This window comes from Streptomyces sp. DS1-CR2, from assembly GCF_055760475.1.
Map to the genome: position 1 here is coordinate 2,015,315 of NZ_CM147085.1, position 113,374 is coordinate 2,128,688.

107 protein-coding genes and 1 pseudogene (1 of these 108 only partly in view) are annotated in these 113,374 nt (G+C 70.7%); 39 read left to right on the top strand and 69 right to left on the bottom strand.

The window, feature by feature from the left end; all coding sequences use genetic code 11:
• Positions 1–29: 29 nt before the first annotated feature.
• The gene (locus tag ACY0PA_RS10045; protein ID WP_100597064.1) at positions 30–224 is read left to right on the top strand and encodes a DUF1918 domain-containing protein; all 195 of its coding nucleotides are present in this window, start codon (positions 30–32) and stop codon (positions 222–224) included.
• Positions 225–242: 18 nt separating this feature from the next.
• Here the strand turns inward: ACY0PA_RS10045 and ACY0PA_RS10050 are convergent, their stop codons facing one another.
• Positions 243–1,451: a glycoside hydrolase family 10-like protein gene (locus tag ACY0PA_RS10050; RefSeq protein ID WP_473084307.1), complete on the bottom strand. Its 1,209-nt coding sequence runs from the start codon at positions 1,449–1,451 to the stop codon at positions 243–245.
• A gap of 175 nt (positions 1,452–1,626) precedes the next feature.
• On the opposite strand from ACY0PA_RS10050, the gene ACY0PA_RS10055 reads away from it, so the two are divergent.
• The gene (locus ACY0PA_RS10055; protein ID WP_473084308.1) at positions 1,627–2,487 is read left to right on the top strand and encodes a 3-hydroxybutyryl-CoA dehydrogenase; all 861 of its coding nucleotides are present in this window, start codon (positions 1,627–1,629) and stop codon (positions 2,485–2,487) included.
• A gap of 226 nt (positions 2,488–2,713) precedes the next feature.
• Positions 2,714–2,971, top strand: a complete 258-nt coding sequence (locus ACY0PA_RS10060) for a hypothetical protein (protein ID WP_473084309.1) — start codon at positions 2,714–2,716, stop codon at positions 2,969–2,971.
• On the opposite strand, the gene ACY0PA_RS10065 is transcribed toward ACY0PA_RS10060, so the two are convergent.
• From ACY0PA_RS10065 to infC, 10 genes are all read right to left on the bottom strand, one after another.
• Positions 2,968–3,522, bottom strand: a complete 555-nt coding sequence (locus tag ACY0PA_RS10065) for an NUDIX domain-containing protein (RefSeq protein ID WP_473084310.1) — start codon at positions 3,520–3,522, stop codon at positions 2,968–2,970. The two genes, ACY0PA_RS10060 and ACY0PA_RS10065, sit on opposite strands and share 4 nt — an antisense overlap.
• Positions 3,523–3,596: 74 nt before the next feature.
• Positions 3,597–4,937 carry a transcriptional regulator gene (locus ACY0PA_RS10070; protein WP_473084311.1) on the bottom strand — a complete coding sequence of 447 codons (1,341 nt, stop codon included), beginning with the start codon at positions 4,935–4,937 and terminating at the stop codon, positions 3,597–3,599.
• 288 nt (positions 4,938–5,225) lie between these two features.
• On the bottom strand, positions 5,226–5,438 hold the full coding sequence (locus ACY0PA_RS10075; RefSeq protein ID WP_473084312.1) for a hypothetical protein: 213 nt from the start codon (positions 5,436–5,438) through the stop codon (positions 5,226–5,228).
• Positions 5,439–5,688: 250 nt separating this feature from the next.
• Positions 5,689–8,199, bottom strand: coding sequence for a phenylalanine--tRNA ligase subunit beta (gene pheT, locus ACY0PA_RS10080; RefSeq protein ID WP_473084313.1), 2,511 nt, complete (start codon positions 8,197–8,199; stop codon positions 5,689–5,691).
• Positions 8,199–9,323: a phenylalanine--tRNA ligase subunit alpha gene (pheS, locus tag ACY0PA_RS10085; protein WP_473084314.1), complete on the bottom strand. Its 1,125-nt coding sequence runs from the start codon at positions 9,321–9,323 to the stop codon at positions 8,199–8,201. The genes pheT and pheS overlap by 1 nt, the downstream gene beginning before the upstream one ends.
• A 191-nt stretch (positions 9,324–9,514) precedes the next feature.
• On the bottom strand, positions 9,515–10,666 hold the full coding sequence (locus tag ACY0PA_RS10090) for a sensor histidine kinase (RefSeq protein WP_473084315.1): 1,152 nt from the start codon (positions 10,664–10,666) through the stop codon (positions 9,515–9,517).
• Positions 10,667–10,721: 55 nt separating this feature from the next.
• Positions 10,722–11,567: a TrmH family RNA methyltransferase gene (locus ACY0PA_RS10095; RefSeq protein ID WP_473084316.1), complete on the bottom strand. Its 846-nt coding sequence runs from the start codon at positions 11,565–11,567 to the stop codon at positions 10,722–10,724.
• A 166-nt stretch (positions 11,568–11,733) separates the two neighbouring features.
• Complete coding sequence (rplT, locus tag ACY0PA_RS10100) at positions 11,734–12,117, bottom strand: 50S ribosomal protein L20 (protein ID WP_037628363.1); 384 nt, start codon at positions 12,115–12,117, stop codon at positions 11,734–11,736.
• Positions 12,118–12,214: 97 nt separating this feature from the next.
• On the bottom strand, positions 12,215–12,409 hold the full coding sequence (gene rpmI / locus ACY0PA_RS10105; RefSeq protein WP_100597076.1) for a 50S ribosomal protein L35: 195 nt from the start codon (positions 12,407–12,409) through the stop codon (positions 12,215–12,217).
• Positions 12,410–12,526: 117 nt separating this feature from the next.
• Entirely contained in the window at positions 12,527–13,252 is a 726-nt protein-coding gene (gene infC, locus ACY0PA_RS10110; RefSeq protein ID WP_473084317.1) for a translation initiation factor IF-3, read from the bottom strand.
• Positions 13,253–13,602: 350 nt separating this feature from the next.
• On the opposite strand from infC, the gene ACY0PA_RS10115 reads away from it, so the two are divergent.
• Complete coding sequence (locus tag ACY0PA_RS10115; protein ID WP_100597078.1) at positions 13,603–13,965, top strand: DUF1844 domain-containing protein; 363 nt, start codon at positions 13,603–13,605, stop codon at positions 13,963–13,965.
• Positions 13,966–13,978: 13 nt separating this feature from the next.
• Here ACY0PA_RS10115 and ACY0PA_RS10120 read toward each other — a convergent pair whose 3' ends face one another.
• Entirely contained in the window at positions 13,979–14,758 is a 780-nt protein-coding gene (locus ACY0PA_RS10120; protein WP_473084318.1) for an SseB family protein, read from the bottom strand.
• Positions 14,759–14,853: 95 nt separating this feature from the next.
• Here ACY0PA_RS10120 and ACY0PA_RS10125 point away from each other — a divergent pair, with 95 nt between their 5' ends.
• Positions 14,854–15,783 carry a serine hydrolase gene (locus tag ACY0PA_RS10125; protein WP_473084319.1) on the top strand — a complete coding sequence of 310 codons (930 nt, stop codon included), beginning with the start codon at positions 14,854–14,856 and terminating at the stop codon, positions 15,781–15,783.
• Between the two features lie 3 nt (positions 15,784–15,786).
• On the opposite strand, the gene mycP is transcribed toward ACY0PA_RS10125, so the two are convergent.
• Both mycP and ACY0PA_RS10135 read right to left on the bottom strand, forming a co-directional pair.
• Entirely contained in the window at positions 15,787–16,956 is a 1,170-nt protein-coding gene (gene mycP / locus ACY0PA_RS10130; protein ID WP_473084320.1) for a type VII secretion-associated serine protease mycosin, read from the bottom strand.
• A complete protein-coding gene (locus ACY0PA_RS10135) occupies positions 16,953–18,290 on the bottom strand; it encodes a hypothetical protein (protein ID WP_473084321.1) in 1,338 nt (445 codons plus the stop codon). Before ACY0PA_RS10135 ends, mycP begins: the two co-directional genes overlap by 4 nt.
• A gap of 148 nt (positions 18,291–18,438) precedes the next feature.
• Here ACY0PA_RS10135 and ACY0PA_RS10140 point away from each other — a divergent pair, with 148 nt between their 5' ends.
• On the top strand, positions 18,439–19,641 hold the full coding sequence (locus ACY0PA_RS10140) for an amino acid deaminase/aldolase (protein WP_473084322.1): 1,203 nt from the start codon (positions 18,439–18,441) through the stop codon (positions 19,639–19,641).
• 15 nt (positions 19,642–19,656) lie between these two features.
• On the opposite strand, the gene ACY0PA_RS10145 is transcribed toward ACY0PA_RS10140, so the two are convergent.
• The 5 genes from ACY0PA_RS10145 to ACY0PA_RS10165 are packed head-to-tail and all read right to left on the bottom strand — an operon-like array spanning position 19,657 to position 25,480.
• The gene (locus ACY0PA_RS10145) at positions 19,657–20,616 is read right to left on the bottom strand and encodes a DUF2510 domain-containing protein (RefSeq protein WP_473084323.1); all 960 of its coding nucleotides are present in this window, start codon (positions 20,614–20,616) and stop codon (positions 19,657–19,659) included.
• Positions 20,617–20,644: 28 nt separating this feature from the next.
• Positions 20,645–21,934, bottom strand: coding sequence for an HAD family hydrolase (locus ACY0PA_RS10150; RefSeq protein WP_473084324.1), 1,290 nt, complete (start codon positions 21,932–21,934; stop codon positions 20,645–20,647).
• Between the two features lie 33 nt (positions 21,935–21,967).
• On the bottom strand, positions 21,968–22,747 hold the full coding sequence (locus tag ACY0PA_RS10155) for a 3-oxoacyl-ACP reductase (RefSeq protein ID WP_473084325.1): 780 nt from the start codon (positions 22,745–22,747) through the stop codon (positions 21,968–21,970).
• Positions 22,744–24,108 carry an aldehyde dehydrogenase family protein gene (locus tag ACY0PA_RS10160; protein WP_473084326.1) on the bottom strand — a complete coding sequence of 455 codons (1,365 nt, stop codon included), beginning with the start codon at positions 24,106–24,108 and terminating at the stop codon, positions 22,744–22,746. The genes ACY0PA_RS10155 and ACY0PA_RS10160 overlap by 4 nt, the downstream gene beginning before the upstream one ends.
• 1 nt (position 24,109) lies before the next feature.
• Positions 24,110–25,480 carry a glutamine synthetase family protein gene (locus ACY0PA_RS10165; RefSeq protein ID WP_326776629.1) on the bottom strand — a complete coding sequence of 457 codons (1,371 nt, stop codon included), beginning with the start codon at positions 25,478–25,480 and terminating at the stop codon, positions 24,110–24,112.
• A gap of 86 nt (positions 25,481–25,566) precedes the next feature.
• On the opposite strand from ACY0PA_RS10165, the gene ACY0PA_RS10170 reads away from it, so the two are divergent.
• The 3 genes from ACY0PA_RS10170 to ACY0PA_RS10180 all read left to right on the top strand — a co-directional run bounded on the left by ACY0PA_RS10170 (position 25,567) and on the right by ACY0PA_RS10180 (position 28,571).
• Complete coding sequence (locus ACY0PA_RS10170) at positions 25,567–26,292, top strand: FadR/GntR family transcriptional regulator (protein WP_473084327.1); 726 nt, start codon at positions 25,567–25,569, stop codon at positions 26,290–26,292.
• 111 nt (positions 26,293–26,403) lie between these two features.
• Entirely contained in the window at positions 26,404–27,852 is a 1,449-nt protein-coding gene (gene eat / locus ACY0PA_RS10175; RefSeq protein ID WP_473084328.1) for an ethanolamine permease, read from the top strand.
• 26 nt (positions 27,853–27,878) lie between these two features.
• Complete coding sequence (locus ACY0PA_RS10180) at positions 27,879–28,571, top strand: gamma-glutamyl-gamma-aminobutyrate hydrolase family protein (protein WP_473086281.1); 693 nt, start codon at positions 27,879–27,881, stop codon at positions 28,569–28,571.
• A gap of 15 nt (positions 28,572–28,586) precedes the next feature.
• Here the strand turns inward: ACY0PA_RS10180 and ACY0PA_RS10185 are convergent, their stop codons facing one another.
• Positions 28,587–29,528 carry a LysR family transcriptional regulator gene (locus ACY0PA_RS10185; RefSeq protein WP_473084329.1) on the bottom strand — a complete coding sequence of 314 codons (942 nt, stop codon included), beginning with the start codon at positions 29,526–29,528 and terminating at the stop codon, positions 28,587–28,589.
• A 70-nt stretch (positions 29,529–29,598) separates the two neighbouring features.
• On the opposite strand from ACY0PA_RS10185, the gene ACY0PA_RS10190 reads away from it, so the two are divergent.
• Complete coding sequence (locus ACY0PA_RS10190; RefSeq protein WP_473084330.1) at positions 29,599–30,756, top strand: TDT family transporter; 1,158 nt, start codon at positions 29,599–29,601, stop codon at positions 30,754–30,756.
• Here ACY0PA_RS10190 and ACY0PA_RS10195 read toward each other — a convergent pair.
• The 4 genes from ACY0PA_RS10195 to ACY0PA_RS10210 form a co-directional block, all read right to left on the bottom strand.
• Positions 30,683–31,423 carry a helical backbone metal receptor gene (locus tag ACY0PA_RS10195; RefSeq protein WP_473084331.1) on the bottom strand — a complete coding sequence of 247 codons (741 nt, stop codon included), beginning with the start codon at positions 31,421–31,423 and terminating at the stop codon, positions 30,683–30,685. The two genes, ACY0PA_RS10190 and ACY0PA_RS10195, sit on opposite strands and share 74 nt — an antisense overlap.
• On the bottom strand, positions 31,420–31,995 hold the full coding sequence (locus ACY0PA_RS10200) for a helix-turn-helix domain-containing protein (RefSeq protein ID WP_473084332.1): 576 nt from the start codon (positions 31,993–31,995) through the stop codon (positions 31,420–31,422). Before ACY0PA_RS10200 ends, ACY0PA_RS10195 begins: the two co-directional genes overlap by 4 nt.
• A gap of 159 nt (positions 31,996–32,154) precedes the next feature.
• Complete coding sequence (locus ACY0PA_RS10205; protein ID WP_473084333.1) at positions 32,155–34,773, bottom strand: ABC transporter permease/substrate binding protein; 2,619 nt, start codon at positions 34,771–34,773, stop codon at positions 32,155–32,157.
• On the bottom strand, positions 34,766–35,884 hold the full coding sequence (locus ACY0PA_RS10210; RefSeq protein WP_473084334.1) for a quaternary amine ABC transporter ATP-binding protein: 1,119 nt from the start codon (positions 35,882–35,884) through the stop codon (positions 34,766–34,768). Before ACY0PA_RS10210 ends, ACY0PA_RS10205 begins: the two co-directional genes overlap by 8 nt.
• 305 nt (positions 35,885–36,189) lie before the next feature.
• Here ACY0PA_RS10210 and ACY0PA_RS10215 point away from each other — a divergent pair, with 305 nt between their 5' ends.
• Positions 36,190–37,104: a 5'-3' exonuclease gene (locus ACY0PA_RS10215; RefSeq protein ID WP_473086282.1), complete on the top strand. Its 915-nt coding sequence runs from the start codon at positions 36,190–36,192 to the stop codon at positions 37,102–37,104.
• Between the two features lie 51 nt (positions 37,105–37,155).
• Entirely contained in the window at positions 37,156–37,989 is an 834-nt protein-coding gene (locus tag ACY0PA_RS10220; RefSeq protein ID WP_473084335.1) for a siderophore-interacting protein, read from the top strand.
• A 116-nt stretch (positions 37,990–38,105) separates the two neighbouring features.
• Here the strand turns inward: ACY0PA_RS10220 and ACY0PA_RS10225 are convergent.
• Together ACY0PA_RS10225 and ACY0PA_RS10230 are read right to left on the bottom strand one after the other, a co-directional pair.
• Positions 38,106–38,288 (bottom strand): annotated as a pseudogene (locus tag ACY0PA_RS10225) (ATP-binding cassette domain-containing protein); the annotation flags it as partial.
• A gap of 51 nt (positions 38,289–38,339) precedes the next feature.
• Positions 38,340–38,936 (bottom strand): GNAT family N-acetyltransferase, encoded by a 597-nt coding sequence (locus ACY0PA_RS10230; RefSeq protein WP_473084336.1) that lies wholly within the window; start codon positions 38,934–38,936, stop codon positions 38,340–38,342.
• Between the two features lie 77 nt (positions 38,937–39,013).
• Here ACY0PA_RS10230 and ACY0PA_RS10235 point away from each other — a divergent pair, with 77 nt between their 5' ends.
• Entirely contained in the window at positions 39,014–39,988 is a 975-nt protein-coding gene (locus ACY0PA_RS10235) for an RluA family pseudouridine synthase (RefSeq protein ID WP_473084337.1), read from the top strand.
• 18 nt (positions 39,989–40,006) lie between these two features.
• Here the strand turns inward: ACY0PA_RS10235 and ACY0PA_RS10240 are convergent, their stop codons facing one another.
• The 17 genes from ACY0PA_RS10240 to ACY0PA_RS10320 all read right to left on the bottom strand — a co-directional run bounded on the left by ACY0PA_RS10240 (position 40,007) and on the right by ACY0PA_RS10320 (position 57,641).
• Positions 40,007–41,497, bottom strand: a complete 1,491-nt coding sequence (locus ACY0PA_RS10240) for a cytochrome P450 (protein ID WP_473084338.1) — start codon at positions 41,495–41,497, stop codon at positions 40,007–40,009.
• A gap of 78 nt (positions 41,498–41,575) precedes the next feature.
• A complete protein-coding gene (locus ACY0PA_RS10245) occupies positions 41,576–42,208 on the bottom strand; it encodes a GTP-binding protein (protein ID WP_473084339.1) in 633 nt (210 codons plus the stop codon).
• Positions 42,189–42,587: a DUF742 domain-containing protein gene (locus ACY0PA_RS10250; RefSeq protein ID WP_473084340.1), complete on the bottom strand. Its 399-nt coding sequence runs from the start codon at positions 42,585–42,587 to the stop codon at positions 42,189–42,191. Before ACY0PA_RS10250 ends, ACY0PA_RS10245 begins: the two co-directional genes overlap by 20 nt.
• Positions 42,584–42,991 (bottom strand): roadblock/LC7 domain-containing protein, encoded by a 408-nt coding sequence (locus tag ACY0PA_RS10255; RefSeq protein WP_100597102.1) that lies wholly within the window; start codon positions 42,989–42,991, stop codon positions 42,584–42,586. The genes ACY0PA_RS10250 and ACY0PA_RS10255 overlap by 4 nt, the downstream gene beginning before the upstream one ends.
• Complete coding sequence (locus tag ACY0PA_RS10260; protein ID WP_473084341.1) at positions 42,988–44,610, bottom strand: sensor histidine kinase; 1,623 nt, start codon at positions 44,608–44,610, stop codon at positions 42,988–42,990. The genes ACY0PA_RS10255 and ACY0PA_RS10260 overlap by 4 nt, the downstream gene beginning before the upstream one ends.
• Before the next feature lie 615 nt (positions 44,611–45,225).
• Entirely contained in the window at positions 45,226–48,051 is a 2,826-nt protein-coding gene (locus ACY0PA_RS10265; RefSeq protein ID WP_473084342.1) for a DEAD/DEAH box helicase, read from the bottom strand.
• A 161-nt stretch (positions 48,052–48,212) separates the two neighbouring features.
• On the bottom strand, positions 48,213–49,103 hold the full coding sequence (locus ACY0PA_RS10270) for a diacylglycerol kinase (RefSeq protein ID WP_473084343.1): 891 nt from the start codon (positions 49,101–49,103) through the stop codon (positions 48,213–48,215).
• A 30-nt stretch (positions 49,104–49,133) separates the two neighbouring features.
• Positions 49,134–50,066, bottom strand: coding sequence for a twin-arginine translocase subunit TatC (tatC, locus tag ACY0PA_RS10275; RefSeq protein ID WP_473084344.1), 933 nt, complete (start codon positions 50,064–50,066; stop codon positions 49,134–49,136).
• A gap of 50 nt (positions 50,067–50,116) precedes the next feature.
• Positions 50,117–50,404 carry a Sec-independent protein translocase subunit TatA gene (gene tatA / locus ACY0PA_RS10280; RefSeq protein WP_473084345.1) on the bottom strand — a complete coding sequence of 96 codons (288 nt, stop codon included), beginning with the start codon at positions 50,402–50,404 and terminating at the stop codon, positions 50,117–50,119.
• Between the two features lie 261 nt (positions 50,405–50,665).
• Positions 50,666–50,863 (bottom strand): hypothetical protein, encoded by a 198-nt coding sequence (locus tag ACY0PA_RS10285; protein WP_362905859.1) that lies wholly within the window; start codon positions 50,861–50,863, stop codon positions 50,666–50,668.
• 9 nt (positions 50,864–50,872) lie between these two features.
• Positions 50,873–51,118, bottom strand: a complete 246-nt coding sequence (locus ACY0PA_RS10290; RefSeq protein WP_227293753.1) for a phage terminase large subunit family protein — start codon at positions 51,116–51,118, stop codon at positions 50,873–50,875.
• A 137-nt stretch (positions 51,119–51,255) separates the two neighbouring features.
• On the bottom strand, positions 51,256–52,212 hold the full coding sequence (locus tag ACY0PA_RS10295; RefSeq protein ID WP_473084346.1) for a helix-turn-helix transcriptional regulator: 957 nt from the start codon (positions 52,210–52,212) through the stop codon (positions 51,256–51,258).
• A gap of 15 nt (positions 52,213–52,227) precedes the next feature.
• Positions 52,228–53,181 carry a helix-turn-helix transcriptional regulator gene (locus tag ACY0PA_RS10300; RefSeq protein ID WP_326776608.1) on the bottom strand — a complete coding sequence of 318 codons (954 nt, stop codon included), beginning with the start codon at positions 53,179–53,181 and terminating at the stop codon, positions 52,228–52,230.
• Positions 53,182–53,417: 236 nt separating this feature from the next.
• A complete protein-coding gene (locus tag ACY0PA_RS10305; RefSeq protein WP_116503132.1) occupies positions 53,418–53,792 on the bottom strand; it encodes an FKBP-type peptidyl-prolyl cis-trans isomerase in 375 nt (124 codons plus the stop codon).
• Positions 53,793–53,851: 59 nt separating this feature from the next.
• Positions 53,852–54,868 carry an FKBP-type peptidyl-prolyl cis-trans isomerase gene (locus ACY0PA_RS10310; RefSeq protein ID WP_473084347.1) on the bottom strand — a complete coding sequence of 339 codons (1,017 nt, stop codon included), beginning with the start codon at positions 54,866–54,868 and terminating at the stop codon, positions 53,852–53,854.
• A gap of 142 nt (positions 54,869–55,010) precedes the next feature.
• The gene (pafA, locus tag ACY0PA_RS10315; RefSeq protein ID WP_030606492.1) at positions 55,011–56,372 is read right to left on the bottom strand and encodes a Pup--protein ligase; all 1,362 of its coding nucleotides are present in this window, start codon (positions 56,370–56,372) and stop codon (positions 55,011–55,013) included.
• Between the two features lie 9 nt (positions 56,373–56,381).
• The gene (locus ACY0PA_RS10320; protein ID WP_473084348.1) at positions 56,382–57,641 is read right to left on the bottom strand and encodes an MFS transporter; all 1,260 of its coding nucleotides are present in this window, start codon (positions 57,639–57,641) and stop codon (positions 56,382–56,384) included.
• A gap of 124 nt (positions 57,642–57,765) precedes the next feature.
• On the opposite strand from ACY0PA_RS10320, the gene ACY0PA_RS10325 reads away from it, so the two are divergent.
• Complete coding sequence (locus tag ACY0PA_RS10325; RefSeq protein ID WP_473084349.1) at positions 57,766–58,800, top strand: LacI family DNA-binding transcriptional regulator; 1,035 nt, start codon at positions 57,766–57,768, stop codon at positions 58,798–58,800.
• A gap of 66 nt (positions 58,801–58,866) precedes the next feature.
• Here the strand turns inward: ACY0PA_RS10325 and prcA are convergent, their stop codons facing one another.
• The 6 genes from prcA to arc form a co-directional block, all read right to left on the bottom strand.
• A complete protein-coding gene (gene prcA / locus ACY0PA_RS10330) occupies positions 58,867–59,625 on the bottom strand; it encodes a proteasome subunit alpha (protein WP_473084350.1) in 759 nt (252 codons plus the stop codon).
• 83 nt (positions 59,626–59,708) lie between these two features.
• On the bottom strand, positions 59,709–60,551 hold the full coding sequence (prcB, locus tag ACY0PA_RS10335; protein WP_473084351.1) for a proteasome subunit beta: 843 nt from the start codon (positions 60,549–60,551) through the stop codon (positions 59,709–59,711).
• On the bottom strand, positions 60,503–61,111 hold the full coding sequence (locus tag ACY0PA_RS10340) for an endonuclease VII domain-containing protein (RefSeq protein WP_473086283.1): 609 nt from the start codon (positions 61,109–61,111) through the stop codon (positions 60,503–60,505). The genes prcB and ACY0PA_RS10340 overlap by 49 nt, the downstream gene beginning before the upstream one ends.
• A gap of 22 nt (positions 61,112–61,133) precedes the next feature.
• Complete coding sequence (locus ACY0PA_RS10345; protein ID WP_011027899.1) at positions 61,134–61,352, bottom strand: ubiquitin-like protein Pup; 219 nt, start codon at positions 61,350–61,352, stop codon at positions 61,134–61,136.
• A gap of 120 nt (positions 61,353–61,472) precedes the next feature.
• Entirely contained in the window at positions 61,473–62,984 is a 1,512-nt protein-coding gene (gene dop / locus ACY0PA_RS10350; RefSeq protein WP_473084352.1) for a depupylase/deamidase Dop, read from the bottom strand.
• Between the two features lie 278 nt (positions 62,985–63,262).
• The gene (gene arc, locus ACY0PA_RS10355; protein ID WP_100597121.1) at positions 63,263–65,029 is read right to left on the bottom strand and encodes a proteasome ATPase; all 1,767 of its coding nucleotides are present in this window, start codon (positions 65,027–65,029) and stop codon (positions 63,263–63,265) included.
• Positions 65,030–65,283: 254 nt separating this feature from the next.
• Between arc and ACY0PA_RS10360 the strand changes: the two genes are divergently transcribed.
• Positions 65,284–65,598, top strand: coding sequence for a ferredoxin (locus tag ACY0PA_RS10360; RefSeq protein ID WP_473084353.1), 315 nt, complete (start codon positions 65,284–65,286; stop codon positions 65,596–65,598).
• A 121-nt stretch (positions 65,599–65,719) separates the two neighbouring features.
• Here the strand turns inward: ACY0PA_RS10360 and ACY0PA_RS10365 are convergent, their stop codons facing one another.
• The 3 genes from ACY0PA_RS10365 to ACY0PA_RS10375 all read right to left on the bottom strand — a co-directional run bounded on the left by ACY0PA_RS10365 (position 65,720) and on the right by ACY0PA_RS10375 (position 69,007).
• Positions 65,720–66,298: a hypothetical protein gene (locus tag ACY0PA_RS10365; protein WP_473084354.1), complete on the bottom strand. Its 579-nt coding sequence runs from the start codon at positions 66,296–66,298 to the stop codon at positions 65,720–65,722.
• A 218-nt stretch (positions 66,299–66,516) separates the two neighbouring features.
• Positions 66,517–67,422, bottom strand: a complete 906-nt coding sequence (locus ACY0PA_RS10370) for a tRNA (adenine-N1)-methyltransferase (RefSeq protein WP_473084355.1) — start codon at positions 67,420–67,422, stop codon at positions 66,517–66,519.
• A 61-nt stretch (positions 67,423–67,483) separates the two neighbouring features.
• Positions 67,484–69,007, bottom strand: a complete 1,524-nt coding sequence (locus tag ACY0PA_RS10375; RefSeq protein WP_473084356.1) for a site-2 protease family protein — start codon at positions 69,005–69,007, stop codon at positions 67,484–67,486.
• Between the two features lie 206 nt (positions 69,008–69,213).
• Here ACY0PA_RS10375 and ACY0PA_RS10380 point away from each other — a divergent pair, with 206 nt between their 5' ends.
• Complete coding sequence (locus ACY0PA_RS10380) at positions 69,214–70,071, top strand: RecB family exonuclease (RefSeq protein ID WP_473084357.1); 858 nt, start codon at positions 69,214–69,216, stop codon at positions 70,069–70,071.
• A 38-nt stretch (positions 70,072–70,109) separates the two neighbouring features.
• Entirely contained in the window at positions 70,110–70,781 is a 672-nt protein-coding gene (locus tag ACY0PA_RS10385; RefSeq protein WP_018535046.1) for a response regulator, read from the top strand.
• Between the two features lie 66 nt (positions 70,782–70,847).
• Here ACY0PA_RS10385 and ACY0PA_RS10390 read toward each other — a convergent pair whose 3' ends face one another.
• The 4 genes from ACY0PA_RS10390 to metH form a co-directional block, all read right to left on the bottom strand.
• Positions 70,848–72,437 carry an ABC transporter substrate-binding protein gene (locus ACY0PA_RS10390; protein ID WP_473084358.1) on the bottom strand — a complete coding sequence of 530 codons (1,590 nt, stop codon included), beginning with the start codon at positions 72,435–72,437 and terminating at the stop codon, positions 70,848–70,850.
• A 77-nt stretch (positions 72,438–72,514) separates the two neighbouring features.
• Entirely contained in the window at positions 72,515–74,119 is a 1,605-nt protein-coding gene (locus tag ACY0PA_RS10395; protein WP_473084359.1) for an ABC transporter substrate-binding protein, read from the bottom strand.
• Between the two features lie 370 nt (positions 74,120–74,489).
• A complete protein-coding gene (locus ACY0PA_RS10400; protein ID WP_473084360.1) occupies positions 74,490–75,185 on the bottom strand; it encodes an HAD family hydrolase in 696 nt (231 codons plus the stop codon).
• A gap of 150 nt (positions 75,186–75,335) precedes the next feature.
• Entirely contained in the window at positions 75,336–78,857 is a 3,522-nt protein-coding gene (gene metH, locus ACY0PA_RS10405; protein ID WP_473084361.1) for a methionine synthase, read from the bottom strand.
• A gap of 286 nt (positions 78,858–79,143) precedes the next feature.
• On the opposite strand from metH, the gene ACY0PA_RS10410 reads away from it, so the two are divergent.
• The 5 genes from ACY0PA_RS10410 to ACY0PA_RS10430 all read left to right on the top strand — a co-directional run bounded on the left by ACY0PA_RS10410 (position 79,144) and on the right by ACY0PA_RS10430 (position 85,488).
• Positions 79,144–79,908: an IclR family transcriptional regulator gene (locus tag ACY0PA_RS10410; RefSeq protein ID WP_473084362.1), complete on the top strand. Its 765-nt coding sequence runs from the start codon at positions 79,144–79,146 to the stop codon at positions 79,906–79,908.
• Positions 79,909–80,275: 367 nt separating this feature from the next.
• The gene (locus ACY0PA_RS10415; RefSeq protein WP_473084363.1) at positions 80,276–81,073 is read left to right on the top strand and encodes an MIP/aquaporin family protein; all 798 of its coding nucleotides are present in this window, start codon (positions 80,276–80,278) and stop codon (positions 81,071–81,073) included.
• Between the two features lie 60 nt (positions 81,074–81,133).
• A complete protein-coding gene (gene glpK, locus ACY0PA_RS10420) occupies positions 81,134–82,678 on the top strand; it encodes a glycerol kinase GlpK (RefSeq protein ID WP_473084364.1) in 1,545 nt (514 codons plus the stop codon).
• Between the two features lie 3 nt (positions 82,679–82,681).
• Positions 82,682–84,304, top strand: a complete 1,623-nt coding sequence (locus ACY0PA_RS10425) for a glycerol-3-phosphate dehydrogenase/oxidase (RefSeq protein WP_473084365.1) — start codon at positions 82,682–82,684, stop codon at positions 84,302–84,304.
• A 125-nt stretch (positions 84,305–84,429) separates the two neighbouring features.
• Positions 84,430–85,488: an LLM class flavin-dependent oxidoreductase gene (locus ACY0PA_RS10430; protein WP_473084366.1), complete on the top strand. Its 1,059-nt coding sequence runs from the start codon at positions 84,430–84,432 to the stop codon at positions 85,486–85,488.
• 52 nt (positions 85,489–85,540) lie between these two features.
• Here ACY0PA_RS10430 and ACY0PA_RS10435 read toward each other — a convergent pair whose 3' ends face one another.
• Both ACY0PA_RS10435 and ACY0PA_RS10440 read right to left on the bottom strand, forming a co-directional pair.
• Positions 85,541–86,077 (bottom strand): MarR family winged helix-turn-helix transcriptional regulator, encoded by a 537-nt coding sequence (locus ACY0PA_RS10435; protein ID WP_473084367.1) that lies wholly within the window; start codon positions 86,075–86,077, stop codon positions 85,541–85,543.
• A gap of 101 nt (positions 86,078–86,178) precedes the next feature.
• Positions 86,179–87,543, bottom strand: a complete 1,365-nt coding sequence (locus tag ACY0PA_RS10440; protein ID WP_473084368.1) for an MFS transporter — start codon at positions 87,541–87,543, stop codon at positions 86,179–86,181.
• A gap of 299 nt (positions 87,544–87,842) precedes the next feature.
• On the opposite strand from ACY0PA_RS10440, the gene ACY0PA_RS10445 reads away from it, so the two are divergent.
• The 13 genes from ACY0PA_RS10445 (at position 87,843) to ACY0PA_RS10505 (ending at position 99,868) form a co-directional block, all read left to right on the top strand.
• Positions 87,843–89,330: an aldehyde dehydrogenase gene (locus ACY0PA_RS10445; protein ID WP_473084369.1), complete on the top strand. Its 1,488-nt coding sequence runs from the start codon at positions 87,843–87,845 to the stop codon at positions 89,328–89,330.
• Between the two features lie 24 nt (positions 89,331–89,354).
• Positions 89,355–90,293 (top strand): VOC family protein, encoded by a 939-nt coding sequence (locus ACY0PA_RS10450; protein WP_473084370.1) that lies wholly within the window; start codon positions 89,355–89,357, stop codon positions 90,291–90,293.
• On the top strand, positions 90,290–91,087 hold the full coding sequence (locus ACY0PA_RS10455; RefSeq protein ID WP_473084371.1) for an aspartate dehydrogenase domain-containing protein: 798 nt from the start codon (positions 90,290–90,292) through the stop codon (positions 91,085–91,087). Before ACY0PA_RS10450 ends, ACY0PA_RS10455 begins: the two co-directional genes overlap by 4 nt.
• Entirely contained in the window at positions 91,084–91,863 is a 780-nt protein-coding gene (locus ACY0PA_RS10460) for an alpha/beta fold hydrolase (RefSeq protein WP_473084372.1), read from the top strand. The genes ACY0PA_RS10455 and ACY0PA_RS10460 overlap by 4 nt, the downstream gene beginning before the upstream one ends.
• Before the next feature lie 10 nt (positions 91,864–91,873).
• Positions 91,874–92,395: a cupin domain-containing protein gene (locus tag ACY0PA_RS10465; protein ID WP_473084373.1), complete on the top strand. Its 522-nt coding sequence runs from the start codon at positions 91,874–91,876 to the stop codon at positions 92,393–92,395.
• Positions 92,388–93,140, top strand: a complete 753-nt coding sequence (locus ACY0PA_RS10470; protein ID WP_473084374.1) for an SDR family oxidoreductase — start codon at positions 92,388–92,390, stop codon at positions 93,138–93,140. Before ACY0PA_RS10465 ends, ACY0PA_RS10470 begins: the two co-directional genes overlap by 8 nt.
• A gap of 36 nt (positions 93,141–93,176) precedes the next feature.
• Complete coding sequence (locus tag ACY0PA_RS10475) at positions 93,177–93,959, top strand: SDR family oxidoreductase (RefSeq protein ID WP_473084375.1); 783 nt, start codon at positions 93,177–93,179, stop codon at positions 93,957–93,959.
• A gap of 10 nt (positions 93,960–93,969) precedes the next feature.
• Positions 93,970–95,595: a thiamine pyrophosphate-binding protein gene (locus ACY0PA_RS10480; protein WP_473084376.1), complete on the top strand. Its 1,626-nt coding sequence runs from the start codon at positions 93,970–93,972 to the stop codon at positions 95,593–95,595.
• Between the two features lie 15 nt (positions 95,596–95,610).
• On the top strand, positions 95,611–96,555 hold the full coding sequence (locus ACY0PA_RS10485) for a PDR/VanB family oxidoreductase (protein WP_473084377.1): 945 nt from the start codon (positions 95,611–95,613) through the stop codon (positions 96,553–96,555).
• Between the two features lie 20 nt (positions 96,556–96,575).
• Positions 96,576–96,800: a recombinase-like helix-turn-helix domain-containing protein gene (locus ACY0PA_RS10490; protein ID WP_473084378.1), complete on the top strand. Its 225-nt coding sequence runs from the start codon at positions 96,576–96,578 to the stop codon at positions 96,798–96,800.
• Positions 96,801–96,805: 5 nt separating this feature from the next.
• On the top strand, positions 96,806–97,834 hold the full coding sequence (locus tag ACY0PA_RS10495) for a Rieske 2Fe-2S domain-containing protein (RefSeq protein ID WP_473084379.1): 1,029 nt from the start codon (positions 96,806–96,808) through the stop codon (positions 97,832–97,834).
• Positions 97,835–97,971: 137 nt separating this feature from the next.
• Positions 97,972–98,643 (top strand): FadR/GntR family transcriptional regulator, encoded by a 672-nt coding sequence (locus ACY0PA_RS10500; protein ID WP_100599061.1) that lies wholly within the window; start codon positions 97,972–97,974, stop codon positions 98,641–98,643.
• 184 nt (positions 98,644–98,827) lie between these two features.
• The gene (locus ACY0PA_RS10505; RefSeq protein ID WP_473084380.1) at positions 98,828–99,868 is read left to right on the top strand and encodes a PAC2 family protein; all 1,041 of its coding nucleotides are present in this window, start codon (positions 98,828–98,830) and stop codon (positions 99,866–99,868) included.
• Positions 99,869–100,047: 179 nt separating this feature from the next.
• Here the strand turns inward: ACY0PA_RS10505 and mshC are convergent, their stop codons facing one another.
• From mshC to ACY0PA_RS10530, 5 genes are all read right to left on the bottom strand, one after another.
• The gene (gene mshC / locus ACY0PA_RS10510; protein WP_399970638.1) at positions 100,048–101,277 is read right to left on the bottom strand and encodes a cysteine--1-D-myo-inosityl 2-amino-2-deoxy-alpha-D-glucopyranoside ligase; all 1,230 of its coding nucleotides are present in this window, start codon (positions 101,275–101,277) and stop codon (positions 100,048–100,050) included.
• Between the two features lie 92 nt (positions 101,278–101,369).
• Positions 101,370–101,810 carry an SRPBCC domain-containing protein gene (locus ACY0PA_RS10515; protein ID WP_356289393.1) on the bottom strand — a complete coding sequence of 147 codons (441 nt, stop codon included), beginning with the start codon at positions 101,808–101,810 and terminating at the stop codon, positions 101,370–101,372.
• Between the two features lie 120 nt (positions 101,811–101,930).
• Positions 101,931–102,767: an SCO1664 family protein gene (locus tag ACY0PA_RS10520; protein WP_473084381.1), complete on the bottom strand. Its 837-nt coding sequence runs from the start codon at positions 102,765–102,767 to the stop codon at positions 101,931–101,933.
• Positions 102,731–103,321, bottom strand: a complete 591-nt coding sequence (locus ACY0PA_RS10525; protein ID WP_473084382.1) for a DUF3090 domain-containing protein — start codon at positions 103,319–103,321, stop codon at positions 102,731–102,733. Before ACY0PA_RS10525 ends, ACY0PA_RS10520 begins: the two co-directional genes overlap by 37 nt.
• 100 nt (positions 103,322–103,421) lie before the next feature.
• The gene (locus ACY0PA_RS10530) at positions 103,422–104,108 is read right to left on the bottom strand and encodes a histidine phosphatase family protein (protein ID WP_473084383.1); all 687 of its coding nucleotides are present in this window, start codon (positions 104,106–104,108) and stop codon (positions 103,422–103,424) included.
• Between the two features lie 62 nt (positions 104,109–104,170).
• Here ACY0PA_RS10530 and corA point away from each other — a divergent pair, with 62 nt between their 5' ends.
• On the top strand, positions 104,171–105,169 hold the full coding sequence (gene corA, locus ACY0PA_RS10535) for a magnesium/cobalt transporter CorA (protein ID WP_473084384.1): 999 nt from the start codon (positions 104,171–104,173) through the stop codon (positions 105,167–105,169).
• 20 nt (positions 105,170–105,189) lie between these two features.
• On the opposite strand, the gene ACY0PA_RS10540 is transcribed toward corA, so the two are convergent.
• A complete protein-coding gene (locus tag ACY0PA_RS10540; RefSeq protein WP_473084385.1) occupies positions 105,190–105,978 on the bottom strand; it encodes a ferritin-like domain-containing protein in 789 nt (262 codons plus the stop codon).
• Between the two features lie 235 nt (positions 105,979–106,213).
• On the bottom strand, positions 106,214–107,269 hold the full coding sequence (locus ACY0PA_RS10545) for an LLM class F420-dependent oxidoreductase (protein ID WP_473084386.1): 1,056 nt from the start codon (positions 107,267–107,269) through the stop codon (positions 106,214–106,216).
• Positions 107,270–107,397: 128 nt separating this feature from the next.
• Here ACY0PA_RS10545 and ACY0PA_RS10550 point away from each other — a divergent pair, with 128 nt between their 5' ends.
• Together ACY0PA_RS10550 and ACY0PA_RS10555 are read left to right on the top strand one after the other, a co-directional pair.
• Positions 107,398–108,381, top strand: a complete 984-nt coding sequence (locus ACY0PA_RS10550) for an aldo/keto reductase (RefSeq protein WP_383094386.1) — start codon at positions 107,398–107,400, stop codon at positions 108,379–108,381.
• Complete coding sequence (locus tag ACY0PA_RS10555; protein ID WP_473084387.1) at positions 108,378–110,645, top strand: helix-hairpin-helix domain-containing protein; 2,268 nt, start codon at positions 108,378–108,380, stop codon at positions 110,643–110,645. The genes ACY0PA_RS10550 and ACY0PA_RS10555 overlap by 4 nt, the downstream gene beginning before the upstream one ends.
• Positions 110,646–110,756: 111 nt before the next feature.
• Here the strand turns inward: ACY0PA_RS10555 and ACY0PA_RS10560 are convergent, their stop codons facing one another.
• Positions 110,757–111,458, bottom strand: a complete 702-nt coding sequence (locus tag ACY0PA_RS10560) for a hypothetical protein (RefSeq protein WP_473084388.1) — start codon at positions 111,456–111,458, stop codon at positions 110,757–110,759.
• A gap of 47 nt (positions 111,459–111,505) precedes the next feature.
• On the opposite strand from ACY0PA_RS10560, the gene ACY0PA_RS10565 reads away from it, so the two are divergent.
• The gene (locus ACY0PA_RS10565; protein ID WP_067429589.1) at positions 111,506–111,694 is read left to right on the top strand and encodes a DUF5703 family protein; all 189 of its coding nucleotides are present in this window, start codon (positions 111,506–111,508) and stop codon (positions 111,692–111,694) included.
• A 76-nt stretch (positions 111,695–111,770) separates the two neighbouring features.
• Here ACY0PA_RS10565 and ACY0PA_RS10570 read toward each other — a convergent pair whose 3' ends face one another.
• The 3 genes from ACY0PA_RS10570 to ACY0PA_RS10580 form a co-directional block, all read right to left on the bottom strand.
• Positions 111,771–112,511: a chaplin gene (locus tag ACY0PA_RS10570; protein ID WP_473084389.1), complete on the bottom strand. Its 741-nt coding sequence runs from the start codon at positions 112,509–112,511 to the stop codon at positions 111,771–111,773.
• 141 nt (positions 112,512–112,652) lie between these two features.
• Positions 112,653–112,886 carry a chaplin gene (locus tag ACY0PA_RS10575; RefSeq protein ID WP_473084390.1) on the bottom strand — a complete coding sequence of 78 codons (234 nt, stop codon included), beginning with the start codon at positions 112,884–112,886 and terminating at the stop codon, positions 112,653–112,655.
• A gap of 151 nt (positions 112,887–113,037) precedes the next feature.
• Positions 113,038–113,374, bottom strand: the 3' portion of a protein-coding gene (locus tag ACY0PA_RS10580; protein WP_473084391.1) for a M20/M25/M40 family metallo-hydrolase. 989 nt of this gene lie beyond the right edge of the window; 337 of the gene's 1,326 nt are visible here — the last part of the coding sequence; its start codon lies off the right edge, out of view; it ends in the stop codon at positions 113,038–113,040.

Below are 113,374 nucleotides of genomic sequence, written 5' to 3' on the forward strand. Positions count from 1 at the left end.
GCCGACGACGGACGAGGAGGTCACTCACGATGCGTGCCACCAAGGGCGACCATCTGCGAGTGCACGGCAGGACCGTGGGCGAGCACGACCGGGTCGCGGAAATCGTCGAAATCATGGGCCACGACGGCGAGCCGCCGTTCAGGGTCCGCTTCCAGGACGGCCACGAGGCGGTGATGTCACCGGGTCCCGACTCCGTCGTGCAGCACGAGGAGCCGGCCCCCTAGTCGTCCGGACGAAAGGCCCTAGTAGTGGTCCTCGACCACCTGGGCCATGGCACCGATCCGGTCGGCGCGCACCTCCATCGCCGAGAAGAACACATGACCGCTCACCTGCGGGTAGCGCTCGGCGAAGGTGAGGTGGCGGGAGAGTTCGGCCGGATCCTGCCACTCGGCGGGCTGCGCCGGATCGCCCGCCTTGTAGAGCGCCTCGCCCGCGTAGAGGCGCACCCCCGTCCCGCGTGCGACGTCCGACCACCAGGGCACGAGCTTCGCGTAGTCCGCGGCGGCGAAGCCGATGTTCCAGTAGAGCTGCGGGCAGATGTAGTCGATCCAGCGCTCGCGCACCCACTTACGGGTGTCGGCGTGCAGGTCGTCGTACGTCTGCACCCCGGCCCGCGTGTCCGAGCCGAGCGGGTCGGTCGCCGCGTTGCGCCACACGCCGAAGGGGCTGATCCCGAACTGGGTGCGCGGTCTGATCCGCTTCACACTCGCGGCCGTCTCCCGCACGAGCCGGTCGGTGTTGCCGCGCCGCCATGAGGCCCGGTCCGGGAAGCTTCCGCCGTGCGCCGCGTAGGCCGCGTCGTCGTCGAAGACCTGGCCCGCGACCGGATACGGGTAGAAGTAGTCGTCCCAGTGCACGGCGTCGATGTCATAGCGGCGGACGGCGTCGAGCATCGCGTCCTGGACGAACGTGCGCACCTCGGGCAGGCCCGGGTTGTAGTAGAGCTTCCCGCCGTAGGCGACGGCCCAGTCGGGGTGCCGGCGGGCCGGGTGCGTGGGCACGAGACGGGAGAGGTCCGTGTGGTTCGCGATGCGGTAGGGGTTGAACCAGGCGTGCAGTTCGAGCCCGCGCCGGTGCGCCTCCGCGACGGCCGTGCCGAGCGGGTCCCAGCCCGGATCCTCGCCCTGCACTCCGGTGAGGACGCCCGACCAGGGCTCGTACGGGGACGGCCAGAGCGCGTCGGCCGTCGGCCGCACCTGGAAGACCACGGCGTTCAGGTGCCGAGCCACCGCCGTGTCGATGTGCGCGATGAGCTCCGTACGCTGCTGGGCGGCGCTCAGGCCCGGCTTCGAGGGCCAGTCGCGGTTGGCCACCGTCGCCAGCCACATGCCCCGCATGTCGCGGGCCACCGGAGCGTGGCCTGACCCGGCGGCGGCCGCGTCCCCGGCGGCGAGCCCGGTCAGCGCGGCCGCCGCCGCGACCGCGAAGCCCCTGCGTGACAATTGCCTCATCCGCCCACCCCCTGGCCAACAACCCCGGCCTCTCCGGGCCGCACTGAGGACAGCATGCCCGACCCGGCCCGCCGTGTACGGGAGGTTCCGAGTAACGTGCAGGGCCGAGGCAGGCGCCGGAATCCGGGAGTCCTGCCGGCCGGAGAACAGCGAAAGGCACGAGGTGACCGACCCTATGGGGGACATCCAGCGCGTCGGAGTGGTGGGCTGCGGCCAGATGGGAGCGGGGATCGCGGAGGTCTGCGCCCGCGCCGGTCTGGACGTCATGGTGGCGGAGACCACCGGTGAGGCCCTGGAGATCGGCCGTACACGGCTGCACAACTCCCTCTCCAAGGCGGCCGAGCGCGGCAAGATCAGTGCGGAGGAGCTGGCGGGGACCCAGGCCCGCCTGAGCTTCACCACCGACCTCGGGGAGTTCTCCGACCGGGACCTCGTCATCGAGGCCGTCGTCGAGAACGAGCAGGTCAAGACCGAGATCTTCCAGGTGCTCGACCAGGTCGTCACCCGGCAGGACGCCATCCTGGCGTCCAACACCTCCTCGATCCCGCTGGTCAGGCTGGCCGTGGCGACCTCGCGCCCCGACCACGTCATCGGTATCCACTTCTTCAACCCGGCGCCCGTGCAGAAGCTCGTCGAGCTGATCCCGGCCCTCACCACCTCCGAGGGCACGATCAGCCGCGCCCAGGCCCTGGTCGAGAAGGTCCTCGGCAAGCACGCGATCCGCGCCCAGGACCGCTCCGGGTTCGTGGTCAACGCGCTGCTGATCCCGTACCTGCTCTCCGCGATCCGGATGTTCGAGTCGGGCATCGCCAGCCGCGAGGACATCGACAACGGCATGGAGCTCGGCTGCGCCCACCCCATGGGCCCGCTCAAGCTCGCCGACCTCATCGGCCTCGACACGGTCGCCTCGGTCGCCGACTCGATGTACGCGGAGTTCAAGGAGCCCCTGTACGCCGCTCCCCCGCTGCTCCAGCGGATGGTCGACGCGGGCCGTCTCGGCCGCAAGACGGGCTCGGGCTTCTACCAGTACTCGTGATCGCGCCAGTACTCGTGATCGCGCGCGGTTCGATGCCGCGCTGACTCTGCGTAGTCGAAAGTTCGGGCCCGGCGCTCTTCGGAGCGCCGGGCCCGAACCATTCGCACACCGTGTGCGCACCGGGCCCGCATATGCCCGTCGCACACTCTCCCGCCGTGCCCACCAGGCGAGTTGACTTTCCGTGCGTAGGACAACGGATCTGTCCACTACGGAAAGGAGCCGACCCGTGACCGCCGACCCCGAGCGTCCCGTGGTCCCGGAAGAACTCGCGGAGTTACGCCGCAGCCTCGATGTGGGTCTCGCCCGCGTCGACGGCAGGCTGGCGTTGCTCACCCAGCGCGATGAACAGAGCGTCAAGGATCAGGACGATCTGAGCACTCGGGTCGCCGCGCTCGAGCACACCCGATGGCCACTGCAGGCCGTCGCCGCGATCACCGCGGCCGGCGCCCTCGGCCTTACCGTCTGGCAGGCGTTCGGACACTAGCGCCGCAGGCCAGGGGCGTCCTGCCCCAACCTGAGGTGGTGCAGCATCAGCAGTGCGGCCGCCATGTTGGCGGCCGGGACCTCGCCGCGGGCGACCATGTCGGGGACGAGCTTGAGAGGGACCCACTCCCGGCGGTCCGACTCGAAGTCGTCCTCGGGATCGCCGACGTACGAACCCTCCTCGGCCCAGTAGACGTGGTGCCTGGCGTCCTCGAGACCGTTGGACGGCTCCACGCTCATCAGATGGCGTAAGGGTCCCGGCCGCCAGCCGGTCTCCTCCTCCAGTTCCCTGGCGGCCGCGGCGGCGATGTCCTCGCCGTCCTCGACCACTCCCGCCGGGAGCTCCCAGCCCCAGCTGTCGGTGATGAAGCGGTGCCGCCACAGGAGCAGCACCTCGTTGGCCTGATTGACCACGGTGGCCACGGCGACCGGCCGCAGCCGTATGACGAAGTGGTCGAGGTGCCGGCCGTCCGGGAGCTCGACATCCGCGAGATTGACCCGGAACCAGCGGTTTTCATAGACAGTTTGTTCGTTCTGTTTCGTCCACTGCACGGTTCTGCCACCTTCCGCCGAGTTAGATGGCAATATCGCAGCAGCGGAGCGTGAGAGAGCCGTGCAGGTCGGGCTCAGAGCGGTACGCGCAGTGCCCCGTCGATGAGTTCGGCCGCCTCTGCGGTGCCGGCGCAGCCGTTGCGCACCAGGTGTTCACGTACCGCCCGGAGTCTGTCGCGCAGCCGCTGCGACTCCATTCCCCGTGCCTGCTCCGCCATCTCCACGGCGATCGCGACGGCCTTCTCGGCGTTGCCCTGTCTCAGCTCGATCTGGCTGAGCATGGCGAGGCGGTGCACCCGCCCCCGGTCGTGGGCGGGGTTGTGCACGGCCGCCGCCGCGTGCTCGCACGCCGAGGTGAGGTCGCCGAGGCTCAACAGGGCCTCCGCCACCTGCACGTTGACGAGTCCGGGCTGGACATAGCCCGTCTCGTCCGGTTCGTGGCCCCGCCGGATGCGGTCGGCGGCCGACTCGGCACGCCGGATGCAGGACAGGGCACTGGTGCCGTCGCCGAGGTGCGCGTACGCCTTGGCCTGCATCGCGTACAGATCCGAGGCGAGCGCGGGCGTGATGTGCCGTCCCGCGGCCCGCAGCGCGGCCTCGGCGAAGGCCACCGACTGCCGGTACTGCCGCATGTGGAGCGACTGGTTGACCAGGAGGGCGATGACATAGGCGCCGAGCCCGCGGTCACCGCTCGCCTTAGCCAGGCGCAGCGCCTGGTGGAAGTAGCGCTGGGCGAGGCCGTGCGCGTCGGAGTCGTAGGCGCAGATGCCCGCGATCGCGACCAGGCCGCCGGTGGCGCGGTGCAGGTGGCGGCCCGTCTCGTCGGTGTAGCTGCCGCGCAGCAGGGGCGCCGCCTCCGTGTTGAGGAAGCCGACGATGCGGGTGCGCGTCGCGATGCCGCCGGCCTTGCGGTACATCTGCTCGTAGTGCGTGCGGGCCGAGCGCATCATCTCCAGGTCTGCGGCGCTGACCCGGTGACGTCCGCCGCGTGACACATCGGTGTCCTCGGGCGGGTTCTCCCACTCCCATACGGGCATCACGGCCGGGGTCCCGGTGACGGCGGGGGCGCCCAGTATGTGGGGTCGCTGCTGTTCGTCCGAGCGCCACAGGGCGGTGGCCCGCTCGACGAATCCGGACAGGCTCTGGCCGTGCGGGGTGGCCGGTTCGCCGGGCACGCCCAGGCCTATGTCGTCGAGGGTGACAGGGCGGTGCAGGCGGGCGGCGAGGACCTCGCAGATGAGGTCGGACACCTGGCCGCGTGGCCGCTGGCCCTTCAACCACCGTGCGACGGCGGTGTGTTCGTAGCGCAGGGCGAGTCCTCTGGCACGGCCCGCCTGGTTCACGTGTGCGGCGAGGCCGGCATGGGAGATCCCGGCCTCGTCGAGGATCGCGTCGAGCAAGGTGTTGGGCTGCATGGAGGCCCTCCGGTGGCTCGGTGCCGTCAGCGTAGTGGAGCGGGCTTCACACGGGGTGTGAACGGAGTGCCCGAATCCGGCTGTTGCGCACTCTTTTGTGGCGTGATGCAACTCGATTGACTGAACTGCCTCGTAAGAGGCCGGCCGGGCCGCCGGCTCCCCCTCGTACAGTGCGGCGGCCCGTTTCGCGCCGTCCGACCGGCTGCCTGCCCGACAACTCCGTGGCCGGGCGGACGGCGCGCCCCGGGGCGGCGGGAGCCCTGGGGTCAGGTCACACGGTGGCACCGCTCACTTGGCAGCGCTGTGGACGCGCGGCTGCCCGTGCTGCAAGGGAACTGTCCTGCGGTCGTTGCGCAGGACGAGGAGCGCGGCGTCGTCGGCCGTGGGCAGCGCCAGATCGAGCGCGCGGCGTACGCGAAGGGAGCGGGAGCGGGTGAGCCGGGATGATCTGAAGGAGATGCGGGGTGGTCGGGAGGGCGTCCTCGGATGGTTACGGATCATGCCGACGGCCTCCCTGAGGCCCTGTTCAGCGCGGTCGGCCCTGCGGCCGCAATGATTCTGTCGACCGCCTGCCCGGAGAAAACCAGATCGCCACCACGTGCCACCCGAACGAGTGAGGAGTCTTACGGGAGGGTGCATTTATGCCCCCCGAAAGGGGCGCGGGGAACTGCGCGACAAGCCACGGAAGACCCGCAGCCGATGACGCGCAGCTCCCCGCCACGAACGGTGGAACCGCTACACCCTGCGGAGCCTAGGCTCCGCGCAACACAGCCCCCGTACGCTCAGCGGCCAGCGAAACCGCCGCGTCGCGGGCCGCGGAGGCCTCGTCGACGGTCAGCGTGCGGTCGCCGGCACGGAAGCGCAGCGCGTAGGCGAGGGACTTGCGGCCCTCACCGAGCTGCTCGCCCGTGAACACGTCGAACAGGCGGAGGGACTCGAGGAGTTCACCCGCCCCCTCGCGCAGCGCCTGCTCCACGTCTGCGGCCGGCACGGAGGCGTCGACGACGAGCGCGACGTCCTGCGTGGCCACGGGGAACGTGGAGATCCGCGGCGCCTGGAGCGCGCCGGTGCCGGCCCGCTCGATGCGGTCGAGGTCGACCTCCATGGCGCAGCTGCGCTCAGGGAGGTGCAGCGCCTTGATGACGCGCGGGTGCAGCTCACCGGCGTGGCCGACGAGAATCTCCGCGCCGTCCACCACGGCGAACAGCGCGGCGCACCGGCCGGGGTGCCAGGGCGCGTGCTGGTCGCCGCGCACGATCAGCTCGACACCGGCCTCGCGGGCGATGGTGCGGGCCGCCTCGACGGCGTCCGCCCAGTCGGCCGGGCGGCCGTTGCCCCACCAGCCGGCCTGCTCGCGGGCGCCCGTGAGGACGACCGCGGCGTGGCGGGGCTGACGCGGCAGCGCGGCGTCCAGTTCCGCGATCTCCTCGTCGGTGGGACGCCGGTCGATCGGCAGCCGTACGGCCTGCGACTCGTCACCGGTCGGCCGGAAGACCAGACCGGTCTCGAACAGCGCCAGGTCGTGCGAGCCACGGCCGTCGTTGCGGCGCAGCGCCTCCAGGAGGCCCGGCAGCAGCGTCGTACGGAGCGCGGGCTCCTCGTCGGAGAGCGGGTTGACCAGCTTGACCATGGTGCGGCGCGGGTCGTCCTGCTCGATGCCGAGCTTGCCGAGCGTCTCGTCGCTGATGAACGGGTAGTTCAGCGCCTCGACGTAACCGGCACCGGCCAGGGCGCGGCCGGCGCGGCGGTGCAGGCGCTGGCGCTCGGTGAGGCCGCGGCCCGCCGGGAGCCTCGGCAGCGTCGAGGGCAGGTTCTCGTAGCCCTCGAGCCGGATGACCTCTTCGGCCAGGTCGTTCGGCTCCCTCAGGTCGGTACGCCACGACGGCACGGTGACCGTCAGGTGGTCCTGGCCGTAGACGTCGCAGCCGACCTGCTGGAGGCGGCGCACGACGGTCTCGCGGCCGTACGTGACACCCGCGACCTGGTCGGGGTGGTCCGCCGGCAGCGTGATGGTGTGCGGCGCGGAGGGCGCGATGACCTCGGTGACGCCCGGGTCGGCGGTGCCGCCCGCGAGGAGCACGAGCAGGTCCACGGTGCGCTGGGCCGCGGCGGACGCGGCTTCCGGGTCGACGCCGCGCTCGAAGCGCTTGGACGCCTCGGAGGACAGCTTGTGGCGGCGCGCGGTGCGGGCGATCGAGACGGGGTCGAAGTGCGCGGCCTCGATGACGACGTCGGTGGTCCCGGCGTCGGTGTCGTGGTCGGCGATCTCGGTGTTGGCGCCGCCCATGACGCCCGCGAGACCGATGGGGCCGCGGTCGTCAGTGATCACCAGGTCCTCAGCGTCGAGCACGCGCTTGGCACCGTCGAGGGTGACGAACTTCTCGCCCTGCTCGGCCCGGCGCACGCCGATCGTGCCCTGGACGAGGGAGCGGTCGTAGGCGTGCAGGGGCTGCCCGAGCTCCAGCATCACGTAGTTGGTGATGTCGACGGCGAGCGAGATCGGGCGCATGCCCGCCTTCTGCAGCCGGCGCTGGAGCCAGATCGGGGAGCGTGCCTCGGGGCTGAGACCGGTGACCGTGCGCGCGGTGAAGCGGTCGCAGCCGGCCGGCTCGGAGATCTGGACCGGGTAGCCGTTCGCGTTCGGCGCGGGCACGTCGAGGAGCGCCGGGTCGCGCAGCGGCAGGCCGTACGCGATGGCGGCCTCGCGGGCGACGCCGCGCAGGGACAGGCAGTCGCCGCGGTTGGCGGTGACGGCGATGTCGAGGACCTCGTCGACGAGCTGGAGGAGCTCGATCGCGTCGGTGCCGACCTCGTGCTGGGGCGGCAGGACGATGATGCCGCCGGATCCGTCGTCGCCCATGCCCAGCTCGTCGCCGGAGCAGATCATGCCGTGCGAGGTCCGGCCGTACGTCTTGCGCGCGGCGATCGCGAAGTCGCCGGGCAGCACGGCGCCCGGCAGGACCACGACGACCTTGTCGCCGACGGCGAAGTTACGGGCGCCGCAGACGATCTCCTGCGGCTCGCCGGTGCCATTGGCCCGGCCGACGTCGACGGTGCAGAAGCGGATGGGCTTCTTGAAGCCCTCCAGCTCCTCGATGGTCAGGACCTGACCGACGACGAGGGGGCCCTTGAGGCCGGCGCCGAGCTGCTCGACGGTCTCGACCTCGAGGCCGGTGGCGACGAGCTTCTCCTGCAGGTCACGGCCGGTCTCGGTGGCGGGGAGATCGACGTACTCCCGCAGCCAGGAAAGCGGGATACGCATCAGATCTCCATCCCGAACGGCCGGGTGAACCGGACGTCAGCCTCGACCATGTCTCGCATGTCTTCCACGTTGTGGCGGAACATCAGCATCCGCTCGATGCCGAACCCGAAGGCGAATCCGCTGTACTTCTCGGGGTCGATGCCCGCCGCGGTCAGCACCTTGGGGTTGACCATGCCGCAGCCGCCGAGCTCGATCCAGCCCTCGGAGGAACAGGTGCGGCACGGGCGGTCCGGGTTGCCGACGGACTCGCCGCGGCACACGTAGCAGACCATGTCCATCTCGGCGGACGGCTCGGTGAACGGGAAGAAGTTCGGGCGCAGCCGGGTCTTCATGCCCTCGCCGAAGAGCGCCTGGACCATGTGGTCGAGGGTGCCCTTGAGGTCCGACATCGTCAGGCCCTCGTCGACGGCGAGCAGCTCGACCTGCATGAACACCGGGGTGTGCGTGGCGTCCAGCTCGTCGGAGCGGTAGACGCGGCCCGGGCAGATCACGTAGACCGGCGGCTCGCGGTCGAGCATGGACCGGATCTGCACGGGGGACGTGTGGGTGCGCAGGACGACGTTCGACTCCGTCTCGCGGCCCTTGGGGCCCTCGACGAAGAACGTGTCCTGCATCCCGCGCGCGGGATGGTCGGGGCCGATGTTCAGGGCGTCGAAGTTGAACCACTCCGCCTCGACCTCGGGGCCCTCGGCGACCTCGTAGCCCATGGCCACGAAGACGTCCTCGATGCGCTCCGAGAGCGTGGTCAGGGGGTGGCGGGCGCCGGCCGGGGTCCGGTCGTAGGGCAGCGTGACGTCCACGGCCTCCTCGACCAGGACGCGCGCGTCGCGCTCGGCCTCCAGCTCCGTCTGGCGGGCGGCGAGCGCCTTGCTGACGGCGCCGCGGGCCATGCCGACGCGCTTGCCGGCCTCGGCCTTCGCGTGCGGGGGCAGGGCGCCGATCTCGCGGTTGGCGAGCGACAGGGGCGAGGTGCCGCCGGCGTGGGCGACCTTGGCCTCCTGGAGCGCGTCGAGGGAGTCCGCGGCCGCGAAGGCGGCGAGCGCCTCGTCCCGCATGCGCTCGATCTCTTCCGGTTTCAAGGCCTCGACCTCAACAGGGTCGTACGACTTATTCGGTGCCGACATCTCTTCCCGTGCTTCCGGTTGGTTTGGCGGATGGTCCCCGTCCACGACTCGGAGACGATTCGTCTCAGGATTGGGACGCAAAGTGCCAAAGACCGAGTCTAACGGGGGTGGGGTGTGCCGATGCGCCCGTGGGGCCCGCTCAGGCGCCCACCCGTCGCCCGCCACCGCCCCATTCGACGCTGCGCGGCTGCTCAGGTCAGATACGCCGGGGCCCCCACGGGCAACGTAAATCGGAACTGGGCGCCGCCGCCGGGCCCGCGGCCGACCGTGATCGTTCCGCCGTGGGCCTCGACGATGCCCTTGACGATGTACAGGCCGAGTCCGGTGCCGCCGCGCTTGCTGCCCCGCCAGAAGCGGGTGAAGACGCGGTTCATGGACTCCTCCGGGATGCCGGGCCCCTCGTCGCTCACGGTGACCGACGTGCCGGCGCACTCCCGCTCGCGGGGTGATGCCGAGGGCATGACGTCGATGGTGACCGCTCCCTCGCCGTGGCGCACGGCATTTTCCAGAAGGTTGCTGAGCACCTGGTCGACCTTGTCCGGATCGGCCCAGAGGGCAGGCAGCGGCTGTTCGACGCGGACGAGGAAGCGGTCGGCCGGCTGTCCTGAGGCGACGTGGGCCTGGATGTGGCGGCCCACGGCGGCGCCGATGTCGACGGGCTGGCGGCGCACTTCGAGGCGGCCGGAGTCGATGCGGGAGATGTCGAGGAGCTCGGCGATGAGCCGTGTGACGCGGTTTGCGTCGGCGTCGACGGTCTCCAGCATCAGTTTCTTCTGGTCGTCGGTGAAACGCTCCCACTTCGCGAGCAAGGTCGCGGTGAAGCCCTTCACCGACGTGAGGGGCGAGCGCAGCTCGTGGGCGACGGTCGCGATCAGCTCGGCGTGGCTGCGCTCGGTACGGCGGCGGGCCTCGGTGTCACGGAGGGAGACGACGACGCGGCGGACGGGACCGGTGGGCGCGGTGCGGACATAGCGCGCGGAGACGAGGACCTCTCGCCCGCCGGGGAGCAGCAGATTCCGCTCGGGCTGGGCGAAGCGGGTGGCGAGGCCGCCGTACGGGTCGGTCAGCTGCCACCAGCGGCGGCCTTCGAGGTCCTCTAAGGGGAGTGCGCGCTCCAAGGGATGGCCGAGGGCGTCGGCCGCGGGGACGGCGGTGATGCGGACGGCCGCCGCGTTGAAGCAGATGACGTGCCCGCTCTCGTCGGCGATGACGAGTCCGTCGGGCAGGTCGTCGGGGTCGAGGCCGGTGTCGGCGAGGGTGGTGAGGTCGTCGGGGCCGCTTCGGGGCGCGGGCGGGCGCAGGGTGTCCCGTGCCCCCGGTGCTCTGCTCGTGCCGACGCTCATATCCCCGTATCCCGCCTCTCGGAAGGACGCTGTGGCCTCCGAGCTCGCCACACTACTAGCTGGGGGTGACGGAACGGCACCCTCCGGGGGCTCGCTGTGCACGCGCGGAGGCGTACAGGCAGACGGCGGCGGCGGTGGCGAGGTTCAGGCTCTCGGCCTTGCCGTGGATCGGCACGCGCACGACGGCGTCGGCGAGCTCGCGCGTCTCCTCGGGGAGCCCCCAGGCCTCGTTGCCGAAGATCCAGGCGGTGGGGGTGCCCATGGTGCCGCGGTCGAGCTCGGTGTCGAGGTCGTCCTCCCCCGCGCCGTCGGCGGCGAGGATGCGTACGCCCGCGTCCTTGAGCCCTTGCACGGCCCGTTCCACGGGTACGCCGACGGCGACCGGCAGATGGAACAGCGAACCGACGGACGCCCGCACGGACTTGGGGTTGTACAGGTCGACGGACGCGTCGGTCAGGACGACGGCGTCGGCGCCCGCGGCGTCGGCGCAGCGCAGCACGGTGCCGGCGTTGCCGGGGTCGCGGACGTTGGCGAGGACCGCGACGAGCTGGGGGCGGGCGGCGAGGACGTCCTCGAACGGGGTGTCCAGGAAGCGGCAGACACCGACGAGGCCCTGCGGGGTGACGGTCGTCGAGATGTCGGCGATGACGTCCTCGTCGGCGAGGTGCAGCCGGGCGCCGGCGTCGCGCGCCTCCGCGACGATGTCGGCGTAGCGCTCGGCGGCGTCGAGGGTCGCAAACAGCTCGACGAGGGTGTCCGCGTGCCCGGCGGCCTCCCGCACGGCCTGTGGCCCCTCGGCCAGGAACAGCCGCTCCTTGCCCCGGAAGTTGCGCTTGGCAAGCCGCCGCGCGGCACTGACGCGGGGCGACTTGGGAGAGATCAACTCGGGGGCGGCGGCCATTAACTCACCTTCGAAGGGGGAAAGGGGGCGGGACACATGCGCCCCTGAAAGGGGCGCGGGGAACTGCGCGACAAGCCCCCACGACCCGCAGAGATCAACGGACGCACTCGGACCCGCAAGCCAATGACTTGCGGGTCCGATAAGGCATCCAGCTAAACGCGGAGCGTCACGCAGCCTTGGGCGCGTTCACGTCGGCCGGAAGGGCCTTCTGCGCAACCTCGACGAGCGCGGCGAACGCGTTCGCGTCGTTGACGGCCAGCTCGGCGAGGATCTTGCGGTCCACCTCGATGTTGGCGGCCTTCAGACCCTGGATGAGGCGGTTGTACGTCATGCCGTTCTGGCGGGCAGCGGCGTTGATGCGCTGGATCCACAGCTGACGGAAGTCGCCCTTGCGCTTCTTGCGGTCGTTGTAGTTGTAGACCAGGGAGTGGGTGACCTGCTCCTTGGCCTTGCGGTACAGGCGCGACCGCTGGCCACGGTAACCGCTGGCCGCCTCGAGGATCGCCCGACGCTTCTTGTGGGCGTTTACTGCCCGCTTGACGCGTGCCACTTGTTAACTCCTTGTAGCGGGGCCGTGGTTGGACTCACACGGCCCGAATTCGATTGGGTCCCGGTCAAAGCTCCGGCGCGCTGGTGCGCGCCGGGACTCACTTGCCGAGAAGCTTCTTGATCTTCTTGGCGTCGCCCGGGGCCAGCTCGACCGTGCCGGTGAGGCGGCGCGTCACGCGGGACGACTTGTGCTCGAGCAGGTGGCGCTTGCCGGCGCGCTCACGGAGCACCTTGCCGGAGCCGGTGATCTTGAAGCGCTTGCTGGCACCGCTGTGCGTCTTGTTCTTCGGCATAGCGCCGTTCTCTCCTCGTCAGTGGCGTTCCCCTGCCGGTCCGGGGTGCGGACCGGCATACGGAACGTCCAGATGTATCGATGGGTATCCGGTCCGTACGGGCTGTACGTGACTGGATCAGGCCTCGGCGGAAGCCTCGGCCGTGGCGTCTTCGGCAGGGGCTTCGTCGGTCGCCTCGGCCGGGGCCTCGGACTCCGGCTCCGCGGCGTCGTCGCTGGCCCGCTGGGTGCGGCCGTGCGTCGGCTGCGCCTTCTGCTCGGCCTTGCGGGCCTCCTGGGCCTCACGAGCCTCGGCCATGGCCTCGGTCTTCTTCTTGTGGGGACCCAGAACCATGATCATGTTGCGGCCGTCCTGCTTCGGGTTCGACTCGATGAACCCGAGGTCCTCGACGTCCGAAGCGAGACGCTGCAGCAGTCGGTAGCCGAGTTCCGGCCTGGACTGCTCGCGACCACGGAACATGATCGTGATCTTGACCTTGTCGCCCTGCTTGAGGAACCGGACGACATGACCCTTCTTGGTGTCATAGTCGTGCGGGTCGATCTTCGGCCGGAGCTTCATCTCCTTGATGACCGTGTGCGCCTGGTTCTTGCGCGCCTCACGGGCCTTCATGGCCGACTCGTACTTGAACTTCCCGTAGTCCATGAGCTTGCAGACAGGCGGACGGGCTGTCGCCGCCACCTCGACGAGGTCGAGGTCGTACTCCTGAGCGAGCTCAAGGGCCTTGGCAAGCGGAACAATCCCGACCTGCTCGCCGCTGGGACCGACAAGTCGCACTTCGGGAACGCGAATCCGGTCGTTGATGCGGGGCTCGGCGCTGATGGATCCTCCTCGGTAGCACCACACGACGGTCTGGCGGACCGCCGCGTAACGTCTGTTTCGTAAGTACCAACCGCACCGAAACACAAAAAATGCCCCGGACGGTACACAGGCGGGGCTCCAAGGACTACCGGAGCACCGGCACGGGTGACCGTGGGGCGCACATCGGACGGCTCCATCGTCCGTACGGAACGATGGGGGCCGTCTGACCGGTGACCCGCCGCCCCTGAGGAGCGGCCAGGTGGGAGATCGGAGCCTCCACTTGTGGGCCGGTCACTCAAGCCAGTGGCATGCGTGTCCGGCCGGTCGTTACACAAGGTTAGCAGCTCCCGGGGGGTGGGCCCAACCGAGTGCGCGGGCGGCATATCGTGGGGCCCATGAATGACGCCACCCCCGCCGCCGAAAACACTGACTACGACGCCCTGACCCGGGACATCGCCGAGGTCCCCGCCGTCGAGGTGATCGTGACGGTCGCGGTCAACCTGATGAGCGCCGCCGCGGTGAAGCTCGGCCTCACCGAGGAGGGCGACGCCCACAAGGACCTCGACGAGGCCCGCAAGCTCGTACACGCCCTCGCCGGTCTGCTCGACGCGAGCACGACCGAGATCAGCTCGTTCCACGCGGCGCCGCTGCGCGACGGTTTGAAGTCGCTGCAGCTGGCGTTCCGCGAGGCGTCCTTCGTGCCTGACGAGCCGGGCCAGGGCCCCGGCGAGAAGTACACGGGCCCGGTCTACGGCTGATCGTTCCGGTAGTTCACACGCGTACGTAGAGGGGCTCGCCGGGTGGCGTGGTCTCGGCCGGCAGGAGTGCCAGGTCGAGGCCCCGCACCAGGCGGGCCCTCAGTGTTTCGTCGGCGGCGATGCGCGCGGCGACGGCACGGGCGGTCTCGGCGGGGGCGGCCGACGGGTCGAGGACGAGAGCGAGGATGCCGTCGGCGCTGCCCGGGCCCAGGTGGGCGCGGAGCACGCCGGGCTCGGCGGCGACGGCGGCGCGGATCGCCTCCGCGACGGCCGGGTCGGCGAGGGGGTCGACGCTGGTGCGGCCCTCGTTCGCGGCGCGCAGGGCGGCGCCGCTGAGCTCGTAGGCGACCGGGCCCGCGAGGTCGATGACGACGGTGTCGGCCTGCTCGTGGGCGGCGGCCTGGAGCGCCTGGTGCAGGGGCACGGCGACGGGGCGGGCCTCGGGGTCCCACAGGGCGAGGGCCGCGGTGGACGTGAACGCGGGCAGGGCCTTGCGGTCGCCGGCCTTGAGGGTGGGCACGGCCATGTCGCTGGTCTTCTCGCGGCGCAGCCCGCCCTCCCGTCTCCCACCACCGCCCTTGTTCGGAGCTTCGCGCACCTCCTCACTGTCCTCCTCGACTTCGCCGAGCACGGCGACGATGGGGACGAGGAGCCGTGCTTCCTTGAGCGCCGCGAGGACCGGGCCGTGCGCCGTGCGGTCCTCGGCCCACGCGGCGAGGGCCGCGCTCAGTCGCGGGTCCGCGGAGCCGTCGTCGTCGGAGAAGCCGGGGTCGGGAATGTTCTTGTTCGCCACGTTCACCGACCCTACCGACCTGGCGGCGCGATCTTCTCAGCGGACCCTGAGCCTGGTCTCACGGTGCGCACAGGACAGGCACCGAGCATCCGGGCATGCACCGGAACGGACTCGCGGCGTGGGCCGCCCTTCTCACGGGAACGCTCGCGGGGACCCTCATAGGCTGCTCGCCGGGCGGGGCGGGGCAGCCGGTTCCGGTCGCCGCCACGGCGTCAGCGTCCGCTTCCGGTTCCGGTTCCGGTTCCGGTTCCGGGGAGGCGTCCGCACCCGTATCCGAAGAGGAGGTCTCCGTGGACCGTGACGACGCGCTCGCGAAGGCGCTGAAGCCGCTGCTTCCGGACGGTGACGCGCGGGTCTCGGTGGCGGTCGCCGCGCTCGACGGGCAGGCGGACGGCGCGGTGTACGACGGCGCCTGCGCGTTCGACACCGCGAGCATCGTCAAGGTCGACATCCTCGTGGCGCTGCTGCTGCGGGCGCAGGACGCAGGGCGGGCGCTGACCTCGCAGGAGCGCGCGTACGCGACGGCGATGATCGAGAACAGTGACAACGCGTCCGCGACGGCCCTGTGGGAGGCGATCGGCGGCGCGGACGGGCTCGACGCGGCGAACCTGACGCTGGGTCTGACCGGGACGAGGGCGGGCGCGGGCGGCGAGTGGGGTCTGACGCAGACGACGGCGGCGGACCAACTGACGTTGCTGCGCGCCGTGTTCGGCGCGCAGGGCACGGACTCAGAGCTGAGCGAGGCGTCACGCGCGTACGTCGTCGGGCTGATGGGGCGGACCGAGGCGGATCAGCGGTGGGGCGTGTCCGCGGCGGCCGACTCCGCGTCCGGGTGCGCGCTGAAGAACGGGTGGCTGCCGCGCAGCACGACCGGGCTGTGGGACATCAACAGCGTCGGGCGGGTGTCCGTGGGCGGGAAGCGGTATCTGGTCTCGGTGCTCTCCGACGGCAATGCGACCAAGGAGGCAGGGGTGGCGCTCGTGGAGGGGGTCGCGAAGGCGGCCGTCTCCGTGCTCACCGGCTGACGCTCAGAGGACCGTGCGACGCCCGCGCCACAGACAGACGGCGGCCGCGAGGAGCACGACGCCGAGGCCGCCCGCGACGGGGCCCACCCAGCCGGTGCCCGCGTCGTCGTCGGGGGTGTCGGGGCCCGTGCCGAAGAACTTCTCCGCGTACGTGGCCGAGCGCAGGCCCTCCGGCTTGAGGGAGTCGCCCTTGCGGATCGCAGCGGCCGGGTCGACGAAGCCGAAACCGAGGGAGTCGTCGCGGCCGCCGGAGGGGGCGTCGCGGGCGGTGTCCTCCAGGAGCTGCTTGATCTGCGCGGGCGTGAGCCCCGGGTGGGCGGCGCGGACCAGCGCGACGGCACCGGACACGAAGGCCGAGGCGGCGCTGGTGCCCCAGCCCGAGTAGTACGTGCGGTCGGGGTCGGCGATCGCGATGGCGTTGCCGGGGGCGCTGACGGTGGCGTACCAGCGGCGCGTGGAGAAGGGGGCGCGGTGGAGATAGCGGTCGACGGCCGTGGCCGTGATCACTCCGGGGTACGCGGCCGGGTACGAGATGTGGTCGCCCTTCTTGCCGCCGTTGCCCGCTGAGGCGACGACGACGGAGCCCTTCTTCAGGGCGTACTGGACGGCGGCGTCCTCGGTGGCTTCCGGGTGGGCGGTGGCGGAGTCGTCTCCGAGGGAGAGGTTGATGACGTCGGCGCCGTGGTCGGCGGCCCAGCGGATGCCGTCGGCGAGTGCGCTGCCCCGGCTGGAGCGGGCTTCCTTACGGGCCGGGTCGCCGTCCTCGAGGATCACGCGGACGGGAAGGATCTTCGCCTCGGGGGCGATGCCGAGTACGCCGTCGTCGCCGCCCGGGCCGTGGCCGTGGCCGGCGATGATCCCGGCCATGGCGGTGCCGTGCCGGGCCCAGGAGCGGTCGCCCCGCTCGGCGCCGAAGCCGACGAGGTCCTTGAGGGGCAGGACGTTGCCCTTGAGGTCGGGGTGGGTGTCGTCCACGCCGGTGTCGAGGACGGCGACGGTGATGCCCTTGCCCTTGGTCGTGCGCCAGGCCTCCTCGGTGTGCATCGCGTCCAGGCCCCACTGCTGTGCGCGGATGGAGTCGGCGTGGGCGGTGGTCGACGGGAGCAGCGCGAGGGCCGCGGCGGCCGTGAGCGCGGTGGCGGCGTTCCGCCAGGCGGCGGCCGTGCGGGTCAAGACGGCTCCTCGGTGGCCTTGGCGACGGCGGCGCGCAGGCTTCGTTCGACGCGGTCGGCGATGCCCTGGGCCTCGAAGCCGAGGCCGGCCTGCGCGGGGGTCGTGACGCTGCCGGACTTCATGGCCTCGGCGGCGGGCTGCGGGTCGGTGACGGTACGGGCGTCGGCGAAGCCGGAGACGGCGTAGGCGACGACGGGGGCGTCGGTGAGGACGGAGATGGTCCAGGAGGCGCGCTGGGCGTCGCCGAACCCGGCGGCGAGGGTGCCCTTCGCCGCGTACGGGCGGGGCACGAGGTCGGTCCTGCGGTCGAGGCCGTCCTCGGTGAACCGGGTGCGCAGCGCCTTCATGGCCTCCGTGTCCGCCTTGGTGAACAGCAGGCCGACGGTGGTGACATGGCTGCGGGTGGCGTCGGTGTAGGTGGCGCGCAGGAGGCGCAGGCAGCCGGCGGGCCTGAGGGCCTTCTGCAGCAGTGGGTCGAAGGCGTTCTCGCATGTGCTGTCCGGGGCGACGGCGATACGGGTCCAGGTGCGGTCGGCGCCGCCGGGTCCCGCTCCGTCGCCCTTGATGACGGGCGGGAACAGCCGGTCGACGGGGACGCTGTGCCAGAGGGTGCCCGCGGCGGCGTACGAGCTCGGTGAGCCGATGCTGCCGCCGCTGTCGCCGGTCAGCCAACTCCCGGTCGCCGCACCGCCGATGAGGCCGAGCCCGAGCACGGCGCAGGCCGCGGCGGCCGCGACGCGGGGGCGTATCCGGGAGCCGATGGGGCGCAGGCGGGTTGTGCTGTCGTCGTACGAGGCCGGGCGGGCGAAGAACACGAAGGGGCGGCCGGTGCCGGGCCCCGGAGTGAGGTCGACGGCCCCGACGGGGCGCCTTCCGACGGGGGGCTCGCCCGGGATGCGCGGCGGCGCGGCGGTGCGGGGGACGGTGGCGTGCGGTTCGCCGGGGGTGCGCGGCGGCGTGGCGGGGCGGCTCGGGACCGCTGCGGGGGGCGCGGCGGGGCGGGGCGGGGGCGTGCCGTCGGGGCTCTGCGCGGCGGTGTCCCTGATCCGGCGCAGCCGGGTCGTGGTCTCCGTCGGGCGCTCGGGCGGCAGGGGGCCGGGGTGCGCCGGCCGGCCGGACACGGGGGCCGCGGGCGCGCCCGGCACGGGCGGGGTGTCCGGAAAGCGGGCCGAAGCCGGGGGCGGCGGAGGCGTGTGGTCCGGCGCCGGGATGTGCGCGGGGCGCGGGGGTATCGACGTGTCTGGGCCAGCGGAGGCATCGGCCAACTCGTCACGCGGCGTGGGCGGCTGGGAGGGGCGCGGCGGGATCGGCGCGCGGCGCGCTTGCGTGCTCATGCCTCCCCGTTTCCGTCCCGTTCTCGTCCTGCGTGCGCGTCACTCTACGGGCTGACGCGGCTTCGCAGGGAACCCGTACCGCAGGTCAGGACGATCTGCCCGGATCCTCCCCCTACCCCGCGGTAATCGTGTCTGGCAGGCTTCGGTCATGACACCCCGCGCAGCCGACAGGGCCCGCTACGACCGGGCCACCGCTCATCTCGACGCCCCGGTCGCGATCGTCGATCTGGACGCGTTCGACGCCAACGCGGACGACATGCTGCGGCGGGCGGGCGGCAAGCCGATCCGCGTCGCGAGCAAGTCGGTGCGCTGTCGCGCGCTGCTCGAACGGGTCCTGGCCAGGGACGGTTTCGCCGGGATCATGTCGTTCACGCTCGCGGAGTCCCTGTGGCTGGCGCGGTCCGGTTTCGAGGACGTGCTGCTCGCGTATCCGTCGGCGGACCGGGGCGCTTTCGCGGAGCTCGCGCACGACCCGAAACTGGCGGCGGCGGTCACGGTGATGGTCGACGACCCGGCCCAGCTGCGGCTGATCGACGACGCGCGGGACGGCGGGCGCGAGGAGATCAGGGTCTGTCTGGAACTGGACACCTCGTGGCAGGTGCTCGGCGGGCGCGTGCGGGTCGGCGCCCGCCGCTCCCCGCTCCGCTCCCCCGCCCAAGTCGCCGACATGGCACGCGCCGTGGCCCGGCGGCCGGGGTTCCGGCTCGTGGGCGTGATGGCGTACGAGGGTCATGTCGCGGGTGTCGGTGACGCGGTCGCGGGGCGGCCGGTGCGGTCGCGGGCGATCCGGCTGATGCAGGCGGCGGCCCGCAAGGAGCTGGCGGTCAGGCGGGGCGAAGTGGTGCGCGCGGTACGGACGGTGGCGCCGGATCTGGAGTTCGTGAACGGCGGCGGCACGGGCAGTGTGCAGCACACCGCGGCCGAGCCCGCGGTGACCGAGATCGCGGCGGGGTCAGGGCTCTATGTGCCGCGCCTGTTCGACAACTACACGTCGTTCACGGGCCGGCCCGCCGCCCTGTTCGCGCAGCCCGTGGTGCGCAGGCCGGGCGTCGGGGTCGTGACCGTGCTCGGCGGCGGCTACCCGGCGTCGGGCGCCGCGGGAGCCGACCGGCTGCCGGTGCCGTATCTCCCCGAGGGCCTGCGCTACGACCCCCAGGAGGGCCCGGGCGAGGTGCAGACACCGCTGCTCGGGGCGCCCGCCGACGATCTGCTGATCGGCGACAAGGTGTGGTTCCGGCACGCGAAGGCCGGCGAGCTGTGCGAGCGGTTCGACGTGCTGCGCCTGGTGGAGGGCGACACGGTGACGGCGACCGTGCCGACGTACCGCGGCGAGGGCTACACGTTCCTCTGAGGATTTTGGGACGGTCTACGGCGTGACGGTGGGGCCGATGCTGCTGCCCACTCCGCCGTCGGACCCGCTGTCGCCCGCCGCCCTGATGCCCTTGACGATGCGGTCCATGTCGGAGAGCGGTGGCGCGTCCTGGCCGGCGTCGACGGTGATGCGGACCGTCACCAGGGACTCGGAGCCGGCGCTGGAGGGGAAGACGACGGACTGGACGTAACCGCCGGGCCCCTTCGCGGTCTTCACCTTCCAGCGGACGAGGTAGCCGGCGCGCCCGGCGACCGCGGTCTGGCGGGCGGCGATCTGCTGGTGCGACTCGATGCCGCCGAAGGGCTGCTGGTTGATGCCGTTCTCGTCGTACGAGGCGTCTGCGGCGTCCTTGATGTCCCGTTTGGCGATGACTTCGGGTGAGGTCTCGTCGGTCCCGGTGACGGTGCGGGAGACGACGGTGCCGTGCCGGCACAGGCCCGAGTCGCCGGGGCAGTCGTAGGTGCGCGGGGTGGTGATCAGCATGTCGTCGTCGACGACGTTCTCGGCCTTCTGCCAGCCGTCGAGGACGGGGAGCGTGATGCCGTTGAGCTGGTCGACGGCGGTGGACGCGTCCTCGGTGGGGGTGGGCTCGGCGCTGCTCGCCGTGGCGGTCGGGTCCGTGGGTGTCGGGGTGCTCGAGGCGGGTGACGTGCGGGTCTTGGGGGCGTCGTCGCCGCGGCCGAGCAGGACGGCGCCGGTGGCGATGGAGGCGACGAGCACGATCCCGGCGGCGGCCAGGGCGATGGTCTTCACGCGGCGGCCCGGTGCGGCGGGCGGGCGCTGCGGGCCCGTGGCCGGGAGCGGGGGCTCGACGGGCGGCCCGAAAGCCTGTGGCCCGGCCGGGGTGTTCTGCGGCTGCCGTCGGTGCTCGGTCCACGCGGCCCCGTCCCACCAGCGCTCGGTGGGCGCAGCCGCGGGGTCCGGGTACCAGCCGGGCGGTGGCGTCATGCTCATCCCGGCACTCTAAGTTGTGCGGTGAAGGTCAGTACACCGAGTCCGCCTGGTCCGGCACGACGGAGCCGTCCGGGCGCAGGACCGGGCCGAAGCCGCCCTCGGGCTTGTTGTACGCGGCGGTGGAGCAGGGGTAGCTGCCGGACTTGCGCGGGAGCGGTTCGATGAACATGGGGTTCACGACCCAGCGTCCGTCGGCGTTGTCGTAGGCGCGGCACATCACCTCGTTCTTGTTGCGGTTGAGCACGAGGTGCGCGCCGGTGGCGTCGCCGACGAAGGTGACGTCGGTGTCTGCGTCCCCGCCGCCGAGCGCGATGCGCTTGCCCCAACGCTGCTTCTCCCAGGTGGACTTGCCCTTGACATGGAAGATGTCCTGGTTGATCCAGCAGCGCTTGCCGTCGATGTACGGGATGGCTTCGCCCTGGGTGCGTCCGACGCCGCCGCAGCCTTCGTTGTACGTGGTGATGCGGCCCTTGCTGTCGAGGACGGAGCGGATGGCGATGGTGTGGGCACGGTCGATGCCGACGCCGCCCGGGCCGCGCGACCACACCTCGGTCACGGGCTCGGATCCGGCCGACACGATGTAGACGTCGAACCCCGCCTTCTGCAGCGTGCGGATGAGGTCGCGCTGCTGCTCGTAGTAGCGGACGTAGCCGGGGATGGTGTGCGTGCCGAGGGTCTGGGTCGAGCCGACGGGGGCGGCGAGGGTCTCGCGGCGAGCCTGTGCCGCGTACGACTCCAGTTCGGGAACGGTGTGTCCGGCGAAGAGCTGTGGCACCCAGGCGTACTGGGGCACGGTGCGGCGATGGTTCCACTCGCCGGCGAACGCGGCCGCTCCGCTCATGGTTCTGCCGGATTCACGGATGTTGAAGATCTCGTCGGTGCAGTCGGTGTCGGTGGACGTCGGCAGGGGTGCGCCGACGGGGACGGCGGTGCCGCACGCGGCGGTGAGAGCCTTGTCGGCGTCGTCGGTGAGCCACTTGCTGGTCTTCTTCCAGCTCGCGGGCCGCAGGATCTTGTCGTGCTTGAGCGACCAGGCGATCGTCGCGTCGGTGACGTCGTTCTTGGAGACGGTGTTGTCCCAGTCGAACGCGGCGACGGGGCGGGGGCCGTGGTGGCCTGCGCAGGTCCCGCGCTCGTCGATCACGCGCTGGAGCCTGGCCCGGTTCTGCCCGTACCACGGCAGCTTCTCCGAGAGCTGCGGGCAGGCCCGGTCGGTGGTGGGAGCGGACGTGGCGGCGGCCGCAGGAGAGACGAGAGCCGTGGCCACCAGGGCGGTGACCACGGCTGAAGTCCACGCGGCAACATCTCTGTTACGCATGCCTGGGGACCGTACACCTCCATGAGGTGTGGCCTACAGAGGCGTGACGTACGCCCCCGAGATACCGCCGTCGACGAGGAAGTCGGTGGCGTTCACGAACGAGGAGTCGTCGCTCGCGAGGAAGGCCACGGCGGCGGCGATCTCGTCGGCGTCCGCGAAGCGGCCGACCGGGATGTGGACGAGGCGGCGCCCGGCACGCTCGGGGTCCTTGGCGAACAGCTCCTGGAGGAGCGGGGTGTTGACCGGGCCCGGGCACAGGGCGTTGACCCTGATGCCCTCGCGGGCGAACTGCACACCGAGCTCGCGGGACATGGCGAGGACGCCGCCCTTGGAGGCCGTGTACGAGATCTGGGAGGTCGCCGCGCCCATGCGCGCCACGAACGAGGCGGTGTTGATGATGGAGCCCTTGCCCTGCTGCCGCATGTAGGGGATGGCGGCCTTGCAGCACAGGAAGACCGAGGTGAGGTTGACCTCCTGGACGCGCTTCCAGGCCTCGAGGCCCGTGTCCAGGATGGAGTCGTCGTCGGGGGGCGAGATCCCGGCGTTGTTGAAGGCGATGTCGACCGAGCCGTAGGTGTCGAACGCGGTCTTGAAGAGGGCCTCGACCTGCTCGGCGTCGGTGACGTCGGCCTGGACGAAGGTGCCACCGACGTCTTCGGCGGCCTTCTTGCCGGCGCTCTCGTCGATGTCGGCACAGACCACGTTCGCGCCCTCGGAGGCGAGGCGGCGGGCAGTGGCGAGGCCGATGCCGCTGCCGGCTCCGGTGATGACGGCGGTGCGGCCGACGAGGCGGCGGCAGATGTTCTCTGTCACTGTGCGGGACCCTCCGTGCTGATGAAGACGTTCTTGGTTTCGGTGAAGGCGGTGAGGGCGTCGGGGCCCAGTTCGCGGCCGACGCCGGACTGCTTGTACCCGCCGAACGGGGTCGAGTAGCGGACGCTCGAGTGGGAGTTGACCGACAGGTTCCCGGCGCGGACCGCCCCGGCGACGCGCAGGGCGCGCCCCACGTCCCTCGTCCACAGGGATCCGGAGAGCCCGTACGTGGTGGCGTTGGCGAGCCGGATCGCGTCGGCCTCGTCGTCGAAGGGCAGGACGACGGCGACGGGCCCGAAGACCTCCTCGGCCGCGGCGGGCGCGTCGGGTGCCGTCTCGGTGAGGACAGTCGGCGGGAACCAGAATCCGGCACCCCCGGGGGCGCTGCCCCGCATGGCCGCCGCTCCGCCGTCGACGTACGAACGGACCCGTTCCAGCTGGGACTTGGAGATGAGCGGGCCCATCTGGGTGTTCTCGTCGGCGGGGTCGCCGACGACGACCGACTCGATCGCGGGCGCGAGCAGGCCGAGGAACCGGTCGTACACGGAACGCTGTACCAGGATGCGGGTGCGGGCGCAGCAGTCCTGGCCGGCGTTGTCGAGGAACGACATGGGGGTCGCGGCGGCGGCCGCCTCGATGTCGGCGTCGGCGAAGACGATGTTCGGGCTCTTGCCGCCGAGTTCGAGGGTCACGCGCTTCACCTGGCCGGCGCACTTGGCCATGATCTGTTTGCCGACGCGGGTGGAGCCGGTGAACACGATCTTGGCGATGCCCGGGTGCTCGACGAGGGCGGCTCCCGCCACGTCTCCCGCGCCGGGCAGGACCTGGAAGAGGTACTCGGGAAGCCCTGCTTCCAGGGCGAGTTCGGCGAGGCGGAGCGCGGTGAGCGGGGTCGCCTCGGCGGGCTTGAGGATCACCGCGTTCCCGGCGGCGAGGGCCGGGGCCGTGCCCCACGCGGCGATCGGCATGGGGAAGTTCCAGGGCGCGATGACCCCGACGACGCCGAGGGGTTCGAGGATCGTGATGTCGAGACCGCCGGCGACGGGGATCTGCCGCCCGGTGAGGCGCTCCACTCCCCCGGCCGCGTAGTCGAGCAGGTCGCGGACGTTGCCGGCCTCCCAGCGGGCGTTGCCGATGGTGTGCCCGGCCTCGCGCACCTCCAGGCGGGCCAGTTCCTCGACGTGCTCGTCGACGACGGCGGCGAAGCGGCGCAGGAGGCGGGCCCGGTCGGCGGGGGCCGCGGCCGCCCAGTCGCGCTGTGCCCGGTGGGCCCGCAGCACCGCGGTGTCGACCTGCTCGCGGGAGGTCGCGTGGATCGTGGCGATGACTTCTTCGGTCGCCGGGTTGAGGATGTCGTGCACGCTAGAGCCTTTCGAACGACCTGCGGAGTTCCCAGTCGGTGACGGCTGCGTCGAACGCCTCCAGTTCGACGCGCGCCATGTTGCGGTAGTGCGCGACGACCTCGTCGCCGAACGCGGCCTTGGCGACGGGGCTGGTCTCCCACAGCTCGGCGGCCTCGCGCAGCGTCGTGGGAACGTGCTCGTACTCGCCGGTGTAGGCGTTTCCGGTGCACTCCTCGGGCAGTTCGAGCTTCTGCTCGATGCCGTACAGGCCGGCGGCCACGAGTCCGGCGACCGCGAGGTGCGGGTTGACGTCACCGCCGGGCAGGCGGTTCTCGAAGCGCATCGAGCGGCCGTGGCCGACGACGCGGAGCGCACAGGTGCGGTTGTCGTAGCCCCAGGCGGCGGCGGTCGGCGCGAAGGAGCCCGGCTGGAACCGCTTGTACGAGTTGATGTTGGGCGCGTAGAGCAGCGAGAAGTCACGCAGCGCGGCGAGCTGGCCCGCGAGGAAGTGCCGCATCACCGGCGACATCCCGCCGGGGTCGTCCGCGGTCCCCGCCATGACGTTGGTGCCGTCGGCATCCTGGAGGGAGAGGTGGATGTGACAGGAGTTGCCCTCGCGCTCGTTGAACTTGGCCATGAAGGTGAGCGAGACACCCTCCTGGGCCGCGATCTCCTTGGCGCCCGTCTTGTAGATGGCGTGCTGGTCGCAGGTGACGAGGGCCTCGTCGTAGCGGAACACGATCTCGTGCTGGCCCGGATTGCACTCGCCCTTGGCGGACTCGACGACGAGGCCGGCCGCCGCCATGTCGTTGCGGATGCGGCGCAGGAGCGGCTCGATGCGGCCGGTGCCGAGGACCGAGTAGTCGATGTTGTACTGATTGGCCGGGGTGAGGTTCTTGTAGCCCGCGTCCCAGGCCTGCTCGTAGGTGTCCTTGAAGACGATGAACTCGAGCTCCGTGCCGACGTGGGCGGTGTAGCCGAGTTCGGCGAGCCGGTCGAGCTGGCGGCGCAGGATCTGCCGGGGCGCGGCCACGACGGGCGAGGCGTCGTTCCACGCCAGGTCCGCGATGAGCATCGCGGTGCCGTCGTTCCAGGGGACGCGGCGCAGGGTGGAGAGGTCGGCGTGCATGGCGAAGTCGCCGTAGCCGCGGTCCCAGGAGGACATCTCGTATCCGTCGACCGTGTTCATCTCGGTGTCGACGGCGAGGAGGTAGTTGCAGCCCTCCGTGCCGTGGGCGAGGACCTCGTCGAGGAAGAAGCGGGCGGCGAACCGCTTGCCCTGCAGCCGCCCTTGCATATCGGGGAAGGCCAGGACGACAGTGTCGATCTCTCCGCTCTCGACAAGGGACGTGAGCTCCTCGACGCCGAGCGGGGGTGTGCGGTCTGCCACGGGAAGGCCTCCTTCGGGCTTCTTCGGTCAGCCGGAAGCCATAAGGTATTGCGGAGAACCATTGCTTGGGAAGGGGGTACGGCCATATGTCGCACACCGATGACGAGGACCGGCTCACGCCGGTGCTGCGGCCCGTGCGGGCGGGCAACGGATTCGAGGAGGCCCTGGAGCAGATCCTCCAGGTCGTCCGGCTCGGCCTGGTACCTGGGGGTGAACGCCTGCCGTCCGAACGGGAGTTGGCGGACCGGCTCGGGATCAGCAGGGTGACGCTGCGGGAGGTCCTGAAGGTGCTCCAGGACCAGGGTCTGGTCGAGTCGCGGCGCGGGCGCTACGGCGGCACGTTCGTGGTGGCGCGCACGGACGCGCCGGGCGAGGACGAGCTGCGCCGGCGCCTCAAGGACGTCGACGTCGAGGACGCGCTGCGTTTCCGCGAGGTCCTGGAGGTCGGAGCGGCCGGCCTGTGCGCCGCGCACGGCCTCACCGACGAACAGACCGAACGGCTGCGCGACGCCCTCGCGCGCACCCATGACGCACCCCTCGCCGACTACCGCCGCCTCGACACGCTGCTCCATCTCACGCTCGCCGAGCTGTGCGGGTCACCCTCGCTCACGGCTCAGTACGCGTCGGTGCGCGCGACGGTGAACGACCTCCTCGACTGCATCCCGCTGTTGGTACGGAATCTGGAGCATTCGCAGCGCCAGCACACGGCCCTGGTGGAGGCGGTGCTCGACGGGGACGCGGACGGGGCACGGGAGATGATGCGCGAGCACTGCGCCGGCACGGCCGCTCTCCTGCGGGGCTTCCTGACCTGAGCCGGCGATTAACCGGCGCGTAACGCAGGGGTCTTGATTTCTTCGGGCGCCCCCGGCAAAGGTATGGATCCACTCCATTGAGCATCCACCGTACGACGGGGAGCCCGCGCCATGACCTTGGACACCCAGAACACCCGCCCCACCGGTGATACGGGGGACGACTATCTGGAACGCAGAACGCTGCGCCGCGGCAGCGCGGGCTGGCTGCTCCTGACCGGGCTCGGCGTCGCGTACGTCGTCTCCGGCGACTACTCGGGCTGGAACTTCGGCCTGGCGCAGGGCGGCTTCGGCGGCCTCGGGATCGCGATGGCCCTGATGGGCGTCATGTACGCGTGCATGGTGTTCTCGCTGGCCGAGCTGTCCTCGGTGCTGCCCACGGCGGGCGGCGGCTACGGCTTCGCGCGGCGGGCGCTGGGCCCCTGGGGCGGCTTCCTCACCGGCACGGCGATCCTCATCGAGTACGTCCTCGCGCCGGCCGCCATCTCAATCTTCATCGGCGACTACGTCGAGTCGCTCGGCCTGTTCGGCCTGACCTCCGGCTGGCCGGTCTACCTGGCCTGCTTCCTCGTCTTCATCGGCATCCACCTGTGGGGCGTGGGCGAGGCGCTGCGCTTCAGCTTCGTGGTCACCGGCATCGCGGTCGCGGCGCTGCTCGTCTTCGCGGCCGCCGCGTTCACCGACTTCGACGCGTCGAGGCTCAACGACATCCCCGTGGACACCGGCGCGTTCGGCGCCAACTCCTGGCTTCCGATGGGCCTGTTGGGCATCTGGTCGGCGTTCCCGTTCGGCATGTGGTTCTTCCTGGGTGTGGAGGGCGTGCCGCTCGCGGCCGAGGAGACCAAGGACCCGGCGCGCACCCTGCCGCGCGCCATCCGCTGGTCCATGGCGATCCTCGTCGTGCTCGCCGTCCTCACCTTCCTCGCCTCCTCCGGGGCGCGCGGTTCGGCCGCGATCCAGGAGGCGGGCAACCCGCTCGTCGAGGCGCTCCAGCCCGGTGGCAAGGCGACCGCGCTGAGCCGCATCGTGAACTACGCGGGGCTCGCGGGCCTGGTGGCGTCGTTCTTCTCGCTCATCTACGCGGGCTCGCGCCAGCTCTTCGCGCTCTCCCGCGCGGGCTACCTCCCTCGCTTCCTCTCGCTCACCAGCCGGCGCAAGGCGCCCTACCTCGGCCTGCTCGTGCCGGGCGCGATCGGCTTCGCACTGGCGGCCGCGACGGGCGACGGTGCCCGCATGCTGAACGTCGCGGTGTTCGGCGCCACGATCTCGTACGCTCTGATGTCCCTGTCGCACATCGTGCTGCGGCGCCGGGAACCGGGCCTCGAGCGGCCGTACCGCACTCCGGGCGGCGTGCTCACGTCCTCCGTGGCGCTGGTCCTCGCGTGCGCGGCGCTGGTCGCCACCTTCCTGGTGGACGTCACGGCGGCGCTGATCGCGCTCGGGGTGTACGCGGTGGCGATCGGGTACTTCGGGGCCTACAGCCGCAGGCATCTGGTGGCGCGGGCCCCCGAGGAGGAGTTCGCGGCGCTCGCGGCGGCAGAGGCCGAACTGGAACGGGACTGACCATGGCGAGGGAGCACGGGCACATGATGGGCAGGCCGCTGATCGGGGTCAGCACCTACTTGGAGGCGAAGGCGAGCTGGGGCGTGTGGGAGCTGCCCGCCGCGCTGCTGCCTGCCGGGTACCCGCGGCTCGTGCAGTCCGCGGGCGGCCTCGCCGCGATGGTCCCGCCGGACGACCCCATGTACGCGCCCTCGGTGGTCGCCCGGCTCGACGGGCTCGTCGTCGCGGGCGGGCCCGACGTGGAGCCGGGCCGCTACGGCGCCGAGCGCGAGGACCGCACGGGGCCGCCCGCGGTGGAGCGGGACGCGTGGGAACTGGCCCTGATCCGTGCGGCGTTGGCGTCCGGCAAGCCACTGCTCGGCATCTGCCGGGGCATGCAGCTCCTGAACGTGGCGCTCGGCGGCACGCTCACCCAGCACATCGAGGGACACGTCAAGGACATCGGCGTCTTCGGGAAGCACGCGGTGACGCCCGTGCCCGGCACGCGGTACGGCGAGCTGGTGCCCGAGGAGTCGGACGTGCCGACGTACCACCATCAGGCGGTCGACCGGCTCGGCCGGGGTCTGGTCGCGTCGGCGCACGCGGCGGACGGCACGGTCGAGGCGGTCGAACTCCAGGGCCTCACCTGGGTGCTCGGCGTGCAGTGGCACCCCGAGATGGGCGAGGACGCACGCGTCATGGCCGGCCTGATACGCGCGGCGGCGCGGGGCGGCTCCTGACGTCACGCGTGATGCTCAGGCCGGTCCGCGGGTGAGCGCGAGCAGCTCCCTGGCCGGCCCCACCGGGCGGTGACCGGTCGGCCAGACCGCCCGCAGGTCCCTGCGCAGCCGTACGCCTTCGAGCGGGATCTCGACGAGTCTGCGGGCGGCGAGCTCCTCGCCGACGGCCAGCTCGCTCAGGACGGAGGGGCCCGCGCCGCTCACCGCGGCCGCCTTCACCGCGGTCGTCGACGACAGCTCGATGAGGGGGCGGGCCAGGCCGCCGAGGGCCGCATCGAGGACCTGGCGGGTGCCCGAGCCGCGCTCGCGCAGGATGAGCGGGGTGGCCGCCAGCTCGTCGGCCGAGAGCGGCTTCCTGCGCCGGGCCCACGGGTGTCCGGGGGCGGTGACCACGATGAGCCGGTCGTGGGCGATGACGGCGGCGTCCAGACCCGCGGGGACCGCGAGGCCCTCGACGAAGCCGACGTCCGCGTCGCCGGACAGCAGGCGCTCGGCGACCGCGGCCGAGTTGCCCGCGTGGAGCGACACCGCCGTGTCGGGGCGCTCCGCGCGCAGCGCGAGCAGCCAGTTCGGCAGCAGGTACTCGGCGATCGTCATGCTCGCGGCGACCCGCAGCCGCGAGTCACGGCGGTCGCGCAGCGCCTGCGCCCCCACGTCGAAGGCCGCCGCCGCCTCGACGATCCGGCGCGCCCAGTCCGTGACGAGCGCGCCCGCGTCGGTGAGCCGTGAGCCGCGCGGCGACCGGTCGACCAGGGCGACCCCGAGCTGGCGTTCCATGGAGCGGATCCGGCTGCTGGCCGCGGGCTGCGTGATGCCCACCTCTTGGGCGGCCCGGCCGAGGCTGCCGAGCCGCGCCACGGCGAGGAGGAGTTCCAGGGCGCCGAGATCCGGGACCCGGTGGGCGAGCCCCGCCCCGGTCGTCGAACCCTCCGCCGCACCCGCCGTATCGCCACTCATAAATCCAGCTTATGCCCTCATAGAGGCATGGTCCCTGGTGGGGGGAGCGGCCTGCCGCGACCGTGGGGTCATGGTCACCGCCGCCCAGCCGATCAGGGCCTCTCGCATCCCGTCGCTTCGATGTCCCGCCGTCCGCCATCTCGGCCCCAACTGGTACGCGTCCGTGATGGGCACCGCGATCATCGCGAACGCGGGCGCCGCGCTTCCCGTACACGTTCCGGGCCTGCGAGCCCTGTGCACCGCGATGTGGGCGCTGTCCCTCGTGGCGCTCGTCGCCCTCCTCACGGCCCGCGCCCTGCACTGGACGCACCACAGCGACCGGGCGAAGGAGCATCTGCTCGACCCGGCCGTGGCCCCGTTCTACGGCTGCCTCGCGATGGCACTGCTCGCCGTCGGCGGCGCGACGATGCTCGTCGGCCAGGACTGGATCGGAACGCGGGCGGCCGTCGCCCTGAACACGGTGCTGTTCACGGCGGGAACGGTGATCGGGCTCGCCGCGGCGGTGACCGTCCCGTACCTCATGGTGGCCAAGCACCGGATCGAGCCGGGTCAGGCGTCCCCCGTGTGGCTGCTGCCGGTGGTGGCGCCCATGGTGTCCGCCGCTGTCGGCCCGCTCCTTGTGCCCCACCTCCCGGCGGGCCAGTGGCAGCAGACGCTGCTCGTGGGCTGTGTCGCCCTGTTCGGGCTCAGCCTGATCGCCACGGCGGTGATGCTTCCGGTGATCTTCGCGCGCCTGGTGACGGCGGGACCGCTCCCCCTGACGCTCACGCCGGCGCTGTTCGTGGTGCTCGGCCCCCTCGGCCAGTCGACGACCGCCGTCAACAAGTTCGCCGACACCGCGCCGGGCGTCCTGCCGACCCCGTACGCGCAGGGGTTCGGCGTCTTCGCCGTGCTGTACGGCGTTCCCGTGATGGGGTTCGCCCTGCTGTGGCTGGCGCTCGCGGCGGCGCTCGTGGTGCGGGCGCGGCGCCGCGGCATGCCGTTCGCGATGACGTGGTGGGCGTTCACCTTCCCCATCGGCACGTGTGTCACCGGCGCCGAGGGCCTCGCGCAGCACACGGGACTCGCCGTGTACGACGTGCTCGCTGTCGTCCTGTACGCCGTACTCGTCGCCGCCTGGGCCGTCGCCGCCGTGCCCACGGTCCGCGGCCTGATCAGCGCAGAGCTGCTCGCAGCGCCGCGCCCAGTACCTGAGGCGCCCGCGCCAACGACGGCCCGTACCACGTGAGATGACGCCCGCTGACGAGCGCGGCGGGCACCGGGAACTGCTCGGGCCCGTCGTCGAGCGTGAAGCGGTACGGCTCGTCGGGCAGCACCACCAGGTCGATGTCCGCCGAGCGCAACTCGTCGGCCGCCAGGCGCGGATAGCGCTCGCCGTGGTCCGCGTACACGTTGTCCACGCCGAGCCGGGCGAGCACGTCACCGGCGAAGGTGTCCCTGCCGAGCACCATCCAGGGGCGCCGCCACACCGGCACCGCCGCCCGCAGCCGCCGGGAGGGCGGCTCCAGCCCGCCCCAGGCCGCCGCGGCCTCGTCCAGCCAGCGGGGCCGGCGTGGCGAACCGCAGGCCCTGAGGACCCGCTCCAACTCGCGCAGTGCGCCCGGCAGATCGCGGATCTCGGTGACGAGGACGTCGAGTCCCGCGGCGCGCAGGGCCGCGAGATCGGGCGCGCGGTTCTCCTCCTCGTTGGCGATCACCAGATCGGGGGCGAGGGCGATGATCCGTTCGACCGCGGGGTTCTTCGTGCCGCCGATCCGGACGAGGCCGCTGCCGAGGTCCGCCGGGTGCGTGCACCAGTCCGTTGCTCCGACGAGCACTCCGGGCAGGGTGACGGCGACGGCCTCGGTCAGCGAGGGGACGAGGGAGACGACGCGCGGGCCGCGGGGCACGGTCACCGCCCGGGTTCGTCCAGTGCCTCGATGTGTTCGGCCACCGCGACGACGAGCACGCGGGCGTCCGCGCCGGTGGCCCGCCAGCGGTGCCGTACGCCACCGGTCAGGTACAGGGTGTCACCGCGGCCCAGGCGATAGGCCCTGCCCTCGGCCTCGACCTCGACGGCCCCTTCGGTGACATGCATGAGCACGTCGTTGCGGAGCTGGAACTCGCGGCCCGGGTCGTGGTCGCCGATGAACTCCTCGGCGTGCAGCTGGTGATGACCTCGCACGAGGGAGCGCACGACGGAGTCGGGGTACGCGTCCTCGACGACCGTGGTGTCGTCGGCGCGCACCAGGTCCACGGTGTGGGCGGGGTCCGCGGCGGCAAGGAGCTCGACCGCCGTGGTGCCGAGCGCGTCGGCGACCTTCTCCAGGGAGCGCTGGCTCGGCCGGGCGCGTTCGTTCTCGACCTGGCTCAGGAACGGGACGGACAGGCCGCTGCGTTCGGCCACGGTGGCAAGGGTGAGCTCCTGGGCCCGGCGCCTGCGCCGCACGGCCGCGCCCACCCGAAGAGTCTCCTTGTGTTCGTCCATCCCTCCGGCTCCCTCCCGCGCGTCGTCACCTGCCCGGCTCCTTGCACCCTACGCAGGTTCGCCGGACGGTTTCATGTGAGCGGCGGAACGCGCGTGGGCGGCCGGTGCTGAACACCGGCCGCCCACGCGCGTCGAACTACTTCGGAACGTACTCGGGACCTACTGCGGAGCCATCCGGTCCGCGACGCCCTTGTGCGTCTTCAGCCACGCGTCCACGGCCTCCTCCTCATGGCCCTGACCGCCCTTCTTGATCTCCGCCTCGAGGCTGCCCAGCTCGCTCTCGCTCATCTTGAAGTTCTTGAACCACTTCGTGAGCTGCGGGTACTTCGAGGGGAAGCTCTTGTTGGCGATGGTGCGGATCGTGTTGCCCTCACCGAAGAGCTTCTTGGAGTCGGTCAGCTTGTTGAGCTTGTACTCGCTGTACGCCCAGTGCGGCGACCAGAGCACGACGGCGATCGGCTGCTTCTTGGCGTACGCGCGCTTCAGCTCGGCGAGCATCGCGGGCGTGGAGCCGTCGACGACCTTGTACTCCTTGTCCAGGCCGTAGCCCGGCAGGACGTTCTTCTTCAGCAGGTTCATCTCGCCGGTGCCCGGCTCGATGCCGATGATCTTGCCGTCGAAGGTGGAGCCCTTGCCCTTCAGGTCCTCGAGGGACTTGACGCCCTTCACGTAGGACGGCACGGCGACCTCGAGCGACGTCGGGCTGTACCAGGAGCCCAGGTCGATCAGGTTGTCCTTGTGCTTGTCCCAGTAGTTCTTCTGGGCATAGGGCAGCCAGGCGTCGAAGTTGACGTCCAGGTCGCCGGAGCCGAGACCCGTGTAGACCGGGCCGACGTCCATCTGCTTCAGGTTGAGCTTGTAGCCGCGGTCGCCGAGGACCCGCTTCCACAGGTAGGTGACCGCGACGTCCTCGTCCCAGGGGAACCACGCGACGTTCACCGGACGGGCGGCCTCGCCCTTGCCGCCGGCCGTCGACGACTTCTTGACCGGAGCCAGCTTGTCGACGACGCCGGGGTTGGCCTTCAGCCAGGTCTTGACGGCGTCCTGCTGCTTGCCCTTGCCGGCCTTGTTGATCTCGGCCTCAAGACTCGTGAGCTGCTTCTCGGTCATCTTGAAGTTCTTGAGCCACTTGCCGACCTCGGGGTTGTCCGCGGCGAAGCCCTTGCGGGACAGCGTGTGCACGCCGTCGCCCTTGCCCCAGGCACCCTTCGGGTCCTTGAGCTTCTTCAGCTTGTAGTCGCTGTACGCCCAGTGCGGCGACCAGAGCGTCGTGACGATCGGCTGCTTCTTGGCGTACGCGCGCTTCAGCTGCGCCAGCATCGCCGGCGTGGAGCTGTCGACGACCTTGTACTCCTTGTCGAGGCCGTACTCCTTGAGGACCTTGTCCTTGAGGAGCCCCATCATTCCGGCGCTGGACTCGATGCCGGTGATCTTGCCGTCGAAGGTGGCGCTCTTGCCCTTGAGGTCCTCGAGCGAGTCGATGCCCTTCATGTAGGCCGGCACCGAGAGCTCCAGGGACGTCTGGCCGTACCAGGCGCCGAGGTCGTCGAGCTGCTTGCCGTACTTCTTCCAGTACTGCGCGTGCGTGGTCGGCAGCCAGGAGTCGGTCTCGAAGTCGATCTGGCCGGAGGCCAGCGACGTGTAGAGCGGACCCGCGTCGAGCTGCTTGGCCTGCACGTCGAAGCCGCGCTGCTCCAGGATCTCCTTCCACAGGAAGGTGGAGGCGACGCCCTCGTCCCACGGGATGTAGCCGATGGAGATCTTCTTGCCCTGGCCGACGTCGGACGCGTCGGCCACGGGGTTCTCGCTCTTCGAGCCGCCGAAGATGCCCATGCCGCCCGCGACGAGCGCGAGGATGACGACACCGACGACCGCGACCTCGGGGCGCGGGCGGTAGTTCCAGACCGTGAGGCCGTGCGCGGCGCGGACCTTGGCGAGCGCGCGGCGGCCCATCGGGGACGCCTGGGTGCCCAGCGCGCTGGTCATGCGGTCGAGGTAGATCGCGAGGATCACGATGGCGACGCCGGACTCGGAGCCGAGGCCGACGTTCAGCTGGCCGATCGCCTCGTTCACGTCGGCGCCGAGGCCCTCGGAGCCGACCATGCCCGCGATGGCGGCCATGGAAAGGCCCAGCATGATGACCTGGTTGACACCGGCCATGATCGACGGGAGCGCGAGCGGCAGCTGGACGCGGAACAGCGTGTTGCGCGGGGTGTCACCGAAGGCGTCGGCGGCCTCGACCAGTTCCTTGTCGACCTGCCGGATGCCCAGCTCCGTCATACGGACGCCGGGGGCCAGCGCGAAGATCAGAGTCGCGACGATGCCCGCGGGGGCGCCCGAGCCGAAGAACAGGATGGCCGGGATGAGGTAGATCATCGCGGGCAGCGTCTGCATGAAGTCCAGGACCGGGCGCACGACCGCGCTGACCCGGTTGGAGCGCGCCGCCCAGATGCCGACCGGCACCGAGATGACCAGCGCGATGATCGTCGCCACGAGGACGAGCGACAGCGTCATCATCGCGTGGTCCCACAGTTCGAGGGAGTCGATGAACGCGAATCCCACGAAGGTCAGGACACCGGCCACCGTGCCGCGCAGCCAGAAGGCGATCACCGCGAAGATGCCCGCGAGGATCAGCGGCTGCGGGGCCTGGAGGACCCAGTTGATGCCGTCGTAGGCACCGTTGAAGACGTTCTTGAAGAAGTCGAAGAGCCAGGCCGCGTTGCTCAGCAGCCACTCGACGACGTCGTTGACCCAGTCACCGAAGGGAATCCTAGGCACCGGTGCTCACCTTCTTCACCGGCTCGTCGCCCTCGCCACGCGGCGTCGGGACGGCGTCCTTCTTCGTCATGGAGGTCTGCGCGCCGGGCTTCATCGGCTCACCGAGCACGGCGAGGAGCCGTTCCCGCGTCACGACACCTGTGAGCTTGCCGCTCTTGTCGGTCACGGCGACGGCGACGCCGCCCGTGGAGCACGGCGTGAACAGCTCGATGACCGGGGTGTCCTCGGTGACCGTCGCCGGCGCGTCGGACGGTTCGTACCCCTTGTCGGGGGAGGTCATGATCGCGCCCGCGGTCAGCACGCGGGAGCGGTCCACGTCCTGGATGAACGAGGCGACGTAGTCGTTGGCCGGCGTGACGAGGATGTCCTCGGCGCTGCCGATCTGGACGATGCGGCCGTCGCGCATGACGGCGATGCGGTCGCCCAGGCGCATGGCCTCGTTCAGGTCGTGGGTGATGAAGACGATGGTCTTCTTCAGGGTCTTCTGGAGCTCCAGGAGCTGGTCCTGCATGTCGCGGCGGATCAGCGGGTCGAGCGCACTGAACGACTCGTCCATGAGGAGCAGGTCCGCGTCGGTGGCGAGCGCGCGGGCCAGGCCCACGCGCTGCTGCATACCGCCCGAGAGCTCGTCGGGCCAGGACTTCTCCCAGCCGGCGAGACCGGCCAGGCGCAGCGCCTCGACGGCGCGCTGCTCGCGCTCCTTGCGCGGGACGCCCTGGACCTCGAGACCGTACGCGGCGTTCTCGAGCACGCTGCGGTGCGGGAAGAGCGCGAAGTGCTGGAAGACCATGCTGATCTTCTTGGAGCGCACGGCGCGCAGCTCACGGGGGCTGAGCGCGGTCAGATCCTGGCCGTCGAAGCGGACGTGCCCTGCCGTGGGCTCGAGCAGTCCGTTCAGCATGCGCAGAAGCGTGGACTTGCCGGAGCCCGACAGACCCATCACGACGAAGATCTGGCCCGGCTCGACGGTGAAGGAAGCATCGATCACGGCAGCGGTGGTGCCGCCTGCGCGCAGTTCCTCACGGTCTGCTCCGTGGCGGAGTTTCTCCACCGCTTCATCGGGTCGTCTGCCGAACACCTTGTACAGGTCTTCGGCTTGCAGCGTGGACACATACACCTCTCGGGTAGAACCATGACGGCCCGCCTCCCCCGCCGGCGGGCCGTGGAGCGATGCGAGGTCCGCTCGCGGGCCGGAAACGCATTCATTAGTTGAATGAAGGACCGGGTTCGCTCCGGAGGCGCCCCTGCCCTCGCTTATGCAGATCAAACGCGAAGGTGTTCCAGTTCACATCGCGTTCACTTCCGGAACTGGATCCACCACATCTCTCCGTGCCGGTCCGCCACAGCCGCGAGCGGCCGTGACTGCCGGTGCCGTGCGGCAGGATGTGAGACGTGACCCAGCGAACCGATCGCCTGATGCTGCTCGACACCGCGTCCCTGTACTTCCGGGCCTACTTCGGGGTCCCCGACTCCGTGAAGGCCCCGGACGGGACGCCGGTCAACGCGGTGCGCGGCCTGCTCGAATTCATCACCCGGCTCGTGCACGACCACCACCCCGACTCCCTCGTGGCCTGCATGGACGCGGACTGGCGCCCCCAGTGGCGGGTCGACCTGATCCCCTCGTACAAGGCGCATCGCGTCGCGCAGGAGACGGAGACCGCGCGCGACGGTTCCTACACAGAGGAGATCCCCGACACCCTCTCCCCCCAGGTCCCGATCATCGAGGACGTGCTCGACGCGGTGGGCATCGCGCGCGTCGGCGTCGAGGGATACGAGGCGGACGACGTCATCGGCACGTTCACCGGGCGGGCCACCGGTCCGGTCGACATCGTCACCGGCGACCGCGACCTCTACCAGCTCGTCGACGACGCACGCGAGCGCCGCGTCCTCTACCCCCTCAAGGGCGTCGGCACCCTCCAGATCACCGACGAGGAGGTACTGCGCGAGAAGTACGGCGTCGACGGCTCCGGTTACGTGGACCTGGCCCTCCTGCGCGGCGACCCGAGCGACGGCCTGCCGGGCGTGCCCGGCATCGGCGAGAAGACGGCCGCGAAGCTGCTCGCCCAGTTCGGGGACCTGGCCGGGATCATGGCCGCCGTCGACGACCCGAAGTCGAAGCTGACGCCGTCGCAGCGCAAGCGCCTGGACGAGTCGCGGCCGTACATCGCGGTGGCGCCGACGGTCGTGCGGGTCGCCGGGGACGTGCCCCTGCCGGACGTGGACACGGCACTGCCGCGCGAGGCGCGCGATCCCGAGGCCCTGGAGAAGCTCGCGGAGCGCTGGGGTTTGGGCGGATCTTTGCAGCGGCTGCTCACCACCCTGGAACGCTGAGTGTTAACTTAGGTAAACCTAAGTAACCAGTGATCTTCAGGGGAGGCCGCCATGGCGGAACGTCCGGAACGCAGGAAGCCGACGGCACACCGGGGCGAGGTCCTGCGCACCGAGCGGCTCACCCCGCACATGCAGCGCGTGGTCCTCGGCGGGGACGGCCTCGCCGCCTTCGCCGCCGGCGGCTGCACCGACCACTACGTGAAGCTGCAGTTCCCGCCCGGCGGGGTCACCTACCCCGAGCCGTTCGACCTCGGCCGGATCCGTGAGGAGCTGCCGCGCGACCAGTGGCCCGTGACGCGTACGTACACCGTGCGCGCCTGGGACCCGGTGGCGCGCGAGCTGACGCTCGACTTCGTGGTGCACGGCGACGAGGGCATCGCCGGCCCCTGGGCACGCGACGTACAGCCCGGCGCGAGCGTGCACCTGACCGGTCCCGGCGGGGCCTACGCCCCGGACTCAACGGCCGACTGGCACCTGCTCGCCGGTGACGAGAGCGCCCTGCCCGCGATCGCCGCCGCCCTGGAGGCGCTGCCCAGGGACGCCGTGGCCCACGCCTTCGTGGAGGTCTCCGACGCCACCGAGGAGCAGAAGATCGGCTCCGCCGCGCAGGTCGTCTGGCTGCACCGCGGCGACCGGCCGGTGGGCGAGGCCCTGGTGGAGGCCGTACGCGGGCTCGCGTTCCCGGCCGGCCTGGTGCACGCCTTCGTGCACGGCGAGGCGGGCTTCGTGAAGGAGCTGCGCCGCCATCTGCGCACCGAGCGCGAGATCCCGCGCGAGGACCTCTCGATCTCCGGCTACTGGCGCCTCGGTCACAACGAGGACGGCTGGCAGGCCTCGAAGCGGGAGTGGAACGCGCAGGTGGAGGCGGAGCAGGAGACGGCGTAGCGCCGTCTCCCGCTCCGCTGCGGCGTGGCGCTCAGACCGATCGCTGGTACGAGCGGAAGGTGCGGGTCGACAGCCACACCGCGGCGACGGCCGGCACGAGGAGCGCCCCGCCGCGGGTCAGCGCGGGCGAGGGTGGTGAGGATCTTGACGGTGGTGGACTTGCTCGCGCCGTTCGGGCCGAGCAGGCCGAAGACGGTGCCGGGTTCCACGGTGATGTCCATGCCGCTGAGGGCGGTGACATCGCCGGGACAGGTCTTGACGAGTCGACGCGCCTGCACTGCGGGCGCACGGGTGCTCATGACGACGGCTCTCCTGAAGAGATGGGACTTCGGCGGGCCGATATGGCCGCGTCACGCCCCCGGAAGGCGGTCGCCCTGCACGCGCGCGTGGAGGTGGGAGTCGTGCCAGCCGTCGGCGTGCAGGAGCGCGCTGCGCTTCGTGCCTTCCAGGGCGAAACCCGACTTGAGGGCGACCCGGCACGACGCCATGTTGCCGACGGCGTGCTGGAGTTCGAGGCGGTGGAAGCCGACCTTGTCCAGCGCCCAGCGGGACAGCGCGGCGAGGGCTCGCGGCGCGACACCGGCACCCCTGGCCGCGGGCAGGACCCAGTACGCGACCTCGGCCACCCCCTCGTACAGCGAGAGGGAGCGCAGCCCCATGCGGCCCACCACCTCGTCGGTGTCCGCCGTGGCGACCGCCCAGCCGACCCTCTGCTCGCCGTCCCAGTCGTCCCGCCACTCCTCTATCCAGCCGCGCGCCTCGTCCTCGGACTCCGCGACCCGCGCGTGCCAGTGCTGGATCGTCGGGTCACGGAACGCCGCGTACACGGCCGGCACGTCCTCGGCCCGCCAGGGCCGCAGGAGGAGGCCGCCCTCGGCCTCGATGGTGGGCTGGGGGCCGCGGGCGAGCGTGCCGGCGGCCAGGACCTGCGAAATCGTCATCGGCATCCGCCCATCCTGCCCCTGGCGTCCGGCCTCCGTCCGTGGTTCAAGGGGACCGGCGGCCGCCCGTAGGCTGGGCGGCGATGAGACGTAAGCGGCGCATTCCGCCCTCCCCGCTGCCGCAGCGCGACGGCATCGACGCCTTCCGGGTCATGCTGCCGCTCGGCGGCGCCTGGAGCACGGTGCGCGACCATCTCGTGGAACGGCTCGCGGCCGGCCCCGGGGTGATCGACGCGATGCTGCGCGAAGGGCGGATCGTGGGCGCGGACGGGGCCGCGGTGACGTCGGACGCGGCCTATGTCCCGGGCGCCTGGGTGTGGTTCCACCGCGACCTCGCGCCCGAGGTGCCCGTGCCGTTCCCGATCGGGATCGTGTACCGGGACGAGCACATCGTGGTCGCCGACAAGCCGCACTTCCTGGCCACGACGCCGCGCGGCAGCCATGTCACGCAGACCGCGCTGGCGCGCCTGCGGCGGGAGCTGGACCTGCCCGCGCTCGGGCCGGCCCACCGGCTCGACCGGCTCACCGCCGGCCTCGTCCTGTTCGTCGTCCGACCCGAGGAACGCGGCGCGTACCAGACGCTGTTCGGTGACAAGCTGGTGCGCAAGGAGTACGAGGCGGTGGCCGCCCACGACCCCGGAGTCGCTCTGCCGAGGACCGTGCGCAGCCGGATCGAGAAGGAGCGCGGGGTGCTCGCCGCGCGCGAGGTGCCGGGCGGCGAGCCGAACGCGGAGAGCCGGATCGAGCTCGTCGAGGAGCGCGGCGGGCTCGGCCGCTACCGGCTGCTCCCCCACACCGGCCGCACCCACCAGCTGCGGGTCCATATGAACGCGCTCGGCCTGCCGATCCTCGGCGACCCGATCTACCCCGTGGTCGCCGACGCGGTGGCGCCCGACGACTTCCGCCGCCCGCTCCAACTCCTTTCGCGGACCCTGGAGTTCAGGGACCCGGTGACGGGCCGGGAGCACCGCTTCGACAGCGGGCGGGTACTGGAGGCCTGGTCGGCGTACGAGGAGTGGGCGGGTGGCAGTCCGACGGCGCCCGCGCACCCCTCGTAACGCCTGAGTACGGCACGGTCAGTAGCCGCGCCACCAGCGCAGGAAGCGACGCCAGGCGCCCTGCGGCGGTGCGGCGGGCTCCGGGAACGCGGCGGGCGGCTGCTCCGGTGCCGGGGCGGCGGCCGCAACGGGGGCGGGCTGCGGGGCCGGCGGGGCGTGCGTCGACACCTGCCATTCGTCGCGCTGCTCCGGGACCGGCCGGTGGCCGGGCTTGGCGACGACGTCCTGCGGCGGGCGCGGCTCGAACTTCACCGGCAGCTCCACCAAGTGCTGCGAGAGGATCGAGGAGCGCCAGCGCAACTCGTGCTCGTGCACCGAGAGTTCGACGTCGGGCAGGCGCATCAGGAGCGCGTCGACGCCGATGTCGGCGATGGCACGGCCGATGTCCTGTCCGGGGCACTCGTGCGGTCCGCCGCCGAAGGCGAGGTGCGAGCGGTTGCCCTGCATGTTGGCGGACAGGTCGGGGCGTACGACGGGGTCGACGTTGCCCGGCGCGATGCCGAAGATCAGGCCGTCGCCACGTCGGATGTGCCGGCCGCCGAGCTCGGTGTCCTCCTTGGCGAAGTAGCCGACCATGGCGCTGAACGGCGGCTCGTCCCACAGGGACTGCTCGACCGCCTCGGGCACGGTCATCTGGCCGCCGTTGAGCTGGGCGCGGAAGCGGGGGTCGGTGAGGACCACGCGCAGCACGTTCGCGATGAGGTTGGCCGTGGCCTCGTACGCGGCGATCAGGACGAGGCGCAGGTGCTGGGCGACCTCGTCGTCGCCGAGCGCGGCGGGCTGGGCGATGAGGTGACTGGTGAAGTCGGCCTCGGGGTTGGCACGGCGACGGGCGGTGAGCCTGGTGAGGACGCCCATGATGTATTCGTTGCTGGCGATGGCGGTCTCGGTGCCCTTGATCATGTCGCGGGCGGCCTGCACCATCCGCTCGTTGTACTCCTCGGGCATGCCGAAGATCCGGCACATCACCATCATCGGCAGATGCTCGGCGAACTGGCTGACGACGTCGGCCTCGCCGATCTCGCAGATCTTGTTGACCAGCTCGTTCGCGGCGCGGTTGATGAAGCGCCGCAGGCCACGGGACTCGATGGTGGCGATCGCCCCGGTGACCGCCCCGCGCAGCCGCTGGTGGTCGGCGCCCTCGGCGAAGCTGCAGATGGGCTGCCAGCTGAAGACGGGCGCGAGGGGGTTGGTGGGCGTGACGCTGCCGTCGAGGACCGCGTTCCAGTGGCGCGCGTCGCGGTTGAACTGCGAGGTCGAGCGGACCATGTGCAGGTTCTCGCTGTGCCCGAGGACCGCCCACATCGGCACGTCTTCGTGGATCAGGACCGGGGCGACGGGGCCGTGTTCGGCGCGCAGCTTCTCGTACACGGCCGCGATGTCGTCGTCCGCCTCGGGACCGTAGAGCCGGCGCAGGCCGCCGGGGCCCAGGGCGTGGGCCGGGCAGCCGGGCGGCGGACTGAGCGCGGCCTCGTCCGTGCCGGCGTGTGAGTGGGAGGGAGTCGTCACGGTGATCGCTCCGGTGGTGTGGATAAGGCTGTGTGGAAAAGGCTGTGTGGAAGCAGAAGGGGGCCGGCACCGGCCGGGTCAGACGCGGGCGAGTGCCAGTTCGTGCAGATAGCGCATCAGCGTCATCAGGACGTCGCGGCTGGAGGCACGGCGCCGGGCGTCGCACTCGAGGATCGGGACGTCCGGGTCGAGGTCGAGGGCCTGGCGCAGTTCGTCGGCGGGGTAGCGCGGGCCGTCGGGGAAGGCGTTGTTGGCGATGACGAACGGCACGCCGCGCTCCTCCAGGCGCCCGATCACGTCGAAGCTGACTTCGAGGCGACGGGTGTCGATGAGCACGACGGCGCCGAGCGCGCCCTCGAACAGGCCGTTCCACAGGAACCAGAAGCGCTCCTGGCCCGGGGTACCGAAGAGGTAGAGCACCAGCTCGTCCGTGATGCTGATGCGTCCGAAGTCCATGGCGACCGTGGTGGCGGTCTTCGTCTCGGAGCCGTAGTTGTCGTCGACTCCGATGCCCGCCTGGGTCATGGTCTCTTCGGTGGTGAGCGGCCTGATCTCGCTGACGGATCCCACCATCGTGGTCTTGCCCACGCCGAATCCGCCGACGATGACGACCTTCACGGCGGCCGAGACCGTGTCAGGCAGGTGGTCCTCGCTCCGGGGCCCCGGAATGCCGGGTCCGTCCCGGAGCGTGTCAGAGCTTTTGAAGTCCATGCATCACCGCTTCGAGGAGGGAACGGTCGGCGACGGCGCCGCGGATGACGGGGGCGCGCGCCTGAACCAGTTCAGCCGCGAGGAGTTCGCCGAGCAGCACGGTGACCACGCTGAACGGCAGACTGAGGTAGGCCGAGATCTCGGCCGTGGACAGGGGTGACGTGCACAGCCGTAACAGGGCTGCCTGCTCGGGCGGTGCCGCGGGCGGGGGGTCGGCGCGCGCGATGATCAGGGTGACCAGGTCGAGCGGCGCGCGCTCGGCCCCCTCGCTGCCGCCCGTGATGGTGTACAGGCGTTCGGGGTTGGCGCCCTTGCCGTCCGGCCCGCGGCGCTCGCGCTGCGGCGGCTCCGCTCGGGAGGGTTGCGGGGGATGTGTCATACGGTCTGCCCGTTGCGCCGGGGCGGACTGGTGAGGTGCGCGCCGATGCGTACGACGAGGTCGCGCATGCGGTTGCTGATGAGTCCGGCGTCCACGTGGGCGTCGGCGAGGACCGCGAGGTACGCGCCCTTGCCCGCGGCCATCAGGTAGAAGAACCCTCCGCTGACCTCGATGATGACCATGCTCATCCGGCCGTCGCTGTCCGGGATCTCGCTGGCCACGGCGGTGGCGAGGCTCTGGAGTCCGGCGCAGGCGGCGGCGATGCGGTCGGCGGCGTCGGGGTCTCCGCCGTAGCGGGCGATGCGCAGGCCGTCCGCGGAGAGCACCACGACCTGCCGGGTCTGGGGCACGCCGTCGGCGAGCTCCTTGAGCATCCAGTCGAAGTTTGCCCTTTGCTGGATCACTGGCGGTCTCCCTCGTCGACCTGCTGATTGGTCTCGCCGGTCTCGCCCGACGCGTCGCCCTGCCCCTCACCCTTGAGCCCGTTCATGAACGCCTCGACCCACAGGCCCGGTTCGGGCTGGTCCGGCTTCTCGGGTTCGACCTCGGAGGCCGGCACCGGGATGGGCGTCCACTGCGGGGGCTGGTCCGCGCGGGGCGTCGCCCCGCTGCCGTTCTCGGGCGCCCTGGGCGTCACGATGATCTGCTGGTCGATGACCTTCGTGTCGACCTTCCTGCGGCGCTGCGGCAGTCCGTTGGCGCGCCACTCGGTGACGACGGGGACGTCGTCCTCCATGGCGGCCACGAGCGGCGCGGAGGGGCGGGGGCCCGTGGTGGGGCGGCGCAGCTTCTTCTTACGGGGCTCCTCCACGATGGGCTCGCCGTCGTTGTTGACGCGAGGCACACCGGAGGCGCCGATGCCGTGGGCGAGACCGGGCGCGGCGTCGCTCGTCACCATGATCCGCGGCACGATGAGAACGGCGCGGACACCGCCGTACGCGGACTGGCGCAACGCGATCTGCATGTCGTACATCTGCGAGAGCCGGCCGACGACGGCCATGCCGAGGCGGGGGTTCTCGCCGAGGTCGTTGAGGTCGATACCGGCCTTGGCGCGGGCGAGCATCTCCTCGGCGCGGCCGCGGGCCTCCTCGCTGAGGCTGACGCCGCCGTCCTCGATCTCGATGGCGATGCCGGTCTGCACCTCGACCGCGGTGACGTGCACCTTGGTCTGCGGCGGCGAGTAGCGCGTCGCGTTGTCCATGAGTTCGGCCAGCGCGTGGATGAGCGGCTCGACGGAGATGCCACGGATGGCGATCTTGGCGATCGAGTGCAGCTCGATGCGGGGGTATTCGAGGATGCGCGACATGGCGCCGCGCAGCACGCTGTAGAGCGGCACGGGCCGGGGCCACTGGCGGCCCGGCCGGGCGCCGCCGAGGACGGTGATGGAGTCGGCGAGGCGGCCGATCAGCGCGGTGCCGTGGTCGATGCGCAGGAGGTCGTCGAAGACCTCGGGGTTGCGGCCGTGGTCCTCCTCCATCTCGCGCAGTTCGGCGTTCTGCTTGTGCACGATGGACTGGACGCGGCGCGCGATGGAGACGAAGGCGCGCTGCGCAGCGTCGCGCATGTTCTCCTCACGGTCGATGACGTTGAGTACCTCGGCCATCAACCTGCGCTGTGCGTCGGGGAGTTGGGAGTGCGCGGGGTCGGCCTCGACCACGACCTTGACCGCTTCGGAGGCCGTGTCGCCGGAGCGCAGCCGGTACAGGGACTCGGGCAGCAGATACGTGGCCATCCACTGGGCCTCGCCGTCACGTGCGGCGAGGCTGCGTTCCAGGTGCTCGACGTGCCGGGCGGACTGGGCGCGCTCCCACTTGATCGTGCGGCCGCGGCGTACCGCCTCGGCGGCCACCAGGATCAGTAGAAGCGTGGCGAGGCCGCCGCACAGGGCGACGGCGAGCCGCGCGGGCTGCGCCACCACCGCGACGGCGGCTCCGGTCGCCGCGGCCATGGCCACGGCGGGCAGCAACAGCACGCGTGTGTAGGGGATTTCTCGGCCACCGGGAGGCGATTGAACACTCACCATGTATGCCCTCTGAACGGTCGGATCGGGGGAAATATGCGTTACGGGGTGATGTGCTGACGTACGCGTGGGGATGAACTAGAACTATCCGCAAGATTGGGAACAAACACACGAATATGTGCCAACTCGGTGCGCTGCGGGCGAGCTTAGTCCCGTGGAATCACCGCTGTGTCATATTCCGCAAGCACCTGAAATGGCCGGACGGGAGGAATACACTCGGCTGCATTTACACGCTCAGCGGCGGTTCGCACACATGGAGTGATCACGTCCGCCCGTGCGAAATCCCCGTCACGGCGGGGCTGTTGGGCCCTCAGCGCGTGACGTGTGTGAGGTCAGAGGCCCGCGATGCGCGGGGCCGCGTCCGCGGTCGCCGCAGCGAGGACCGGTACGGAGCGTTCGGGATCGCGGCGGTGCACGAGATTGACGCCTTCGGTCACGCCGAGGAGCAGATCGGTACGAGGGGAGAGTTCACCCTCGGCGAGCGCAGGACCTGGTCGATGGCGGCTGCAACTGCCCGTGAATGTCCTTGAGTTCGGCGAAGCGCAGTACGGCGGCCTGTGCCCCCGCATCCGTCAGGGGCGCGGGGACACAGGCCGACCGGTCGCAGGCGGCCGCAACCTACCCGACGGACGAGTACGCCACCACGCCGCGCCGCAACGCGTCCACCGCCTTGCGGGCGTTCTTGGCGACCGTGTCCCCGCCCCCCGCGCCGGAGACGGCCGGCGCCGCGGCCGAGATCTGGCCGAGCACGTCGATGACCTGCTTGCACCAGCGCACGAAGTCACCGGCAGGCATCTCCGCCTCGCGCAGGACCTCGTCGAGCCCCTTGCCGGACGCCCACTGGTGCGCGGCCCAGGCGAAGCCCAGATCGGGTTCGCGCTGGCCTACGCCCTCGGTCTGGCTGATCTTGAACTCTTCCTCCAGGGCGTCGAGCCGACCCCAGATGCGGACCATCTCGCCGAGCGCCGCCTTGGCCTTGCCGGACGGCAGCTTGGGTGCGAGCGCGTCGTCGGCGGCCCGGGCCTCGAACACCAACGCCGAGACGCACGCGGCCAGTTCGGCCGGGCTGAGGCCTTCCCAGACTCCGTCGCGCAGGCACTCGCTGGCGAGCAGATCGAGTTCGCCGTAGAGGCGCGCGAGGCGCTTGCCGTTCTGCGTGACCTCGTTGCCGCGCAGATAGTCCATCTCGGTCAGCAGGGCCACGATGCGGTCGAAGGTGCGGGCGATGGTGTTCGTCCGGCCCTCGATGCGTCGCTCCAGCTGCTGCGTGTCGCGCCGCAGGCGGTAGTAGCGCTCGGCCCAGCGGGCGTGGTCCTCGCGCTCGTCGCAGCCGTGACAGGGGTGGACGCGCAGCTCGGCGCGCAGCCGCGTGATCTCCCGGTCGTCGGCCGCCGCCGCGCGGTTCCTGCGGTGCCGGTCGGGCACGATGTGGCCGGCCTTGGTGCGCAGCGCGGACGCGAGGTCCCGCCGCGACTGGGGCGAGCGCGCGTTGAACGACTTGGGGATCCGCATCCGCTCCAGCGCCTCGACAGGCACCGGGAAGTCGATCGACGCGAGCCGCTTGACCTGGCGTTCGGCGGTCAGGACCAGCGGGCGCGGGCCGTCGTACTGTTCGAAGCCACGGTGTCCGTTCGACCGGCCGGCCGGGATGCCTGGGTCGAGTACGAGCGCGAGGCCGGCGAACTTGCCGGAGGGGACGTGGATGACGTCGCCCGGCTTGAGCTTCTCCAGGGCGGCGGCCGCCGCGGCGCGCCGCTGGGCCGCCCCCTGCTTGGCGAGATCCGTCTCGCGGTCCTTGAGCTCGCGGCGCAGCCGGGCGTACTCCTCGAAGTCCCCCAAGTGGCAGGTCATGGAGGCCTTGTAGCCGTCCAGGCCCTCCTCGTTGCGCTGGACCTGGCGGGAGATCCCGACGACCGACTTATCGGCCTGGAACTGCGCGAAGGACGTCTCGAGCAGCTCGCGCGAGCGGTGCCGGCCGAACTGCTCGACCAGATTCACCGCCATGTTGTACGACGGCTTGAAGCTGGAGCGCAGCGGGTACGTGCGCGTGCCCGCGAGTCCCGCCAGGTGCTCGGGGCTGAAGCCGCGCTGCCACAGGACGACCGCGTGGCCCTCGACGTCGATGCCGCGCCGGCCGGCCCGGCCGGTGAGCTGGGTGTACTCGCCGGGCGTGATGTCGGCGTGCTGCTCGCCGTTCCACTTGACGAGCTTCTCCAGGATGACGGACCTGGCCGGCATGTTGATGCCGAGGGCGAGGGTCTCCGTCGCGAAGACGGCCTTCACGAGGCCCCGTACGAAGAGCTCCTCGACGACCTCCTTGAACGTCGGCAGCATGCCCGCGTGGTGGGCGGCGATGCCGCGCTCCAGGCCTTCGAGCCACTCGAAGTAGCCGAGGACGTGCAGGTCCTCGTCGGGGATCGCGGCCGTGCGCTCCTCTACGATCTCGCGGACGCGGGCGCGGGCCTCTTGGTCGTTGAGCCGCAGGCCCGCGTACAGGCACTGCTGTACGGCGGCCTCGCAGGCGGCGCGGCTGAAGATGAACGTGATCGCGGGGAGCAGCCCCTCGCTGTCGAGGCGCTCGATGACCTCGGGGCGGCCGGGCGTCCAGATCCGGGAGCGCTGTCTGCGCTCGCGCTCGCGGTCCGCCTCGCGCACCATCTTGCCCTTGCGGCGGTCGCGCGGGTTGTACGAACGGCTGGCTTCCATGCGGGCCATGCGCGTCAGATCCGGGTTGACGGCCTTCTTGCGGCCCTCGCCCTCCTCGAAGAGGTCGTACATCCGGCGTCCGGCGAGCACGTGCTGGAACAGGGGCACGGGCCGGTGCTCGGAGACGATCACTTCGGTGTCGCCGCGCACGGTGTCGAGCCAGTCGCCGAACTCCTCCGCGTTCGACACCGTCGCCGAGAGGGAGACCAGGGTGACGGACTCCGGGAGGTGGATGATCACCTCTTCCCAGACGGCGCCGCGGAAGCGGTCGGAGAGGTAGTGCACCTCGTCCATGACCACGTAGCCGAGGCCGAGGAGGGTCTGCGAGCCCGCGTACAGCATGTTCCTCAGGACCTCGGTGGTCATGACGACCACTGGAGCGTCCGCGTTCACGCTGTTGTCGCCGGTCAGCAGACCGACCTTGTCGGCGCCGTACCGCCTGGCGAGGTCGGCGTACTTCTGGTTCGACAGCGCCTTGATGGGTGTCGTGTAGAAGCACTTCTTGCCCTGCTGGAGGGCCAGGTGGACGGCGAATTCGCCGACGATCGTCTTGCCGGAGCCGGTGGGCGCGGCCACCAGGACGCCCTTGCCCGTCTCGAGAGCCTGACACGCCTCGATCTGGAAGGGGTCGAGACCGAAGTCGTACATCTCGCGGAAGGCGGCGAGCGCGGTGGCCTGCTCGGCAGCGCGCTGACGTGCTGCCGCGTACCGCTCGGCCGGTGAGAGGTCCTCTGTCATCGTGCTTTCGAGACTACCGGCCACCACTGACAACGGACGATCTTTATTGTGATCGGCCCCTTCCTGGGCCGGGGGCCCATGATTTCCGGGGTCGGGGCGCCATGCTCTCAGGGGTCCGGGCCCCAAGGTCTCAGGGGTCCGGGCCCCAGGATCTCAGGGGGTCAGGGCCCTATGACCCGCACGGCCCGCGGCACGCACTCGGCGGTCAGGGGCAGGCTTCCGAGCGGCTCCCCGTCGGCGTATCCGGTGATCCCCTCGGCAGCCAGCTCGACCTTCTTCGCGCGGTGGACGGTGACCACGGGGTGGTCGAGGTGGGTCCCCTTGTAGACGCGCGGGAAGACCTTGAACAGCGTGGCCCGCGAGCAGTCCCCGACGACCGTGATGTCGAAGAGCCCGTCGGTCATGTCGGCGCCGGCACAGATCTTCATGCCACCCCCGTACGACGTCCCGTTCCCCACGGCGACGAGCGTGGCCTCGACCTCCAGCGCGGGGCCGTCGTCCAGGGTGATCCGGTACGGGATGGGCTTGAACGCGGCGAGCTCGGCGACGATCGCGAGGTCGTACTTGAAGCGGCCGCCGGGCCAGCGCATCCGGTTGCCCCGGTCATTGACGCGGGAGTCGAAACCCGAGGCCAGGACGGTGCCGAACCAGTGTCCTGCGGCCCGCCCCAGGTCGAGCTCGCGTACCCGCGCGCCCTTGAGGGCGTCGGCGACGAGGGCGCCTGCCGCCGCCGGGTCCCGTACGGGCAGTCCGAGGGAGCGGGCGAAGTCGTTGCCGGTGCCGACGGCGATGACGCCGAGCGGGGTGCGGGTGCCCGCGACGGCCTGGAGCCCGAGGTTGGCCATGCCGTCACCGCCGACGGCGATGAGCGCTCCGGTGCCGTCGTGGACCGCGGCACGCGCGCGCGCGAGGGCATCATCGGCGTCCTCCCCCACGACCGTACGTACGGAGAAACCGGCCGCCCGCAACGCGGAAGCGGCCGGCCGCGCCGCCTGGGCGCCCCGGCCGCGTCCGGCGGTGGGATTGACGAAGAGGGTGATCTCGCTGGTCACGGGCGGACCATACAAGATCGTGCCGCCCTGTCAGGTCACGTCGTCATAACCGTTGACCCGGTCATGGTCCGAGCTCGCCTGCTCGGGCAGCGCGCTGCCGGCCGAGACGGGCTCCGGGGTGAGGTCCAGGTTGGAGGCCTCGTCGTCGTCCAGGTCCTCGCGCTTCCTGGCCTTGCGACGGTCGTTGAGCAGGGAGAAGGCCACCGCCCCGAAGTACAGCGTCCAGATCGGCGCGGCCAGGGCCAGCATGGTCAGCGGGTCCGTGCTCGGCGTGGCGACGGCCGCGAACACGGTGATGCCCATGATCATCGCGCGCCACCAGCCCAGCATCCGCTTGCCGGTGATCGCCCCGATAAGGTTGAGGAAGACCAGGAGCAGGGGGAGCTCGAAGGAGAGGCCGAAGACCAGCACCATGCGCAGCACGAGGTTGAGCAGATCGTCCACGGGTAGCAGGTTGGCGGCGTTGTCCGGCGTGAACTCGATCAGGACCTTCGCCGTAGTGGGCAACACCGCATAGGCGAAGTAGGCACCGCACAGGAAGAGCGGGGCGCCCGTGCCCACGAACGCATAGGCGTACTTCTTCTCGCTCTTGTGCAGTCCCGGCGCGACGAACCCCCACACCTGGTAAAGCCACACCGGCGAGGCCAGCACCACGCCCGCCATCAACGACACCTTCAGGGCCAGCGTGAAGGCGGTGAGCAGACCGCTGACGGTGATCTGCGCGCAGTGGTCAGACTTGCTCGACGCCAGTTCCGTGAACGTCCTGCCCTGACAGCCGACCGAGTCGAGGATCGGTCGGGTGATCAGGTTGATGATGTCGTTGTAGTAGAAGGCGGCGACGATCGTGACGACGGTGATGGCGAGCAACGACTTCGCCAGCCGATTACGCAGCTCACGCAGATGCTCCGCGAGCGGCATCCGCCCCTCGGGATCCTTCTCCGTCTTGCGGGCAGACTTGAGCAACCCACGTCCTCATCTCGTGCGACAGGCCGCCTTCGCGGGGCGGCCCGGGATCAGCGCTGCGAAGTCTGGTCGGTCGGCTCGGTGACCGGGCGGGCGTTCGTCACGTCGCCGGGTGCGGCCTTGATGGTGCGCTGAGCCGGAGTCTGCTCGTCCTGCTTCGGCGGGTCCGTGGGCGCGGTCTGCTGACCGTCGGACTTCATCGCCTTGGCCTCGCTCTTGAGGATGCGGGCCGACTTGCCCAGCGAGCGCGCCATGTCGGGAAGCTTCTTCGCGCCGAACAGCAGGACGATGACGACGAGGATCAGAATGATCTCAGGGGCGCCGATCTTTCCGAACATAAGCGTTTACCTTCTCACCGAGGCGGCAGGGGCGGGGCTGCCGGTACAGGTCGGACTGATGTCCGACCACCGTGCTGGCAGCGATCGTATCCCGTGGGGGTGAACAGGGGGCAATCCCTCTGCGTACTCCCAGTTGCGGGCCGCGCCTCGCTCTTCGGGCCGCGCCTCGCAGCGTACCCGCCCGTCCTGGCAACCGGACAGGGCACAGAGGTAAAGCGCTTACCAGCCTGTCTCCCGCGTCACATTCGGCGGGTCGTGCGATCAGAGGAGTTCGCGGCTCGTGCGGGCCGTCGCGGTCGCCGCTCGCTCCAGGTCCTCCGCCGCGCGGTTGATCTGCTGTGTGGTGTCGGCGACTTGGCGCCCGAGGCGCTGGGCCTCGACAAAGACCTTGACCGCGAGTACGCCGAGCACGGCGAGTCCCACGAACCCCACAGCAATCGCCAGCATCGCCCAGAACATGCGCCGAGCCTAGACGGTCTGGTGGAGGCGGAGCGTGCTCACCCCTCCACCGGTGAGGAGTTCGATGATGCGCTCCCCGGCCGGCTTGCGTACGGCGGCGCCGCACTCGGGGCAGGTGAACGAGTAGAACGTGGTGCGTCGGGTGGCGCCGATCGCCAGGCGCAGGGCCCCTGCGGAGAGTTCGAAGCGCTCACGGCAGTCGGGGCAGGCGGCCTTGAACAGCACCGGACCCACCACCGCAGACAATCCACCCATTTCGACCATCCCAGACTTTTCAGAGTTTCCCGAACTTCTGGCACCCCCGGGCCGCACCGCGGTCAACGGCACGCCCACCCTTCTCACCCCGGCCGCGCGCGTGAGGGTCGTCACAGACCCGCCCGCGGCCAACGGCCCTACCCCTGCCCGTCGTACGCGGCCAGCGCCTCCCCGGCGGCCTGCCGCGCACTCTCGGCGAGTCCGACCGGCGAGACGATGCGCCCATCGCGGCCGAGCCGGAGCGCCAGCCGCTTCAGCGAGGACGGGTCCGGCGTGCGCAGCGTGATCCGCAGGCCTCCGTCCGCCAGCTCCTCGGCACTGTCGTGCGGGTAGTACTCCGCGACCCAGCGTCCGCCAGGACCGACCTCGACCACGACTTCGGGGTCCTCGGCCGCGGGCTGCACGAGCCCCTCGGACAGGTCCCGCAGTTCGATCTGCGGCGGCGCGGACGGCTCGTCCAGGATCCGGATCTCGGCGACCCGGTCGAGCCGGAAGGTGCGCCGCGCCTCGGAGCGCCGGCACCAGGCCTCGACGTAGGTGTGGCCGACGCTCACCAGGCGGATCGGGTCGATCTCCCGCTCGGTGAGCTCGTCGCGGGCCGGGGAGTAGTAGCGGATCCACAGCCGGCGCCGCTCCGAGATGGCCCGGTCGACGTCGGCGAAGACGCCGCCCTCGGACTCGAAGGTCACGGAGAGCCGGGCGCTCGCCCCGGCCGCCTCGCCGGCCGCGGCCTCCAGCTTCGCCGTGGCCCGAAGCAGCGCGAGCCGGTCGCTCTCCCTGAGGCCGGGCAGCGTGGACACGGCGCGCGCGGCGACGAGCAGCGCCGTCGCCTCGTCGGCGGCGAGCCGCAGCGGCGCGGCGACATCGTCCGGGTTGTGCCACCAGATGCGGTCGCCGTCCGTGTCGATGTCGAGGAGGTCGCCTCCGCGGAAACTCGTCCCGCACAGCGGCAGGATGTCGAGGTCCCCGATGAGCTCGTCCTCGGTGATCCCGAAGGCGCGGGCGACATCCTCGACGCGCGCTCCGGGGCGCTCCCGCAGATACGTCACGAGGGACAGCATCCGCCGGGTCTGGTCGATGGCGTTCGTGGCCATTGGTCCTCGTTCCCCTCAGCCCTTGGCCACGGCGCGCAGCCGGTCGACGACCTCGGCCCGCAGCTCAGCGGGTTCGAGGACGACCACGTCGGGCCCGAACTCGACCAGCCAGGCGTCGAGCCCGTGCCCGTAAGGAATCTCCAGTTCGTCCCAGCCGTCGCCGAGGTCGCGTACGGCCGAGGCCTTGGCGCGCAGCGGATAGCCGGAGCCGGAGCGCAGCCTGATGAGGGCCGTGCGGTCGGCGGTCTCGCCGGCCCAGCTCGCCACGGTCTCGCGGACGGTCACGACGTCGGGCACGTCGGCGGTGAAACGGCCGGCCCGGGAGCGGACCTTGCCGGTGATGCGGGAGAGCCGGAAGACGCGTTCGGCACCGCGGTCGCGGTCCCAGCCGGCGAGATACCAGTGGCCGCGCCAGCATTCGAGCGCCCACGGCTCGACATGCCGCTGCTCGGGGCGCGCGGCGGTGGCCTTGCGGTAGTCGAAGACGACGGGCCGGCGGTCGCGGCAGGCCAGCATCAGCGGCTCGAACGACGCCTCGTGCGCCGGGATGCGGGGTTCGAGGGCGGAGTGCGCCTCGTAAGGGTCGACGTCCTCGGGCAGGCCCGCGGCCCGCAGCTTCTGCAGGGCTCCGCTGGCGGCGCCGGCGAGGCGGGCCTGCTGCCAGACCTTCGCGGCGAGGCCGAGCGCTGCGGCTTCCTCGGCGTCGAGGGTGACGGGCGGCAGCCGGTTGCTGTCGCGGCGGGCGAGGTAGCCGATCTCGCCGTCGAGGCTCTCCACGGTCGCGATGACCAGGCCGAGCTCGCGCAGGTCGTCCTTGTCCCGCTCGAACATCCGGTTGAAGCTGTCGTCGGAGCCCGCTTCCAGGTAGGCCTCGATGGAACCGCGCAGCTCACGCTTGCTGAGCGGGCGTCCCGTCCCGAGCAGACACAGCGCCAGATTCATCAGCCGCTCGGCCTTCGCAATGGCCATCGACGCCCTACGTCCTCTCTTCGAGAGCCCCTGGGCTCTCCCCCATCCGAACGTCGACCGTACCGCTCCGGGAGGCCGTGGCAAAAGCCGAGGACAAGAGGACAAGGGGTGCATCCCAAAGGGATTCGGTTGAGGGCGGCGGTGGGAGACGGGCTGGGCCCATGCCAGGAGGCATGGGCCCAGGATTGACCGCTTGCGGTCACAGCCTGATCAGACGGCGACCGCGTCGCTGACGATCAGACGCCGATCAGGTCGCAGACGAAGATCAGCGTCTCGCCGGGGGCGATCACGCCGCCACCGGCGCCACGCTCGCCGTAGGCGAGGTGGGCGGGGATGGTCAGCCGGCGGCGGCCGCCGACCTTCATGCCCTGGATGCCCTTGTCCCAGCCGGTGATGACCTGGCCGGCGCCGAGCTGGAACTCCAGCGGGTTGCCGCGGTTCCAGGAGGCGTCGAACTCCTCGCCGGTGGAGAAGGCCACGCCCACGTAGTGGACCTTGACGTAGTCGCCGGGCTTGGCGACGGCGCCGTCACCCTCCCAGATCTCCTTGATCTCCAGGTCAGCCGGCGGCTGGCCCTCGGGGAAGTCGATCTCGGGCTTCTCGATGCTCACGTCACTTGCTCCTGCTGATAAACGGTTGGGCAACCCGGACAGTCTTGCATCCCGCAGGGTCAGGACGTGGCCAGGATGTCGACGACGAACACGAGCGTCGAGTTGGCCGGGAGCGTGTCGCCCTTGGCCTGCTTCCCGTACGCCTGGTCGGCGGGGATCACCAGGAGGACGCGGTCGCCCACGTGCTTGCCGACGAGACCCTTGTCCCAGCCCGGGATGACCTGGCCCTGGCCGATCACCGTGGTGAAGGGCTGGCCGGTGTTCCACGACGAGTCGAAGAGCGTCGCCTTCGGCTTGCCCTCGTTGATCTTCCAGGCGGCACCGCTGTACTGCATGGTGACCGTCTTGCCGCTCTTGACCTCGGCACCCTTGCCCTGGATCAGGACCTGGTCGACCAGCTTCTTCGGCGGGTCGTTCTTCGGCACGGAGATCGTCGCGGGCTCCGGCTTGTCGGCCTTGATCTGCGGCAGGTTCGACGGGATGGACGCCTGCGTGCCCGTCACCATCTTCGGGGTGACCTTGCCGACGTCGAGCGCGAAGACCAGCGTGTCGGTGCCGGTGACGCCCGCCTGCTGGTTGCCCTGGCTGCCGAAACCGGCGGCGGGCGGCGCGACGACGAGGACGCGGCTGCCCTCCTTCTGGCCGACCAGGGCGTCCGCGAACGCCGGAATGACGGACTTCGAACCCGCGGTGATCAGCTGCGGGCTGCCGCCCGACTGGTAGGAGCTGCCGAGGTCCTTGCCGCTCTTCCAGACCTTGCCGGTGAAGTTCATCGACACCAGGTCGTCCTTCTTGACCACGGCGCCGTCACCCTGCGACAGCGTGTGCACGACGAACTTGCCGCTCGGCTCGGCCTTCGGCACGGTGATCTTGGCCTGCTTGCCGAAGTCGCCGCTGATCTGCGGCATGGGCGACGCCGAATCGACGGGCTTGGGCGCGGCCGCCTCGGCCTTGGGCGAGGAGGACGCCGAATCCGCCTTGTCCGTGTCGCTCTTCTTGTTGTCATCACCCCCGCACGCCGTCGCGGTCAGCGCCAGAGCCGGGACGATGAGCAGAGCAGCAAGTCGGCGTCGCACAGTGATCCTCAGGTTGCGGGTTACGTGAGTACGGTCCAGCCACTGTAGGCCCTCACGTCCCTTACCCGGGGTACCGCACGCACACCAAAGGCCCCGCACATGGATCATGTACGGGGCCCGGGTCGACGGTGAGCCGGTCGTCCTACATTCCGGCGATCAGCTTCTCCACCCGGTCGTCCACCGACCGGAAGGGGTCCTTGCACAGCACCGTCCGCTGCGCCTGGTCGTTCAGCTTCAGGTGCACCCAGTCGACCGTGAAGTCACGGCGCTGTTCCTGGGCCCTGCGGATGAAGTCGCCCCGCAGCCTCGCGCGCGTGGTCTGCGGCGGCACCGACTTGCCCTCGAAGATCTTGAGGTCGTTGCAGATGCGGGCCGCCTGTCCCTTCCTCTCCAGAAGGTAGTAGAGACCCCTGCGGCGGTGGATGTCGTGGTATGCGAGGTCTATCTGAGCGACCCGCGGATGCGACATGGTCATGTTGTGCTTGGCCCGGTACCGCTCGATGAGCTTGTACTTCATCACCCAGTCGATCTCGGTGCCGATCCGGTCGAGGTCCTCGGCCTCGATCGAGTCGAGAACGCGGCCCCACAGTTCGAGGACCTGCTCGACGGTGCCGGTGCGGATCCCGCGGCGCTCGCAGAAGTCCACGGCCTTCTCGTAGTACTCGCGCTGCACCTCGAGGGCGGATGCCTCGCGGCCACTGGCCAGACGCACCTTGCGCCGGCCGGTGATGTCGTGGCTGACCTCGCGGATGGCCCGGATCGGGTTCTCCAGTGTGAGGTCACGCATGACCGTGCCCGCCTCGATCATGCGGAGCACGAGGTCGGTCGCGCCCACCTTGAGGAGCATCGTCGTCTCGGACATGTTCGAGTCGCCGACGATGACGTGCAGGCGCCGGTAACGCTCGGCGTCCGCGTGCGGTTCGTCGCGGGTGTTGATGATGGGGCGGGAACGCGTGGTCGCGGAGGACACGCCCTCCCAGATGTGCTCGGCACGCTGGCTCACGCAGTACACGGCACCGCGCGGAGTCTGCAGCACCTTGCCCGCGCCACACAGCAATTGCCGTGTGACCAGGAACGGAATGAGGATGTCCGCGAGTCGCGAGAACTCCCCGTGACGGGCCACCAGATAGTTCTCGTGGCAGCCGTAGGAGTTTCCCGCCGAGTCGGTGTTGTTCTTGAAGAGATAGACGTCGCCCGCGATTCCCTCCTCGTGCAGGCGGCGTTCGGCGTCGACGAGCAGGCCTTCCAGAATGCGCTCGCCCGCTTTGTCATGCGTGACCAACTCGGTCACGTTGTCACATTCAGGAGTTGCGTATTCCGGATGTGACCCGACATCGAGATAGAGGCGGGCGCCGTTCCGCAGAAAGACATTGCTGCTGCGGCCCCATGACACGACACGGCGGAAGAGGTACCGCGCCACCTCGTCAGGAGACAGGCGGCGCTGTCCCCTAAACGTACATGTGACGCCGTACTCGTTCTCCAGCCCGAAAATGCGGCGGTCCATGAGTGAACATTACGCCTGATGCCCTGTACTGAAACCGGGTTCGACAGCACCGTTTCGATCATTTTCCGATGAGCCCGCGACACGCCCGGCGCCACGGGGAGCTGCGAGGACCCGTCCGGTGGCGAGGAGCACGAGCAGCGCGGCCACCCCGGCCGCTCCGGGAACGGCGAAGCCCCACACCGTGCCGCCCCACTCGACGACCGGGCCGGCCACGGCGGTTCCGACCGACGTACCCACCGTGAACGTCGTCACGAGCCACGAGAACGCCTCCGTCACCGTGCCCCGCGGCGCGTGCCGGTCCACGATGATGAACGCACACGCGATCGACGGAGCGAGGAACACACCCGCGAGCGCCGTCAGCGCTGTCATCGCCACGACGCCCGGCATCAGCACCAGCGGCACGTAGAAGAGGGCCAGCAGGGCCACCAGCCACCGCAGCCGCCGCTCGGGGACGCCGGCCCACTGCCGCGCCCCGTACACGGATCCACCGGCCAGCGCGCCCAGCCCGAGCGCCGCCATCAGCCAGCCGTACGTCACGTCACCGCCGTGCCCGTCCGCGTACGAGACACCCGCCACCGTGATCGAGCCCAGCGCCGTCCCGATGAACAGGAACGCACCGAGGAGCGCAAGGAGTCCCGGCGAGCGCAGGGCGCCCAGCCAGTGCGCCGCGCGTGGCGCCGAGCGCCACGCGCGCGACGGCTGCGACACCACCACCGAGAGCGCGCCGAGCACACCGACGACGTTCAGGACGATGAGCGCGGCCTGCGCCGACCACAAGGACACGCACACAGTGACGAGCAACGGCCCGACGGTGAACATGACTTCCTGCGCCACGGCGTCCATCGCGTACGCGGTGTGGACCTGCTCCTCCCGCGGCAGCACATGGGGCCACAGCGCGCGCAGCCCGCCCTCGAGCGGCGGCGTGAACAGTCCGGCCGCGGCCACCGCGACGTACGCGAGCACCGGTGATCCGGTCCCGGCGAAGGCGAAGACGGTCATGGCGAGCGCCGACGCCAGCGCCGCCGGGAGCTGCACTCTCGGCTGTCCCCGCAGGTCCACGAGCCGGCCGAGCAGCGGCTGCCCCACCGCGTTGGCGACGCCGTACACCGCGGCGAGCGCCCCGGCCAGGCTGTACGTGCCGCCCTCCGCGCGGACGAACAGCACGATCGCGATGGCGGCGGTCGCGTTCGGCAGCCGCCCCACCAGGGTGCCCACCAGCAGCCGCGTCGCATGCCGCGCCTTGAGGATCTCCGCATATCCCGCGGCCATCGCCCACCCTCTCGCCGCCCCGAGGCGCCTTAGGTTTTACGTATAACTTCGAGGGTCATACGTACCATGTCCACAGGCCACGGGTCCACCCGAAGACCCCGCCGCACACCCCACGGAGGCATGAGTGACAACCGGGTCAGACGACACGGCCCCCGCGCGCCCCACCAGCCGCGACGTCGCCCGCGCCGCCGGAGTCTCCCAGGCCGCCGTCTCCCTCGTGCTCGGCGACAAATGGCGCGGCCGCGTAGCCGAGACCACCGCCGAACGCGTCCGCGCCGCCGCCCGCGACCTCGGCTACCGCCCCAACCTCGCCGCCCGCAACCTGCGCCTCGGCCGCACCCGCACCGCCCTCCTCGTGGTCCCCGCCCTCACCAACGAGTTCTTCGCCGGCGTCTACACCGGCGCCGCCCGCGTCGCAGCCGAGCACGGCTTCGGCGTCGTGCTCTACCCCTCCCCCGAAGGCATCGGCCCCGCCCCCGACCCCTTCGACTCCGCACGCGCGGCCCTCGACGGCGTACTCGCCTCCTCCATGGCCTCCGACGCCGTCACCGCCATCCGCGGCGGCGGACTCCCCCTCGTCATGCTCGACAGCGACCCCGACGACACGGCCGCCACCGGAGCCGCCACCGTCAACCTCGACATCGCCGACGGCATGCGCCAGGTGACGGACCATCTGCTCACCCTCGGCCACCGCCGGTTCCTGCACCTCGCCTCCGCCGTACCCTCCTGGACCTTCGACGTACGCGCCCACGAACTCGCCGACCGCACCACCCGCGTCCCCGGAACCCACATCCGCACCGTGCACTCACACCTGACAGTCGAAGCAGCCCGCACCGCCGCACAGACCGCGCTCACCGCACCCGGCCCCCGCCCCACCGCCATCGTCTGCGACGACGACAAACTCGCCACCGGCGCCTACAAAGCCGCCCGCGGACTGGGCCTGCACATCCCCGACGACCTCTCCGTCACCGGCTTCGACGACCTCTCCCTCGCCACCGCCGTCGAACCCGAACTCACCACCGTCCGGCTCCCCGCGGAGCTCTTCGGCGAGCGAGGCATGGCCGCGCTCCTCGCCGTCCTGGACGGCCGCGCCCCGCAAACCACCGCACTCCCCGTCGAGTTGGTCGTCCGCGGCTCCACAGCCGCGCCCCCCGGCTGAAACAACGAACGGCGCCCCGACCGCTACTGCGATCGGGGCGCCCCACACCTCAGCAGGAAACCCTGCTCACTCTTCGTCTTCGGACTCCGCGTCACCGCTCTCCACCGGCTCGGCGGACGTCGCCGCACCGGCCTCGAGCAGCCGCGACAACTGCGGCCCCACAATGCGCTTGAACTTCCGCTGCTGCGGGCGCGTGCGGTCAAGAACCGCCACCTCGAGCCGCTCCGCGGGGATCTCCCGCTCACTGCCATTGGTGTCCCGCGACAGCGCCTGCACCGCCAGCTTCAACGCCTCCGCGAGAGTCATCCCATCCCGGTGACGCTGATCCAGATACGTGCTGATCTGCTCCGCATTACCCCCGACCGCGACCGAGCCGTGCTCGTCGACGATCGAACCGTCGTGCGGAAGGCGGTAGATCTGATCACCCTCGGGCTCCGACCCGACCTCGGCGACCACCAGCTCCACCTCGTACGGCTTCTCGGCGCTGCTCGAGAAGATCGTGCCCAGCGTCTGCGCGTACACATTCGCCAGACCACGCGCCGTCACATCGTCACGGTCGTAGGTGTAACCCCGCAGGTCGGCGTAGCGCACACCGCCGATCCGCAGGTTCTCGTACTCGTTGTACTTACCGGCGGCAGCGAAGCCGATCCGGTCATAGATCTCGCTGAACTTGTGCAGCGCGCGGGACGGGTTCTCGCCGACGAACACGATGCCATCGGCGTACTGCAGCACAACCAGGCTGCGACCGCGGGCGATGCCCTTGCGGGCGTACTCCGCCCGGTCGGCCATGGCCTGCTGGGGTGAGACATAGAACGGCGTCGACACCGGCTGTCCGTCCCTTTCTGTCAGTGACTCAGTGACTCAAGTCTCGGGCGAATGGCGCTTCGGGCATGACGGATACACACCGGTCAGAGAAGCGCGGCCCGCGGGCCGTCGGGCTGCTCCAGCCGGCGCTCCAGGATGGAACGGGCGATCTCCGAACCCTCCTCATCGGTGAGCCTGCGGAACCCGTCGTCCGTGATCACCGTGACGATCGGATAGATCCGGCGCGCCACATCGGGACCACCCGTCGCCGAGTCGTCGTCCGCCGCGTCGTAGAGCGCCTGCACGACCAGCGTCGTCGCCTCCGACTCCGTCAGATCGTCGCGGTAGAGCTTCTTCATGGCCCCACGCGCGAAAATCGAACCGGAACCCGTCGACGCGTACCCGTGCTCCTCGCTCCGCCCGCCCGTGACGTCGTACGAGAAGATGCGGCCCTTGCCGCGGTCCACGTCGTACCCCGCGAACAGCGGCACCACGGCCAGGCCCTGCATGGCCATGCCGAGGTTCGACCGGATCATGGTCGAGAGCCGGTTCGCCTTGCCCTCCAGCGACAGCTGGGCGCCCTCCACCTTCTCGAAGTGCTCCAGCTCCAGCTGAAAGAGCTTCACCATCTCCACGGCCAGACCGGCCGTACCGGCGATGCCCACCGCCGAGTACTCGTCCGCCGGAAAGACCTTCTCGATGTCGCGCTGAGCGATCATGTTGCCCATGGTGGCCCGGCGGTCACCGGCGAGGACCACACCGCCGGGGAACGTGACGGACACGATCGTCGTCCCGTGCGGCGCCTCGATCGCACCCTTCACCGGCAACGCGCGGTTCCCGGGCAGGATTTCAGGCTGGTGCACGGCCAGAAAGTCCACGAAGGACGACGACCCGGGCGTCAGGAAGGCAGCTGGTAGACGCCCGGTGCTACGAGAGTTGGCTTCCACGCGATTCCTTCCACGTAGGCGGCGGCGCGACGGATGACGTCGGGATCATCTCCCAACTTGCCGATGGCCGAATTGCAGTTGAAGCACAGTACGCCACGGACCCTACCCGTCTCGTGACAGTGATCAACATGTACGGCCGGACGCTTGAGGCAGATCACGCAGATCCCCATCTGCGAGGCGATCATCTCGTCACGCTCGGCTTCGGTGAGGTTGTAGTTGCGCTTGAGGTGGTGGGCGCGCCCCTTCTCGGCCTTGCATGTCTTGCAAAGCGTCGCGAGCCCGTCAGATGCCGTGCGGTTCTTGGTCCACTCGCTGTGCGGCTTGATCTCGCCGCATGTCCGGCAGTACTTGTGGCCATCTGGCGCTTCCACTCGGGGACGAACATTGCGCCCCTTAGCCAGTTGGCGCTGTTGGTGGTACGCAGCCGCGCACACCCGGCAGTAGGCCTGCAGCCCGTCACGCATCGCCTTGTTGCTCGCGAAGGCTGCCCGCGGCTTGTGTTCCTGACACCGCGAGCAACGCTTCACACTCTCGCCATCCGACAACCCCAAAGCCCCCATTTCCTTCGATTCGAAGGTGAAGTCACTCTCCACCCTTCTGAACGAAGGAGCGAACGAAGTCCTCTGCGTTCTCCTCGAGTACATCGTCAATCTCGTCAAGAACCGAGTCGACGTCGTCGCTCAGCTTCTCCTGGCGTTCCTTGAGGTCCTCGGAAGCCTGCGCGTCCTGCGCCTGCTCCTCGACCTCCTCGGTGGAACGCGTCGCCTTCTGCTGTCCGCCGCCGGTGTCCTTGGTCGCCATCTACCTCACCCCGCTCGGTTCGACGTTCTTGATCAGACCCTACAAGCCGGGTCCGACATCGGCCCCGCAGTTCGTCCAACGTGCGAGGCCCACCCATGTGATTCCCCTGCCGCCGGCTTTTCAGCCTCCGGACAGCACCCGGACCAGATCTTCGGCCGTGCGGCACCGGTCGAGCAGCTCCTTCACGTGATTACGCGTTCCGCGAAGGGGTTCGAGGGTTGGGACGCGCTGCAGGGAGTCACGGCCGGGGAGATCGAAGATCACCGAGTCCCAGGAGGCCGCGGCGACGTCGTCCGCGTACTGCTCCAGGCAGCGCCCGCGGAAGTATGCCCTGGTGTCCTCCGGCGGCTTCGTACGGGCCCTCTCGACGTCCGAGTCGTCCAGGAGCCGCTTCATCCGGCCGCGGGTCGCGAGACGGTTGTACAGGCCCTTCTCGGGCCTCACGTCGGCGTACTGGAGGTCGACGAGGTGGAGCCGGGCGGCGTCCCAGTCGAGGTTGTCGCGGCGGCGGTAGCCCTCCATGAGCTGCCGCTTGGCGACCCAGTCGAGCTCTCCGGCCAGGCTCATCGGGTCGGTCTCCAGGCGGCCGAGTACGTCCTCCCAGCGGGTCAGGACGTCCTTGGTCTGTTCGTCGGCGTCCGCCCCGTAGCGCTCTTCTACGTATTTCCTGGCCAGTTCGAAGTACTCCATCTGGAGCTGCACCGCGGTGAGCGTGCGGCCGCTGCGGAGGGTGACCAGGTGTTGCAGGCCGGGGTCGTGGGAGACCTGGTGGAGGGTGCGTACGGGCTGGTCCACGGCCAGGTCGACGGCGATGAAGCCGTCCTCGATCATGGAGAGGACCAGGGCCGTCGTGCCGAGCTTGAGATAGGTCGAGATCTCGGAGAGGTTCGCGTCGCCGATGATCACGTGCAGGCGGCGGTACTTCTCTGCGTCGGCGTGCGGCTCGTCCCTGGTGTTGATGATGGGGCGCTTGAGCGTCGTCTCCAGGCCGACCTCGACCTCGAAGTAGTCGGCGCGCTGGCTGAGCTGGAAGCCGTGTTCGTGGCCGTCCTGGCCGATGCCGACGCGGCCGGCACCGGTGACGACCTGGCGGGAGACGAAGAAGGGCGTCAGGTGGCGCACGATGTCCGAGAAGGGGGTCTCCCGCTTCATCAGGTAGTTCTCGTGCGTGCCGTAGGAGGCGCCCTTGTTGTCGGTGTTGTTTTTGTAGAGGTGGATCGGCTGGGCGCCGGGGAGCTGGGCGGCGCGCTCGGCGGCCTCGGCCATGATGCGTTCGCCGGCCTTGTCCCACAGGACGGCGTCCCGCGGGTTGGTGACTTCGGGGGCGCTGTATTCGGGGTGTGCGTGGTCGACGTACAGGCGGGCACCGTTGGTGAGGATGACATTGGCCAGGCCGATGTCCTCGTCGGTGAGCTGGCTGGAGTCGGCGACCTCACGGGCGAGGTCGAAGCCTCGCGCGTCGCGCAGCGGATTCTCCTCCTCGAAGTCCCAGCGGGCGCGGCGCGCCCGGTGCATCGCCGCCGCGTAGGCGTTGACGATCTGGGATGAGGTGAGCATGGCATTGGCGTTGGGGTGGCCGGGGACGGAGATCCCGTACTCCGTCTCGATGCCCATTACTCGCCGTACGGTCATGCGGCCCTCCTTGCCCGGCGGCGCCCCCGTTCGGGGGCGGCGCTCAAGTACCGCTGGTTCTCCAGTGCGCGTGCGGTGCCCGTCCCCGCGCTGCGCGACTCGGCGGTACCGAAGAGCCTAGAACGCCTATGCGCTGGTGGGGAGATCATTACCGTCATTGCTGTCGCTGTGCCTGCGAGTCGGCCGCTGCCGGGATACCGGAAAGTCGGCCGGAATTGTTGCCTGGAAAACAGTCGGCTGCGGGTACCCGGTAGAGGCACCCGCAGCCGCCCTGTCTTTTACAGGTACTGACCGGTGTTCGCCACCGTGTCGATGGAGCGGCCGGTGTCCGCGCCCTGCTTTCCGGTGACGAGCGTACGGATGTAAACGATCCGTTCGCCCTTCTTACCGGAGATGCGAGCCCAGTCGTCCGGGTTGGTGGTGTTCGGCAGGTCCTCGTTCTCCTTGAACTCGTCCACGCAGGCCTGGAGGAGGTGGGAGACCCTGAGGCCCTTCTGGTTGTGTTCGAGGAAGGCCTTGATGGCTGCCTTCTTGGCGCGTCCGACGATGTTCTCGATCATGGCGCCCGAGTTGAAGTCCTTGAAGTACAGGACTTCCTTGTCGCCGTTGGCGTACGTGACCTCGAGGAAGCGGTTCTCCTCGCTTTCCGCGTACATCTGCTCCACGGCGGTCTGGATCATTCCGTGGACCGTGCTGGCGCGGTCGCCGCCGTGCTCTCCGAGGTCGTCGGAGTGCAGCGGGAGGCGGGCGGTCAGGTACTTGGCGAAGATGTCCTTGGCCGCTTCGGCGTCCGGGCGCTCGATCTTGATCTTCACGTCGAGTCGTCCGGGCCGCAGGATCGCGGGGTCGATCATGTCCTCACGGTTGGAGGCGCCGATCACGACCACGTTCTCCAGGCCCTCCACGCCGTCGATCTCGGCGAGCAGCTGGGGGACGATGGTGTTCTCCACGTCCGAGCTGACGCCGGATCCGCGGGTGCGGAAGAGGGACTCCATCTCGTCGAAGAAGACGATGACGGGTGTGCCCTCGCTGGCCTTTTCACGCGCACGCTGGAAGACGAGGCGGATCTGCCGCTCGGTCTCGCCGACGTACTTGTTGAGCAGTTCGGGACCCTTGATGTTGAGGAAGAAGCTCTTGCCCGTGGCCTGTCCGGTCACTTCCGCGACCTTCTTGGCAAGGGAGTTGGCCACTGCCTTGGCGATCAGGGTCTTGCCGCAGCCGGGAGGCCCGTAGAGCAGGACGCCCTTGGGCGGCCGCAGCTCGTGCTCCTTGAACAGGTCCGGGTAGAGGTAGGGGAGCTCGACCGCGTCGCGGATCAGTTCGATCTGGTTGCCCAGTCCGCCGATCTGCTCGTAGCCGATGTCCGGGACCTCTTCGAGGACGAGCTCTTCGACTTCGCTCTTGGGTACGACTTCGTAGACATAGCCGGATCGGGGTTCGAGCAGGAGGGCGTCGCCTGGGCGGATGTTGATGTCGAGGAGTGGTTCGGCGAGCCGGACCACGCGTTCTTCATCGGTGTGCCCCACCACCAGGGCGCGCTCGCCGTCCTCGAGGATCTCCTTGAGGGTGACGATGTCGCCGACGCTCTCGTACTCCATGGCCTCGACCACGTTGAGCGCTTCGTTGAGCATCACTTCCTGGCCGCGCCTGAGCTCTTCGAGCTCCACGCTGGGGCTCACGTTCACCCGGAGCTTGCGGCCGCCGGTGAAGATGTCGGCGGTACCGTCCTCGTTCGCCACGAGGAAGACTCCGAAGCCGGCCGGCGGCTGTGCGAGCCGGTCGACTTCCTCCTTGAGGGCCACGATCTGGTCGCGGGCCTCCCTGAGCGTGTTGGCGAGCCGCTCGTTCTGTGCGGACACGCCGGCCAGGTTGGTCTGCAGCTCGACGATCCGCTCTTCGAGAATCCTCGTATGACGCGGAGAGTCGGCGAGCTTGCGTCGCAGGACGGCGATCTCCTGCTCAAGATAGGCAATCTGACCGGCGGGGTCGTCGGACCCTCTTCCCGGGCGGATGCCGCGGTTCATGTCGTCGTCGTGGGCTGCCACGGTCCTCACCTCCTCCAAGGGGAGCTGGACGCTTCCAGACCCTACCTGGGTGGGTGTCGATTGAAACCCCTAGATCACAAAGACGAAGGGGGTGTGTCCGATCTTCACCCTTGCGCTCTCCCTCACGCCAGGGGAATACCCACCCAACAACATCGGAAAGCGGGCGGTTGTAGGGTCGAAGTGTTCAACACCCGTCGGAGCTGGCCCGACTTGCTGGTACGCGGGGCGGTTCGAGGCAGGAAACGGCAGGAGATATGAGCGTGCAGCAGGAGGCCGGATCCGGCATCGACAGCGGTGTCGCCCTTGAGGTGTGGATCGACCAGGACCTCTGCACCGGCGACGGGATCTGCGCGCAGTACGCGCCGGAGGTCTTCGAGCTGGACATCGACGGACTGGCCTATGTGAAGGGCGCGCAGGACGAGCTGTTGCAGGCGCAGGGGGCCACCACCCCGGTGCCGCTGCCGCTGTTGAACGACGTCGTGGACTCCGCGAAGGAGTGCCCGGGCGACTGTATTCATGTACGTCGCGTTTCGGACAGGGTGGAGGTCTACGGTCCTGACGCGGAGTGACCGTGGGGTTCCTGGGCGTCACTCGAGGTAGGGAAAGGCCAACGAAGACGTAGGGAAAGGCCAACGAAAGGGGCTCGTGCCGCCGTTCCCGGCGGGCACGGGCCCCTTCGTGTGGTGCGCGTCAGATGCTGCGGGCCTCCGCGGGAGTGGAACGCATGAACGCGTCGCCCTTCCACTGCCACTTGGCCTTGTCCTGGGTGTCGGGGCAGCAACTGGGGACGGCGGCGCTGGAGTAGCCGAGGAGCGTGGCGGTGACGGCCTTGTCGCGTACCGCTACGTCGTCGGCGGTGAGTCGGTCCTTCGGGTCGACGAGGGTGGCGACGATGCGCGGTTCGGCGTTGGCCTCGTGGGGCTGGGTGAGGACGTAGACGCCGTTGGGCGGGGTGCCGGAGCCGGCGTCGCAGCGGACCACGGCGACGGTTTCCGGCCTGCCGTCACCGTCGAGGTCCCCGGTGGCCTTCTTCGCCACGAGGATCTTGGCGGGGCCGCACTCGAGCGGGAAGTGGACGGCGGCCGGGTCGGGCGGCGCGGCGGTGGTTCTGGTGCCGACGGACTGTGTTGCCGGCTGGGCCGCGGTGGCCGCGCCGGGCTGCAGGAACGAGGAGACCGAGACGACGGCCGATACGGCCGCGGCGGTCGCGACCCAGTGGATGGGGCGGGTGGTGGTGTGCGCCAGTTCCGGGACGGCGGGGTGCTGCACTAGGAGTGTCTCCTGTGAGGGCTGTGCCGGTGGGGGTGGCCAGCATCGTGCCATACCTCACAGTGCGGGGGAACGTCAGGGTCCGCTGATTCTCAGCTTCCTTACGTGTCCTTGCCGTATCGTGCGCGCCGCTCCTCAACGAACGGGCGCCGCCGCCGAGTTCCGCGGGTGTGCGGGAACTCGGCGGCGGCGCCTTTGCGTTGTGCCGGATGCCCGGGTCAGCGTCCGGCGTTGCCGCCGTCCGCGTTCGGACCTGAGTAGTCCTCGCCGTAGGCGCCCTTGGCGGGGCGGCGGCGGCGCATGGGCGGCTCGACGCCGTCCGCGAGGCGGCGGGCGGTGAGGAGGAAGCCGGTGTGGCCGATCATGCGGTGGTCCGGGCGGACGGCCAGGCCCTCGACGTGCCAGTTACGGATCATCGACTCCCAGGACGTCGGCTCGTTGAAGCAGCCGATCTCGCGGATGGACTCGACGGTCCGCGCGAGCTGGGTGGTGGTGGCGACGTAGCAGCAGAGGATGCCGCCGGGGACGAGGGCCTTGGAGACGACCTCGAGGCACTCCCAGGGGGCGAGCATGTCGAGGATGACGCGGTCCACGTCGGAGTCGCTCAGGTTGTCCTGGAGGTCCCCGACGGTGAGCTGCCACGCGGGGTGGGAGCCGCCGAAGTAGCGCTCCACGTTCTGCGTGGCGATCTCGGCGAAGTCCTCGCGGCGCTCGTAGGAGTGCAGCATGCCCTGATCGCCGATGGCGCGCAGCAGGAAGCTGCTCAGCGAGCCGGAGCCGACGCCTGCCTCGACGACGCGTGCGCCGGGGAAGATGTCGGCGAAGGCCAGGATCTGCCCCGCGTCCTTGGGGTAGACCACGGCGGCGCCGCGGGGCATGGACAGGACGTAGTCGGGGAGCAGGGGGCGCAGCGCGAGGTAGGCGACGTTTCCGGTGGTGCGGACAACGCTGCCCTCGGGAGCGCCGATCAGTTCGTCGTGCGGGAAGGAACCCTTGTGGGTGTGGAAGTTCTTCCCGGCCTCGAGCGTGAACGTGTAGTGGCGGCCCTTGGGGTCGGTCAGCTGTACCTGGTCCCCGACCTTGAAGGGCCCGCGTCGGCGGGCGGCACCGGTCGGTTCGGACATGTGACCAGCCTACCGGTCCGCGGGGGGCCCGCGGACCAGGGGCGCTGGGGTGCGGGCCGGGTCAGGAGGGGCGGGCCATGGCCTTGACGAAGGCGCGCTCCACGTCGGCAGCGGACAGGACGCCGTAGATGGCGCCGCTCTCCTCGACGACGAGGTACTCGGTGGCGGGGGTGGCGCGGAGGGTGTCGAGGAGCTCCTCGCCGGCGAGTTCCGCGGAGATGCGCATGCCGTCGGTGAGGTCCTGGGCGAGGCCGCTGACCGCGACCCAGGGGCGGCGGTGTTCCGGTACGCCGACGATGGCGGCCTCGCGGACGAGGGACCTGGGTTCTCCGTCGGCGTCGACGATGACGAGGGCGCGGGCGCCCGCTTCGTTGGCGCGGCGCAGGGCCTCGGAGAGAGGGGTGGCGCTCTCCACGGGGACGGCACGGCGGGTAAGGGTGCGGGCGCGCAGTTCCGGGAGGTGTTCGCGCAGTCGGGCCATGCGGAGGCTGTTGCCGGCGCCGGTCCAGATGATCGCGGCGAGGATGGCGGCGAGCAGGGCGTCGGTGACGGTGTCCATGCCGCTGACGTCCGCGGCGCCTTCGCCGAGGGAGCCGGACTGGGTGAGCAGGGGCAGTCCGATGAGGACGGTGACGGCGAGGGCGCGGCCGACCCAGGCGGCGGCGACGGTGCCGCTCATGGGCTTGCCGGTGATCTTCCAGACGATGGCGCGGAGCATGCGGCCGCCGTCGAGGGGCAGGCCGGGCAGCAGGTTGAACGCGGCGACGATGAGGTTGGAGATCATCAGTCCCGCGAGCAGGACGCCGGGCACGGTGCCGGGTTCCACGGCGAGCATGCCGAGGTAGAAGACGCCGGCCAGGACGAGGGAGAGCAGCGGTCCGACGAAGGCGAGCACGAACTCGCGTCCCGGCGTCTCGGACTCCTTCTCGATCTCGGACACGCCGCCGAAGAACTGCAGCTGGATGCGGCGTACCGGCAGTTTGAAGCGGAGCGCGACGACGGTGTGCGCGAGTTCGTGGACGAGTACGGAGGCGTAGAACGCGACCGCGAAGAAGAGGGAGACGAGGTAGCGGGCGGCGCCGAGTTCGGGCAGGACGTGGTCGAGCTGGCCGCCGAAGACCCAGGTGATGAGGGCGGCGACGAGGAACCAGCTGGGCGCGACGTAGACGGGGACGCCGAAGGGGCGGCCCATGAGCAGCCCGCCTCGGGGCTCGGGTGCCTTGGTGGGGCGGCGGCCGCTTGTCGCGGGGGTGCGGGGCGGGGGCTCGGGGTCGGCGGGGCGCGTGTCGTCGTCGTCGGAGGCGGGCTTGGTGAACGGGTTCGGGCCGGGGGCAGTGTCAGGCGCGTTGTCGGAGGTCTCGCTCTGGTCGGCCGGGGTGGCGTCCTCGTCGTCGGCCGGGGCGTCGTGGTCGGGGTGTTCCGTGTGCGGGGGCTCTTGCGGATCCCGGGGCGCGTGCGGCACGGAGTTCGCTCGGGCCGCGCCGTTCGCGGGCGTTGGGGGTACGGGGGGTGTGGGGCCGGGGCGGGCGGCCTGGTGGTCGTCCGTCGTGCCGCTGCCGGGCTGCGGCCGGCCGCTGTCGTCCACGGTGATCCCTCGGTCCCCTCGATAGAAATCCCTCGCTCCTGCCGTTGCACGATCATGCAGGGCGAGGGGGTCTGCCGTCGATGGTATGCGTCCGGGGTGGCGCGGTCCTCGTCGACTCCCCCGCGGTGCCACAGGGCCCCGCTTGCCAGGACGCCCGTGACGCGTTCGTACCTGACTGTCAGTGGCTGCCCGTAAGGTCTGTCGTCATGGAAACCAGCACCGAAGGGGCCGCCGCGGCCGCTCGCCCTGCGTCGCTCTCGCCGTCGCGCGCGAGCGACTTCATGCAGTGCCCGTTGCTCTACCGGTTCCGGGTGATCGACAAGCTGCCCGAGAAGCCGAGCGAGGCGGCGACGCGCGGCACGCTGGTGCACGCTGTGCTGGAGAGACTGTTCGACGCGCCCGCGGGCGAGCGGACGGCCCCGCGGGCCAAGTCGCTCATTCCCGGCCAGTGGGACCGGCTGCGTGAGGTGAAGCCGGAGCTGGCCGAGCTGTTCGCGGACGACGGCGAGGGCGAGCGGATGGCGCGCTGGCTGGGCGAGGCCGAGCAGCTCGTCGAGCGCTGGTTCACGCTGGAGGACCCGACGCGTCTGGAGCCCGCCGAGCGGGAGCTGTTCGTCGAGGCCCAGCTGGACTCGGGCCTGAAGCTGCGCGGCATCATCGACCGGGTCGACGTGGCGCCGACGGGCGAGGTCCGGATCGTCGACTACAAGACGGGCAAGGCCCCGCGCCCCGAGTACGCGGAGGGCGCGCTCTTCCAGATGAAGTTCTACGCGCTGGTGGTGTGGCGCCTGAAGGGGGTCGTGCCGCGGCGGCTCCAGCTGGTCTATCTGGGCAGCGGTGATGTGCTGACGTACGACCCGGTGGTGGCGGACCTGGAGCGGGTGGAGCGCAAGCTGCACGCGCTGTGGGAGGCGATCCAGCTGGCGACGGAGACGGGCGAGTGGCGGCCGCGCCCGACGAAGCTGTGCGGTTGGTGCGACCATCAGGCGGTTTGCCCGGAGTTCGGCGGGACTCCCCCGCCGTATCCGCTTCAGATCGGGGTGCCCGGGTCGCAGGGCAGCTAGCAGGGCAGAATGGGCCCGGACTACCTAAGGAGAGTTACGTGGCGATCCGCGTCCTACTGGTCGACGACCAGCCGCTGCTCCGTACCGGGTTCCGGATGATTCTGGAGGCCGAGCAGGACATCGCGGTCGTCGGCGAGGCCGGAGACGGCCTGCAGGCGCTCGACCAGGTCCGTGCCCTGCAGCCCGATGTGGTGTTGATGGACATCCGTATGCCGCGGATGGACGGTGTCGAGGCGACCCGGCAGATCACCGGCCCCGGCCGGGACGGTCCGGCGAAGGTGCTCGTCCTGACGACGTTCGACCTCGATGAGTACGTGGTGGAGGCGCTGCGTGCCGGCGCCAGTGGCTTCCTGTTGAAGGACGCTCCGGCCAATGAGCTGGTGCAGGCGATCCGGGTGGTCGCGGCGGGCGAGGCGATGCTCGCGCCGAGCATCACGCGGCGGCTGCTCGACAAGTACGCGGACCATCTGCCGTCCGGCGACGAGCCGGTGCCCGACACCCTGCACACGCTGACCGAGCGTGAGGTCGAGGTCCTCAAGCTCGTGGCCCGCGGCCTGTCGAACGCGGAGATCGCGGCGGATCTGTTCGTCAGTGAGACGACGGTGAAGACCCATGTCGGCCATGTGCTGACGAAGTTGGGGCTGCGCGACCGCGTGCAGGCGGCGGTGTACGCGTACGAGAGCGGTCTGGTGCGTCCCGGCGCCCAGTAGGAACGGCAACAGCTGAGAGAACAGGCCGGTGGCCGCCTCCCGTGAAGGGAGGCGGCCACCGTTGTGTTACGCGGTGCCCTTGCTGATCTCCCAGAAGCGGAACACAGTCGATGCGTCGAGGCACGACTCCAGGCCGTAGACGCTGTCGCGGACGACGGCGTACTGCTTGGCCTGCCAGACGGGCAGGACCGGCAGCTCGTCGGCGACGATGTTCTGGAGCTGCTCGAAGTCCCGGTCGGTGGAGGCGCGGTCGCTCTGCGTCCCGGTCTCCGGGATGATCTTCCCGGTGATGGTGCTGTTGGTGTAGTTGTTCCCGAGCACGTTGCCGGCGCCGAAGAACGGCTGGGTGAAGTTGTCGGGGTCCGGGTAGTCCGGGACCCAGCCCTTCACGTACACGCCGTACTTGCCGGTCTTGATGTCCTTCTCGTACTGGCCGAACTCGATGGACTTCATGTCGGCGTCGAACAGGCCGCTCGCGTTGAGCTGCTTGGCGACGGCCGCGAGTTCCTGGTCGGTGGCGGGGCCGTAGCGCGAGGGCGTCGACCAGAGGGTGATCTTCACCTTGCCGGTGATGCCGTCGGCACGCAGTGCGGCGCGGGCCTTGGCGGGCGAGGGGTGGGCGCCGTAGGTGTCGAAGAAGGCCGTGTTGTGGCCGCTGATGCCCGCCGGGATGAGCGAGTACAGCGGGGTGGCGGTGTCCTCGTAGACCTCGTCGACCAGGGCGTCCCGGTCGATCAGGTAGGCCATGGCCTTGCGCACGGACAGGCGTCCGGCGACGGGGTCCTTCATGTTGAAGACCAGGTGCTGGACCTCGGCGCTGGTGCCCTCGACGACTTCCATGGTGTTGCTCGTCGAGGTGGAGTTCTCGATGCCGGCGATGTCCTTGGCGGCAAGTCCGCGGTAGGCGAGGTCGATGTCGCCGCCGACGAGGGCCTTCTTCAGGCCCGCCTGGTCGCCGTGGAAGAACTTGATGGTCATGCCGGAGTTCTGGACCTTCGCGGTGCCCTTGTAGCCCGGGTTGACCGAGAAGACGGCCTTCTTCTTGTCGAAGGAGTCCAGCTTGTAGGGGCCGGAGCCGACGGCCTTGCCGTCCGTGCGCAGGCCGTCCATGGAGTAGGCGGCGTGGTCGACGATGGATCCGGCGCCGGACGCGATCTTGCTGGGGAAGGTGGCGTCCGCGTGCTTCAGCTTGAAGACGACCTTCTTGGCACTCGGCGTCTCGACCTTGTCGAGCATGGGGAACATGATCGCCGGGCCGGCGTCGTCACCGATGTTCATCATGCGGTCGAAGGAGAACTTGACGTCCTGCGAGGTGAGCTTGTGGCCGTTGCTGAACGTGAGGCCGTCGCGCAGGGTGCAGGAGTAGACGCGGGTGCCGGAGTCCGTGAAGGAGCACTCCTTGGCGGCTTCGGGTTCCGGCTCCGTGCTGCCCTTGGGGAAGCTCAGGAGCGACTGGAACACGTTGTTGAACAGCAGCCACGACCCCGGGTCGTAGCCGGACGCCGGATCGGTGGCCTGGATGTCGTCGGACATTCCCATGACCACGGCCGCGCCTGGCCCGGCGGCGTCGCCCTGGTCGGTGCCGCAGCCGGCCAGCAGGGCCGCGGTGAGTCCCGTCCCGAGGGGCAGGACCAGCCACTGGTTGCGCATTCTCACGTACGTGCCTTGTCGTCAGTGGTGCGGAAAACGGGCGAGCCGGCCGCCCTTGACGGGAAGGCCGGCTCGCGTGGGGATCAGCCGCTCACTCCGCGGCCGAGTTCCCAGAGCTGAAGGATCGAGGAGGAGCTCAGCGCCCACTCGACTCCCGTGATGTCGTCGCGTGCGGCGACGTACTGCTTGCCCTGCCAGAGCGGCAGGACCGGCACGTCGTCGGCGACGATGTTCTGGATGCTCGTGAGGCTCTTGGAGGCGGTCAGCCGGTCGGCCTCACGACGGGACTCGGGGATGAGCTGGTCCCGGATCGTGCTGTTCGCGTACGGGGACGCGAGGAAGTTGTCCTTGTCGAGGAACGGCGCGATGAAGTTGTCGGCGTCGGGGAAGTCGGGGAACCAGCCGAGGCCGTAGACGTCGTACTTGCCCTTGAGTTCGGCGGCGCGGTACGTGTCCCAGGCGTCGCCCTTGATGTCGACCTTGAACAGGCCGCTGGAGTTGAGCTGCTGCTTGAGCACCTCGAACTCCCGCTTGGTGGCGGGGCCGTAGTGGTCGGTGGTGTAGTGCAGGGTCAGCTTCACCGGCGTGGTGATGTCGGCCCGGGAAAGGATCGAGGCGGCCTTGGAGCGGCTCGGCTCGCTGTACCTGTTGAAGAACGAGTTCGTGTGGCCGGTGATGCCGGCGGGCACGAGTGAGTAGAGCGGCTCGGCGGAGGTGCCGTAGACGTCGGCCGTGAGCTGGCCGCGGTCGACGACCTGGGCCATGGCCTGGCGGACGGCCTTGCTCTTGACCGCGGGGGCGCTGGTGTCGAATCCGAGGTAGCGGATCTCCATGCCCGGCATCTCGACCAGGTTGATGTTCTTGCTCGGGTTGTCCGAGAGCTGCTTGATCTGCTCCGGCGACATGGTCCGCGTCATCATGTCGACGTCGCCCTTTTCGAGGGCCTTGCCCATGGCGTCGGCATCCGCGAAGGAGACCAGCTCCACCTTGTCGTTCTTCGGCTTCAACTGCCCCTTGTAGTGGGGGTTCTTGGTGAAGACGGCCTTGACGAGGGTGTTGTTCTTGACCTGGGCGTCGAGGGTGTACGGGCCGGAGCCGTCGACCGAGAAGCCGCCCCGCAGCTTCCCCTTCGTGTAGTCGTCGGGGTTGACGATGCCGGCGGTGGGTGTGGCCAGCTTGTACGGGAAGGTGGCGTCGGGGCTCTTCAGGTGGAAGATGACCTCGCCTCGGCCCTTGGTTTCGATCGTGTCGACGCTGGAGAGCAGCGCGGAGGAGCCGCTGTCGCTCTTGATGCCGAGCACACGGTCGATGGAGAACTTCACGTCCGAGGCGGTGACGGGGGTGCCGTCGGCGAACGCGAGGCCCTTGCGCAGGGTGCAGGAGAAGCGCTCGTTGCCGGTGTCGGTGAAGCCGCAGGTCTGGGCGGCCTCGGGCACCGGCTCGCCGCCGCCGCGCGGCATGGCCATCAAGGTCTGGACGGTCTGGCGCAGCACGTTCCAGGAGCCCGCGTCGTAGGCGTACGCGGGGTCGAACGGGGCGGGGACCGCCTTCGAGGCAACGAACCGGTCGGTGGTGCCGACGGCGATCGGGTTGCCGTCTTTGCCCCCGCTGTCGGACCCGCCGCAGGCGGCGAGCACAGGCGCGAGCAGGCCGATGACGGCCGGCAACACCAAAGTCTTGCGGTTCATGCTCGAAGTTCTCCAGAGCTGTCGACCCCGTGGGCCCGGCAACGGGGGTGGTGTCGACGGGACACGAGGGGTTACGGCGATGTTCTCGCCACGAGATTAGTGCGCACGGCGAAGGGTCCCGAAGGGGGCCGGAGCCACGGCTTCATCACGCTGCGAAACCGGGCGTGGACACACCGATAACCCCACAGGGGTCTCTTCGGCTCAGGGTCCGACCAATCGGGACACAAGGTCACTCGGGGTGGAGTGGGAGGTGGGGCCAAAGCACAGGTCCGTACACCTGTCGACCCCGCATCGAGTGGGAAACGTCACAGGCTCAACTGGGTTGATGAGTGCTGCATTTCGGCCATGCGTGAGCGGTATTACCAAAGGTTCAGTGACCCATCAGGCCATGGAGAAAAGGCAGGTTGACGTGTTCGAGCGAAGGGACGACGGTGCGCCGGTGGGCGGGTGCGATCGGGGCGACGGAGGGTACGGCGACCACATGGCAGCCGGCCGCCTCGGCGGCGGCGACACCGGTCGCGGTGTCCTCGATGACGGCGCATCTGGCCGGATCTGCACCGAGACCCGCGGCCGCGAGCAGATACGGGTCGGGGTACGGCTTCGTCCGCTCGACCTCGTCACCTGCGACGGTGAGCGTGAAGTGCTCGGGACCGATCGAGGTCAGGACCCGGTCGATGATGCGCCGGTGGGAGGCGGACACGAGGGCCATGGGCACCTCGTGGGCGGCGAGTTCGGCGAGCAGCCGCGCGGCACCCGGCATGAGCGGCAGGACGCTGCTGATGCGCTCCTCGAAGCCGTCGTTGAGCAGTACGGTCAGCTCGGGGAGCGTGATGTCCGCGCCGGTCGCCTCGATGAGGAAGCCGGCACTGCGGGTCATGGGGCCGCCGACGACGACTTCGCGCCACGCCTCGTCGAGCGCGTGCCCCAGCGAGCCGAAGACGGCGACCTCGGCGTCCCACCAGAAGCCTTCGGTGTCCACCAGAGTGCCGTCCATGTCGAGGAGCACAGCCTGCAGGGCGGAGCCTTCGGCCGTTCGGGTACCGAGAGCGGGGACCGTACTGGTCATCCGGGCACACCTCCGTGAGGGACGAGAAGGCCGGTCGCCTCCTTTTGACGGGAAGGCAACCGGCCTGCACTGGACCGACCAGTGTACGTCGCATACGGATCAATGCGCGCGTTGGCGCCTCCCGGACAGCCGCCACGCCGCGCCAACGCGCTACCGCGCGTTGAAGTACTTCGCCTCCGGGTGGTGGATGACGATCGCGTCCGTGGACTGCTCCGGGTGGAGCTGGAACTCCTCGGAGAGCTGGACACCGATGCGCTCGGGCTCCAGGAGCTGAGCGATCTTGGCGCGGTCCTCGAGGTCCGGGCACGCTCCGTAGCCGAGCGAGAAGCGGGCGCCGCGGTACTTCAGCGCGAACATGTCCTCCATCTCGGAGGGGTCCTCGCCGGAGAAGCCCAGCTCGGAGCGGACGCGTGCGTGCCAGTACTCGGCGAGCGCCTCGGCCAACTGGACGGACAGGCCGTGCAGTTCGAGGTAGTCGCGGTACGAGTTCGCCTCGAAGAGCCCCGCGGTCTCCTCGCCGATCCTGGAGCCGACGGTGACGACCTGAAGGCCGACGACATCGGTCTCGCCCGACTCCTCGGGACGGAAGAAGTCGGCGAGACACAGACGGCGGCCGCGGCGCTGGCGCGGGAACGTGAAGCGGGTGCGCTCATTGCCCTCGTCGTCGAGGAGGATGAGGTCCTCGCCCTTGGACACACACGGGAAGTAGCCGTAGACGACGGCCGCTTCCAGCAGGTTCTTGGTGTGCAGCTCGTCCAGCCAGCCGCGCAGGCGGGGACGGCCCTCGGTCTCCACCAGCTCCTCGTACGTGGGCCCGTCACCGGTGCGCGCCTGCTTGAGGCCCCACTGCCCCTTGAACAGCGCGCCCTCGTCCAGCCAGGACGCGTACTCCTTGAGCTGGATGCCCTTGATGACGCGGGTGCCCCAGAAGGGCGGCTCGGGGACCGGGTTGTCGGTGGACGTGTCGGAGCGTGCGGGCCCCTCTTCGGGCCGCTCCTCGATCTGTACGCTGCCTGCCTTCACCCGGCGCTGCTTGAGCTCCGGCAGTGTCGCGCCCGGCACGCCCCGCTTGACCGCGATGAGGGCGTCCATCAGGCGCAGGCCCTCGAACGCGTCGCGCGCGTAACGGACTTCGCCCTCGTAGATCTCGTGGAGGTCCTGCTCGACATAGGCGCGGGTCAGCGCCGCACCGCCCAGGATCACGGGGAAGTCGGCGGCCATCTTGCGCTGGTTGAGCTCCTCCAGGTTCTCCTTCATGATCACCGTGGACTTGACGAGGAGTCCGGACATGCCGATGACGTCGGCCCTGTGCTCCTCGGCGGCTTCCAGGATCGCGGAGACGGGCTGCTTGATGCCCAGATTCACCACGTTGTAGCCGTTGTTCGACAAGATGATGTCGACGAGGTTCTTGCCGATGTCATGGACGTCACCGCGCACGGTCGCCAGGACGATGGTGCCCTTGCCCTCCGCGTCGGACTTCTCCATGTGCGGCTCCAAGTAGGCCACCGCGTTCTTCATGACCTCGGCGGACTGGAGGACGAACGGCAGCTGCATCTGGCCGGAGCCGAAGAGCTCGCCGACGACCTTCATACCGTCCAGGAGGGTGTCGTTGACGATTTCGAGGGCGGGGCGGGTCTGCAGGGCCTCGTCGAGGTCGGCCTCCAGGCCGTTCTTCTCGCCGTCGATGATGCGGCGCTTGAGGCGCTCGTCCAGGGGCAGAGCGGCCAGTTCCTCGGCCTTGCCGGCCTTGAGGGACTTGGCGGTGGCGCCCTCGAACAGTGCCATCAGCTTCTGCAGCGGGTCGTAGCCCTCGGCGCGACGGTCGTGGATCAGGTCGAGAGCCGTCTGCACCTCCTCCTCGCTGAACCGCGCGATCGGAAGGATCTTCGACGCGTGCACGATCGCCGAGTCGAGACCCGCCTTCACGCACTCGTCCAGGAACACCGAGTTGAGGAGGATGCGGGCGGCCGGATTGAGACCGAAGGAGATGTTCGACAGGCCGAGCGTGGTCTGCACGTCCGGGTGACGGCGCTTCAGCTCACGGATCGCGCCGATGGTCGCGATGCCGTCCTTGCGCGACTCCTCCTGACCCGTACAGATGGTGAAGGTCAGGCAGTCGATGAGGATGTCCGACTCATGGATGCCCCAGTTACCGGTCAGGTCGTCGATCAGGCGCTCGGCGATGGCCACCTTGTGCTCGACCGTGCGGGCCTGGCCCTCCTCGTCGATGGTCAGCGCGATGAGAGCGGCGCCGTGCTCCTGCGCGAGCCGGGTGACCTTCGCGAAGCGGGACTCGGGGCCGTCACCGTCCTCGTAGTTCACGGAGTTGATGACCGCGCGACCGCCGAGCTTCTCCAACCCGGCCCGCAGGACCTCCACCTCGGTGGAGTCCAGGACGATCGGCAGCGTGGACGCGGTCGCGAAACGGCCCGCCAGCTCCTCCATGTCGGCGACGCCGTCGCGGCCCACGTAGTCGACGCAGAGGTCGAGCATGTGCGCGCCCTCGCGGATCTGGTCGCGGGCCATCTCGACGCAGTCGTCCCAGCGGGCCTCCAGCATGGCCTCGCGGAACTTCTTCGAGCCGTTCGCGTTCGTCCGCTCCCCGATCGCCATGTACGCGGTGTCCTGCCGGAACGGGACCGTCTGGTACAGCGACGCGGCGCCCGGCTCGGGCTGCGGCTCTCGGACGGTGGGCGTCAGGCCGCGGACGCGCTCGACGACCTGGCGCAGGTGCTCGGGCGTGGTACCGCAGCAGCCGCCGACGAGCGAGAGCCCGTACTCGCGGACGAACGTCTCCTGGGCGTCGGCCAGCTCGGGAGCGGTCAGCGGGTAGTGCGCGCCGTTCTTGCCGAGGACGGGCAGACCGGCGTTGGGCATGCAGGACAGCGGGATGCGGGAGTGGCGGGCGAGGTAGCGCAGGTGCTCGCTCATCTCGGCCGGGCCGGTGGCGCAGTTCAGGCCGATCATGTCGATGCCGAGGGGCTCCAGGGCGGTCAGCGCCGCGCCGATCTCGGAGCCGAGGAGCATCGTGCCGGTGGTCTCGACCGTGACCGAGCAGATCAGCGGGAGGTTCGCGCCGGTGGCGTCGAGGGCGCGGCGGGCGCCGATGATCGAGGCCTTGGTCTGGAGCAGGTCCTGCGTGGTCTCGACGAGGAGCGCGTCGGCGCCGCCGGCGATCATGCCCTCGGCGTTCTGCTGGTAGGCGTCGCGCAGCGCGGTGTACGCGGCGTGGCCGAGGGTGGGCAGCTTGGTGCCGGGGCCCATGGAGCCGAGGACCCAGCGCTGCTGTCCGGTGCTCGTGGTGAACTCGTCGGCGACCTCGCGGGCGATGCGCGCGCCGGCCTCGGAGAGCTCGAACACGCGTTCGGGGATGTCATACTCCCCCAGGGCCGCGAGGTTCGCGCCGAACGTGTTCGTCTCGACACAGTCGACGCCGACCGCGAAGTACTCCTCGTGGACCGAGCGGACGATGTCGGGGCGGGTGACGTTCAGGATCTCGTTGCAGCCCTCTAGGTTCTCGAAGTCCTCGAGGGTCGGGTCCTGCGCCTGGAGCATCGTGCCCATCGCGCCGTCGGCCACGACCACGCGGGTGGCCAGGGCTTCGCGGAGGGCGTCGGCTCGGGTCCGGCCGGCGGGGTCGGTGGACGGGACGGGCGTTGGCAACGAGGCCATGAAAGTGCTCCCTGAGGTGCGACGGCTGTCGGCTTTGCGGCTCCCATGGAGGAGGCGCACCCGGTCAGGGTAGCCGGGCCGGTGGTTTCTGCGCGGAGGCGTCCACTGGACGGAACGCCCTGTGGCGCGGGGTGCGGGTGCGCACAGGTGTGCCCCGAGCCGGGGCGTCAAGCCAAACGGGGCGAAATATAGGCTCCTCGCGTATTCGCACGAGGTCGGCAACGACCGATAGTGTTCAGCATTGTCGAACATTACTCGGCGAGAGGATCGAGGAGGAAGGGCTGGGATGGCACGGAACATCCAGTCACTCGAGAGGGCAGCCGCAATGCTGCGGCTCCTTGCGGGCGGTGAGCGCCGGCTCGGCCTCTCGGACATCGCCTCCGCACTGGGGCTGGCCAAGGGCACGGCGCACGGCATCCTGCGCACGCTGCAGCACGAGGGCTTCGTCGAGCAGGACGCCCCCTCGGGCCGCTACCAGCTGGGCGCGGAGCTGCTGCGCCTCGGCAACAGCTATCTGGACGTGCACGAGCTGCGGGCCCGCGCGCTGGTGTGGACGGACGACCTGGCGCGCTCCAGCGGCGAGAGCGTCTATCTCGGCGTACTGCACCAGCAGGGCGTACTGATCGTGCACCACGTGTTCCGGCCCGACGACAGCCGTCAGGTCCTGGAGGTCGGGGCGATGCAGCCGCTGCACTCCACGGCGCTCGGCAAGGTCCTTTCGGCATACGACCCGGTGGCGCACAGCGAGGTGGTCGAGGTGGAGCGAAAGGTGTTCACCGGGCGGACCGTGAGCGACATCGTGGAGTTCGAGACGCTCCTCGACCTGACCCGCGCGCGCGGCTACGCGGACGACGTCGAGGAGACCTGGGAGGGCGTCGCGTCCGTCGCGGCCCCGATCCACGACCGGCGGCGCATGCCGGTCGGCGCGGTCGGCATAACCGGCGCCGTGGAGCGTGTATGTGTCGACGGGGACCTGCGCCCCGAGCTCGTCGCCGCCGTGCGGGACTGCGCCCGCGCCGTTTCCCGGGACCTGGGCGCCAGCCGCTTCTGAGCGCCCGCGCCGCCTCGACGGCGCCCTCCGGACCTACGCAAGGCCCCGCTTCCCCGGCGGGGCCTTCGCCGTTTCGACGTGCAGGCCGCAGCTTTGCGGGCCACCATCGACGGACGTGCGGTCGATACGCGCAACCGATAGCCCGACCCGATCAATAACGATCGAGTTTTCGCTAAGAGAAACCATTGACTACCGAGTAACCCCGGGGTGAGACTCGCGTCCATCGGTCGGCATTGTCGAACACCTACCGGCAACAGACGTTAGAGTGTGGCAAGCCAGGGCCGAAAACGCCCTCACCTGAGGGCGCGAACCACCGGAGAGGGACCCGGGGTTCGGCTTCCCTGGACGAAGGACAAAGGAGTCGCGGGTGTCCAGCTCCGACATCTTCATCGGCGAGACCATCGGTACCGCCGTACTCATCCTGCTGGGCGGTGGCGTGTGCGCCGCCGTCACGCTGAAGAACTCAAAGGCGCGCAACGCCGGCTGGCTCGCGATCACCTTCGGGTGGGGCTTCGCCGTACTGACCGGCGCCTACCTGGCGGGGGGCGTGTCAGGCGCCCACCTGAACCCGGCGGTCACCATCGGTCTCGCCATCGAGGGCGGCACCAAGTGGAGCGACGTTCCGCTCTACCTGGGCTCGCAGCTCCTGGGCGCGATGATCGGCGCCCTGCTGGTCTGGGCGACGTACTACGGCCAGTTCCGCGCGCATCTGACCGACCCGGAGATCCTCGAGGCCCACGCGGGCAACGGCGAAGAAGGAATGGTCGACCCGAAGGCCTCGCCCAAGGCGGGCCCGGTGCTCGGCATCTTCTCGACCGGTCCTGAGATCCGGAACGTGGCGCAGAACCTCGTCACGGAGATCATCGCCACGGTCGTGCTCGTCCTGGCCATCCTCACGCAGGGCCTCAATGACGGAGGCAACGGCCTGGGCGTCCTCGGCGCCATGGTCACCGCGTTCGTCGTGGTCGGCATCGGCCTCTCCCTCGGCGGGCCCACGGGCTACGCGATCAACCCGGTCCGCGACCTCGGACCCCGCATCGTGCACTCCCTGCTGCCCCTGCCGAACAAGGGCGGCTCCGACTGGACGTACGCCTGGATCCCGGTCGCCGGCCCTCTCATCGGCGGCGCCATAGCGGGCGGGCTGTACAACATCGCCTTCAAGTAGGCGACAGACCCCCTACGCACCCTCCGCCAGAGCCGCACCGAGTACTTCCAGGAGCAGACCGTGACCGACGCACACACCGCGGGCCCGTTCATCGCAGCGATCGACCAGGGCACCACCTCCAGCCGTTGCATCGTGTTCGACAAGGACGGCCGGATCGTCTCCGTCGACCAGAAGGAGCACGAGCAGATCTTCCCGAAGCCGGGCTGGGTCGAGCACAACGCGACCGAGATCTGGACCAACGTCCAGGAGGTCGTCGCCGGGGCCGTCACGAAGGCCGGCATCACCCGGGACGACATCAAGGCCATCGGCATCACCAACCAGCGCGAGACGACGCTGCTGTGGGACAAGAACACGGGTGAACCCGTCCACAACGCCATCGTCTGGCAGGACACCCGCACCGACGCCCTGTGCAAGGAACTCGGGCGCAATGTGGGCCAGGACCGCTTCCGCCGCGAGACGGGCCTCCCGCTGGCCTCCTACTTCGCGGGTCCCAAGGCCCGCTGGCTGCTCGACAACGTCGAGGGGCTCAAGGAGCGCGCCGAGGCCGGCGACATCCTCTTCGGCACGATGGACTCCTGGGTCATCTGGAACCTGACGGGCGGTGTCAACGGCGGCCACCACGTCACCGACGTCACCAACGCCTCCCGCACCATGCTGATGAACCTCCACACCATGGAGTGGGACGCGAAGATCGCCGAGTCCATCGGCGTCCCGCTGGCCATGCTGCCGGAGATCCGCTCGTCCGCCGAGGTGTACGGCGAGGTCAGCGGCGGCCCTCTCGGCGACCTCCTCGGCGGCATCCCCGTCGCGTCCGCGCTCGGCGACCAGCAGGCGGCCCTGTTCGGCCAGACCTGTTTCTCCGAGGGCGAGGCCAAGTCGACGTACGGCACCGGCACCTTCCTGCTGATGAACACCGGCGACAAGCCCGTCAACTCGTACAACGGCCTGCTGACCACCGTCGGCTACCGCATCGGCGACCAGAAGGCGGTCTACGCCCTGGAGGGCTCGATCGCCGTCACCGGTTCGCTGGTGCAGTGGATGCGCGACCAGATGGGCCTGATCTCCACCGCCGCCGAGATCGAGACGCTGGCGTCGTCGGTCGAGGACAACGGCGGCGCGTACTTCGTGCCGGCCTTCTCCGGTCTGTTCGCCCCGTACTGGCGCTCCGACGCCCGCGGTGTGATCGCCGGCCTGACCCGGTACGTCACCAAGGCGCACCTCGCGCGCGCCGTGCTCGAGGCCACCGCCTGGCAGACCCGTGAGATCACCGACGCCATGACGAAGGACTCCGGCGTCGAGCTCGCGGCGATCAAGGTCGACGGCGGCATGACCTCCAACAACCTGCTGATGCAGACGCTCTCGGACTTCGTGGACGCCCCTGTGGTGCGCCCGATGGTCGCCGAGACCACCTGCCTCGGTGCCGCCTACGCCGCCGGTCTCGCCGTCGGCTTCTGGTCCTCGACCGACGAGCTGCGCGCCAACTGGCGCAGGGCCGCCGAGTGGACCCCCAACATGGCCGCGGAGAAGCGCGACCGTGAGTACAAGAGCTGGCTCAAGGCCGTCGAACGCTCCATGGGCTGGCTCGACGAAAGTGGCGAGGAGTAAGACATGACCACCCTGCAGAGCGTCCCTGCCCTCGGGACGCATCCGGCCGTCGGCTCGACTGCGTCGTTCAGAGCAGCGAGCCGCGCCGAGACCCGGGAACAGCTCTCCAAGGCGCAGTACGACCTCCTGGTGATCGGCGGCGGAATCCTGGGCATCTCCACCGCCTGGCATGCCGCGCAGTCGGGACTGCGGGTGGCCCTGGTGGACGCCGGCGACTTCGCCGGCGCCACCTCCTCCGCCTCCTCCAAGCTGCTCCACGGCGGTCTGCGCTACCTGCAGACCGGCGCGGTGAAGCTGGTGGCGGAGAACCACTTCGAGCGGCGTGCGGTGTCGCGTCAGGTGGCACCGCACCTCGCCAACCCGCTCACCTTCTACCTGCCCGTCTACAAGGGCGGCCCGCACGGCGCCGCGAAGCTGGGCGCGGGCGTGTTCGCGTACAGCGCCCTGTCGGCGTTCGGTGACGGTGTCGGGCACCTGCTCTCCCCCGCGAAGGCGCAGCGGGACGTGCCCGAGCTGCGGACGGAGAACCTCAAGGCCGTGGCCGTGTACGGCGACGACCAGATGAACGACGCGCGCATGGCCCTGATGACGGTCCGCGCGGCCGTCGACTCCGGCGCCGTGGTCCTCAACCACGCCGAGGTCACGGGCCTGCGCTTCACCCGGGGCCGGGTCACGGGCGCGGACCTCAAGGACCGCGTCGACGGCGAGGAGTTCGGCGTGAACGCCCGGCTCGTGCTGAACGCGACCGGCCCCTGGGTCGACCACCTGCGCGCCATGGAGGACCCGAACGCGGCCCCCTCCATCCGCCTCTCCAAGGGCGCGCACCTCGTCCTCAAGCGCACCTCCCCGTGGAAGGCCGCGCTCGCGACGCCGATCGACAAGTACCGCATCACGTTCGCTCTGCCGTGGGAGGACATGCTGCTCCTCGGCACGACCGACGAGGAGTACGAGGGCGACCCGCGCGACGTGTCGGTCACCGAGAAGGACACCGACCAGATACTCGACGAGGCGGCCTACTCGGTACGGGACCAGCAGCTGAAGCGGGATCTGATCACGTACTCGTTCGCGGGTCTGCGCGTGCTGCCCGGCGGGCCCGGCGACACGTCCAAGGCCAAGCGAGAGACGGTCGTCACCGAGGGCCGCGGCGGCATGCTGTCCGTCGCCGGCGGCAAGTGGACGACGTTCCGCCACATCGGCCGCACGGTGATGAAGAAGCTGGAGTCCCTGCCGGGCCACCCGCTGGGCGAGGACTTCGAGCCGGTCAAGGAGCTGCCGAAGCGGATGCCGCTGCCGGGTGTCGCCAACCCGCGCGCCGTCGCGCACCGCCTCCTGGTCGACAACCCGGCCCCGGGTCCGCGCATGGCGGCCGACACGGCCAGGCACCTGGCCACGCACTACGGTTCGCTGGCCTTCGACATCGCGCGGATGGCCAACGAGAACCCGGAGCTCGGCCGGCGGGTCCACCCGGACGCCCCGGAGATCTGGGCGCAGGTCGCCTACGCCCGCGACCACGAGTGGGCCGAGACGGCGGACGACGTGCTGCGCCGCCGCACCACTCTGACGATCCGCGGCCTGGCCACGGACGACGTGCGCGCCAAGGTCCAGGACGTGCTCGACAAGAAGTAAGTACCCCTGGATTCACGTGACTTGAGGGGCGGCTCCCACGGGGGGGTGCCGCCCCTCTCGCATGTCCTGGTGCACTGCCATGCCGCGTACATACGCCCGCAATGCCCGGGCGTCAGAGTGGGGGCATGAAGTTCCAGGTCCTGTCGATCATCGGCCATGCGCCGCACCCCCTCACCGGTGAACTCCCCTCCGCCGCCGACCGGTTGACTCAGGTCATCGACGTCGGTGTCGCGGCGGAGGAGTTCGGCTTCGACGCGTACGCGGTCGGCGAGCGGCACGCGGGGGCGTTCCTGTCGTCGAGCCCGACGGTGATCCTCGGCGCGCTGGCCGCCCGTACGTCCCGTATCAAGCTGCTGACCGGCGTGACGGTCGTCGCGATCCTCGATCCGGTGCGGGTCGCCGAGGACTACGCGACGTTGGACCAACTCTCGTGCGGTCGCGTCGAGTTGGTGATCGGCAAGGGCGCGGAGGCCGGCCACTTCGACCTCTTCGGGCTCGACGAAGAGCGCCAGTGGGACCTCCAGAGGGAGAAGTACGAGCTCCTTCGGCGGCTGTGGAGCGAGGAAGGCGTCGACTGGGAGGGAGAGTTCAGGCCCGCCCTGAAGAACGTGACGACGGTGCCGCGCCCGTACGACGGACTGCCACGCGTCTGGCACGGCTCGGCGACCTCGCTCAACTCCCCCGAGCTGGCGGCACGGCACGGCGATCCGCTGTTCACGGCCAACGCCATCCAGCCGCGGGCGGCCTACGCGAAGCTCATCGGCCACTACCGGGAGAGGTTCGAGGCGTACGGGCACGATCCGGCGCGGGCGCACGTCGCGGCGGGCTCGGGCGGCCTGCTCATCGCGGACTCGCACGAGCGGGCGGTGGCGCGCTTCAAGGAGCTGTACGAGGCGAAGGTCGCGCAGTCCTTCAAGCCGCACCTGGAGGGCAGGGCGGGGTACAACACGCCGTTCCGCACGATCGAGGACGCCATCGCGGACGGGCCCCAGCTGATCGGTTCGCCGCAGCAGATCATCGACAAGATCCTCGGCTACCACGAGGTGTACCGGCACGACCTCCAGTCGGTCAGCGTCGACACCTTCGGTCAGGGGACGGGCGAGCAGGTCGAGACGCTCCAGCGGTTCGCCGAGGAGATCGCGCCGGTGATCAGGAGAGAGGCGCCCAGCTCCCTGTGGGAGTGAGCGCCGCCCCCGTTCCGGGAAGAGGAATCGCCGCCAGGTAACCGCTTCGTCTTTATGAAGCTGCTTCGTCCGGGGTGTCGGACGCGAGGATGGAGTTCTCCAGCTTGCGCAGGAGCCGCGCGAGCTGGCGGCACTCCGCCGGGGAGAGCTCGCCGAGCATCCGGCGTTCGTTGGCCAGGTGCTCGGTGAACACCTCGTCGACCGTGGCGAGGCCCGCGTCCGTGAGCCGCGAGTAGACGACCCTGCGGTCGCCGGCGTCGCGCTCCCTGACGATCAGGCCGTCCTTCTCCAGGCGGTCTATGCGCAGAGTGACCCCGGCCGAAGAGACGAGCCCCTGGTCGGCGAGCTGCCCCGCGGTCAGGCGGTACGGCTCGCCGGAGCGGCGCAGCGCGGTCAGCACGTCGAATCCGGCGACGGAGAGCCCGTGCCGCTCTATCGAGGCGATGAGCTTGGTGTTGTACCGCAGGAACGAGCGGTGCAGCCGGGCGAGGACCTCCAGTGGGCTCGTGTCCAGCTCGGGCCGCTCACGCGCCCAGTCCTCGATGAACTCCGCCACGGCGTCACGCCGTGCCGCCTTCCGTTCAGCCATCCCCGTCCCCTCGGCCGCTCCCGGGCGGGACGCGATGTCCTACGCCCCTGAAAATCCTACCCCTGAAGAGATCGCGGACGTAACGGCCGCCCGTCCTCCCGTCAGGAGTTGAGCTCCTCCAGCGTCTTCCCCTTCGTCTCCACCGCGAACAGAGCGATCACCGCACCCACCGCGGCGACCCCGGCGAGCTGGGCGAAGACGAGCGTCAGGCTGCCGCCCCCGCCGATGATCGCGCCGACCGTGATCGGGCCCAGGATGACGCCGAGGCGGTTCCACAGGCCGCCGAACGCGGCGCCCTTGGCGCGGTTGCGCGTCGGGTACAGCTCGGGCGAGTAGAGGTAGAGCCCCGCATTGATCGCGTACACGAAGAACGTCGCACAGGAGGCGAAGATCGCGACCTGGCTGCCCGAAGTCACGCCGACCAGGGCGAGCGTCGCTAGGGTGAACGTGGTGCCGCCGAGCGCGGCCACGAGGGCGGGGCGCCGGCCCACGCGGTCGATGACGAGGGCGACGGCGAGGGTGCCGAGGAGTCCCGTCACATTGCTGAGCAGCGTGTAGACGAGCGCGGTGGTCAGGTCGAGCCCGAAGTTCTTGGTGTAGAGCGACGGCAGCCAGGTGGAGATGCCGTGGTTGACGTAGTACGCGACGAACCAGAGCCCGGAGACCACGGTCGTGCGGCGCAGGTAGCGGCCGGTGAACAGCTCGCTCAGGCGGCCCCGGGAGGTCTCCTCCGCCCGGTCCGCGGCCGGTTGCGGCAGGGGTTCCCCGGTGGTGGCGGCGACCTCCTCCTCGATCCGTGCGATGGCCCGCTCGGCCTCCTCGGTGCGGCCCTGGGAGAGCAGCCACCGCGGTGATTCGGCGACGTGCCTGGGCAGGGCGGCGGCGAGCAGGACGGGCAGGGCGCCGATCACGAACATCGCGCGCCAGCCGAGGTTCGGCACCACCCACACGGCGACGAGGGTGGCCGCGGCCAGACCGGCCGGGAAGATCATTTCGTAGATCAGGACGAAGCGTCCGCGTTTGTCGGAGCGGGCGATCTCGTTGATGTACGTGGCCGCCACGGGGACGACGCCGCCGATACCGAGACCCTGGACGAAGCGGAAGAGCGAGAAGAGCTCGATGCCGTTCGAGAAGGCCACGGCGAGGCTCCCGAGCGCGGTGACGGCGACGCCGAGGGCGACGGTCCGCACCCGGCCGATCCGGTCGCCCAGCCAGCCGGCGACCAGGGCGCCCAGGAGCATGCCCACGGAGCCGGTGGTGACCGCGAAGGTGGCCTGGCCCGTGCTCAGGTGCCAGTCCTTGATCAGGACGGGCAGCGCGGACGCGGCAAGGAGCTGGTCGAACGCCTCGAAGAACGTCACGGCGCCGATCAGGAACCGGACCTTCACGTGCCAGCGGGATTGCGGGAGTCGTTCGAGCCGGGCTGCTATCGAGCCGAGGCCTGGCTTGCCGGCCACAGTCGTCATGAGGGGGTCCTTCCGCGACAGCGCGAACAGAGGAGTTGCGCAGACACTAAGAGGACTTACCTAAGCGGTCAATGATTAATGACTTAGATACATCGGAAGCGACCTCACCGTCACCCTCACGCAACCCCCCTCGGGCAGCGTCTCACGGCGTTTTTTCCGCAGGGTCTTGCGGGAAGGTACTTAAGCGCTTAGATTTCTAGCACTGAGTAAGCCGACGTGCGCAACCCATGTGAGCGAGCGCCCCGGTGAGCCCAACTCCCCCGCACCCGTTGGCCGTAGACCGCCTGGAGGTCCCGCCCGTGCCTCACGACATCTCCACCGACATCCTGATCGCGGGCCAGTGGCGACGCGGTGCGGGCGAGCCCGTCGAGACCGTCGACCCGGCGACCGGACAGGTGCTCGCCACCGTGCACTCCGCGTCCGCCGAAGAGGTCGACGAGGCCGCGCGGGCCGCCGCACTCGCGGTAGCCGATCCCGCCTGGCGCGATCTCCTCCCCCACCAGCGGGCCCGACTTCTCTACCGCGTCGCGGAGTTGACCGAGGAGGCCGCCGGCGAGCTCGCGGCCCTCCAGACCGCCGACACCGGCAAGACCCTCACCGAGACGAAGGCCCTCGCGCTCAGCGCGGCCGGCACCTTCCGGTACATGGCGGCGGCCCTGGAGACGGCCGAGGAGACCCTCACCCCGGCCCGCGGCCCGTACGTGACGATGAGCGTGTACGAGCCGATCGGCGTCGTCGGCGCGATCAACCCCTGGAACTCGCCGGTCGCCAGCGACGCGCAGAAGATCGCGCCCGCCCTCGCCGGCGGCAACGCCGTCCTGCTGAAGCCCGCCGCCTGGACCCCGCTGGTCTCCCTCGCGCTCGGGCGCCTCATCCACCAGGCGCTCGGCGAACTCGGACTGCCCACCGCCCTGTTGTCCGTGCTTCCCGGCAGCGGCCGTATCGTCGGGGACGCCATCGTGCACCACACCCTCGTCGCCCGCATCGGCTTCACCGGCGGCACGGAGACCGGCAGATCCATCGCGACGGCCGCGGCCTCGAAGCTGATCCCCGCCTCCCTCGAACTCGGCGGCAAGTCGCCGACGATCGTGCGCGCTGACGCGGACATCGAACATGCCCTGGCCGGGGTGATGTTCGGGATCTTCTCGTCCAGCGGCCAGTCCTGCATCGCCGGTTCGCGGCTCTTCGTCGCCCGCGAGATCTACGACAGCTTCGTCGGTGAACTCGTCGAAAAGGTAGGGAAGTTGCGGGTCGGGCCGGGGACCGATCCCGGCACTCAGGTGGGCCCCCTCGTCCACCACCGGCACCGGGACTCCGTCGCCGCCTATGTCGATCTGGCCCGCTCGGAGGGCGCCCGGGTGCTGTGCGGCGGCCGGGCGCCCGAGGGGGAGGCGTACGAGGACGGCGCGTACTACCTGCCGACCGTCCTCGACGGACTCCCCAACACCTCGCGGACCTGCCAGGAGGAGATCTTCGGACCCGTCCTGGTCGCCCTGCCCTTCGACGACGAGGACGACCTGGTCCGCCAGGCCAACGACTCCGTCTACGGGCTCGCCTGCGGGATCTGGACCCGTGACCACCGGGCCGCGTGGCGCCTGGCCCGCCGGATCGAGGCGGGGACGGTCTGGATCAACACGTACAAGCAGTTCAGCGCGTCCACCCCGTTCAGCGGGATGAAGGACAGCGGTCTCGGTACGGAGAAGGGCCGCGACGCCATCCGCGCCTACCAGCGCCAGAAGTCCCTGTACTGGGGCACTTCGGACGCGCCCCTGCCCTGGGCCAACTGACCGCCCCGTCGTCTGGAGACACTCATGCCCCACCCATCGCCAGGACCCGTCGCCCGCCTGCGCTCCCTGCGCTACGTCGAGCTGCTCACCCCCGCCTTCACCGAGGCCGCCGACTTCTACGAGGAGGTCTGGGGCCTCAAGACCGTCGAGGCGGAGCGCGGCGCGGCTGCCTGGCTGCGCGGCACCGGCGACGAGCACCACGTCCTGCACCTCACCCGCGCGGACCGCACGGGACTCGGCCGGCTCGCGTTCGCCGTCGCCACGCCTGCCGAGGTCGACGAGGCGGCCCGGCGCCTGGAGGCCCGCGGGATCACCCCGGTCCTCGGCCCCGGACCGCTCGACCAGGTGGGCGGCGGCTACGGCCTGCGCTTCACCGACCCCGAGCAGCGGCTCGTGGAGATCAGCGCGCAGGTCGAGGCGGTCGCGCCGCGCGGCAGGGACGCCGCCGTCCCCGTCGGCGTCACACACGCCGTCCTGAACACCGCCGACATCGACGCCTCCGTCGGGTTCTACTGCGACGTCCTCGGCCTGCGCGTCTCCGACTGGTCCGAGCACCAGATGGCGTTCCTGCGCTGCAACGCCGACCACCACTGCATCGCGTTCAACCAGGCCGAGTGGGCTTCCCTCAACCACGTGGCGTACGAGATGAGTTCGGTCGACCACTTCATGCGCGGGCTCGGCCGGCTCAGGCACCACGGCATCGACCCGCAGTGGGGTCCGGGGCGTCACGGTCCCGGCAACAACACCTTCTCCTACTTCACCGACCCGTCCGGCCTGGTGTGCGAGTACACGTCCGAGGTCGCGCAGATCGTCGAGGACGCGTGGATCGCGCGGGTGTGGCGGCGCGTGCCCGAGCTGTCCGACCTGTGGGGCACGGCGGGGCCGCCGTCGAAGGAGATCCGCTGTCACATGGCCGGCTCCCCGGACCCCGGCCCGCTCGCTTCCCTGGAGGTCAACGCATGAGCACGATACGCAAGGTGGGCCTCGTCGGCTGGGGAGCGATCGGCCGCGTCGTCGGCACCGCACTCGCCGAACGGCAGGTCCCCGGCGCCGAGTTGACGTGCATCATCGACAACCGCCCCCTCGGCGACACGGCGCCCGCGCCCCAGCGGACCTTCGACGAGGCCCTGGAGTGCTGCGACCTCATCGTCGAGGCGGCCGGGCAGGGCGTCGTACGGGAGTGGGGTGAGCGGGTCCTCGCCTCCGGCACCGATCTGCTCGTCGCGTCGACCGGGGCGCTGACCGACGACGAGCTGGCCAAGCGGCTGCTCGCGGCGGGCCCCGGGCGGGTGTACTTCACCGGCGGCGCGGTGGGCGGCCTCGACCTCCTCCAGGCGGTCCGCTCCCTCGGCCCCCTCGACGAGGTGCGGCTCACCACCACCAAGCTGCCGTCCACCCTCGAACAGCCCTGGATGGACGAGGAGTTGCTGTCCAAGCTGCGGACGGCGACCGAGCCCGTCGAGGTCATGTCCGGCACGGCGCGCGACATCCCCGTGAAGTTCCCCAAGTCGACGAACGTGGCCGCCTCGGTCGCCCTCGCCGTCGGCGACCTGGACGCTGTGCGGGTCCGGGTCGTCGCCGACCCCGGCGCCCGCCACACCCGGCATGTCGTCGAGGCGTCCGGCGCGCACGGCGCGTACCGCTTCGACGTCGCGCACCTGCCGGACCCGGGCAACCCCGCGACCAGCCAGGTCGTGCCGTACGCGGTGCTGCGCAGCCTGGCGGCGCTGGCCGGGCGGACGGGCCAGATCCTGTGAGCGCCGTCCATGTCGAGGAGGCGGGCGACCACGGCCCCCTGCTGCTGTGCCTGCACGGCATCGGCTCCTCGTCGGCGGCGTTCGCCCCTCAGCTCGCCGAGCTGTCCGCGTACGCGCGGGTCGTGGCCTGGGACGCGCCCGGCTACGCCAAGTCGCCGGATCCGGAAGGGCCGTTGGACCTGGACGGGTTCGCGGACGCGGCGGCCGAGGTCATCCGGGAGCGCGGCGGACGCGCGCACGTCCTCGGTGTCTCCTGGGGCGGGGTGATCGCGCTGCGGCTCGCGGCGCGCCACCCGGATCTGGTCGAGTCCCTCGTCGTCGCCGACTCCAGCGCGGGCTCCGGCACGGACCCCGCCAAGGCCGAGGGCATGCGGGCGCGGGCAGCCGAGCTGGCCGAGCTCGGACCCCGCGCCTTCGCCGAGAAGCGCGGGCCACGGCTCGTGTCCGGCGGGGCGCCCGAGGAACTCGTGCGGCGCGTCGTCGACACCATGGCCTCGTCCGTGCGGCTGCCCGGCTACGCCTACGCCGCCGAGTCGATGGCGTCGGCTGACCTGCGCGACGAACTGCCCACGGTCGCCGCGCCCGCGCTCGTCCTGTGCGGCGACCAGGACCAGGTCACCGGCGTCGAGGCTTCGCAGGTCATCGCCGGGGGGCTCCACAAGACCGCCTACGTGATCGTCAAGGACGCCGGTCACCTGGCCAACCAGGAACAGCCCGCGCGCTTCGACGCGTGGGTCCTGTCCCACCTCCGCATCACTGCCCGCATCCCCGAGTAGGAGTCCAGCCATGCCTCTGACCACCACCGACTACGACAACGGCAGCGACCTCGGCAAGTACACCGACTCGCTCATCGCCACCAAGGAGTCCCGCGTCGCGGACTTCAACACGCTCTCCTTCCAGGAGAAGGCGGGCCCGCAGTACCGCCGCGGCCAGATCCGCTACGTCGGCTCCGGCGCCACCGGCAACCACGAGAACGACTCGCGGATCCTCCCCTCCGGCGGCTTCACCTTCTCCAACATGCTGCTGCCGCCCGGCGCCGAGGGCCCCGAGCACACCCACCACGACGTCGAGGAGGCCTTCTTCGTCCTGGAGGGCCGGGTCCGCGTCGGCATCCACCGCGGCGCCGACGAGGTCGAGTACCGCACCCTCGGCTACCGCGACATGATCGTCGTCCCGGCGGGCGTGGCCCGGTCCCTGAAGAACGAGGGCGACACCGACGCCCTGTTCTGCGTCGTCATCGGCACACAGAAGCCGCAGGTCCCGACGTACCCGGAGCACTCGCCGATGCACGGTGTCACCCGTGACTGACCCCTCAGGGGGCGCCGGCACCGTCGTCGTCACCGGGGCGGGCCGTGGCCTGGGACTGGCCATGGCCCGCCGGGCCGCCGAGGACGGCTTCCGCGTCGTGGTCGCCGAGCTCGACACCGAGCGCGGGACCCGCGCGGTCGAGGGACTGCGCGGTGACGGGCTCGACGCCCACTTCGTGCGCTGCGACGTGGCCGACCCCGAATCGGTCGACGACCTCGCCTGTCGTGTACGGGAATTGGGTCCGCTGTACGCCCTCATCAACAACGCGGCTCTCGCCAACGGCGTCGGCGGCAAGGAATTCCAGGACATCGACGTCGAGGTGTGGGACCGCCTGATGACGGTCAACGCCCGCAGCCCCTGGCTGGTGTCCAAGGCCCTGTACCCGCTCTTCGGCTCGCCGGGCCGGATCGTGAACGTCGCCTCGGACGCGGCGCTCTACGGCTCGCCCCGCCTCGCCCACTACATCGCCTCGAAGGGCGCGGTCATCGCGCTGACCCGGGCGATGGCCAGGGAACTCGGCGACAAGGGCATCACCGTCAACGCGGTCGCGCCCGGCCTCACCGAGTGCGAGGCCACCGAGACCGTGCCCGAGGACCGGCACGAGCTGTACCGCTCGGGCCGGGCCATCTCGCGGCCGCAGGAGCCCGGCGACCTCATCGGTCTCGTCGCCTTCCTGCTCGGCGAGGAGTCCCGCTATCTCACCGGACAAGTGATCGCCGTCAACGGCGGCTTCACGATGCACTGACCAACTGCCCCAACTGACCTACAGGAGTGCTGAGTTATGGATCTGGGCCTCGCCGACCGGACTGTCCTGGTCACCGGCGGCAGCTCGGGCGTCGGCCTGGCCACGGTCCGCGCCCTTCTGGACGAGGGCGCGCGCGTCGCGACCTGCGGCCGTGACGCCGACCGCCTCGCGAAGGCCGCGGCGCGCCTCGGCAGCGACCGCCTCCTGACCGGCGTCTGCGACGTGCGGGACGCGACGGCCGTACAGGACTTCGTCCGGCATGCCGCCGACACCTTCGGGGGCCTCGACGGGCTCGTCAACAACGCGGGCCAGTCCCGCATGAAGAGCCTCGACGAGTCGACCGCCGAGGACTGGCGCGACGAGCTGGAGCTGAAGTTCTCCGGCGTCCTCAACCCGCTGCACGCCGCACGCCCCCACCTCGCCGCCTCGGACGCCGCGTCCGTCGTGAACGTCAACGCGGTCCTCGCCAAGCAGCCCGAGACCCGGCTGATCACGACGAGCGCCGCCCGCGCCGGCATCCTCAACCTCTCCAAGTCCCTCGCCACCGAGCTCGCCCCCGAGGGGATCCGCGTCAACTCGGTCTGCCTCGGCCTCGTCGACACGGGCCAGTGGACCCGCCGGCACGCCGCCGCGGAGTCCGGGCTCTCCTATGCGGACTGGCAGGCGGAGCTCGCCGCCGACCGCGGGATCGCGCTCGGCCGGCTCGGCCGGGCCGAGGAGGTCGCGTACGCGATCGTCGCGCTGCTCTCGCCGCGTGCCTCGTACATCACCGGAACCAGCATCGACGTCTGCGGCGGAGTCGGCCGCTCCATCCTCTGAGGAGACCACCATGCGTTACGACACCGGAGGCGATCTCCTCGTCGCCGTTCTGCGGGAACTGGGCATCGACACGGTCTTCGGGATCGTCAGCGTGCACAACCTGCCGCTCGTCGAGGCCGTCGACCGTGAGCTGCGGTTCGTGCCCGTGCGCCACGAGGCGTCCGCCGTCAACGCGGCCGACGCCTACGGCAGGGCCCGCGGCACGCTCGGCTGCGCCCTCACCTCGACCGGGACGGGCGCGGGCAACGCGGCCGGCTCCCTGATCGAGTCGCTGGCGTCCGGCACGTCCGTCCTGCACATCACCGGACAGGTCGAGTCGGAGTTCCTGGGCAGCGGGCGCGGTTTCATCCACGAGACCAAGGACCAGCTGGGCATGCTGACGGCGGTCTCCAAGTACGCCGCGACCGTGCCGTCCGCCGACGCGGCGGGCCGCGTCCTGCGCGAGGCGGCCCGCGCCGCGCTCACCGCGCCGGGCGGCCCCGCGAGCGTGGAGTGGCCGGTCGACCTCCAGTACGCGGCCCAGACCGACACGGCCGTGGAGTTCACGCAGTCCACCGTGCCCGCGCCCGGTGACGACGAACTCGCCGCCGCGGGCGCCGAGCTGGCCTCGGCCGAGCGCCCGGTGATCTGGGCCGGTGGCGGTGCCACGCGCGCCCGTACCCAGCTCGCGGACCTGCTCGCCGCGACCGGCGCCGCTCTCCTGACGTCCAACTCCGGCCGTGGCGCCGTCCCCGAGGACCACCCGCAGGTCGTCGGCAACTTCGCGACGACGCCGGCCGGGCGCGCCCTGCTCGCCGACGCCGACGTGCTGCTCACGATCGGCACCCACTTCCGGTCCAACGAGACAGCCGACTACGGCCTCGAACTCCCCGCCGCCCACATCCAGATCGACCTGGACCCGGCCGCGCTCGGCCGCGTGTACCCGGCCCGGCACGCGCTCCACGGCGACGCCGCCGACGTACTGGAGCGGCTCCTCCCGTACGCGAAGCCCGCCGAGCCGGGCTGGACGGCGCGGGTCACCGCTGTCCGCGACGACGTGCGCGCCACCCTGCACGACAACATCGGCCCGCAGGCCGCCGTCTGCGACGCGATCCGGGCCGCGCTCCCGCGCGAGGCCGTCGTCGCCCGCGACGTCACCATCCCGTCGAGCAGCTGGGGCAACCGGCTCCTCGACATGTACGACCCGCGCGACAACGTCTTCCCGCGCGGCGGCGGCATCGGGCAGGGCCTCGGCATGGGCATCGGGGCCGCGCTCGCGAGGCCCGACGCGCCCACGGTCGTCATCGCCGGTGACGGCGGTCTTGCCGTGCACCTGGGCGAGCTGCTCACCCTCGCCCAGGAGCGCCCGCGCCTGACCCTCGTCGTGTTCAACGACGGCGGCTACGGCGTCCTGCGCAACATGCAGGACCGGCACAGCGACCGCCGCTCCGGCGTCGACCTCGCCACGCCCGACTTCGAACTCCTCGCCCGGGCCTGCGGGTTGCCGTATCTGCGGATCGCGGCCGCCGAGCACGCCGAGCCCGTCATCTGCGAGGCCGTCGCCTCAAAGGGGCCGACGCTCGTCGAGGTCGACCTCGCGTCGCTCGGCCCGATGAAGAACCCGTTCACCCCGCCCGTGAAGATCCCCACCGCGTAGGGAGGCCCCGCAGCCATGACCGCAACCGACGAGACCCTCCTGGACCTCCTCGTACACCGCATGACCTGGGAGGCCGACGGCGTCCTGTCCGTCGAACTGACCCACCCGGACGGCAAGCCCCTGCCCGCGTGGGAGCCCGGCGCGCACCTCGACGTCCACGTGGGCGGGCAGGTCCGCCAGTACAGCCTGTGCTCGGACCCGCGCATCCCGACGTCGTACCGCATCGGTGTCCTCAACGAACTGTCGTCACGCGGGGGTTCGCGCCATGTGCACACGAAGCTGCGCCCCGGCGGGCGGGTCACGGTGTCGGCGCCGCGCAACCACTTCGCGCTTCAGGACGCGCCGGGCTACGTCTTCGTCGCGGGCGGCATCGGTGTGACGCCGATCCTCGCGATGGCCCGCGAGGCCGCGCGCCGGGGCGCCGCGTGGCGCATGGTGTACGGCGGTCGCAGCCGTGCGTCGATGGCGTTCGTCGACGAACTCACCACGCTGGGCGGTGATCTGACGGTGGTGCCGCAGGACGAGCAGGGCCACATCGACCTCGCGTCCGCTCTCGCCGGGCTGCCCGAGGGGACGCTCGTCTACTGCTGCGGACCCGAGCCGCTGCTCGCCGCCGTCGAGGCCCTCTGCCCGGCGGACCGGCTGCGCGTCGAGCGGTTCGCGGCCCCGGTCGTCGAGCGCTCCGCGGACGACGAGGGCTTCGAGGTCGAGTGCCGCACCTCCGGGCTCACCCTCACGGTCGGCGCCGATACGTCGATCCTGGAGGCGGCGGAGGCGGCAGGCCTGGACGTGGCCAGCTCCTGCCGCGACGGGATCTGCGGGTCCTGCGAGACCCGGGTGCTCGACGGCACGCCCGACCACCGCGACTTCCTGCTCTCCGACGCCGAGCGGGCCGCGGGCGCCTCGATGATGATCTGCGTCTCGCGCTGCGCCTCCGGCCGCCTGGCCCTCGACCTGTAACCCCTTCCCTGGAGGCACGTGTGACCACCACCTGGCCGTACCTGGACGTCCACCAGTCCCGTACGCACGAACCCACGCCCTACGAGTACAAGCTGGCCGCCACCCTCGAAGAGGTCTTCACCAAGGACGGCCACGAACTCGCCGATGTCATCGGCGGGCTGAACGCCCGTCAGGTCCACGCCCCCGACGGCGCCCCGTGGACCGAGGACTCGTTCCGCGCCGAGATGCACCGACTGGGAGCGTGATCCTGATGACCGCCATGACGACCGCCTCGGCGGCTTCCACCGCCGATCACATCTACGCGACGGGCCTGCGCAACCAGTGGCACCCCGTCGTGCCGTCCTCGTTCGTCGCGCCCGGCGCCATGCGCAAGGTGACCGCGCTCGGCGAGCAGTGGCTCCTGTTCCGCCGCTCCGACGGCACGCTGTCCATGCTCGCGGACCGCTGCCCGCACCGCGGCGCCCCCCTGTCGCTGGGCAAACACCTCGGCGACCGGGTGGCGTGCTGGTACCACGGCGTCGAGGTCGAGGGGGACGGCACCGTCTCCTCGGTGCCCGGCCTGCCCGGCTGCAACCTGGAGGGCAAGAAGCTCGTCAGGTCGCTTCCCGTGCGCGAGGCCGGCGGCGCGATCCTCGCCTACTTCGGCGACGAACAGCACCCGGACACGGCCGAGTTGACGCTCCCCGAGCCGCTCACCGACCCCGGCACCGACGCGATCCTGTGCTACGCGGAGTGGGACGTGCCGTGGCGCTACGCCGTCGAGAACCTCCTCGACCCGATGCACGGCGCCTTCCTGCACCACGACTCGCACACCATGTACGACGGTGACACCACCGCCAAGTTCCGCATCCGGGAGACCGACCGGGGCTACTTCTTCGAGAAGACCGACCAGCGGGGCGTCAACTTCGACTGGGTCGAGCTGTGCCACACCGGCATCGACTGGGTCGACCTGTCGATTCCGTACCCGCCCTCGGCCGGTCCCGGCGGCCCGTTCGGGATCGTCGGCATGGTCTGCCCGGTCGACGAGCAGCGCTGCGGTGTCTTCTTCTGGCGCTACCGCCGGGTCGAGGGCTGGCAGCGCGACACCTGGCGCTTCCTCTACAAGACCCTCATCGAGGAGCGCCACTGGGAGGTGCTCGAACAGGACCGCGTGATGCTGGAGGCCATGCCGGCGGACGCCGACCGGCGCGAGAACCTCTACCAGCACGACCTGGGCGTGGTGCGCCTGCGCCGCATGTACCGGGCGGCCGCGCAGGCCCAGGCGGGCGCCGCGGGCTGACGTCCGGGCGCGGTGCCGGTACGAGTACGCCGGCACCGGCACCGCGCGCCCCCCTCACTACCCACATAATGGGCCGATACATCGGAGGTATCGGCGCTCCAGACGGTGGCGCTCCAACCGAGGACAGGGAGGCCGCCATGGCTGTCACCGACGAGGCCATCGAGAAGATCAAAGGCATGATCGTCTCCGGCGCCCTGCGCCCGGGCGACCGCCTCCCGAAGGAGAGCGAACTCGCCGCCGACCTCGGCCTCTCCCGCAACTCCCTGCGCGAGGCCGTCCGCGCCCTGTCCCTCATCCGCATCCTCGACGTGCGGCAGGGCGACGGGACGTACGTCACGAGCCTCGACCCCCAACTCCTCCTCGAAGCCCTGAGTTTCGTCGTCGACTTCCACCGCGACGACACCGTCCTCGAATTCCTCGCGGTGCGCCGCATCCTGGAGCCGGCCGCGACCGCGATGGCCGCGACCCGGATCGACGAGGCGCGGCTCGACGCGCTCGCGGCCCAGCTGGACGCGCTCGGCCCCGCGCCCTCGGTGGAGGAACTCGTCGCCTCCGACCTGGAGTTCCACCGCGGCATCGTGCAGAGCTCGGGCAACTCGGTCCTGTGCTCGCTCCTCGACGGCCTGTCCGGCCCGACGACCCGGGCCCGCGTCTGGCGTGGCCTGACGCAGGAGGACGCGGTCAGCCGGACCCTGCACGAGCACCGGGCGATCCTGGCGGCGCTGCGCGACGGTGACGCGGAGGCGGCCCGGTCGTGGGCGACGGTGCACATCGCGAGCGTGGAGCAGTGGCTGCGCTCGACGCTCTGACACGGGTTCCGCTACGAGCGTGAAGGGGGAGTGCGAGGGCGGATCGTGGGGCAGTGATCCGGTCACTCCCCCGTACAAGGGGGCTGCGGATGGCCCTCGCGGACGCCGTAAGGTGGGCAGGTACGCGATGGGGGTCCCTCCCAGGCCGTCAGGGCTCTGGGGGAACGTCGGAAGGAGGCGCTGGGTGATCGAGCTCGAGGGGGTTCCCGAGCTGGTCGACCCGGTCATGGTGGCCGCGTTCGAAGGCTGGAACGATGCCGGTGACGCCGCCTCCGCCGCGGTCGCGCATCTCGACAAGGAGTGGAAGGGCGAGGTGTTCGCGGCGCTCGACGCCGAGGACTACTACGACTTCCAGGTCAACCGGCCGACGGTGTGGCTCGACGGCGGCGTGCGCAAGATCACCTGGCCGACGACCCGGCTCTCCGTGGTCAGGGTCGGCGGCGACAAGCCGCGCGACCTGGTCCTGGTCCGGGGCATCGAGCCGTCGATGCGGTGGCGTTCGTTCTGCAACGAGCTGCTCGGGTTCGCGCACGAACTGGGCGTCGAGCTGGTCGTCATCCTGGGCGCGCTGCTCGGCGACACCCCGCACACACGGCCCGTACCGGTCAGCGGCGTCACGTCCGACGCGGACCTGGCGCGCACCATGGACCTGGAGGAGACCAAGTACGAGGGTCCGACGGGCATCGTCGGCATCCTCCAGGAGGCCTGCACCCACGCGGGCGTCCCCGCGGTCTCCCTGTGGGCGGCGGTGCCGCACTACGTGTCGCAGCCGCCGAACCCGAAGGCGACGCTGGCGCTGCTCAACCGGCTGGAGGACCTGATCGACCTGCGTATCCCGCTGGGCGAGCTGGCCGAGGACTCCCGGGCCTGGCAGCTGGGCGTGGACCAGCTGGCGGCGGAGGACAGCGAGGTCGCCGAGTACGTGCAGTCGCTGGAGGAGGCCCGGGACACGGCGGAGCTTCCCGAGGCGTCCGGCGAGGCGATCGCCCGTGAGTTCGAGCGCTATCTGCGGCGCAGGGACGGCGGCGGCCCTCCGGGCGGTCCGGCCGGCCACGCGACGGACGGTGGCGACACGGCGCCGTACCTGCGGGACACCCCGAGCGAGCGCACCCGGCCGCCGCGGCCCCAGCGCCCCGATCCGGGCACGGACACCCCCGGCGGGACGGGTGACACGGACACGTCCTCGGACTCCGGGGACGATTCCTCCGAGGACTCGCCGGAGTAGGGCGACGACGGTTCAGCAGGGGCGGTGCACACGCGGTGTGCGCCGTCCTTTCGCTGTGCGACCGCCATGGCCCGGGGCAAAGGTGGCCGCCCCCGAACTCCGTGGAGTTCGAGGGCGGTTGAGGTTGTCTGTATCCCGGGGCCGGGCCGGGGCCGGGGCCGGGCCAGGGACCCGGGTGTCTAGAGCGCCACTCCGAGCAGGGCGTCGACCGCGCGGGACACCACGCCGGGCGCCCCCTCGTCCGTACCGCCCTGCTCCGCCTGAAGGGCGGCCCAGCGGTCCACGGCGAGCAGCGCGGCCGGTGCGTCGAGGTCGCTGGAGAGCGCCTCGCGGATCTCCTCGACGAGCGCCGCGGCGGACGGTCCGTCGGGCCGGGAGACGGCGGCACGCCACCGGCCGAGCCGCTCGACAGCGTCGCTCAGGACCTGGTCGGTCCACTCCCAGTCGGCCCGGTAGTGGTGCGCGAGGAGCGCGAGGCGGATCGCGGCCGGGTCGATCCCGTCGCGCCGCAGCTTCGAGACGAAGACGAGGTTGCCCTTGGACTTGGACATCTTCTCGCCGTCGAGCGCGACCATGCCGGCGTGGACGTACGCCTTGGCCATCGGGAACTCGCCGGTGAGCACCTGCGCGTGCGAGGCGCCCATCTCGTGGTGCGGAAAGGCCAGATCGGACCCTCCGCCCTGGACGTCGAAGCCCATGCCGAGGTGGTCGAGGGCGATGGCGACACATTCGATGTGCCAGCCGGGACGCCCCTGGCCCAGCGAGCCGCCGTCCCAGCTGGGCTCGCCCTCGCGGGCGGCCATCCACAGCATCGGGTCGAGCGGGTTCTTCTTGCCCGGGCGGTCCGGGTCGCCGCCTCGCTCGGCGGACAGCAGCCGCATCGCCGCGGCGTCCAGGCGGGAGACCTGGCCGAAGTGGGGGTCGGACTCGACGGAGAAGTAGACGTCGCCCTCGAGTTCGTAGGCGGCACCCATGTCCCGGAGCCGTTCGACGAGCGGCACGATGCCGGGTATCGCCTCGACGGCTCCGATGTAGTGCTGCGGCGGCAGCATCCGCAGGGCGGTCATGTCCTCGCGGAAGAGGGCGGTCTCGCGCTCCGCGAGTCCGGTCCAGTCGACGCCGTCACGGATCGCGCGCTCGAGCAGCGGATCGTCGACGTCCGTCACGTTCTGGACGTAATGAACCTGCCGCTTGGTGTCGAGCCACACGCGCTGAACGAGGTCGAACGCGTTGTAGGTCGCCGCGTGACCCATATGGGTCGCGTCGTACGGGGTGATCCCGCAAACGTAGATACGGGCGACGGGACCGGGCTCGAGGGTGACGAGGCCATCGGTCGCGGTGTCGTGGATCCTCAGGTCGCGGCCCTTGCCAGGCAGGACGGGGACCTCAGAAGCGGGCCAGGCATGCATGCCATGAGCCTAACCGGACGGAGCTTCCGCATACGAACCGGACCTGCTCCGATGGCCGGGAAGGCCCTCTTGCGGTCCGCCGGGGTGCCATGTCAGGCCTCCACGGTGGCACGGATGGATCCCGAGAGTCCGAAGTGGCGGATGCCGTGCAGCAGATGGGCTCTGAGCCCCGTCACGAAGTAGGTCCACCCCTGGGTCTGCCCGACGGCCCGCGCGGCGCCCTCCAGGCCCTCGCCCATGGGCTGCTCGGTGATCGTGAGCAGCGTGGCCGCGCCGTCGTCGGCCCTCTCCAGCTCGATCGTCACGTCTCCCCCGGGCCAGCTCCACGAGATCAGCCGGTCCGTCTCCACGGGCCCGATCTCGACGTCGAACGTCGCGTCGACATGGCCGAAACGCCAGGTCACAGTGGTGCCGGGGATCATCGGGGCGGATGCGTCCGCCGTGAAGAAGCTGGACAGCGCCTCCGGGCTCACGATGGAGTTGAACACGTCCTTCACGGGCCGGTCGATCCGGTCCTCGACGATCAGTTTCACGGCGTGGCCTCCGTTCCGGGATCCCATGAGGGGTCTCTTCGAACGTAGCCGCAGCCACTGACATGCGCCCCCCGGCAGCGGACCGGGTGGGCTCGGAAGGGCAGGTTCAGAAGGGCCGGCTCAGACCGGTGGCCACGGGATGGCGGGCCACTCCCCGCTCGGCTCCCGATGCTTCCCGCTCGCGAGCAGCGCGTCGACCCGTGCGCGTACGGCGTCCAGCTCGGCCTCGGTGATCAGCTCGGCGAGCCGCAGCGCGAGGGGTTCCCCGGCCCCCAGGGCGCCCGTGAGCGCCTTCAGGGCCTTTGTCGCCTCCCCGGTCAGCGGCTCCCCCGCCCAGCCCCACAGGAGCGTGCGCAGCTTGTCCTCGGTGTTGAAGGAGACGCCGTGGTCGATGCCGAACAGGCGCCCTTCGACGTCGACCAGGAGGTGGCCGCCCTTGCGGTCGCCGTTGTTGATCACCGCGTCGAGCACGGCGAGGCGCCGCAGCCGTACGTCGTCGGAGTGCACGAGCAGCGCGGTGCGCCCCTCGCCGACCTCCGCGAACCCGACGGCCTTCCAGCCGTCGCCCGGCTCCTCGCCCTCCACGAGAGCGAGCAGCTCACCGCCCTCGGCGGGCTCCTCGGGCTGGTCGATCCACAGCTGGCACATGCCTTCGCCGTACGGCCCGTCGCGCAGAACGGTCGGCGGTACGAGGCGCCAGCCGAGTGCCTCGGACACCTCGTAGGCGGCGACCTCGCGCCGGGCGAGATTGCCGTCGGGGAAGTCCCACAGGGGACGCTCGCCGGCGACGGGCTTGTACACGCAGGACGCCTCGCGGCCCTCGTGGGTGACGGTGCACAGGAGCACCGCGTTCGACGCCTCGCGGATGCGGCCCTGGACCGCCAGTTCGCCGCGGGTGAGGAGGTCCGTGTCCGAGACGGTCACGCTCCTCGCCGGTATCCGTTCTGACGCGGGCATACGTGTCCCTCCGGGTCGAGCGGCAGACTGCACAGGGGGCACGGCGGACGCCCTGCGTTCACGACGTCCAGTGCGCGCCTGGCGAACGCGCGCGCCTGTACGCCGGTGAGCCGGACCCGCAGCATCGGGGGGCCGTTCTCCTCGTCCTGGAGCAGCCGTTCCTCGGCCTCCGCGAGGTCCTCGTCGGAGTCCGCGTCGAGCTCGACGAGCGCCTGCGCCTCGACGATCATCCGCTCCTCCTCGCCGTCCCAGGCGAGGGCCATCGTGCCGACCCGGAACTCCTCGTCGACGGGCGACTCCAGGGGCGCGGTGTCGTGGATCTCCGTGGGCACGACGGCGGGCACCGGCGCGTTCCCGCCGCTGCGGCGCACGACCTCGTCGAGGAGCTCGTCCATGCGCTCGGCCAGCGCGGCGACCTGGGTCTTCTCCAGGGCCACACTCGTCACACGGGTGCCGTCCGAGGCCTGGAGGAAGAAGGTGCGGCGCCCGGGGAGCCCGACCGTGCCGGCCACGAAGCGCTCCGGGGGGTCGTAGAGGAACACCTGACGGGACACGTCCTGTCTCCATTGGAATCGACTGCTGGGACCGACCTCTTGATCGGGCGCGGCAACAACTGCAGTTACTGCGACGGCTTCACCCTACTGCGGCGGACGATCACGGGGCTCCCGCACCGCCCCCGACCGGTGCGTCCCCCTCGGCCGGCTTCTCGCGCGGGGCGAGCGACGCGAAGTCGCCGGTGTCGCCGAGGCGTACGACATAGGGGCGGAGCCGGGTGTAACGGATCGCGGTGACGGAACAGGGCTCCACGGAGATGCGCTGGAAGAGGTCCAGATGAAGCCCTAGGGCGTCCGCGACGAGCGACTTGATGATGTCGCCGTGCGAGCACATCAGATAGGTGGCGTCGGGGCCGTGGTCGCGCTCCACGCGCGCGTTCCACTCGCGTACGGCCTCCGCGGCCCGGTGCTGCATGGCCCGCATGGACTCGCCGCCGGGAAACGCGGCGGCCGACGGGTGCTGCTGCACGACCTCCATCAGCGGGTCGTCGACGAGCTCGGCGAGCTTGCGGCCCGACCAGTCGCCGTAGTGGCACTCGCCGATGCGGTCCTCGGTGTGCGGGGTGAGTTCCGGGCGGGCGGCGAGGAGCGGGGCCAGGGTCTCCTGACAGCGCTGGAGGGGACTGGTGACGATCTCGGCGAGGGGCACCGCGGCCAGCCGCCCCGGCAGCGCGGCGGCCTGCGCGGCGCCGCGCTCGTCGAGGGACACACCGGGGGTCCACCCGGCGAGCAGGCCCGCGGTGTTGGCGGTGGAGCGTCCGTGCCGGACGAGAATCAGCGTGGGCATGCGAGCCAGCCTAGGCGCAGTGCGACATGCGGCCCCGCCGCCCCCTGGGAAGAATACGAAGCGTGATCGTCGACTGCGGCATCTATCGCGACGGGCGCAGGACCGAGGGGCCCGCGGACTTCTCGCACGCGCTCGCCGAGGCCAGGGCCGAGGGCCACTCCTTCGTCTGGATCGGCCTGCACGAGCCGGCGGAGGACGAGTTCGCGCGGGTCAGCGAGGCGTTCGGGCTGCATCCGCTGGCCGTCGAGGACGCGCTCAAGGCGCATCAGCGGCCGAAGCTGGAGGTGTACGACGACTCGGTGTTCGTGGTGCTCAAGCCGGTCGTGTACGAGCCGGACAGCGACAAGGTGTCCTCCGGTGAGGTCATGCTCTTCATGGGCGACTCCTTCGTGGTCACCGTCCGGCACGGAGAGGGCGCGGCCCTGAAGGTCGTACGCAAGCGGCTCGAAGGCGATCCCGACGTGCTGCGGCACGGCCCCACCGCGGTCCTGTACTCGATCGCCGACGCGACCGTCGACCACTACCTGGAGGTCGCGACCGAGCTCCAGACCGACATGGAGGAGCTGGAGGCGGAGGTGTTCTCGCCGGAGGGGGGCGGCTCGCGCAACACGGCGTCCAGGATCTACACGTTCAAGCGCCAGATCCTGGAGTTCCGCCGGGCCACGGGCCCGCTGCTGCTCCCGCTCGCCCGGCTTTCCGGAACCGGTCAGTTCCTGGGCTCCGTGCCCTTCGTGAACGACTCGGCGCGGCTCTTCTTCCGCGACGTCAGCGACCACCTCCTGCGCGTCAACGAGTCGGTGGACGCCCTCGACCGGCTCGTCTCGGACATCCTGTCGGCGCATCTGGCGCAGATGGGCGTGCGGCAGAACGACGACATGCGCAAGATCTCGGCGTACGCCGCCATGGCCGCGGTCCCGACCCTGATCGCAGGCATCTACGGCATGAACTTCGACCACATGCCGGAGCTGCACTGGATGTGGTCGTATCCGATCGTGATCCTCGCGATGCTCTCCCTGGAACTCCTGCTGTTCCGGACGTTCAAGCGGCGCGGCTGGCTGTAGCGCGCACCTCCGGCGGCGGCCTATGCGAACTCGACCGCGCTCGTCGCGGGCCCGCCCAGCGCGTTGCGCCGCTCCGGCATCTCCAGGGACACCATCCGCCGCCAGCCGACCAGCCGTTCGTACGCGTACATGGCGTGGATACCCGCCGCGAGCAGGGCCGTCTTGAGCTTCGGCCAGCGCAGGATGTGCCCCATGTGGTCCATCACGGCGAGGCTGACGTCGCGGTAGACGCGAATCTCCTCCAGGGCGCACTCGCGCAGGATGCGCTGGATGTCGCGGCCATGGCCCGCGTACGCGAAGCGCAGCAGCTCCTCGTGGCAGTACGCGAGGTGGTTGTCCTCGTCGGCCGAGATCATCTTCACCGCGCGGCCGATGTCGGGGTTGTCCGCGAAGTGCCTGCGCAGCAGGTCCATCTGCTCGGAGGCCCGCTGCTCGGTGACTCGGCTGTGGGCGAGATACGTGACGATGTCCCGCACGGCGAGCGGTTCGTCGGCCCTGAGCTGCTCGTGCGCGAGGCCGATGCCGTGCTTCTCCAGGAGCATCGTGTAGTCGGTCTCCGGCGGGACGTCCACGGGTTCCAGGCCGCGCTTCTTCATCAGGGCGTTGAAGATCCGCCCGTGCTTGTCCTCGTCGGCACCGTGCCGCGCCACCTTGGGCGCGAGGTCACGCTCGCCGGCGGGGACGAGCGCGGCGATACGGCCGTTCTCCCAGCCTCCCTGCGACTCCCCGCTCGCCGCGATGGAGCAGAAGAGCCGGAAGGACTCGTCGTCGTCGAGGATCTCCTGGAACAGGCTCTTGGCCGACAGCATCTCTGGCACCTCCGTGCGCGCCGCGCGTCCCGTGCATGGTTCCGCCGGAAACGAGTCAAATACGGCATGCCGGACCGGGCAACAGCTGCATGGGGCCACTCGGCCGAAGGAAGGACCCCGGGAGAGGGTCCTTGGGCGTAACCAGGTGCCGGATGAGGCGTTGTTACCCGTGACGGCCGTGGCGGGGAAGACCCCCGAGCCCCCACCACGGCCGCAGAACTTTCCTCCCCCGCGGTTACGCCAGTCCGGCCCGCTCCAGGGCCTCGGTGCCGGCCCGCAGGGCCGCGATCCGCTCGTCGAGCGTGAAGCCTGCGGGGGCCAGCGTCAGCGTCGTCACCCCGGCAGCCGCGTAGGCCCCCATCCGCTCGGCGATCCGCTCCACGGAGCCGAGCAGCGTCGTCGAGTCGATCAGCTGGTGCGGCACCGCGGCCCCCGCACCCTCCTTGTCGCCGCCCAGGTACTTGTCCTGGATCTCGGCGGCTTCCTTCTCGTAGCCCATGCGCTGGGCGAGCTGGTTGTAGAAGTTCTGCTTCCGGCTGCCCATGCCGCCGACGTACAGGGCCGTGTACGGGCGGAACATGTCGGCGAGCGCGGGCACGTCCTTGTCGGCGCCGAGCGCGAGGGGCAGCGTCGGAACGACGTCGAAGCCCTCCAGCGTCTTGCCGGCCTTCTCGCGCCCCGCCCGCAGGTGCGTCAGGGCGGTCTCCTCCAGATGCTCGGCGGCCGGGAAGATCAGCAGGGCGCCGTCGGCGATCTCGCCGGTCTGCTCCAGGTTCTTCGGGCCGATCGCCGCGATGTAGAGCGGGATGTGCTCGCGCTCGGGGTGCACGGTCAGCTTGAGCGGCTTGCCCGGGCCGCCCGGCAGCGGCAGCGTCCAGTGCTCGCCCTCGTACGACAGCCGCTCGCGGCTCATCGCGCGGCGCACGATGTCGACGTACTCGCGGGTGCGGGCGAGCGGCTTGTCGAACTTCACGCCGTACCAGCCCTCGGAGACCTGCGGGCCCGAGACGCCGAGGCCGAGGCGGAAGCGGCCGCCGGACAGGGAGTCGAGGGTCGCGGCCGTCATCGCGGTCATCGCGGGCTGGCGGGCGGGGATCTGCATGATCGCGGAGCCGATGTCGATGCGCTCGGTCTGCGCGGCGACGTAGGAGAGCACCGTGGGCGCGTCCGAGCCGTAGGCCTCCGCGGCCCAGCAGACGGCGTAGCCGAGCTTGTCGGCCTCCCGCGCGACGGCCAGGTTGTCCGCGTCCATTCCGGCACCCCAGTAGCCGAGGTTGATGCCGAGCTCCATGGCCGATCCCCTTACTGCTCAGTAACGTCCTTTGTCCGGGCACCCTAGCGCGCCGGTTCGGCGGTCGGCGCAGGCCGGTTGTCCACAGGCCCCCACTAACCGACTTCCGGCCAGTAATCTCAGCGCCCATGGAGCAGAGGCATCTCGGCCGCACCGGCCTGCGCGTGTCCCGGATCGGGCTCGGCACCCTCACATGGGGCCGCGACACCGACGAGCACGACGCCGCGGACCTGTTGAAGACCTTCTGGGAAGCGGGCGGCACACTCGTCGACACGGCCGATGTCTACGGGGGCGGGGAGGCCGAGTATCTCCTCGGGCAGCTCGTCGAGGGCCTCGTGCCGCGGCGCGATCTGGTCATCTCGACGAAGGCGGGCAGCGTGCCCGACCCGGACCGCCGCTTCGACGGCTCCCGCGGCCATCTCCTCGCCGCCCTCGACGCGTCCCTCGCCCGCCTCGGCACGGACTACGTCGACCTGTGGCAGGTCCACGCCTTCGACACGGCCACCCCGCTCGACGAGACGCTCCAGGCCCTCGACATCGCCGTGAGCAGCGGCCGCGCCCGGTACGCGGGCGTCTCCAACTTCTGCGGCTGGCAGCTGGCCAAGGCCGGCACGTGGCAGCTCGCCGCACCGGGTATACGCACCCGGCTCGCCAGTACGCAGATGGAGTACTCGCTGCTCCAGCGCGGGGTCGAACGGGAAGTGCTGCCGGCCGCGCTCGACCTCGGCATCGGTCTGCTCCCGTCGTCGCCGCTCGGCCGCGGGGTTCTCACGGGCAAGTACCGCAAGGCCACGCCCGCCGACTCGCGGGGCGCGTCCGACCACATGGCGCCCTTCGTCGCGCCGTACCTCGACGACGCCGCGACCCGCATCGTCGACGCGGTCACCACGGCGGCGGACGGCCTCGCCGTGACACCGCTCCAGGTCGCCCTCGCATGGGTCCGCGACCGGCCGGGCGTGGCCGCCCCCATCATCGGCGCGCGCAACTCGCAGCAGCTCACGGCGGCATTGTCAGTGGAGGCCCTTAGTCTTCCTGACGAGATCTGCCAGGCGCTCGACGATGTGTCGGCGCCCGTGCACCGATATCCCGATCAGGACTGGAGCACGCTGTGAGTACGGAGCCCGCTGCCGCGGAGGGCCACCCGGGCCCGGCCGACACCGACGCGCCCCGCGCCGGGCAAGGCGCGGAGGCCACCGGCCCCGAGGACACCGGCCCCGAGGAAGGGACCGGCACACCTGATCCGGACGAGACGGACGAAGGCTCCGGCGCCGCCACGGATCAGGACGGAGCCACCGCCGAAGGCAAAGACGAAGGCGCGTCCGAGGCCGCCGCCGAGATCGCCGCGCAGCGTGAGTTGCAGGAGCGGATCGCCCAGCGGAAGGCGGCCAAGGAAGGGCCCATCGCGGCCGGGGGGAAGCTGAGCGGTACGGCCGCCGATCTCCTCGCCGCGGTCCGGGCCGTCGAGAGCGGTGAGCGGCCCGCCGCCGTGTTCAGCGAGCCGGCACCGGCTCCCCGCAAGGTCGTCGCCGAGCCCGTCCGCCGTGCGCCGGCCGCCGCGCCCGCGGGGCCTGCCGAACCGGCCGTGGCAGCCGTCGACGCCGTGCGGGCCGTCCTGACCGAGGGCGGCGCCCCCGTCTCGCTCGCCGCTCCCGCCGCCGCGACGCTCGGCGAGGGCGCGGACAGCGCGCTCCGGGACGACCCCTGGCAGCTTCTGCGGATCCCTGGCGTGCGCCCCGAGCAGGCGGACGGCTTCGCCCGCGCGCTGCTCGGCGCCGAGTGCGGCCCCGACGACGAGCGCAGGGGCCGCGCCGTCACCGTATGGCTGCTCGAACAGGCCGCGGTCGCGGGGCACACCGCCCTGGACGCGCCGCTGCTCGCTCAGGCACTGGGCAAGCGCGCCGTGCCCGATCCGGACGAGGCGGTGCAGAGCGCCATCGCGGAGGGCGACGCGCTCGTATTCCAGGACGCGCTGGAAGAGCCGCCCGGCTCTCCGGCCCGCGCCCCGGAGAGCGCCCAGCAGACCGCCGCGGAGGACGGGGCCGAGGACGGCTCGCAGGACGGTGAGGAAGCCGAGCGGCCGGTCCGGGTGCTCGTCGGCCTCGAGCGGTACGCGCTCGCCGAGGAGAGCCTGGCCGACGGGCTCGCCCGGCTGGTCAACTCCCTCTCCAAGGAAGACAGTGCACAGGCCCTCGCGGACTGGGAGCCTGCCGCGGCGGCCGCGTCCGGTTCCACCGCCGAGCTGATCAGGGCGTCCGCCGGACACGGCCTCGTCCTGCACACGGGCGCCGAGGCGGCCCGCGCCGAACCCGCCGCACTCGTCCAGGCCGCGGCCCGTCTGGGCCTGCGCGTGTGCGCCGCGGCGCACACCGTCGACGGGCGGCGCCGCCTCGCCGAGCACTTCGGCCCCGGCGCCCCGGAGGGCACGGCGGTCACCGTGTCCGGCCTGCTGTCCGGCGCCGAGGGCCCGGGCCGGGACCGGGACGGCGCCCTCGCGGTGGACCTCCTGGTCGTCCTGGACGCGCCGCAGCTGGACGTGGAGACGGCCGCGATGCTCGCCGAGTCGCTCCCGGACGGCGCGCGGCTCGTCCTCAGCGGCGATCCGTCCGTCCTGTGGTCCGCGGGCCCCGGCCGGGTCTTCGCGGACCTCCTCGCGGCCCGCGTGTGCCCTCAGATCGCCTCCCGCACCCCGGACCCCGGCCCGGTCGGCGAGTTGGTCTCCGGCATCGGCGCGGGCGAGCTGAACCAGGTGGAGGCCCCCGGCAAGGAGGTGGTGATCGTGCCGGTGCGCGACGCCGCCGAGGCGATCCACCGTGCCGTACAGCTGGTCGCCGACTCGGTGCCGCGCGCGATCGGTGTGCCCTGCGAACAGACCCAGGTCATCACCCCGGGCCACGGGGGCGCCGCCGGGACGCGTGCGCTGAACGCGGCCCTCAAGGAGCGTCTCAACCCCGGCCCCGGCCGCTTCGGCGGCTTCGACCCGGACGATCGGGTCGCGTATGTACCGGCCCCTGGCCGCACCGTGCCCGGCCGGGTCGTGCGGGCCGACGCGGAGGGCCTGCACCTGGACTGCGCCGGGACCCCGGTCGTCGTACCGCAGGACGCGGTGGAGCGGACCGTTCGGCACGGGTGGGCGCTGACCGCGCACCAGGCGGTGGGGCTGCGGTGGCCCGCGGCGGTGGTCGTGCTGCCGGGCGACGCGACGCAGGCCCTGAGCCGCCCGTGGGTGTACACGGCGTTCGGCCGCGGTGAGCGGCATCTCTCGGTGGTGCACGGCGCCGACGCGGCCCTGCCGCGCGCCGTGGCCGAGGTCCCGGCCAAGCCGCGTACGACGCGTCTGCAGACCCTGCTGCGCGCGCAGGTCGCTACGGCGCAGTAGTACACCGCAGTAGGTACACAGCGGCAAGCGGGAGGGGCGGGCGGACCGAAGTCCGCCCGCCCCTCCCGCTCACTCGCTCACACCGACACCGTCCCGCGTGCGCGGACCGCGTCAGGTCGGTTCCAGCTCGTCCTCCGTCGCGCCCGCGACCGCGCCGGGCCCGTCGTCCGCGAGGTCGCCGTCCAGCTCGTCGTCGAAGACGGAGCTCACGTCGAAGCGGCAGACGACCCGCTGCGGATCGGCCTGGTCGAACGGCGCGTCCAGCCACTCCCCCGGCTCAGCCGGTTCGTCCGAGGCCGTCACCCACATTGTCGAGTCGCCCTCCTCCAGGCCGAACTCCTTGTGCCGGGAGGCGATTTCGTCGGGTTCGAACTCTCCGAAGAGGACACCGAGAGCAGCGTGCACGCTGCTCCCGATGGTCCCGACGGCCGCCGCGGCCCCGTCGACGAGGTCCGAATCGGCCTCCACATCGGCGACCCGCTGGGCCTGCGCAAGCAGTCGCTGCGGCTCCACCACGGCGTAGTCGCGGCGAATGAGCACGCTCAGGGCGTTCGGTTCCTCGGGGCCGGTGTACGGGGGCAGCGAGTCCTCCGTACCGGGAATCTCGAAGGGGGTGACCTCGTCGTAGCGGTCGTAGAGGAGCTCGTCGTACTCCTCGGCCGCCGCGGCCAGTTCGTTGAACGCTTCGTAGACGGCCGGATCGTCCTCACCCGACCTGCGCTCGACAGCCGCCAGGTGGCGGTCGAGCGCAGCCTTGACCGCCTCGGAGGCGGCCCGTACCTCGGCAGCGGTGGGCTGCGCAGCATCAGACATAGTGCAGACGCTATCCGTACACGGCCCGTGCCCGCACAATAGATGCGATGCCGGAATACGAATTTGTCGACGTGTACGTCCCGCGCGGGGTCTCCCGCAAGGACGCCACACGCCTGCTGACCGACCATGCCGAGTACGGACACTGGGAGTTGGACCGCCTGAGCCTGTTGCGCGACGGCAGCCGCAGGGTGCGGTTGCGCCGGCGGATCATCCGCCAGCTGCGCGCCACGTGGTGAGTGAGCGGAGCGGACCCCGTGACTGCTGGGCCCGCTCCGTTCCGCACCTGCTCAGTCACGCCGCGTCACGCGGCGGTCACACGCTCGCCCGCGCCCGCCGGTAGAGGAGCGCGCCCGCGAGCAGGGCGCCCGCACCGGCCGGCAGGACCGTTCCCAGCGGCATCGAGCTGCCGGTCTCGGCGAGCTGCTCCGAACCCTTGGGCTGGGTGACGGTCTGCGTCCCCGGGTGGTTCGGGGTGCCGGGGATCACCGGCTTCGGCGGCGCGGGCGTGTTCGGCTCCGGCTGCGTCGGCGGCTTGGTCGGCGGGGTCGTCGGGGTGGTCGGGGTGGTCGGGGTGGTCGGGGTGGTCGGGGGGGTCAGCTCGTCGCCTCCCGGCGAGTTCGCGCAGTCGTTGCCCCCCGCGGGGTTGAGCAGCCCGATGACCGAGACGCTGTTGCCGCAGGCATTGACCGGAACGTGGACCGGGACCTGCACATGGTTGCCGGAGCCGACACCGGGCGAATCGCTCGTGCCCCCCTCGGCCGTGGCGCCGCCGCCGTGATGGCTCCCACCGGGGTGGCCGCCCCCCGGCTTCGACGTGTTGGCACAGTCGTTGCCCGCCGCGGGGTTGAGCAGCCCGACGACGTTCACGGTGTTGCCGCACGCGTTGACCGGGACGTCCACAGGGAGCTGGATCGTGTTGCCGGAGAGGACGCCGGGCGATCCCGACGAGCCTGACTCGGCACCGGAGTCTGCGTGTGCGTAGCCCCCGGACACGGCGAGTACGCCGGTCGCGGCCGCCACGGTGATCAGGCCTTTGCGCGTGACCTGTCGCATAGCTTTAACCTGCCTTATGCCTTAGCAGAATGCGCACGGGCATCCATACGCGTGCGCGGAATGCCCAAGCGGCCCCGGAGCGCATGGCGTGCACTCCGAGGCCGATGGACTCAGACCCTCAAGGGGCGATGCACAACGACGTCACTTGTTGACGCAGGCGTTGCCGAAGGCGGGGTTCAGCAGCCCGATCACGGACACCGTGTTGCCACAGGCGTTCACCGGGATGTGGACCGGAACCTGGATGACGTTGCCCGAGATGACGCCGGGAGACCTCACGGCGGCACCCTGAGCCCCGGCGTCGGCAGCGGCGATGCCCGCACCAGCGAGCACGAGACCACCAGTGGCAGCCGCAGCAGCGACGACCTTCTTGATCATTATTCCTCCTTGTTGGCAGTGCAGTCCCAGCCGCGGACTGCACCCCCTGTAACGAGGAGGGACTGATGAGGCTACGAGCCTATATTTCCTTTCACCCTTCTCAGTCCAGTCGTACGCGCGGCCGAATATCCGGCGGCGCGGGCCCGTCGGATCAGGACGCGTCGATGAACCGGTCGAGCACACGCACACCGAACTTGAGCCCGTCGACCGGAACCCGCTCGTCAACGCCGTGGAACATGCCCGCGAAGTCCAGCTCCGGCGGCAGCTTCAGCGGAGCGAAGCCGAACCCGCGGATGCCGAGGTCGTCGAAGGACTTGGCGTCGGTGCCGGCGGAGAGCATGTACGGCACCGCGCGGGCGATCGGGTCCTCGGCCTGGAGCGCCGTCTGCATGGCGTCGACGAGCGCGCCGTCGAAGGTGGTCTCCAGGGCCTTGTCCGCGTGCACGTCCTCGCGCCGGACGTTCGGGCCGAGGATGCGGTCGAGGTCG

Coding starts and splice junctions, on each gene's coding strand:
- ACY0PA_RS10045 (WP_100597064.1), top strand. CDS start 30: ATGCGTGCCACCAAGGGCGACCATCTGCGAGTGCACGGCAGGACCGTG.
- ACY0PA_RS10050 (WP_473084307.1), bottom strand. CDS start 1,451: ATGAGGCAATTGTCACGCAGGGGCTTCGCGGTCGCGGCGGCGGCCGCG.
- ACY0PA_RS10055 (WP_473084308.1), top strand. CDS start 1,627: ATGGGGGACATCCAGCGCGTCGGAGTGGTGGGCTGCGGCCAGATGGGA.
- ACY0PA_RS10070 (WP_473084311.1), bottom strand. CDS start 4,937: ATGCAGCCCAACACCTTGCTCGACGCGATCCTCGACGAGGCCGGGATC.
- ACY0PA_RS10075 (WP_473084312.1), bottom strand. CDS start 5,438: ATGATCCGTAACCATCCGAGGACGCCCTCCCGACCACCCCGCATCTCC.
- pheT (WP_473084313.1), bottom strand. CDS start 8,199: ATGCGTATCCCGCTTTCCTGGCTGCGGGAGTACGTCGATCTCCCCGCC.
- pheS (WP_473084314.1), bottom strand. CDS start 9,323: ATGTCGGCACCGAATAAGTCGTACGACCCTGTTGAGGTCGAGGCCTTG.
- ACY0PA_RS10090 (WP_473084315.1), bottom strand. CDS start 10,666: ATGAGCGTCGGCACGAGCAGAGCACCGGGGGCACGGGACACCCTGCGC.
- ACY0PA_RS10095 (WP_473084316.1), bottom strand. CDS start 11,567: ATGGCCGCCGCCCCCGAGTTGATCTCTCCCAAGTCGCCCCGCGTCAGT.
- rpmI (WP_100597076.1), bottom strand. CDS start 12,409: ATGCCGAAGAACAAGACGCACAGCGGTGCCAGCAAGCGCTTCAAGATC.
- ACY0PA_RS10115 (WP_100597078.1), top strand. CDS start 13,603: ATGAATGACGCCACCCCCGCCGCCGAAAACACTGACTACGACGCCCTG.
- ACY0PA_RS10125 (WP_473084319.1), top strand. CDS start 14,854: ATGCACCGGAACGGACTCGCGGCGTGGGCCGCCCTTCTCACGGGAACG.
- ACY0PA_RS10135 (WP_473084321.1), bottom strand. CDS start 18,290: ATGAGCACGCAAGCGCGCCGCGCGCCGATCCCGCCGCGCCCCTCCCAG.
- ACY0PA_RS10140 (WP_473084322.1), top strand. CDS start 18,439: ATGACACCCCGCGCAGCCGACAGGGCCCGCTACGACCGGGCCACCGCT.
- ACY0PA_RS10145 (WP_473084323.1), bottom strand. CDS start 20,616: ATGAGCATGACGCCACCGCCCGGCTGGTACCCGGACCCCGCGGCTGCG.
- ACY0PA_RS10150 (WP_473084324.1), bottom strand. CDS start 21,934: ATGCGTAACAGAGATGTTGCCGCGTGGACTTCAGCCGTGGTCACCGCC.
- ACY0PA_RS10170 (WP_473084327.1), top strand. CDS start 25,567: ATGTCGCACACCGATGACGAGGACCGGCTCACGCCGGTGCTGCGGCCC.
- eat (WP_473084328.1), top strand. CDS start 26,404: ATGACCTTGGACACCCAGAACACCCGCCCCACCGGTGATACGGGGGAC.
- ACY0PA_RS10180 (WP_473086281.1), top strand. CDS start 27,879: ATGGGCAGGCCGCTGATCGGGGTCAGCACCTACTTGGAGGCGAAGGCG.
- ACY0PA_RS10185 (WP_473084329.1), bottom strand. CDS start 29,528: ATGAGTGGCGATACGGCGGGTGCGGCGGAGGGTTCGACGACCGGGGCG.
- ACY0PA_RS10190 (WP_473084330.1), top strand. CDS start 29,599: ATGGTCACCGCCGCCCAGCCGATCAGGGCCTCTCGCATCCCGTCGCTT.
- ACY0PA_RS10200 (WP_473084332.1), bottom strand. CDS start 31,995: ATGGACGAACACAAGGAGACTCTTCGGGTGGGCGCGGCCGTGCGGCGC.
- ACY0PA_RS10215 (WP_473086282.1), top strand. CDS start 36,190: ATGCTGCTCGACACCGCGTCCCTGTACTTCCGGGCCTACTTCGGGGTC.
- ACY0PA_RS10220 (WP_473084335.1), top strand. CDS start 37,156: ATGGCGGAACGTCCGGAACGCAGGAAGCCGACGGCACACCGGGGCGAG.
- ACY0PA_RS10230 (WP_473084336.1), bottom strand. CDS start 38,936: ATGCCGATGACGATTTCGCAGGTCCTGGCCGCCGGCACGCTCGCCCGC.
- ACY0PA_RS10235 (WP_473084337.1), top strand. CDS start 39,014: ATGAGACGTAAGCGGCGCATTCCGCCCTCCCCGCTGCCGCAGCGCGAC.
- ACY0PA_RS10245 (WP_473084339.1), bottom strand. CDS start 42,208: ATGGACTTCAAAAGCTCTGACACGCTCCGGGACGGACCCGGCATTCCG.
- ACY0PA_RS10250 (WP_473084340.1), bottom strand. CDS start 42,587: ATGACACATCCCCCGCAACCCTCCCGAGCGGAGCCGCCGCAGCGCGAG.
- ACY0PA_RS10260 (WP_473084341.1), bottom strand. CDS start 44,610: ATGGTGAGTGTTCAATCGCCTCCCGGTGGCCGAGAAATCCCCTACACA.
- ACY0PA_RS10265 (WP_473084342.1), bottom strand. CDS start 48,051: ATGACAGAGGACCTCTCACCGGCCGAGCGGTACGCGGCAGCACGTCAG.
- tatA (WP_473084345.1), bottom strand. CDS start 50,404: ATGTTCGGAAAGATCGGCGCCCCTGAGATCATTCTGATCCTCGTCGTC.
- ACY0PA_RS10285 (WP_362905859.1), bottom strand. CDS start 50,863: ATGTTCTGGGCGATGCTGGCGATTGCTGTGGGGTTCGTGGGACTCGCC.
- ACY0PA_RS10290 (WP_227293753.1), bottom strand. CDS start 51,118: ATGGGTGGATTGTCTGCGGTGGTGGGTCCGGTGCTGTTCAAGGCCGCC.
- ACY0PA_RS10295 (WP_473084346.1), bottom strand. CDS start 52,212: ATGGCCACGAACGCCATCGACCAGACCCGGCGGATGCTGTCCCTCGTG.
- ACY0PA_RS10300 (WP_326776608.1), bottom strand. CDS start 53,181: ATGGCCATTGCGAAGGCCGAGCGGCTGATGAATCTGGCGCTGTGTCTG.
- pafA (WP_030606492.1), bottom strand. CDS start 56,372: ATGGACCGCCGCATTTTCGGGCTGGAGAACGAGTACGGCGTCACATGT.
- ACY0PA_RS10320 (WP_473084348.1), bottom strand. CDS start 57,641: ATGGCCGCGGGATATGCGGAGATCCTCAAGGCGCGGCATGCGACGCGG.
- ACY0PA_RS10340 (WP_473086283.1), bottom strand. CDS start 61,111: ATGGGGGCTTTGGGGTTGTCGGATGGCGAGAGTGTGAAGCGTTGCTCG.
- ACY0PA_RS10345 (WP_011027899.1), bottom strand. CDS start 61,352: ATGGCGACCAAGGACACCGGCGGCGGACAGCAGAAGGCGACGCGTTCC.
- dop (WP_473084352.1), bottom strand. CDS start 62,984: ATGACCGTACGGCGAGTAATGGGCATCGAGACGGAGTACGGGATCTCC.
- ACY0PA_RS10360 (WP_473084353.1), top strand. CDS start 65,284: ATGAGCGTGCAGCAGGAGGCCGGATCCGGCATCGACAGCGGTGTCGCC.
- ACY0PA_RS10370 (WP_473084355.1), bottom strand. CDS start 67,422: ATGTCCGAACCGACCGGTGCCGCCCGCCGACGCGGGCCCTTCAAGGTC.
- ACY0PA_RS10380 (WP_473084357.1), top strand. CDS start 69,214: ATGGAAACCAGCACCGAAGGGGCCGCCGCGGCCGCTCGCCCTGCGTCG.
- ACY0PA_RS10395 (WP_473084359.1), bottom strand. CDS start 74,119: ATGAACCGCAAGACTTTGGTGTTGCCGGCCGTCATCGGCCTGCTCGCG.
- ACY0PA_RS10400 (WP_473084360.1), bottom strand. CDS start 75,185: ATGACCAGTACGGTCCCCGCTCTCGGTACCCGAACGGCCGAAGGCTCC.
- metH (WP_473084361.1), bottom strand. CDS start 78,857: ATGGCCTCGTTGCCAACGCCCGTCCCGTCCACCGACCCCGCCGGCCGG.
- ACY0PA_RS10410 (WP_473084362.1), top strand. CDS start 79,144: ATGGCACGGAACATCCAGTCACTCGAGAGGGCAGCCGCAATGCTGCGG.
- ACY0PA_RS10425 (WP_473084365.1), top strand. CDS start 82,682: ATGACCACCCTGCAGAGCGTCCCTGCCCTCGGGACGCATCCGGCCGTC.
- ACY0PA_RS10430 (WP_473084366.1), top strand. CDS start 84,430: ATGAAGTTCCAGGTCCTGTCGATCATCGGCCATGCGCCGCACCCCCTC.
- ACY0PA_RS10435 (WP_473084367.1), bottom strand. CDS start 86,077: ATGGCTGAACGGAAGGCGGCACGGCGTGACGCCGTGGCGGAGTTCATC.
- ACY0PA_RS10440 (WP_473084368.1), bottom strand. CDS start 87,543: ATGACGACTGTGGCCGGCAAGCCAGGCCTCGGCTCGATAGCAGCCCGG.
- ACY0PA_RS10450 (WP_473084370.1), top strand. CDS start 89,355: ATGCCCCACCCATCGCCAGGACCCGTCGCCCGCCTGCGCTCCCTGCGC.
- ACY0PA_RS10455 (WP_473084371.1), top strand. CDS start 90,290: ATGAGCACGATACGCAAGGTGGGCCTCGTCGGCTGGGGAGCGATCGGC.
- ACY0PA_RS10465 (WP_473084373.1), top strand. CDS start 91,874: ATGCCTCTGACCACCACCGACTACGACAACGGCAGCGACCTCGGCAAG.
- ACY0PA_RS10475 (WP_473084375.1), top strand. CDS start 93,177: ATGGATCTGGGCCTCGCCGACCGGACTGTCCTGGTCACCGGCGGCAGC.
- ACY0PA_RS10480 (WP_473084376.1), top strand. CDS start 93,970: ATGCGTTACGACACCGGAGGCGATCTCCTCGTCGCCGTTCTGCGGGAA.
- ACY0PA_RS10485 (WP_473084377.1), top strand. CDS start 95,611: ATGACCGCAACCGACGAGACCCTCCTGGACCTCCTCGTACACCGCATG.
- ACY0PA_RS10495 (WP_473084379.1), top strand. CDS start 96,806: ATGACCGCCATGACGACCGCCTCGGCGGCTTCCACCGCCGATCACATC.
- ACY0PA_RS10500 (WP_100599061.1), top strand. CDS start 97,972: ATGGCTGTCACCGACGAGGCCATCGAGAAGATCAAAGGCATGATCGTC.
- mshC (WP_399970638.1), bottom strand. CDS start 101,277: ATGCATGCCTGGCCCGCTTCTGAGGTCCCCGTCCTGCCTGGCAAGGGC.
- ACY0PA_RS10520 (WP_473084381.1), bottom strand. CDS start 102,767: ATGCCCGCGTCAGAACGGATACCGGCGAGGAGCGTGACCGTCTCGGAC.
- ACY0PA_RS10530 (WP_473084383.1), bottom strand. CDS start 104,108: ATGCCCACGCTGATTCTCGTCCGGCACGGACGCTCCACCGCCAACACC.
- ACY0PA_RS10540 (WP_473084385.1), bottom strand. CDS start 105,978: ATGCTGTCGGCCAAGAGCCTGTTCCAGGAGATCCTCGACGACGACGAG.
- ACY0PA_RS10545 (WP_473084386.1), bottom strand. CDS start 107,269: ATGGAGCTCGGCATCAACCTCGGCTACTGGGGTGCCGGAATGGACGCG.
- ACY0PA_RS10550 (WP_383094386.1), top strand. CDS start 107,398: ATGGAGCAGAGGCATCTCGGCCGCACCGGCCTGCGCGTGTCCCGGATC.
- ACY0PA_RS10560 (WP_473084388.1), bottom strand. CDS start 111,458: ATGTCTGATGCTGCGCAGCCCACCGCTGCCGAGGTACGGGCCGCCTCC.
- ACY0PA_RS10565 (WP_067429589.1), top strand. CDS start 111,506: ATGCCGGAATACGAATTTGTCGACGTGTACGTCCCGCGCGGGGTCTCC.
- ACY0PA_RS10570 (WP_473084389.1), bottom strand. CDS start 112,511: ATGCGACAGGTCACGCGCAAAGGCCTGATCACCGTGGCGGCCGCGACC.
- ACY0PA_RS10575 (WP_473084390.1), bottom strand. CDS start 112,886: ATGATCAAGAAGGTCGTCGCTGCTGCGGCTGCCACTGGTGGTCTCGTG.